This is a genomic window from Parasphingorhabdus cellanae (assembly GCF_017498565.1).
GTDB classification, from domain to species: domain Bacteria; phylum Pseudomonadota; class Alphaproteobacteria; order Sphingomonadales; family Sphingomonadaceae; genus Parasphingorhabdus; species Parasphingorhabdus cellanae.
This window is the reverse complement of record NZ_CP071794.1, coordinates 3,565,334-3,680,676: the sequence shown is the minus strand read 5'-3', so window position 1 is coordinate 3,680,676 and position 115,343 is coordinate 3,565,334. Positions and strand designations below refer to the sequence as shown.

Sequence of the window (115,343 nt, the reverse complement as noted above, 5' to 3'; positions counted from 1 at the left end):
CAGCTCGGTCATGATTGCCAGCCCCATCGCCTCGCCTTTTAGCGCGATGCCTGGGCCGGATGAGGACGTAATGCCAAGCTTACCGGCATAGCTTGCACCAATGGCTGCCGCGATCGCCGCAATCTCGTCTTCTGCCTGAAAGGTCGTCACCCCAAATTCTTTGAGGCGCGACAGGTGATGCAGGATCGCCGAGGCTGGCGTAATTGGATAACCGCCAAAGAACATCGGCAAATCCGCCAGCTGCGCCCCCGCAACCAGACCAAGAGACAGTGACTCGGCGCCGGTCACGGTACGATATTCACCTGGTGCCGAAGGCGCAGCGCCAATCTTGCGTGTCGTTAAATGGCCACTACCCAACCCATCACCGGATAATTCCGCCGTTTCGCCATAGGCATGCCCGGCATTCAGTGCCGCTATATTGGCTTGCGCGACATCCGGCAGCTTAGCAAATTTGCTATTCAGCCAGTTAACAATTGGCTCACGGTCCCGCTCAAACATCCAAAGAGCTAGGCCAAGCGTCCACATATTTTTGCAGCGCAGCGCTTCTTTGTTACCCAGACCAAACGGTTTCACGGCTTCCAGTGTCAGCGCTGAAATATCGAGTTTCAGCAGTTGCCATTTCGCCAGCGATCCATCTTCCAGCGGGTTATTCTCATATTTCGCTTTGTCGAGATTGCGTTTCCCGAACTCGCCTGCATCGGCAATTATCAAGCCGCCATCGCGCAGAGCCTCGACATTGGTCTTCAGCGCGGCGGGATTCATTGCGATCAGAACATCAGGCCGGTCGCCAGCTGTTTCAATCGCGCGGCTGCCAAAATTGATCTGGAAGGCAGATACACCAAATAATGTCCCTTGCGGCGCGCGAATCTCTGCCGGAAAATCCGGGAAAGTGGCAAGGTCACTTCCAGACAAAGCCGTGGACAGAGTGAATTGCCCGCCGGTAAGCTGCATACCATCGCCGCTATCACCAGCGAAGCGAACGACGACATTTTCCGCATTCTCCGGTGAATTGTTGCTGTTGTCGTCTTGCTTAAGCGCCGTAGCCATATATAATTTCCGTACCCATAACTCTTTAGAACATGCGGTAAAGCACTTCTCCCCTCTGCTTCAAACCATAAAAACTACTAGGGATAAAGCATTTGTTTAAAGCCAGAGATTGAGATTACTTCTTGCCTAGTGAACCATGGCTGATCTACTCGCCAGAGGTTCAGTAGCAAATCAATATGCAACAATACGGAGAAGTAAGGATGACAACGGCTTTTGTGCGACCCGATACCCAGGCGATGTTGGCCATGCTCGAACAGGCTATGGAAGTGCCGATGAATGAAATGGAGCCAGCAGCTGCACGCGAAGTCTATGTCGGTATGCGCTTTCTGGTCGATGCAGAACCCACCGAACTGGCGGTTGTAAAGGACCTGACTTGTCCGGGACCGGCGGGCGATATCAAGCTACGCTATTATGATAAGCGGGAAAACCGGGAAAAAGGGCCTGCGATCATCTTTTATCATGGCGGTGGTTTCGTCATTGGTGATCTGGAAAGCCACCATCCCTATTGCACCGAGATGGCGGCGCAGATGGACTTGCCTCTGATCGCAGTGGATTACAGGCTGGCCCCTGAAGCGCCCTTTCCGGCTGCTCCGGATGACTGTGAAGCGGCCACGCGCTGGATTGCCGAAAATGCCAAGAGCGCGCTGGGGATTGAAATAGACGGCTTAATTCCGTGCGGCGATAGTGCTGGCGGTAATTTGGCAATTGTCGTGGCGCAGGATCTAGCCAAGAAAAATGCGGCGACACCGGTAATCGCTCAAGTCCCGATATATCCCGCGGTAGACAGCACGGCAGCCGGTGGTTCTATGGATGAATTTGCCGAAGGGTTTTTGCTGACAAAAGACTCAATGGACTATTTCCATAAACATTACGCCGGTGTCGCTGGCGATGCCCGTTGCGACCCCATACATGGCGATCTCGCCAACAGCCCACCGACTGTTCTTATCACTGGCGGCTTGGATCCTCTGCGCGATCAGGGTCGTAGCTACGCCGCCAAGTTGGTAGAGGCCGGTGTGCCAGTTACCTTTATGGAAGCCAAGGGCAATGTCCATGGCCTGATCTGCCTGCGCAAAGGCATTCCGTCCTCACAGCAGGATGTCGATGGTATTTGCAATGCGCTGAAGGCGACTTTGGCGGCGCTATGACCGACTTTAGCGACCTTCCTTACCGTCCCTGTGCTGGCATCATGCTGGCCGACAAAAACGGAAAGATTTTTGTCGGTCAACGACTGGATGCAAAAGACAGCGCCTATCCCGACGCTTGGCAAATGCCGCAAGGCGGCATCGATGACGGTGAGGAAAGCGAGGCCGCAGCAATCCGGGAGCTGGAAGAAGAAACCGGCATCACGGCGGCACATGTTGAGATAATTGCCCGCAGCGCGGAAGAATATTATTACGATTTGCCAGACGAGCTTTTGGGTAAAATCTGGAAGGGAAAATATCGCGGTCAACGCCAATCCTGGTTCCTGATGCGGTTTACAGGCGAAGACAGGCATGTCAATATTGCGACCGAACATGCAGAATTTTCGGATTGGAAATGGGCCAAACCATCAGATTTGCCGGATATGATCGTACCGTTTAAAAAAGATCTCTACCGCGCAATATTGAAGGAATTTGATCCTCTGATCTGAAAGCCAAACAGATTAGCCACAGGATTACAATATGTTGCGTAAGATAGTTTGTTCAATTCCGATAGCAACCATCGGCCTTACAGCACCGGCGCAAGCCGCGCTGCCTGCGCCAGTAAAGGCGATGATTCAGGCTGCCATTGATTCTGGTAAACATGCCGAGGTCAAGTCGGTTATCAAGTTTGCCAAGGTCGCAAATCCCGATAGCATCGCCGAAATTGACGCCATGATGGCTTCATATACCGTAAAGAAAACACAGCTCGCAGCGGCAAAAAGAAGAGCGAAAATGGAAGCGCCCTTTTTTGAAAACTGGTCGGGCAAAGGCGAGCTTGGCGGCTTTCGCAATACCGGAAATTCCAGCGGTGTCGGTTTAAGCGGCGGCATTAACTTGGTTAAAGATGCGGTCGACTGGCGCCTCAAATTTCAGGCGCGCGCCGATTATCAACGCAGCAATGGCGTCACCAGCCGAGAGCAATATGCGGTTGCGGTAGAGCCGGAATATAAGATTAATGACCGTTTGTTTGTATATGGTCTGGCGCGATATGATCACGACCGGTTTCAGGGTTTTTCCGCGCGCTATACTGCGTCGGGGGGTATTGGCTACACGGTGGTCAAGGAAGACGAAGTCAACCTGGATGTCAAAGCAGGGCCAGCCTGGCGCCTAACGGAATTTACCGACGGCGGGTCGGACAGCAGTCTGGCCGGTTTAATTGGTCTTGATCTCGGCTGGCAGATTGCGGATAATTTGAAACTGACCCAGGACGCCGGCGCAACATTGGCCTCGGACGCGCAAAGCCTCACCAGCGCCAATGTGATATTTTCTTCTGGCACCAACACGCTGACCGCGACAACAGGGCTTGATGCGAAAATAAACGGGAAGCTGACCGCTCGCTTTTCTTATGCTGTCGAGCATGAAACCAATCCACCGGATGGCAGCGAGAAAACCGATACGCTTAGTCGCGCAACTTTGGTCTATGATTTTTAGAACGGAAGGGCCGGGATTTTTAGAACGGAAGGGCCGGGATTTTTAGCCCGGAAGATCTGGTCGACTAGTTAGGCGCCACTTTTTCGTCTTTGTCTTCGCCAATTTTCGGTTTCGGCGTTACCGCTTGCGCTGACAAGACCGGCATTTTTTCAGATGTCTTGATCACCGATGACAAGCGCGCTGTTTGCGGGCAACGGGTCCGACACAATGTTTCGATCCGCGAGAGATTGATTTTCGCTTTTTCAACCGCACCGCGCTGCACCAGCGCCTCACCCTGTCCGGCCAGAGCATCAAGGTTATTGGGGTCGAGGATCAACGCTTCACGATAGAAACGGATCGCTTTACCCGGCAGTTTCTGAACCCGCGCGATCTGGGCAAGCGCTATGAACGCCGAACCGTTACGCGGATCAACCGCCAAGGCTGTTTCATACAGATCAGTGGCAAGATCGAGCTTGCCTTCTTTTTGCGCCGCCGCGCCCTGCTCCATATAGGCAACCGAACGTGCTTTGATTTCTATATCAGCCGATTGGCCGAAACTGGCACTGGAAACAGTCGCCAAAACCAAAGACATTGCCAGGGCAGCAGGTGAAAAACGCATAATTAGCTCCAATAAAGACTCAGGCTTTGTAGCAGGGCCACCTGCACGTTCGGTGAACATGACGGTGTCCGTCACGATTTGCTATCACAATTTTTCAAGGCAGGTGAAATAAAAGCCATCTGTTCCGTCTTGATACGGGGTGAGTAGAGTTCCTTTACGATATGGCCGTCCAATCGGCAAATCAACCTCTATATACCGCCAATCCGGGTGGTTCTTGAGAAAAGTCACGGCTTGGTCGCCGCCTTCGGCATCGAGTAAGGAGCAAACGGCATAAACAAGCCTACCGCCCGGCGCGACCAACGCACTCGCCAGATCAAGCAATCGCGCCTGTAACTGGACGGTTTGATCGAGCCGTTTGGGCGTCATCCGCCAGCGCAGTTCAGGGTTTCGGCGCCATGTGCCCGTTCCTGTGCAGGGCGCGTCGACCAGCACTAGGTCGCATTGTCCTTTTAAAGTTTCCAGCGCCTCGATCTCTTTATTCGGTGATAGCAATATTGTTTCAACATTACGTGTGCTGGAGCGGCGCAAACGCGGTTCGATCCGGCTTAGTCTTCCGCGGTCTGTATCAGCCGCAATGATCCGGGTGTCGTCAGATAATTGCGCCGCCAACCCCAGTGTCTTTCCCCCGGCCCCTGCGCACATATCCAAAACGAATTTGGGTTTCTTGGTGACACACGCGGCGACAATAGCCTGACTTCCCAAATCCTGGATCTCGATCTTGCCGCTGTTATAGGGTTCACTATTCTCCACGCTCGTCCCCGTCGGCAATCGATAGCCATAAGGCATTGGTAACGCTTCGACTTCTGGCCAAGCCGATTCTATCGTATCGGCATCGGCCTTTTTGGGATTGAGCCTTATATCCAGAGGCGCGCGATCAAATAGTGCCGTTTGCTCGTCGCCATCGATTGGCGTGGCGAATTGACTGTGCAGCCAGGCGGGTATGGCTTCGCCGCTGGCTTGCTGTTCCTGGTCTGTCAGTACGGCCGGACCATAAGACGAGCCGTCGAACAAGGCTTTTAGCTCCGGCTGTTCTGCTGCCAACCCGACTATCGCCGCACGGCCACTTTCGGGACGATCACCAAACCGCCGGATCGCCGCATAAACATGCTCTCGTATCGCCCGGCGGTCTTTCGAACCGGCATAGCGACGCGCCCTGAAAAATTTCTTCGCGACATTATCTCCAGACGCACCGTTATCCCGTGCCGCGACAATGATGTCATCAAGCAGTTCAATGGCCGCTTGCAGGCGCGCCGATGGGGTCAATTATCGTCCAGTAGTGGGCGGAATTTCTGAATCGATTCCAAATGTGGAACGCAGAAAAATTTACTCGCTTCCGTCTTGATCTGATCGACCTTGAATCTCTTTAGGCGTTCACGGCGATCATTTTCAACCAATTTCATAGTCTCAGCACCGGCCTTCATGCAGATTTCCTGACTGATATATAGTTCTTGCTTCGTTTGCATGGTCGGCCCAGGGTCGAGGTCATTCCAGCTAAGAAATATCAGCAAATAAGGTGTAAAAACTTCGATCATCTTTGCCCTTTCAAACCCTACCGCGTTGGATAGTTAGGGGCTTCGCGCGTGATCGAGACATCATGCACATGGCTTTCCTGCAAGCCAGCATTTGTGATCCGGACAAACTCGGCTCGCTCGCGTAAGTCTTCCAGAGTTTCGGAGCCAGTATAGCCCATCGCTGCCTTTACGCCGCCGACCAATTGGTGGATGACGTCGCCCGCCGGGCCCTTAAATGGCACCTGTCCTTCGATACCTTCGGGAACAAGTTTGAGCTGATCCGAGATATCCTGCTGAAAATAACGATCAGCCGAACCGCGCGCCATCGCGCCAACCGAACCCATGCCGCGATAGCTTTTATAGGCACGCCCCTGATAGAGAAACGTCTCGCCTGGCGCTTCTTCGGTTCCGGCGAGCAACGATCCAACCATCACCGAGGACGCGCCAGCAGCCAACGCTTTGGCAACATCGCCTGACGTTCGCAAACCACCATCCGCCACAACCGGAATACCGGATTTAGCTGCTTCTTCTGCGCAATCCATAATCGCGGTGAGCTGCGGTACGCCGACACCAGCGACGACACGGGTTGTGCAGATTGAGCCCGGCCCGATACCGACTTTGATCCCGTCAGCGCCAGCATCAATCAGCGCGCGCGTCGCCGCCGCCGTCGCGACGTTACCGGCAATAATTTGAGTCTGATTCGATCGTTTTTTGACCTCTTCAACAGCCTTGGAGACCATTTTGCTATGACCGTGAGCGGTATCGATAACCACCAGATCACATTCCGCATCAATCAGTGCCTGGGTCCGATCCATTCCTGCATCACCAACCGTCGAAGCCGCCGCCACACGCAGACGCCCCGTGCTATCTTTTGTGGCATTAGGGTAAGTAACCGCTTTTTCGATATCCTTCACCGTAATCAAGCCAACACAGTGATAGTTGTCATCGACGACAAGCAATTTTTCGATCCGGCGCTGATGCAACATGCGCCGCGCTTCTTCCTGACTCACGCCGATGGGAACTGTTACCAGATTATCTTTGGTCATTAGCTCTGACACCGGCTGCCTTGGATTTTCGGCAAAGCGCACGTCACGGTTCGTCAAGATGCCTGCCAGTTTTCCCCCGGACTCAACGACCGGAATACCGGAAATCTTGTTCTGTGCCATCGTCGCTTCGGCATCAGCCAGAGTCGCATCCGGTGCGATCGTAATCGGATTGACAACCATACCGGATTCAAACCGCTTAACCTGACGGACGGCAGCAATCTGTTGATCGAGCGTCAGATTACGGTGAAGCACGCCTATACCGCCCAATTGCGCCATCACAATCGCCATATCGGATTCCGTCACGGTATCCATTGCAGACGATAGGACCGGGATGTTGAGCGATATTTCCTTTGTCAACCATGTCCGGGTATTCGCCTGACTGGGCACTATGTCTGATGCAGCGGGCTGCAGCAGGACATCGTCAAATGTCAGTCCAGTCCGGATTTCTCTGCTGCTCATGCTATGCCACTTTCTGCTCTGTCGAATTTGATTCTGTGGCGGCCCATGTAATCAGTAATCATATTATTCGCCAGTATTATTCGGTACGGAACTTGTCGGATAGCTCTCAAGGCTGCCGAAATACCGCCCCAATGCGACATGGAAATTGGAATCATCAGCCGCGCCGCCCAATTGCAACTGGTCATCGACCTCATCGTCGGCATCATGATAGCGCCCGTTGAGATAGGCATTTAATAGTTCTTGATCAGCAAAAGCGCTCGTAATCATTAGCGTAGGGATATTTTTTTCCAGAAATACATAACCGTCCTGCCGCCGGACAAAGGCATTGGCTTTGTCGCTGGTATCAATTTCACGGCCCTCCGCCTTTGCAACCTTCTCGATATCATCATCAATTGCAGTTTTCCCGCGCCCGACAACCGCGATTTTTTTGCCGTTTGGCGTCAACGCTATGGTGTCGACGTTGAATACCGCGACTAACTTATCCAGCGGAAAAGTTGATTCCGCTACAAACGCTTTTGCACCCAGTAACCCGCTCTCTTCAGCTGTCGTCGCAAGAAAATAGATGGTCCGATCAAGCCGATCTGCGTTCAACCGTTTGGCAGTCTCGATCAACAATGCAATCCCGCTGGCGTTATCCACCGCACCATTGCAAATGCGGTCGGCCTCACCTTCCCCGCGACATTCGCCAAGATGGTCCCAATGTCCCAAGAACAGAACCGCTCCATTGGCCGGTTTGCGGCCGGGAAGCTTGCCGATCACATTGTGGGACACAAAGCGCCGGACCTGCGTTACTATGGATAGATTGGCAGAGATGCCTGTGGCTATCGGTCCAAAAGTCTTGGACTTTGCATCTTCACCTAATTGCTTGGGATCTATCTGGGCTTTGCTAAGCAACTTATCCGCAGCAGCAGCGCTGATAATTCCCTCAACATCCGCATGTTGCTCCGGCTGGTCTAAACCAGTACGTTCGGTGCCGAACCGGCGGGCAAAGCGGTTAAAGCGCGATTGACTGCCAATCACCGTAACCACTCCCGCGGCACCGGCTGCAATCACATTGGCTTTGCGCACGCTATAAGCCGGGAAATCAGTTGCGCCTGGCAGCGAAGAACGGTTCACCAGAGCAATTTTGCCAGAAACCGCGGGTTTCATTTCCGATACCGATAAGTTGCCATAACCGACATGGACAACCGGCACGTTGGTCAGATTGGCAAACGGCATCGCACCGCGCAGGATGATTTGATCCTCATCAATCCGAACGGTTTTCGTCTTTTTGCCGTCAGAATATTTCAATTCGACCGTTTGCTTCAGCGGGGTCCGCTCTACCAGGGCAACGGGTGAATACCATGATGGTGACCCCGTTGCGGGAACCAGACCCGCCTTCTGCCATTCTGTCGCGATATAATTGACAGTCTTATTTTCACCCGCCGTTCCGGGTTTGCGCCCGCCAAAATCGTCACTGGCCAATATCTTGATATGGTTCAGTAAATCAGCTTCCGAAATTTCTTCAGCGTGCACTGCGGACGAAAAGAGCAAAGATACAACAGCACAAATGGTAAAACGCATAGAAAATGGTAACCTTGTTTCAGAGCGAAATATTCGCTTTTTTCTTGGCATTATACCGCAAATAATCAATGATATTCGGACATAAAGTTGGAAGGCGTAGCAGATGGAACTCACGGCAGCATTTTTCTTTTTCCTTTTGGTGATCATATATCTTGGCGCGAGCATCAAGATTGTTCGCCAAGGCTATCAATATACGATTGAGTATTTTGGTCGTTTCACCAGCATCGCCAAGCCCGGCTTTAACTTCTTTCCCGCGTTTTTCTATCGCGTCGGCCGTAAGGTCAACATGATGGAGCAGGTGCTGGACATTCCGGGTCAGGAAATCATCACCAAAGATAACGCGATGATCTCTACCGATGGCGTGGTTTTCTTTCAGGTATTGGATGCGCCGAAGGCTGCCTATGAAGTGAATGATCTTTATAATGCTATTCTCAACCTTGTGACCACCAACTTGCGGACCGTGATGGGCTCGATGGACCTGGATGAGACACTATCCAAGCGTGATGAGATTAACGGGCGCCTGCTGACCGTCATAGATGATGCGACCACGCCATGGGGCCTGAAAATTACTCGTGTGGAAATTAAAGATATTCGCCCACCACAGGATATAATCAACGCCATGGCGCGGCAAATGAAAGCAGAGCGCGAGAAACGGGCCAATATTCTGGATGCCGAAGGTGCTCGCGCTTCCGAAATCCTTCGTTCAGAAGGTGAAAAACAAGGGCAAATTTTGCAGGCAGAAGGTCGCCGCGAGGCTGCTTTCCGGGATGCAGAAGCCCGCGAGCGTGAAGCCGAAGCCGAAGCCAAAGCCACCCAAATGGTCTCCAAAGCCATTGCTGACGGCAATGCGCAAGCAGTAAACTATTTCGTCGCGCAGGATTACGTCAAAGCGGTCGAGAAGTTCGCAACTTCTCCCAACGCAAAAACCATATTATTCCCGGTCGAGGCGACACAGCTCATCGGCACATTGGGCGGTATCGGTGAACTGGCCAAAGAGGCGCTGGGTGAAAATGGCGGCGCCATTACGCCTCCACCGCCACGCCGCAAAGGCCCGTTTGAACAACAAGGCGACTAGACATGGATATCATCGAACAGATCATGGGGCTGGAATCGCATTATCATTGGCTGATAATTGCGCTGCTGCTCGGCATTGGGGAAATATTGGTGCCCGGCGTGTTCCTGATCTGGCTCGCTGCTGCGGCGGCCATTACCGGGTTTGTCGCCATGTTCATCGATATCACGGTTGCTGGTCAGTTCACTTTATTCGGCCTGCTATCACTCGCTTCAGTATTTTTGGGTCGCCGTTGGTATCTGACTCATGTGGTGAAAAGCGAAGACCCGCTTTTGAATGATCGTGCCGCACGGTTAATCGGCATGACGGTAACCGTCGTCAAACCGATCAATGCAACATCTGGCCGCGTCAAAGTCGGTGACAGCGAATGGTCAGCCAGAGGTCCTGCACTGGCAAAAGGATCCTCTGCGAGAATTATCGACGTCGCCAATGGTATTTTAATACTCGAAGAAATACCGGAAGAACTGACTTAATTTATCAGCAGCGGCGGGATCTATTTCTTAAAAAAGCCCTTGGCCATATCGGTGATGTCGTTGATCGGATTGCCGTCGCCATCACGGTCCAGGAAGCCACCAACTTTGCTAAGTAGACCGTCTTCACCGCCGAGTTTCTCCATCAGGCCGCCTTCGCCATCCAGGCCGGCTTTTTCGGCCATAGCAGGCATAAGGCCCTTAAGTTTATCGGCGTCAACACCTGCCTCAGCGGCTGCTTCTTTAATGGCAGTCGCTTTGTCCACACTGCCATCCTGCAGTTTCGCAAAAAGGGCTTCACCGCCGGATTTCAGCTCGTCAGCTGACATACCTACCTTTTCGGCCAAGCTGTCTAGGTTCACGTTGTCGGGCAACATGCCCAGTGCGCTATCCAAAAGTCCCATCGATCATCTCTTTCGTTTATTATTTTAACGTGTCAGCTTGCCGGCCATTCCGATAATGTCATCAAGCGGGTTACCATCGCCATCAAGATCAAGCAGCGATGCCAATCCGCCGATACCGCCAGAAGATGCTTTTGAGCCGCCGCCAAGCAATCCGCCGATTAGACCACCGATGCCGCCGCCACTACCGGACTCATCGCCACCCTGTTTCGCCATGTAACCAGCGACCATCATTGCAACTATGGGCAGCATCTTTTTGAGCAAGTCACTGCTGATGCCGGTCTGTTGTTCTGCGCCAGCGGCAACCGTACGGCTGACTTCTTTTGATCCGAATATCTGGCCAAGAATTTCATTGCCTTGGTTCACTGGCGTAGGTTGCGAACCCAACACGCTGTCGAGCAGTCCGCCGCCGCCCAGCTGTCCTAAAAGACCACCCAGTCCGTCCAAACCACTGGGTTGTGCCTGTGTAGTTTTTTTAAATCCGCCCAAAATGGAAGGCAGCAGAGCCGCGGTTCCGGCTTGCGCGACGCTCTCATTCACACCCAATTCGCGTGCCATTGTTTCAATGCCACCCGATTGCTGCAATATCTCCAAAATACTCATCACCCGTCTCCTTTACCCCCGCAGGGCTTGCTATCGATTCTAGTGTTCGGTTCTCCACTCTAACAGATTTTCATGCTCAAAACGGCAGATATGAAAGGTTTACGATTGTTTACACTCATGAGCAGCTCTGAGTAGCAAAAAAAGGCCATCCGGTATTTGACTCCGCTCGACGTAACACCGAAGAAAGGAAGCAAGGGCAGACTCACACGCCCCACAGCTAAAGAGGAGCAAAGCATGAGTATATTTGGAAAAATCAAAAACGCGATTTTCGGTGGTGAAGCGAAGGCAGCCGAACCGGCAGCAGCGCCAGCCGCTGAAGCGGCCCCGGCCCAACGTGCAGCCATCACCGAAGTGGACGTCGCAGCACGCCTCGACAATATCCCAGGCTCAGACAAGCTGAACTGGCGCACGTCTATTGTTGACCTGATGAAACTGGTCCAGATTGATGCGAGCTATGAAAACCGCAAAGCACTGGCCCAAGAATTGGGCAACGCCAGCTATAGCGGGTCAGCAGAAGACAATATCGCTTTGCACAAGCGCGTGATGTCAGAAATAGCGGCCAATGGCGGTATCGTACCAGCAGAATTGAAAGACTGATTGTTAAAGGCCAATTTTCCAGGCCTTTACTGGACGTCATGTCCAAATGTTTTTAGGCGGGGGTTATGAGCGATCATAGCCCCCTTCCTTTTGCCGAGGCCCCGAAAAACTGCCGCCGTTGTCCGCGATTGGTTGGTTTGCGCCAATCGCTCCGCAAAGAGCATCCTGACTGGTGGAACGCCCCGGTTCCGGCCTTCGGCGATCCCGATGCCTGGCTCGCAATTGTCGGCCTTGCCCCCGGAAGGGAAGGTGCAAACCGGACCGGTCGCCCATTCACCGGTGATGCATCCGGCGATCTGCTCTTCGCTACGCTCGACAGGGCAGGACTTTCAAAGGGTAAGTTTCAATCCAGCATTGATGATGGCGTTACATTGAAAGGCACGATTATCCTTAATGCTGTCAAATGCCTACCGCCAGAGAACAAACCCAATGGCGCCGAGATCAACAATTGCCGCCCTTTTATGGTCAAGGCATTGGACGCCCTGCCTAACTTACGGGTTTTACTCGCCCTTGGGAAAATCGCTCATGACAGCGTGATCCGAATGACAGGTGGCAGGTTGGCAGAATATAAATTCGGACATGGCGTGGAACATAGGTTGCCCGATGGGCGCGTCCTAATCGATAGCTATCATTGCAGCCGATATAATGTGAATACTAAAAGATTGACGGCGGAAATGTTCGAGGCTGTGTTTGAAATGGCGTCAGGCTTTAGAGCGATTGATCCACCAAACTGAGACGCTCCACAATTGTGTTTCGCTCAAGAAGCGCTCCGGGAGCGATCACGGCATTGGCACCAATTCGGCAGTCGTCACCAACCAATGCTCCAAATTTAGTCCTGCCGGTATCAATCGTTTTGCCTTCGTGCTTTATCACGATTTTCGGATCGATCATTTCATTACGGAAATTTGCAATCATTGCTCCGGCTTCGATATTGACTGCCCGCCCCATGACGGTATCTCCGACAAAACTAAGATGAGCTAACTTTGCGTGCTCAAAAAGGAATGATGATTTGAGCTCACATCCCGGACCAATAATGTTGTCGGCCTGCATCCAACACCCGTCCCTGATATATGCTCCACTGGCAATAAAGGATCGGGGACCAATGATCGCAGGGCCTTTTATTATAGCACCGTCCTCGACAGTTGCGGACTTTGCGATCGCGATATCACCAACAATCGCAAAATCTCCCGAAAGCCCGTCGATCATCTCAATAACAACTGCTTCGCAATTTGCGGTTAGCGCCCAAGGTTTGTGATCCAAATATGGTGAAAGCGAAGAATCGGCAAAGCCAGCTATCCAACGACCATAGCCCCAGTCATCAGACATCCTCGATCAACCGCCCATAAAGCTCTGGCCTGCGGTCACGGAAAAATCCCATTCCGGCACGGTGCTTTCGGGCCTTTTCGAGGTCGAAAGTAGAGACCAGTACACCGCTCTCTTCCGCGCCATATTCCAGCACCAAATCACCCCATTCATTGGCAATGAAACTGTGCCCGTAAAAAACCTGCCCGTCTTCCTCGCCGATACGATTGCTGGCGATCACCGGCATGCAGTTGCTCACCGCGTGACCTTGCATCGCGCGCCGCCACATCGGGCTGGTGTCGAGGTCTGCGTCATAGGGCTCTGAACCAATGGCGGTCGGATAAAACAAGATTTCTGCGCCCATCAACGCCATCGCCCGCGCGGTTTCGGGATACCATTGGTCCCAGCATATACCGACACCGATGGTCGTTCCAAATACGTCCCAGACTTTGAAGCCGCTATTGCCGGGACGGAAATAGAATTTCTCCTCATAGCCCGGACCATCGGGGATATGACTTTTACGATAGACGCCCATGACGTCACCCTGCGGGCCAATCATCGCGATGCTGTTATAATAATGCTGGCCGTCCCGTTCGAAAAAGCTGGTGGGGATTGCGACCTTTAACTGCTTTGCGAGTTTTTGCATCGCCTGAACCGAGGCGCTTTCGTGCGTGGGATTGGCCAGCGCGAACAGCGCTTCATCTTCGGTCTTGCAGAAATAAGGTCCCGCAAAAAGTTCCGGAGGCAATATGATTTGTGCGCCCTGCTCCGCCGCCTTGGCAACATGATCGCTGACGGCTTGTATGTTTTCCACGTCGCTGCCGGTCAATGAAAGTTGCAGCGCTGCAACGGAGATCTCTTTTGTCATACCGCCGTCATAGCTTGATACCGAAACGCGCCGCAATCGGAATTGTCGCGAGATATAGCAGTATTGTCAACAATATGCCGGCGAACAGCGACACCCAAAAATCTATTCCCTGCCGCAACATCATCGGGATCAGAAGGAACATCGGCAAGCTGGGAATGACATAAAAGAATGTTGCTTCGACATGCCCCGCCAGCAATTGCGTATCGCCAGTATCCCGCCACAGCCAGATCATCGCTAAAATCGAAATAAGCGGTAGCGAGGCCACAAGCGCGCCCATGGCTGGATAGCGCCGAGCGATGATCGCTACGATAGCGACGATCACTCCCGATACGATGGCCCGGACCGCGAATTCACCCATGGCTTAGCAAGTGATCACGGCGTTTTTTGAACAGCAAGGTCATCCGATCAGATTCGCCGATTGCAGTATATTTTGCTTTCTCCACATCACCTTCAGCATAGCGCGGTGGCAACGTCCAAACACCTTTAGGATAGTCCGCTGTATCTTTCGGATTGGCATTTATCTCTGCCTGGTTGACCAATTCAAAGCCATGCGCCTCCATAAATTTGACAACCGTATCTGTACGCAAATAGCCTTTGTTGCCATCGGCATAGCTGAATGGCGTACCGTCTTTTGCGCGGTGTTGGATGATCCCCACCATGCCGCCATCTTTCAGCATATTGCGCATCACTTTGATTTCACTGTCCGCCAAGTTCCAGCGCATCAAATTGTGCATCATGCGCGGAATGACCACGAAATCTGCGGTTCCATTCACTTCCTCCGGAACTTTATCGGTAGTGTATGCTGCAAATTTCGTTGCTGGCATGCCGGTCCATTCGGCCACGTCATTGGGAAATTTCGTCGGGAAATTCCGAATACGCTCTTTGGCTTCATCCCCAAAAGGCAAAGGATCGGGCGCGAAAGTCAGGCCGATAAACTTGCCCTTATCCGCAACATAAGGCGCCAAAATCCGGGAATACCAGCCACCGCCGGGCACATATTCCACCACTGTATGATTGGGTTCTATGCCAAAAAAGCTAATTGTTTCGGCTGGATGGCGATATTTATCACGCACACTATCTTCCGCGCGGCGCTCATTGGTAATGATCATGCGCAAATTGCTTTCGCTATGCGCTCCGTCCTTTGCATGATGTTTCGCGGCAACGGGCGTAGCGGCTGTAACCGCCAATGCGGTCAAACCTCCCATGATAATCAACGTCTTCTTCATTGTCGTTCCTTTCATGCAATAGTTCTTCAATTGCCGGAGAGGGTTACACTCACCCAACCTGCAAATACTAAGGTCGTTTTTTGAACAGCAAAGTCATCCGGTCAGATTCGCCTATGGCTTGATATTTCGCCCTGTTCTCATCCTTGTTCGTCAGAACGGGCGGCAAGGTCCAAACACCCTTCTCATAATCTTTGGTATCCTTGGGATTGGCATTTATTTCCGATGAATCAACCAATTCAAAACCATTTAACTCAAAAAGCGCCACAACCGAATCTTGTTTCAAATAGCCTTTGGTTCCCTTTGACATCGCATAAGACGCATCTGCATTGGCACGATGCTGGACGATACCAATCATGCCGTCATCAGCCAGAATTTCGCGGAGCGACTGTAATTCAGAATCAGAACGCGCACCGTTGAGCATCCCGTGCATCGAACGAAATATCAAAACCCGGTCAATTTTTCCTTTGAGCTCCTCCGGCACTTCATCGCTTTCATAAGCAGCAATTTTGTCGGGAGAAACACCTGTCCACTCCGATGCGACATCCGGGAAGCGTTCGGGCCAGCTTTTTGAGCGCCCTTCACGCGCGCGACTGGAAAAATCTATGCTATCGCTGTTGCCATTAACCGCTACATATTTTCCGTTAGCACTAATATAGGGCAACAAAATCCGCGTGTACCATCCGCCGCCAGGGCCATATTCTGCGACAGTATGCGTAGGCTTTACCTGAAAAAATGCCAGAGTCTCTGCGGGATTGCGATAGACATCGCGCACCTTGTCATCCTTGCGCCGCTCATGATTGATCACAGCTGTTAGCGCAGCATCCCTGTGCATAGCGCCATCTTTTTCATTTTGTTCCGCCAGTGCAGGAACCGCCGCCGTTGCTAATAGTGCAGTCGCGAAACCAGCGAATATAAGCTTCTTCGTCATCTATACAGGCCTTTCAATTGGGGAACCTCTCTCCGAAAATGAACATAAATGACCTGCACGGTCATGCAAAGCAGTTTATCCAGAGATGTCTTCTATTATCTTGAAATGCTTCAAAACCTCTGGCCGGGGGTAGATTTCATCTAGCGGTATCGACTTACCGCTATCCTGTACGATGCGGACATGCTTGCGGCCCAATTGGCGGGGTTCATCAACACCGCAGCTATGAGCGATCACTTCCACTTCATGAACCAGGTTTTTGCAATAGTTTGCGACTTTCACTTTCTTGTCCGATGGATCCAGACCCCGTTGAAGCCTCGGATTATGTGTTGTGATCCCTGTCGGGCAGGTATTCTTGTTACATTTCAGCGATTGAATACACCCGAGAGAAAACATGAAACCACGGGCGCTGTTGATAAAGTCAGCCCCGGCACAGATTGCCCAAGCGACATCGACGGGGGTAATCCGTTTGCCCGAAGCGATGATCCGTACCCGCTCACGCAGACCATATTGGTGCAATATGTCAGACAACATCGGTAAGCTTTCATCGAGCTGTAATCCGACATTGTCCATCAATGGCATTGGTGCGGCGCCAGTCCCGCCGTCTCCGCCATCCAGCGTGAAGAAATCAGGCGCGCTTTCGATACCCCGGCGATGAATTTCTTCGCAAAGCTCGATCAGCCAGCCATAAGAGCCGACCACCGCTTTAATGCCGGTAGGCTTTCCGGTGACTGCACGTACATGTGCGATAAAATCAAGCATGTCACCAACACTGTTGATTTCAGGGTGGCGATTGGGTGAGATCGATGCCTGACCTTTCTCTATGCCGCGCACCTGTGCAATTATGTCCGTCACTTTTTCCGCAGGCAAGATACCGCCCTTACCCGGCTTTGCGCCTTGAGACATTTTAATCTCAAACATGCGGACTTGCTCGTGATCAGCAATGGCGCGCAGCTTGTCATCATTCAGGCTACCATCATCGTTCCGCACGCCATATTTGGCTGTGCCAATTTGAAAGACAATGTCGCAGCCCCCTTCCAGATGATAAGCCGACAGACCGCCTTCCCCGGTATTCATCCAGCATCCCGCCATTTTCGCTCCATGAGACAAAGCTCGCACGGCAGGGACAGACAGCGCGCCGAAACTCATCGCGGAAATATTGAATAGTGATTTGGCTTCAAACGGATTTTCGCAAAAAGGCCCCAATGTGCATGTTGCGGTATCGGCAGCATCTTTTTCCAGAGTTGGAAACGGACAATTGACGAAAATCGGTGTTCCAGCCGGATCAAGGTTTTTCGTAGAACCAAAAGCAATTGTGTTGCCGGTACCTTTTGCTGCTCGGTTAACCCATTCCCGTTCAGCACGATTAAACGGCATTTCTTCGCGATCCATGGCGAAAAAATACTGCCTGAAAAATTCCCCGAGACTGCTGAACAAATGGCGGAAACGACCGATGACAGGATAGTTCCGACGCACTGCGTCCTGCTTTTGCGTCACGTCTACGATGAACAAAATCGCCACAACTGCAATGCCGAGGCCGAGCAGGAAAACCAAGATATAAGTGAGAGTACTCAACACGCTCAAAATTCCGTCAGCCATTATCTATCCCCAAAAATCTCGAAACAGGGATTAGCATTTTGTTCCCCTCAAACATAGTTCGCTTGAAACCGGCAGATGTTGGAAAAAATCAAAGTTGCGGAATTTGCTGAGAGATACAGTGGAAGCTCCCACCGCCACGAAGCAACGCCCTGCTGGACAGGCCCACTGCCTTTCGGTCCGAAAATAACTCGGCGATTGCGACAACTGCAGCATCATCTGCTGGTACTCCAAATTGCGGCACAACGACCACTATATTGCCGACATAGAAATTCATATAGCTTGCTGGTGCTATGCTTCCTTCTACCTCATATTTTCCAACAGATGGAATGCGAACGACTTCAAGACCGGCAGCCGCTGCGCGGTGCGCCGCATCTTCAAATATCGCGCTATTGGGATCATCCTCGCTATCAGCTTTCGGAATTGCGACTTTACCCTCCGCCACAAACCGCGCAAGATTGTCGATATGACCATCGGTATGATCAGCGATCAAACCATCACCCATCCAACATATATTCTCGATATTCAGGGCATCCTTTAGATTTTTGCTTACCTGATCCTTCGACATATCTTTGTTGCGATTGGGATTGAGCACGCATTGTTCAGTTGTGACGAGATAGCCAGCACCATCCCCATCAATAGCGCCGCCTTCCAAAACCCAATCGTGCGAGATGGTAGGTATATCGATCAGCGCAGCAAGGCGTTGACCGATGTCCTGATCGCCCGCCATGTCAAATTTGCGCCCCCAACCATTGAAGCGGAAATCACGTGCCTTCCGATGATCATTAACCGTTATGATTGGCCCTGTATCGCGCAGCCAGATATCCCCAAAGGGCTCTATGAAAATTTCGACGTGATTATCGACAAGCTCAGATGCCCGGTCGCCGTCTCCGTGATCCCTGCAAACAATTATGGTCCGCTCGCCATTGCCATGATCGCAGATGGCGTTAGCAAAAGCCGCAACTTCCTGCTGCGCGTCCGCCAATTTCTCAGGCCATTCCTTTGGGTTACCAGGAAAACCAATCCAGACCGCTTCATGCGGCTCCCATTCGGCTGGCCACCTCATCGTCAATCCGAAGCGCTATCGATTAGCTTTCAGCGCGGCTTTTGTCGCGAATATCACGAAATTCATCGCCATCATTCCAGTTCGGCCAATCTTCCGTCATCGCCAGCATCCGTGCGACCGTATAATAGACTTTCAGATCGCTCATGACGCCGTCCCAGTTCCAGTCCGGATTAAATTCGTCCTTTGGCCCGTGGTAACGGTTCTCAGTATAGTCCTGACTGATCGCCTCTCCGGCTGCACGGCCACCATCAACAAGGTCTTCACCGCCTTCGAAATAGATCATCGGCACGCCAAGTTTAGCGAAGCTGAAGTGATCGGAGCGATAGTAAAAGCCTTTTTCCGGTGTCGGTTCGGCTTCGGCAACGCGGCCATCAGCTTGCAGCGCCCCTTCCAGATAGCGATCCAGCTGGGATTTGCCTTTACCAACCACCACAACATTCTTTGCTGCGCCAGCCATGCCAAATGCATCCATATTTACGCCGCCCACCGTTTTGTTGAGTGGATAAACTGGATTTTCTGCATAATATTTGGAACCAAGCAGACCGGATTCTTCTGCTGTTACGGCTAGGAAAATAATGCTGCGATCTGGCGCGCCGGCCTTCATATGCGCTTCGGCGAGAGCAACCAAGGCCGCGGTTCCGGTCGCATTATCGACGGCACCGTTGCAAATATCATCACCATCGGGTGCCGGCTTACAACGGCCGAGATGATCCCAATGCGCGGTATAGAGTACATATTCATCAGGCCGGGTTTTGCCCTTGATCATGCCGATGACATTTTTGCTGTTCATCTTACTAATGTCATTTTCAAAGGACATTGACGCGGTCACGCCTAATGGAACCGCCTTAAAGGCTTTATCTTTAGCAGCTGTCATCATCGCGTCCAGATCCTGACCGGCGCTAGCGAAAATCTTCGCTGCCACATCCTTCTGAACCCAGCCATTGGCTTTTGTTTGATTAGAACCGCCATTTGCTGACTGCGCATAAAATTGCGGCCCGCTCCAACTAGATTCGACAACATTCCAGCCATAAGCAGCAGGAGCAGTGTCATGAATAATCAGTGCGGCGGCCGCACCCTGACGCGCTGCTTCTTCATATTTGTAAGTCCAGCGGCCATAATAGGTCATCGCCCGGCCACCAAATTCGCCTTCGAGGCTTTCTGTTCCGAAATCTGGATCATTTACAAGAATGACGACAGTTTTGCCTTTGACATCAACGCCTTCATAATCGTTCCATTCCCGCTCGGGCGCGTTGATACCGTAGCCTACAAAGACCATTTCGCTGTCTGTGACATCGATCTTCGCCTGTTCCTGATAGGATGTGATCACCATTTCGGGACCATATTGAAAACTCATGTCTCCTGTCCCACCCTTGATGGATAAGTCAGACACATTTTTGGCAGCAATCTCGACAAGCGGCACATCCTGAAACCAACTGTCGCCATTGCCCGGTTCTATGCCTGCTTCGGCAAATTCTTTGGTGAGCAACGCGAGGGTTTTTTCCTCGCCAACGGTTCCAGGAGCACGGCCCTCATAAGAGTCGAGAGACAGCTCTTTCGTAATGTCCCGCATCGTATCCAGCGACAATTCCGGCGCAGCAACTTCTGGTAACGCCGCAAGATTTTCTGCATTATTTGCGTCATCTACTTTTACGCAACTAGCAAGTGCCAACGCCGGTATCAGCGCAAGTGAGAGCCATTTCTTTTGCATTCCAGATCCTCATCCAAATTTAATCATCAAACTGATTTCTATTTTCGTTACTGGCAGTGTCCTTAATCTGGCGCAAGCCTTTGCCAATGCCACAAATAAAAAAGGCGGTCTCGAAAGACCGCCTTTTTGAAATGTTCTGTTAAGTCAATTAGCGTGAGTAAAACTCGACGACTAGGTTGGGTTCCATTGTCACCGGATAAGGCACTTCGTCCAGCGTCGGTACGCGAACATAGGTGACTTTATCGGTGCCATCTGGCGTGACATATTCTGGAATGTCGCGCTCTGGAAGGCTCTGTGCTTCGATAACCAGCAGCATTTCTTTGGCCTTGTCGCTCAGCGATACGATATCGCCAGGCTGCACTTTGCGCGAAGCAACGTTACATTTTACGCCGTTCACACGAATATGACCGTGGCTGACGAGCTGACGGGCCGCAAAAATCGTCGGTGTGAATTTGGCGCGGTAAACGACCATATCCAGACGCTGCTCCAGCAAACCGATCAGGTTCTGGCTGGTATCGCCTTTCATGCTCGATGCTTCTTTATAAGCGCGCTTAAATTGCTTTTCGGTCACGTCGCCATAATAGCCTTTCAGCTTCTGCTTGGCGCGCAGTTGAATGCCGTAGTCGGAAAGCTTGCCTTTGCGGCGTTGACCGTGCTGGCCGGGACCATAGTCGCGGCGATTGACAGGTGATTTGGGGCGGCCCCAAATATTTTCGCCCATACGGCGGTCAAGTTTATATTTCGAGCTGGTACGCTTCGTCATTGGATGACTCCTAATTTGCTGTTTCAATTCGTCCCGGAATGCACCGAAAATCCGCTTGGATTAACGCGGCTACCGCTTCACCGGGGTGCGGAGCCAATTGCAAGTCGCGGCCTATGACGAGATTATGCATCTCTGTCAAGCACACTCCAAGGCCACAAATCAGATAAAATGACCACGACAATATTTCCAGTCAGAATGGTCTCAATTACTATTCTGTGTGCCGCGACTATAATTGGATTGGTTCTGCAGCTGCTGACCGTTTGATCGCCTTATATCCGCCCACTCTCTTTTTGTCCGGCAGATACGCTCCGGAATACGCGATCCGACCCTCTGAACCGAACGACAAACAACCTTATCTTCATCAACTGATTGTTTTTCAGTAGAAATATTAGACACTTCTCCAGCAAAGGCGATCGATATGATTAATGAAAGCACAGTAATTCCTCAGTAATAAGAACCCACTTTACTTTAACAGGTATAAAAAAAAATTCTAGATGAAAACTTATCCTGCACTCGACAATTGGTCCGCGCTCAACTAACGCCGCGATTATGCCTTACTCCAAAGATTCTATCGCCAAAATTCGAGAAATGTCCGAACTTCGTGACACGATCGATCGACTCGATTCCGATCTCATCGCATTGCTCAAACTCCGGTTTCAATGCATGAATGCAGCTGCAAGGATAAAATCTGAAAAGTCCGCAGTACGCGATGAAAAGCGGAAAGCCGAAGTTCTCGAGAATGTGAAACAGCTTGCTAGCGCCGCCGGTATTCCGGTTCCGACCATGGCTGCGATTTGGGAAATGCTGATAGAAACATCGATCAGCTATGAGTTGGAAAAATGGGATCAAATAAGAGGCAGCTAGGCGCCGCGACATTCATTTTTTGACAAACGGCTTCTCCAGAGAGCTGATCACCCCTCGCCATGTCTGAACTTCTTCATTCGTCCATGCGGGCTTTGTAATCATATTGCGCAGCGTTACCTTGGTTGCTGGTGCACGGTCCGGTGGAAAGAAATAGCCGGTCCCCTCTAACGCGCGCTCCAAATGCTCGTAAAAGCGATCGAGTTCGATTTGCGGGGCCGGTTCCTTCTTTTTCTTGTCGACCGTCGGCTGTACGGTCCCGATAGTATCCATCTTGGACAGTTCGTAAGCCACTAATATAACGGCCTGGGCAAGATTCAGGGACCCGAATTTCGGATTGATTGGTACCGTAATGATCTTGCGTGACAGCTCAACATCGACCACTTCAAGACCGGATCGTTCAGGACCAAATAATATCGCGCATTTTCCACTAGCTGACCCCATATCATCGGCGGCTTCGGCGGGTGTCAACACCTCTTTGGTCATCCCGCGCTTGCGTACGGTTGTCGCATAAACATGCGAACAATCCGCGACCGCCTCTGCTGTGGTTGCAAAGACCTGCGCTTCTTCCAACACGCTATCGGCACCTGCCGCCGTCGGACCAGCGGAAGGATTGGGCCAACCGTCACGAGGATCAACGATCCGCATCTCGGTCAAACCGAAATTTAACATTGCCCGCGCCGCCTTGCCGATATTCTCGCCAAGTTGTGGTTTGACCAAAACAATTATCGGTTTTCCAGTGCTCATTTCTCACTGGTGTCGGTAATCGCAACATCCTTTACGCTACCGGCGAATTCTTCGAAATCCTTCGCCTCGGTAAAGTCTTTATAGACTGATGCGAACCGAATATAGGCTACGCTATCGAGCCCCTTCAGGCCGTCCATAACCATCTCGCCAATACGTTTCGAGGGAATTTCATTCTCCCCGCTGGTTTCCAACTGACGTTGGATACCCGACACGAGTTGATCCATTTGCTCCTGAGCGATGCCTCTTTTCCGGCAAGCCAGCGAAACTGACAGATCAATTTTGGATCGATCAAATGTCTCCCGCCGATCCTCGCTTTTCACTACTGTAATTTCGCGAAGCTGAATCCGCTCAAAAGTTGTGAACCGGGCACCACAACCTTCACATTGCCGTCGCCGCCGGATGGTGGTCCCATCCTCGGTTGGCCGACTGTCTTTTACTTGGCTGTCATCAAAGGCGCAAAAGGGGCAACGCATAAGGGGTTCGTTCGCTTATTCTGGATAAATCGGGAAACGGCCGCAAAGCGCTTCAACCCGCTCACGGACATTGGCTTCAACCGCGGGATCACCGCCCTCCCCTTTTTCGCGCAGGCCATCCAGAACGTCCGCGATCATATCACCGATCATCTGGAATTCGGCCGGGCCAAATCCCCGTGTCGTGCCCGCTGGTGAACCGACACGAATGCCGCTCGTTTTCATAGGTGGTTGCGGATCATTGGGGATACTATTTTTGTTGCAGGTAATGCCCGCGCGTTCGAGGGCTTCATCCGCGTCGCGCCCGGTAATACCAAGCGGCGAAAGGTCGATAAGCGCCAAATGGGTATCTGTTCCGCCAGCCACGAGATTTGCTCCGCGTTCTTTGAGGCGAGCGGCCAATATTTTTGCATTTTCGATAACAGCAGCAGAATAGCTCGCAAATTCAGGTCGCAGCGCTTCGCCAAAAGCCACGGCTTTTGCTGCGATAACGTGCATCAACGGACCGCCTTGAAGGCCCGGAAAAACAGCGGAGTTAATCTTCTTCGCTATAGCCTCATCATTGGTCAGCACCATACCGCCACGTGGACCGCGCAAGGTTTTGTGCGTCGTAGTCGTCACCACATCAGCATGATCGAGCGGGCTCGGATGATAACCAGCAGCGACCAAGCCAGCGAAATGCGCCATATCGACCATGAAAATCGCGCCGACTGAATCAGCAATTTCACGGAACTTGGCAAAATCTATCTGGCGTGGATAGGCAGAGCCACCGGCGATGATTAGTTTGGGCTGATGTTCTTTGGCCAGCGCCGCGACCTCTTCATAATTGATCAAATGATCGTCATCGTTCACGCCATATTGAACCGCGTTAAACCATTTGCCCGATTGTGCCGGCTTCGCACCGTGGGTCAAATGCCCACCAGCGTCGAGAGACATACCGAGGATCGTGTCGCCCGGTTTGGTCAGCGCCAGCATTACCGCGCCATTGGCCTGAGCGCCTGAATGGGGTTGGACGTTGGCAAATCCGCAATTAAATAACTTTTTTGCGCGTTCAATCGCCAGAGTTTCAACGTCATCGGAAGGCGCGCACCCTTGGTAATAACGGCGACCGGGATAGCCTTCGGCATATTTGTTGGTGAAAACCGAACCTTGCGCCTGCAGCACTGCCCTGGACACAATATTTTCAGACGCGATCAGCTCAATCTGGTTTTGCTGACGCGACATCTCCGCATTGATGGCATCAGCAATCGCTGGATCACTCTCATCAACCGAGAAATCGAAAAATCCGGTAGGGCGGATATCCTGTATATCTGCGACATTACTCATGATGGTGCTCCTTCGGTGTGCTATTCAGTTTTTGGGGGCAGAGAGTTTATCAACACGGCGTTGATGCCGGTCTCCGCCAAATTCAGTGTTCAAGAAATTATCGAGGCAGTCTTTGGCAATCTCGATCCCAACCAATCGCGCGCCCATCGCGATGACATTCGCGTCATTATGCTCGCGGGACAGTTTCGCCGAAAGGCCTTCCGATACCAGAGCGCACCGACAAGCCGGGTTCCGATTGACCGCCATGGATATGCCGATACCGGAGCCGCAAAGTGCTACGCCGCGCTCGGCATCGCCAGATGCAACAGCATAGGCGAGCTTATAACCATAGTCAGGATAATCCACACTATCAGTCGTCATGGGACCCAGGTCATTTACCTCATGCCCAGCCTCAATGAGCCACTCCACTAAAGCGGCTTTCATTTCTATTGCTGCGTGATCAGAAGCAATGGCTATACGCATGGGCTTTGTCCTCAATATCCAGACAAGAATCGAATGCCCGCTATCTAGTGCACGATATGATTGTGCGCCACCAAATATTGCGCTTTCTTAAGATAAATTTACGATGGACAAATGCAGGGCTTCACAAGAAACTGTTACCCATGAAAAACAAAATTGTCAGCGGTACGGAAGGCTATGCGAGCCAAGCCTCATTTCTTTTGGAGCAATATGAGAATTTCTCGTTTGAAGAAAGTTATCCGGAAGCAATCGATTATTTCCCTGAAAAGCCCTGCAAAATATTGGATATTGGTTCGGGTACAGGAAGAGATGCCGCGTGGTTCGATAAGAAGGGGCATGAGGTCCTCGCCGCCGAACCGACGAAAGAGTTGCGTGAGGGCGCTATTCATTTGCACCCCTCGCCAACTATTAGATGGGTAGATGATAGCTTACCTGATCTAGAAAAAGTGAGACATTTGCACGAGCGGTTCGATTTCATATTGATGAATGCTGTTTGGATGCATCTGGACAAAGGTCAGAGGGAGGAAGCGATGAGTGCCGTCGCTCCTTTGCTCAGCCAAGCTGCCCGTCTCTTTATCTCACTAAGGCATGGCCCTGTCCCCCGAGGCAGAAGGATGTTTGCCGTTTCGGCTGAAGAGACCATAGAATTGGCATCGCGACATAAGCTTGTTGCACTTTATAACGGTCGATCTCAATCCATTCTACCCAACAATAAAGCCGCAGGTATTTGGTGGACAAAACTGATATTTGAACGTGAGGCCTAGCGTCAGATTTCCATCTGGCTACCAAGCTCAACCACACGGTTGCTCGGAAGCTTGAAAAACTCCATTGCGGTGGCGGCGTTGCGCAGCATCCATGCAAAGATTTTTTCTCGCCAAATCATCATTTTCGGCTTTTCTGATGGCAGCAATGTTTGTCGCGACAAGAAGAAGCTCGTCGTCATCATGTCAAAGTCCATGCCGCATTCCTTGACCTTTTTAAGGGCCGCCGGAACATCCGTTTCCTGCATGAAGCCATAGTTTAGGATCAGACGATAGAAGCCATCGCCGAGATCCTTGACCTCAATCCGGTCTTCCATTTCGACATAAGGTACGTCTTCGATATTCACGGTGAGCACGACGACGCGTTCGTGAATAATCTTGTTATGCTTAATATTGTGCAGTAACGCCGACGGCACGCCGACGGAGTTAGACGCCATGAAAATCGCGGTTCCCGGCACACGGGTTGCGCTGTTCTTGGCAGACTTGGTGAAAATTTCGATGGGCATGGCCGCCTCCGCCATATTTTCACGCATGATCTTGCGACCCTTGGCCCAAGTGGTCAGCAGCAGGAAGGCGAAGCCGCCAACCATAAGCGGGAACCAGCCGCCTTGCGGAACCTTGGTGAGGTTTGCCGCAAAATAAGCCCCATCAACGATGAAAAACAATGCCAGCAGCGGAACCGCATACCACCATTTCCATTTCCACATGGTGAAAACTAAGACGGCAAGCAAACAAGTATCGATCAGCATCGCGCCGGTAACCGCAATACCATAAGCCGATGCGAGACTACTCGAACTTTGGAAGGTCAGAACGAGGATCAGCACAGCAATCATGATCGTCCAGTTGATCACTGGAATATAGATCTGCCCTGCTTCCGATGCACTGGTATGCTTGACCGTCAACCGCGGAATGAAGCCCAGCTGGATAGCCTGATGGGTGACCGAAAACGCGCCAGATATCACCGCTTGGCTGGCAATGAATGTTGCCATCGTGGCAAGGATCACCAGCGGCAAGCGCAACATTTCAGGAGCGAGCAAGAAAAACGGGTTCTGGATCGCAGCGGCTGCGCTGGCGTCATCCATGCCGATGATCATCGCACCTTGGCCGAAATAATTGCAAAGCAAGGCTGGCATAACGAATCCAAACCAGGCGATGCGCATTGGCTTGCGGCCAAAATGGCCCATATCCGCAAACAACGCCGCTGAACCTGTTACCGCTAACACAACGGAACCCAAGGCGAGAAAAGCCTTAAAGCCGTCGATCAGGAAGAATTGCAAAGCATACCAAGGGTTAAGCGCCAGCAAGATTTCCGGTGTCTGAAATATCTGGGTCAGTCCCAATATCGCTATGACCACAAAATAAACAAACATGATGGGCGCAAATAATGCTCCGATTTTGGCGGTTCCACGAGATTGAATCATGAACAGAAAGACCAGTAATCCGACGGCTATGGGAATAACCATAGGCTGCAGGCCGCTGTTTACGACCGTCAGACCTTCGACGGCTGATAAAACCGATATGGCCGGCGTAATCATGCTGTCGCCATAGAATAGCGAGGTCGCAAAAACGCCCAATAATATAGCCACCCAGCCAAATTTTGATCGTCTTAACGCTCCAGATAGCAAAGCAACAACGGCCAGACTGCCGCCCTGCCCCTTGTTATCCGCGCGCATCAATATGGTCACATATTGGATCGCTACTACCAACGTCATCGACCAGAAAATCAGGCTCACTACGCCTAGGACATGGAGCTTATCCAGCTCTAGCGGATGGGCGCCAACGAATGTTTCGCGAAAGGCGTAGAGCGGGCTTGTTCCGATGTCCCCAAACACAATACCGATCGCTCCAGCGGCCAATTTTGCGATGGCGCTTCCCTCTTGGCGTGAGCCATGAGGTTGGATGACGCGATTGCGTTTCCGTTTCGGTTGTGACGTCGATTCAGACATTGGTTGCCGTGTTGGCGGTCCCCTGATTGGGTCGAAATGGGTGCGCAAGCCCCGCGCCTCCATCCTGACAAGCGCGCGCGACTAGCATGGGCCTCTATAGCACGCAACAAGACCAACAGATATGCCCATCAACTAGCTGATAATGCTATATTTTAGTTGTCGGCAGCTGGACTATCCGAGGTTGGAAGCGATGGTTGCATTTGTTCCATGGTGGCCAAACGCGACTCGAGATCCTTGCGCCAAGGTGCATCTTCGGAGCTGCGCTCCAGTAATTCGGTCCAAACTGCGCGTGCCTGATCGATCTTGCCGGATTGCGCATAAGCCATGCCGAGAAAAAACGGCGGACCGGGATGTTCGGGCGAAATATCAGCAGCCTTCTGAAACGCAAATTGCGCGGCCGGAGTGATCACTCCGTCGGCATGGACAACCAGGGCATTGCCTAACCCAACCCATAGATCGGGATTGTTCGGGTATTCTTTGACGCCGTTTCGCAAATAATTGGCTGCGGCGCCATGCTTACCCCTGCGGTTCAGGGCGTCGGAAAATACCAACCATTGTCGCGCCGTACCGAATCGTTCGCCCATTTCTTGACGGGATTCGATATTCCGCTCATCAAAGCTATTCGCTTTTTCGGTCGGCTCGACAGATACACCAGCCATTCCGGGATTGGCCTGCCAAGCATAACCTGCAACCCCGAACAGAAGCGCCGCGCCGGTCAGTTCGTAGGCAGTCCGCGGCAGCTTACCCAAAAAGACAAGCACGCCAAAAAGCAGGAGCACCATGACCAGCAATATGATCCAACCCATCAGCTTGCGTCCTTTTTGTCGGTTTTTCGCCGACGGAAGAGCCCGCGCGCCAGCAATGTAGCAACAATCAACAGCACAATAGGCGCAATCCACAGCGGTCCTGTCACGGCATTGACCGGTGGGTTATAAGTCACCCAGTCGCCATAGCGCTCAATCAACCAGCTGCGAACCTCTTCGGGGTTGCGCCAGCGGCAATGCGCTCCCGCACCTGACTGCGCATATCGCCTGCCATCGGGGCATCACTATCGGCAATCGACTGGCTCTGACATTTCAGGCAGCGCAGTTCCTCCATTAAGGAACGCGCTTTTTCCTCTTGAACGGGATCATCCAGCTGCTGATGCGCATAAGGAGAAGCCGGCAGCGCATTTTGGGCCGCAACAGGAGCTGACACTAAAAATGCCAGCAGAACGAAAAATCTGATCATCCGGCGTTCTCCAGTATCTCCAGCAGTTCCGGAACGTCTTCCTTGCGGATATCACCAACATGCTGGTGTACAATTATACCGTTGCCGTCGATTACAAATGTTTCCGGGACACCGGATGAGCCAAGCTCTAATTGCACGACGCTGCGCACATCCGTTCCGATACGGACATAAGGATTACCCCAACGGTTGAGAAAGTTCGCAATGTCCTGCGGCGTGTCGCGGCTGGCAATACCGTTAATCTGTACACCTGCCCGTTCAAGCTCCAGCAATTGCGGGGCTTCGGCAATACAAGGCACACACCAGCTTGCAAAAATATTGAGCAATTGTGGCTTCCCGGTCGCAAGATCGGCCACTGACAATGCGGGCCGCTGTTCAACCGCAGCTGGTAGGGAAAATTCCGGGATCGGTTTTCCGATCATTTTCGATTCGATTATGTTATCCTTCGGGCGGATTAAGCCCGCTGCCACTACCGCGAAGAATATACCGAATACAACAAGAGGAACCCAGAGCAGCCAACGGTTCATATCATCGCCTCAGCATAGGCACGTTGTTTTTTCTGGCGCCCTGCACGACGCAGTCGGCCGATCATCGCCAGCAGACCACCCAAAGCAATAAGCACACCACCATACCAGATGAGCGTCACAAAAGGCTTCCACCAAATGCGCAACTGCCAGCGACCTTGATCGTCGCTATCACCGAGCACCACATAGAGTTGCCCGTTCCAGCGGGTCAGCAAGGCGGCTTCACTCGTCTGCATTTGAGCGGATGCAAACATCCGGTTTTGTGGGGCAATCTCGTGGATTGCTTCATTCTCATATTGCGCCGTTACGCGTGCTTCCAGCGCTGTCCAGTTAGGACCAGCCACCGGCTCAATCGCCTCGAATTTGATCTTCCATTTGTTGACCATGATTTCATCGCCCGGCGTTGCGGCGACCAATTTTTCTTCGGTAAAGCTGGTTTCTGATGCCATCCCGACCAACGCAACGGCAATGCCGAAATGGGCGATAATCATGCCATAAGTATGCATAGGTGTGCGCCGCAAATTGCGTTTCCATAACGGTGCAAAACTTGCCACCGCGATCCCAGCCGCGAGCGCGAGGCCGAGCAAGGACAAGACCGACATTGACGTGGTAAACAAGACCAATGCGAACAAGGCCGCAGCGGTCAAAAAGACCGGGATAGAAATACGGTTCATCAAGGCTTTCGCGCTATCACGCCGCCAGCGCAGCAAGGGGCCTGCCGCCATGATGGCCACTAAGATCAATGCGATTGGGCCTGTGGCGAGATTGAAATAAGGCGGACCGACCGAAATCATTTCGTCGCTCATGCCTTCGACAAACAATGGGTATAGTGTGCCGATAAAAACGATACCCAATATCGCAGATAGTAGCAGATTGTTGGCTACCAGCGCCCCTTCCCGGCTAACCGGTTCAAACTGGGAGCCTTCTTTGACCGAGCCAACGCGGAGTGCAAACAAAGCCATGGCGCCGCCGATATAGAGGGCAAGTAAGGCGAGAATGAAACTGCCGCGCTCGGGATCGACCGCGAACGCATGAACACTGGTGAGAACGCCGGATCGAACCAGGAAAGTACCGATCATCGACATCGAAAAAGCAACAACCGCAAGCATAAGGGTCCAGGCCCGCAAACCATCGCGGGTAGCCAAAACCGTGACTGAATGAAGTAAAGCGGTAGCGGCAAGCCACGGCATCAGCGAAGCATTTTCGACAGGGTCCCAGAACCACCAGCCGCCCCAGCCAAGCTCGTAATAGGCCCAATAACTGCCAGCCGTAATACCCAGCGTCAGGAACACCCATGCGCCAAGTACCCAAGGTCGCATGGCTTTGGCAAATTCCGGCCCGACATCGCGGGTGATCATCGCGCCCACCGCAAAAGAAAAGGCGATAGATAATCCAACATAGCCGACGTAAAGCGTCGGTGGATGCAGAGCGAGGCCAATATCCTGCAGCAGCGGGTTAAGCCCCTGCCCATCCGCCGGAACCGGGAAAATTCGCTCGAACGGATTGGATGCGATCAACAAATAAGCATAGAAACCTATGCTAATAAACGCTTGAGCACCCAAGGTTGCCACTAGCGTCTTCGTTTTCAGATTACGTTCAAAAATACCGATACAGGCGCCCGCAACGCCCATGATTGCAATCCATAGCAGCATGGACCCTTCATGATTGCCCCATGCACCTGAAATCTTGTAGATCAGCGGCTTGATCGCCACGCTATTGGCGACCACGAGCTTCACTGACATGTCAGAACGCACGAATAGCCAAACCAGCAGAAGAAAGGATAAAGCGACCAGCACGCCCTGGGCAATGGCCACGGGACGGATCGCCGTGAAAAATTCTTCTTGGCCTTTTACCAGACCGATGGCACAAATTGCAAATTGCAAAAATGCCATGCTGGCGGCGAGCCAGAGTGCAATAAGACCTGCTTCTGCAATCATTCGACTAGCGTATCCGTTTTCGTCATATTGCCAGTCATATCAATGCCTTCCAGCTCTCGCGGAACGTAATTCTCGTCATGTTTGGCAAGCAGGCTATCGGCGACGAACAGACCGGCACTGTTCAATTTACCATCAGCAACAACACCCGAGCCTTCAACGAAAAGATCAGGCGTGATACCCTTATAGGTCACGGCTTGACGTGCAGTGCCGTCTTGAACGATAAAGTTGACTGTCACCCCGTCCGCCTCTTGTTTTATCGAACCTTGTTCGACCATTCCGCCCAAGCGGATCGCTTGCCCAACCTCGGGTTTTTTCGCAACAATGTCTGCTGGTGTATAGAAATAGTTAGCCCGATCTTGTAGCGCGAAAGCAGCGAGCAAGCCTGCCCCAACCAGCGCGACCAGCGCTAATACCGCCAGTGTCAGTCTTTGATGTTTCGCCTTCATTTGCGTTTACTCAATTGTTTTGCCTTTGCTTCAGACTTGCGCATAGCAGCATAGCTTCCCGCGATAACAATAGCGGTACCGAGCAGCACTATCGCATATGAAGCGATCACAAAAGGCCAATGGTTCATTCTGCCGCCATCCGTCGCAGCCGCGCCTCGACTTTGGTTTCTGCCAAAATCGCGCGCATACGCATCAGAACGATTGCCCCGAACAACAGGCTGAATCCAATGACATTTACCATCAGCGGCCATAGAAAGGCGCTATCAATAGATGATCCACCTACCGTAATACTGGCCGGTTGATGCAGGCTGTTCCACCACACGACCGAGCGATTGATAATCGGAATATTAATCGCACCCACAATACCGAAAATCGCAGTTACCCGCGATACTCCGCCTTTTTCGCTGCTGGCATTTGCGAGTGCGATATAGGCAAGGTAAAGGAAAAACAGCACCAGCACTGATGTAACGCGGCCGTCCCAGACCCACCAAGTGCCCCAAGTAGGGCGCGCCCAGATTGATCCAGTAACCAGGCCCAGGGCGGTAAACAAAGCGCCAGGGATGGCGACCGCGCGCGCAGCCACTGCTGCCAAAGGGTGCCGCCACGCAATTTGTACAATGCTGGCAATCGCAATCGATGTCCAACCGCCCATAGCCAGCCAAACAGTCGGAACATGAATATAAAGAATCCGAACACTATCGCCCATTAACCGGTCGGCAGGCGCATATAATAGCCCGTACCCAGAACCAACGGCGATTAATATCAGGCCGACGATCAAAAACCACAGCGTTAACGGCCTGGCAAGCGACAGAAAGCGGGTAGGATTTGCGTAAGCATGCATTTAAAAAACGGTGGTTGCCTCTAGCTACTGTGCGACCAGCAAAATCTGGTTTTTTGATGGCAGAACTGGCGCAAAGCGACAAGTGTTTTTCTGGACAGGTTGTAATCCAGCTGTGGAACTAGAGCAGCCGCCTGCCGACACAAAGTTAAATAACTGCCGTTAGCGCTATCGTAACCATGCTGCGATAGACCTTAAAGCTCAAGATCAGAATTAATTCTTCAGTGGGGCTGAGGTTAAAGAATATTTATGGCGGTAAAAGGTTTATTGAAGGCGTTTTCCAATAGTTCATCGGACGAATCTGTAGCCGCTATTTCGTCCAACAACCAAGCAACGCGCTTGGAAGTTCTGGATGATTTTGAGCAAGCCGGGATAAATTGGCTGTGGGCTACCGATGCCGAGGGCCGGTTCGTATATCTTTCTGAGAAAGCGGCAGAAAACCTAAAAATTCCGGTTAGTGAAATACTTACTCAACCCTTTACATCGCTATTTGAAAATGATCCCGACAATCCGGACGAAAAGTCGGATCGTCCGCTGCATTACCAGCTCAGTAAACGCAGCAAGCTTCGTGATCTGGTGGTTCGCCGCATACCCATAACATTAAACCGGGAAGATCGCCCGACATGGTGGATGATTTCAGCGCATCCGAAATTTGACGATTCCGGTAATTTCCAGGGCTATCGGGGTAATGCCAAAGATGTGACCGTCGAGTATCAACGCAAACTGGAAGACTCCCGTCTCGCTGAATTCGATTCGCTCACCGGACTGGCCAATCGCCACCGTATGGATAATCAGCTGAACGGAATTCTTGGCGCCTTCAAAGCAGCGGGACGTAGTTGTGCCGTTATGATGCTTGACCTTGACCGTTTCAAACAGGTCAATGATACAATGGGCCATCCGGCCGGTGACGAGTTGCTGAAGCAGGTTGCAACGCGAATTCGCAAAATAATCGGTGACCGCGGCGAAATCGGGCGGCTTGGTGGTGATGAGTTTCAGGTCATTCTACCGGATCTGGACGATCGCGGGAAACTGGGCGAAATTGCCGAGAAAATCGTCAAGATTGTTTCTCAACCCTATCCCATTGACGAAAAAAGTGCCGTCATTGGCACGTCTATCGGGGTCGCTGTTGCCCCCTATGATGGTGTAGAAAAGGATGAGTTGGTTCGCAGTTCAGATCTCGCCCTGTATTCGGCTAAAAATTCGGGACGGGGACAATTCCGCTTTTATTCTGCGGATTTGAAGGACGAAGAGGAAGAACGCCGCTTGCTCGTCGAGGACCTGCGCGATGCGCTGGACAATGATCAGCTAGAACTTCACTATCAACCTGTCGTCCGCACGAACGATCATATGGTGGTCGGATTTGAAGGGCTAATGCGTTGGGTCCATCCTGAACGGGGTGCTGTGAGTCCTGGTGTATTCATCCCGATTGCGGAAGAGCTCAATCTGATCAATCAACTTGGGGAATGGGCACTACGCAAGGCCTGTACCGATGCTTTGCAATGGCCACACTCGGTCCGCATTGCAGTCAATGTGTCGGCTGTGCAATTTGCGAATAGCGGTTTTCCCGAAATTGTTATGAACGCCCTTGCCGCCAGCGGCCTGAATCCTGAACGACTGGAGCTTGAGCTGACCGAGAGCGTGTTCATGGGCGACAGCGAAACCATCGATAACACCTTCAAGATTTTGAAAGAGCTCGGCGTCCGATTGGCTCTGGACGATTTTGGTACCGGCTATTCGTCTTTGAGCTATCTACGGTCCGCTCCGTTTGACAAGATCAAAGTCGATAAGAGCTTTGTTGATTCTTGTACGCAACAGGACAAAAATAGCGCCAAGATCATTGCCGCGATTGTCAGTTTGTCGGAAGCACTAGGCATGGAAACAACGGTGGAAGGCGTCGAAGCCTTTGATCAGTTTAAGCTCGTTTGCTCCAAGGGGGCTCGTTACATTCAAGGCTGGATCTATTCGAAGGCCCTGAGGCTCGACGAAATCGAGGAAAAACTCGGGACGGGTGAATTCCGTATTGAGCCCGATGGGCCTGATCTATATCGACCAGATCGCCGCACCGTATTTCGCCGTATCGGCGCTATTCATGAAGATCATCGCTATGATGTTGTTATGCGCGATCTCTCCAAAACAGGTGCCCGTTTCGAGGGCATGCTTGGGGTTCCCGTGGGAACGCAGCTAGTTCTTGACCTTGGCGGAGGGCAACTCGTAATCAGCACTGTCATAAGAGCGAAAGAAGCAATCGTCGCAACCGAGTTTGAAACGCCTTTGGTTAGTGACGGAGCCGGTGGATTATGCACCCGTCACCGTGTTTCACCCTATGACCTTGCCGCCGCTGGAATGCCGCTGGCGGCTCTACCGCCGGGTAACTACCCACTGGCGCAAAGTGCTGCTGATCAGGCCAGCAAACCAAAATTCATGCAAGTGGCGATCTAGATGTTTTGGCGTGAAGCACCAAACAGAGGATATGCTTAGTTTGGAAGAATATTAATGGCTCAACGGCCGATAAGCGCCTGCGCCATATTATCAGCAACTTCGGCTGACGGCAGTTTGCTCGACGCGCTTTCTTGCCAGATTTCTGTGAGCCGCGCAGGAATATTCTCTACCCGCCGATTGACTTCATTGACGTCACTATCACCCAGATATTCGAGTCCGACACTGATAATGCCGCCCGAGTTAATCACATAGTCTGGAGCAAACAGAATGTTGCGGTCAAAAATCCGCTGACCGTCTTCCGGCGTAGCGAGTTGATTATTTGCGCCGCCGGCAACGATCGGCACATTGAGATGGGCAATAGAGACTTTGTCCAGAACTGCGCCTAAAGCATTGGGGCTAAACACATCTGCTTCCAAACGCATCACGTCGTTAAGACCAACAACGGTCGCCCCCAATTCTGATGCCAAATTGGTCGCATGGTCCTTGTTGATGTCCGCGATGCTGAGGCGAGCGCCATCTTTAGCGAGCAACCGCGCCAATCCGCCGCCGACACTGCCCACACCCTGAATAGCGACATGGACATCTTCCATGCTGTCGCGCCCCAATTTATGTTTCACGGCGGCTTTGACACCAAGATAGACGCCCATTGCAGTAAACGGTCCGGGGTCGCCGCCAGCATCACTTTGATCACTGACCGGAAGGCCGGAAACAAATTTGGTCTGTTTGGAAACAGCGACCATATCGGCCGTGCTGATGCCAACGTCTTCTGCCGTCACGTAACGCCCGGCAAGCGAATCAATCATACGCCCAAAAGCGGTCAGCATTTCAGGAGATTTCGTCCGGTTGCGGTCCGCCAATATAACAGCCTTGCCGCCACCCAATGGTAGCCCGGCCATGGCATTCTTGAAACTCATGCCGCGGGACAAACGCAGCGCGTCAGTCACAGCCGTCGTGCGGTTCTCATAGTGCCAGAATCTTGTACCGCCTGCACCGGGACCCAAATGAGTAGAATGCAGGGCGATTATTGCGCTGAGACCGGTTTCGACATCGTGAAAAAAATGTACCGCTTCATGGCCATCAAAATCTGGCAGATCCCACATTACCGACATTTGGAAAAACCCTTCGCGCATTGAGTAACATAATTTGGTAAGCGCGTAATAATATTACAGAACACTTTTGTCACCCCAAGATATTTCAGAGGCTGCTAACCATTTGATTATACTGGATAGGTGGTTTTAAAATGGGGCGACCGAGGGGTCTCGAACCCCCGACCTCCGGTACCACAAACCGGCGCTCTAACCAACTGAGCTACGATCGCCATAATTGCATGGGCATCAAATATGCCTGCTGCGCCGCGCTGCATAGGGATGCATGGGGGCAGCCGTCAAGTATTTAGCACAGCAAAAACACATGAAATATTCTTCCCTCCGAAATCTCGTTTGCACGGAAATCTTATTCAAAGAGCATCCCCGCGCTGACGGTGCACCAACCTTGCCGGTTGGCGCGCTGCATCAACCAAAGCGCGCTCCTCCACCAAAGCGCTTTGCATTTCGACTGCCATATCGAGCCGGAACCAACGGGTCTTCAATTTCACCTGGCTTTGTACTTGGGACGGCGCCAAAAAATTTGCGGGAAAGGGTTCTGCCCAAAAATCATTCAAGCTGCCATAGCCCGTTTCCGTTCGACGGCCGAGAAATTGACGAGACTGGACGATATCTGGATTGTTGGAGAGCATCGCCAATAGGACCGCTTGCTCGGGGCGCAGCGTATTGATGTTGATCGGCGATAAATCCGTGGTCGGTAATGCGCACAACCATGGAGCAATCCGGGCATAGATGGCACTGGTCACGCCTTTGACGGTGCGCAGCTCGCTAATATCAACCATGATCGCATTGGCAGTACGATAAGGCTTTTCCAACTGAGCGTAATATTCGTCTTCAGCGCCGCGCGGCGATGGGATGGTATCGCTATCGATCCAGTCGGTCACTGATTCCGCGATATCCGTGGCCTCTCCCTGCGAGATATCCAACAACGTCATCAATCGGACAAATTGGGTTTGGCCATCTGGACGGGCTGACAAAAGCGCGTCATTCTGGCTCACAAGACTGTTGATATTAAAACAATTGCCGCCATCGGTCAGCGCAGCCGTGATGATACCGCCCGGAACTGGGAAACGCCGTTCCTGGCCATTCCAGCCGCCGATATTTGTGGTGCGCCCCGGCGACAAGCTGACAATTTGCTCTGCCGATTGCATCCCGATCGTCTCTGCTGCAATCAGATAGGCCTTGGCCTGGCTGAGTTCGCGGGCATTGGACGCCAATTTTGTGGCTCCCGCCAGCCGGTCTATTCCATGCGCCGCCAGCACCGCGATCACGGCTACCAACAATAATACAGTCAGAAGCGCTGCACCGCGTTCGCCTTTTTTCGCCAGTTGAAGTGGCTTCATAAATAGCCCGTCCCGACCAGAAAAACATGGCGATACTTTCTACCATTCTGTTCAAATCGCAACTCTACCGCACGCGGCAAGTCGCTAAGCCGTTCGGTCTGCCAATTACTGACCCACTGCCCTCTTTTGTCACGAAAGCGCAGTTCAAGATCGCTGATGCCATCGAGCAGTTCTGCCGGTTCGCTTATAGAGCCGCCGTCGGTAGTCTCATATTGCCGCCGCTCAAGCCTTCCTTCATTTAACTGATAAGAGATACGCTGCATATTGGAGCGCGGCTTGTTGTTAATATTGCTTTGTCCGCCACGACTGAAAAACAGAAAACCGCGACCACCGCTACCCGTCTCGCTTATGAAAGCAGCCACCCGGCCTCCCTCCTCATCACGATGAGGTCGTGGGATTGCCTGACTTAAATCCGCTTCCATAAGCGACACAAGACGCTGCATCTGCGCCATATCGCTGAGTTTGGCATCGGTAACCTCGTTGCTGTCCACCGCACCGCGCAGCAGGGCTACACCAGCAACCGACAGCAGTGAAAAAATGAACAGAGCCACCATCATCTCTACCAGCGTGAACCCGCCTTGTATATTGATGCTATCGCCGCGATCGTATTTTGCGCCTGCCATGATTGCGTGATCTATATCCATATTGTGCCCGACAGCAAAGAGCGGTTGCGGCAGACAATTTTTCATCTAATCTGATATTCCGGCATTAAGAGTGATTTCGGAACATTTGATGACAGATAACAACAGCACTACCGCAGACTATCTGGTCGCTTTGGGCCAGGTGCAACGTTATCCGAAAAAGGACGTGGAACTCTGCATATTAAAAAACTTTCTGAACAAGGAAGAATGTGAAAAGCTTATCCAGCGCATTGACGAAAAGCGCCGACCCTCAACAATCGCGGATGCCAATGGCGATGACTATTTTCGCACCAGTGAAACATGCGATCTGGATCATGACGATAGTTTTGTTGCAGAAATCGATGCCAAAATCTGCAATTTTGCGAATATCAACCGAAAATTCGGTGAGCCGCTTCAGGGACAGCGATATGCCGAAGGGCAGGAATTCAAGGCTCACACCGATTTTTTCGACCCCAATGGCGAAGATTTTAAAAAATTCTGCACCATATCCGGTCAGCGCACGTGGACCTTCATGATCTATTTGAATGAACCGGGTGCGGGCGGTGCCACACGCTTTGTGAAACTGAACAAGAAATTCGTTCCTAAAACCGGCCATATATTATGCTGGAACAATATGAAGCCCGACGGCGACGTCAACGATTTGACGCTGCACCATGGAATGAAGGTTCGAAGCGGCACAAAATATGTGATTACAAAATGGTTCAGGGAACGCGCTTGGCCATGGCCGGACGAAGTGGAACCACAACGGGGATGACCATATTGCAGCGTTTCCATTGAAAATAACCAGCTATCGGCCCGGTCCGGGTATGATGGTCTCGGCAGCCTTCATTGGCCCGGGCACCGTTACCGCCTGCACTCTGGCCGGAGCCAATTTCGGATTTGCACTTATTTGGGCGCTGGCCTTTGCGACAGTAACGACGATCATCTTACAATCTATCGCCGTTCGAGTCGCGCTAGTTTCCCGTATGGGCCTTGCAGAAGCTATGATGCAGACGGTTGCATCTCCGCCGTTACGCTGGCTTGCTGCAACATTGCTCATCGCAGCTTTGGCTCTTGGTAATGCCGCTTATGAGGCTGGCAATATTTCTGGCGCTCTATTGGGCCTGGAAGCACTCAACAGCGACTTTTCAGATAATCGGGACCTGGCTATAGGCTTGATCGCTTTACTGGCCGGAGCCCTAATCTTGTTTTCCAAACCGCGCTGGGTAGAACGGATTTTGATCGCCATGGTGCTGTTCATGTGTGCATCATTCCTGCTTACATTCTTGATCACACGCCCAGATATTGGAGCGATTTTGAGCGGTTTTATTCCATCCATCCCCGAAGGCGGATTGTTGACCGCCATCGCGCTCATTGGAACTACGATCGTCCCGTACAATCTGTTCCTCCACGCCGCTAGTGTAAGAGAGCGCTGGAAGGAAGAAAGCGATCTGTCAGAAGCACAGACAGATAGCGCTTTTTCCATTGGGCTCGGCGGACTAGTTTCCATCACCATATTGGCAACTGCCGCCGCCAGCCTTTTCGGAAGCGGTCAAGAGATTTCCAGCGCGGCCGATATGGCAGAACAACTGAACCCTTTATTTGGCAGTTTTGCCAGTGCAACGCTCGGCGCCGGGCTATTTGCTGCAGGACTGACCTCGGCGATCACGGCGCCGCTCGCAACCGGATATATTGTTCAAGAGATTTTCGGCAAAACGGTTGGCAAAGCGTCGCGGACCCCTTTCAGGATCGGCGCGTTGCTTGTTATATTATCCGGCACATTCGGTGCCTTGCTGAATTACAAACCGGTAGAGATTATCTTCGTTGCCCAGATCGCTAACGGATTGTTGCTGCCGATCATCGCGTTTTTCCTTGTCAAACTGGCTAATGACAAGGCGGTACTGGGCCAGCATGTGAATGGATGGAGGGGCAATATTGCTGGCGCTATCATACTGACCGTCACATTCATGCTCGGTATCCGTCTCATCGCACGAGCCTTGGGATGGTGGCCGTGACCACCAGTATCGATCTCAATGCCGATCTGGGCGAGGACGAAAGCGCCGAAGGAATAGCGCGCGATATTGCAATCATGGATATTGTGTCCAGTTGCAACATCGCCTGTGGCGGCCATGCAGGTTCGGCGGAGACCATGCGCGCTATGTTGGTGGCAGCCAAAGCAAAGGGCGTTTGGGCCGGTGCCCATCCCTCTTATCCCGACCGCGCCAATTTCGGACGGATAAGCATTGAGATAGATCCTATCCGCCTACAGACCAGTTTGCTGGAGCAGTTGGACTTGATTAAAGCGGTCGCAGCAGATGTCGAAGCCGACATCACCCACCTGAAACCGCATGGTGCGCTCTATAACGATGCACAGGATAGTGAGACTCTGGCAGATATTTTGGTCGCAATTGCGCGCGCCGAAAATCTAGCGTTGGTGGGCATGGCAGACTCCATCATGCAGCGAAAAGCCCGAGAAAGCGGCGTCCGCTTTATCGCAGAAGCCTTTATTGATCGGCAATATACGGATCGCTCCCGCCTCGTGCCTCGCATGAAAGAGGGAGCCGTCATCGACGATGATGCACAGCGCGTGCAACAGGGACTAGTCCTGGCGCACGGAGAACCTGTTACGACAGCCCGAAATAAATCAAAAGTCATACAAGCCGAGACGCTGTGCCTGCATTCCGATAGTGAGGGTGCGCTTGCCACGGCAAAAGCCATGCGGCAAGCACTGGAGCTTGACGGGATATCCATTGCGGTCCCCGGTGAATAGTTTTGATATTCATTCCTGTGACGACTGGCTTTCCTGCCAATTGAACAATCTCGATACGGTTCATGCCGTCAGCGCCGCAATAAGGGAACAAAAGATATGGCAAGAGGTCGTTTCAGGGTTGGATAGTATCGCCGTACAATTTGACCCAGTCCGGATCACGCCAAATGAAGCGACCGACTTGTTCCGGGAACAACTATCAAGGCTACAAACTGATGCGGTGATGCAGACAGCACCGGTGACAATTCCGGTTTGCTATGATGAAATATTCGCTCCCGACCGGCATTGGATAGCTAAAAAAATGGGGTTAACGGTAGAAGCGTTAGTGGAATGGCACAGCGGCCTGGAATTCACGGTGGCGATGCTCGGATTCATGCCCGGCTTTGCTTATTTGCGCTGCTGTGAGAACATTACTGATATCGGCAGATTAACCAAACCGCGACAGAAAGTAGAAGCGGGATCGATCGGCATTATCGGTAATCAAAGCTGCATCTATTCCTTTAGCAGTCCCGGCGGCTGGCCGGTAATTGGCCGCACTCCCGTTAAGTTGTTTGATCCAGCAAAGGATCAACCTGCACTCTTGGCTGCCGATCAAATCGTATCGTTTACGCGGATAAGCAAAGCGGAATTTGATGCGACCGCGAGAGAAGAACTGAAATGACGCTCACGGTTGTCAAACCTGGCTTGCAGACGACCTTGCAGGGCGCGCCGTTTTCAGGTCATCGGCACCTGGGCATGCCAGCGGCTGGCGCGGCAGATTGCTTATCTCTCGCTTTGGCCAATCATTTAGTCGGCAATCCTCCAGAAGCGATAGCAATAGAACTAACGCTGGATGATGCCAAATTCACTGCCGAGCATCCCATTGTCCTAGCCCTTACAGGCGCAGCAGGGTTTTTGCGCATAAACGGTGAAAATCGGGCGTTGCATGAACCGATATATGCGAAACCCGGTGACGAAATTCATGTCGGTCCAGCCGCTCAGGGCTGCCGATCCTATCTGGCCGTTTCGGGAGAAATAGATGCGCAATACCTATTAAGTGGGCAGTCTACCTACCTTGGTGCCGGATTGGGTGGTTTCCAAGGTCGCGCATTAAAAGCCAATGATACGATCAAATGGACAAAAGGCCATCGGTCGACAAATACCAGCAAAAGAACACCTGGTGGCCTGCGACCCGTGATATCAAATAAATCTATCATACGAGCTACTATTGGACCGGAGATTTCCACTTTAAGTTCATATTCTCAAAAGATATTTTTTGAAGAAACTTATCAAATTGGACCGCAAACCAATCGGATGGGCCTCAGCTTACAAGGCGCGGTGTTGGAACAAGACAGTGGGTCAAAAATGAAAAGCGCGCCTGTTTTCCCTGGCACGATTCAATGCCCACCAGACGGCGAACCGTTCCTGCTTGGGCCCGATGCACAAACAACCGGCGGTTATCCAAGGGTTGCGCAAGTAATACGGTCTGATCGCCACTTGATCGGCCAATTGCGTCCCGGCTCCCAAATCCAACTTGTGCAAGTTTCAAACGAACGGGCGATAGAAATTTATCGCAAGAAGCTCGCTCTTCTCACAACGTGGCTGGGAACCATAAGCTTGTGGTGAGCAGAGGCGCGAACCTCTGCCAGCACGGCTTAGTTTTTCTTAAGTGACAAACCGCCAAAGCGCTTGTTGAAGCGTGCGACTTGGCCGCCAGCGTCGAGAAGGCGTTGGTTGCCGCCAGTCCATGCTGGGTGCGATGTTGGATCAATATCAAGTTGCAGCGTATCGCCCTCTTTGCCCCAGGTAGAGCGGGTTTCAAACACGGTGCCATCGGTCATCTGGACCTTGATCATGTGATAATCGGGATGCGTATCTTTTTTCATTTTTTGCTCCAAAACGGGCTGGTTTCCGACCAGGTCCCTAAGCGTGTAATTGTCTGTGAAGCGGCGCATTAACTGCCGCTGCTCCAAAGTGCAAGATTCTTTTATCGGCTATGCGGTCAATTATGAACTCGGCGGATCAGCAATCATTGCCGTAAAATTGGCTTCAGCCGCCAATTTTTCGCCAATCATCGCCTTTCCGGAGAACTTGCAGACCCGTGGACGTTTCTGGACAAATTCTACGTTGAGCGAAAGCAAACAACCTGGCTCGACGGGATTACGGAATTTTGCGCCATCAATTGCCATGAAATAGACCAGCTTGCCTGAACCGACCAGCCCGAAGCTTTCCATCGCTAAAACGCCAGCAGCCTGCGCCAAAGCCTCGATAATCATAACGCCTGGCATGATCGGACGGCCAGGGAAATGGCCCTGGAAAAACCCTTCATTCATCGTGACGGCTTTCACTGCACGAATGGATTCATCCTTGACCAGTTCTTCCACCCGGTCGACCAGCAACATAGGGTAACGGTGGGGCAAAACCGCCATTACCTTGGTGACGTCATAATCCATCGACTCAGACATTATGCTTATTTACCGGCCTGAAGGTTGCTGGGTTGCCGCCGGCTGCTGCGCATTTTGTTGAGCCTGGCCGGGCTTCCAGCCTGCAGGCGGCGTGATTGTAGCCGAAGGAACCAGCTTGTTAAGCTCTGCAACGATAGATTCAGTAATATCGACATAAGGTTCCCGCGCGACAATAGCTTGCGGCTGTAGCACGAGATCAACATTTTTGGCTTTCATCGCCGCCTTGATCGCATCGTTCAATTTCAGGCCGACTTGCTCTTCGACATAGGCAGTCGCCAAGGTGACACGCTGTTGCAAACGAGCCAGTTCCTGCTGACCAGATTGTCGCTTTGCCTGAAGCGCCTGCGCTTGTGGCTGAACCGTCTGTGCGTTCGCATTGGGCTGTTGAACGGCGGCATTATACGCGTCAACAAGTGGTTTCAGTTCCGTCTGCAAAGCAGTCGCACGAGCATTGGTCGCATCGATATCTGCTTTATAGGTAGTTTTCATCTGCTCTACTGCAGTCCGGTAAGCCTGTGAACGGACAACAGCTGCTTCATAATTGGCAACCGCAATACTGGTCCGTGACTGGGCCGCAGCAGGTGTTGTTACCATTGCCGGAACCGACAAGGTTGCAAGGCCTAAGGCGGCCGATTTCAAAAGTGTCTTGGTTGAAAAAGTCATTAGAATTGTGTTCCTACATTGAAAGTGAATAGCTTGGTGTCATCACCTGGCTCTTTTAACAGAGCGCGTGCTACATCGATCCTAAACGGACCGAATGGAGAATTCCAGTTGACGCCAATGCCAACGGAAACGCGTGGTTTGGCGCTATCGCCAAAAAATTGTTCGGTGAAGCTAAATTGGGGGACCAAATCTGGTTCATTTGCTACGCCATTGGCATCAACAGCGTCAGCCGTTTGTGTTATATTGCCGTCGGCACCAACGGTCAAAAATTGCGGAACGCCATTAAGGGTGGCCTGTACCCGGTTATCAATCAACAGCGGTTGCGTAACGTTAAACACAGCGCCAGCATCGACGAATATTGATGGTCGCAACCCTAGCTCACGTGCGCCACTGCCCAGTGGTATTTCCAATTCAGCCCGTCCCAGATAATAGGCCCGTCCACCAATGGCGTCATCAGTAACATTGTTTCGATCTTCGCGAAAATCAATAATCGAATTGACCGCACGGCCATCAACAATTTCTTCTCTAAAACGAGATCTTATCACCCGTGGGCCAACACCGCGGATATCAAAGCCGCGAATTTGTGGTTCACCGAGGAAAAAGCGGTCTGTCAGCCGAACATCGTCAATACCATCAGCCGCGCTACCGCGATTTTCCAGCGGGTGGATATACCCGCCTTCGGCACTAACCGAGAAAATAAAGTTGCCCAATACCCGCCAGTACTTAGCGGCATTGAGACGGCCTCTAAGATATTTCACACTGCCGCCCAAGCCTGCAAAATCAAGGCTACCTACAACGGTCTGGCCACGCGTGGGCCGAACACGATTATCGCGGTCGTCATAGATAAGCGATGCGCCAATTGATGACGTTGTTCTCTTACCAATGGCATCGCATAGAAAGCGGCCGGCCTGTACAGGATCGCAAGTTAATACACCATCGGGACCTGGAGAAAAGAAACGATCTCTATCTAGCGTCACATCATCATAACTCAAACCATAGCGCAGAGAAGCCGATAAATATTCCGTAATCGGAACACCCGCGCGAACCTGGAAACCAGTTGTCAGTTGCTCAAATGTCGTTCGTCGATCTCCTGCCTGATCAAAACCGAAACTGTTCAAATCGCGACGAAAAACATCAACACCAACCGCAATGTTTCGGTCAAACAAATAAGGCTCTGTAAAGCCCAATTCAATCGCCTGCGAAAAGCTCGAATAGCTCACGCTGGCGCGAAGCTCCTGTCCTTTACCGCGGAAGTTACGCTGGCGGACAGAGGCCTGCAGAATGAAATTCTCAACACTGGAGAAACCTGCCGAAAGCTGCAATTCACCCGTCGCGCGTTCTTCGACATTGGCTTCGAGAATGATTCGGTCTGGCGCACTCCCCTGCTTCTGCTCGATTTCCAGCTCATCCTGGAAAAAGCCGAGCGATTTAATCCGGTTGGCAGAGCGTTTCACCTGGAAACTGTTAAAGGCATCACCTTCGTTCAAACGGAATTCGCGCCGAACCACTTTATCGACTGTTAGCGTATTGCCGTTAATATCAATACGTTCCACATAGACACGGTCGCTTTCTGCGACTTGGAAGTTGATTCCCATGGTCAGGGTTTCTTTATCGCGATCAAATTCCGGTCGCACATCAGCAAACGCATAGCCAAATAGACCAGCAGTTTCTGACAGGCTTTCCACCGTATCTTCAACCTGCTTCGCGTTATAAAAATCGCCTTCTTTCATAGGCAATAGCGGCGTTAGCGTTTCAGCAGTGAAGTCGCGGATCTCGCTTTCAACTGTCACATCACCAAATTTATAGCGATCGCCTTCTTCCACGACATAGGTGATGATGAAGTCTTTTTTATCTGGTGTCAGCTCTGCTACTGCTGAGATAACCCGAAAATCAGCATAGCCCTCGGTCAAATAAAACTGGCGTAGCTTCTGTTGGTCAAAAGCAAGCCGGTCAGGATCATAAGTATCGCTGGAGCTGAAAAAACGATAGAAACGCGACTGTTTCGTCGCCATTTCACCGCGTAACTTACCATCGGAGAACACCTCGTTGCCGATGATGTTAATCTGCTGAACTTTTGATTTCGGACCTTCATTGACTTCGAAAACAATATCAACGCGGTTCTGATCGAGTTGAACCATTTTGGGCTCTACACTGGCTGCAAAACGCCCCTTACGCTTATAGAGCTCAACGATACGAGCGACATCAGCGCGCACTTTTGACCGGGTGAATATCTGGCGAGGAGCAAGACGGATTTCCGGGCGAATCTTATCCTCTTTGATCCGCTTGTTACCTTCCAGCAATATCCGGTTGATAACGGGGTTTTCGACAACATCGATAACCACAGCACCAGCATTATTGCGGATACTGACATCCTTGAACAATTCTGTTTCAAAAAGGTCCTTAAGTGCCTGATCCGCCGATTCCTGCGTATAGGTCTGCCCGACGCGCAGTTTCATATAAGACAGAACCGTATCTGACTCTAGCCGCTGAGCACCATTTACGACGATAGACCTGATCGTATCATTGGCCGTTACGCTAGGCTGAACTGCCGGGGGTTGAGCCGCCGGCGGTTGAACCACGGGCGTGTCCTGCGCATGGGTCGGCACGGACGTGCCTGCCAGAATTGTACCACTCATCAATATGGGCAGGAGCCGTTTTTTATGCTTCACAGACAAACTCGCTTTCACGCCTTAAACTCAAAAAATACTAACCAGTGCAAAAATGCATTAGCTTTTGCGAAACCCCCTGCCTCAACCAGACCCATCAATCAATGGGCAATCAGCCCGAGAAGACCCTGAATAGTCCGAAAGAGGCCAAATCATTAAATGTCACCACCAACATGAACATCACCACAAGCGCGAAGCCCGATTGAAACGCCCATTGTTGCACCATAGGACTGGCTGGCTTTCGCCGGACCGCTTCTATGGCGTAAAACATCAAATGCCCCCCATCGAGCATGGGGATTGGCAGGAGGTTGATGAACCCTAAGTTAATTGAGATTAACGCTACAAAGAATATGAACTGGTTCAGCCCGGCGACAAATTGTTCGCCCGAAACCTGAGCGATTTTAAGCGGCCCACCCAATTCTGTAACGGATCGTCTGCCACTTATCACCTGCCCCAATGTCGTTACGATCAGGTCGACAATCTCCACAGTTTGGCGCGTTGCTACAACGGGTGATTCCAACAACGACACGTCACGACGCTCAATGCTGCCTGGCGAAATTCCAAGCAGGCCTATCCGATATTGGTTGCCAAACCGATCTTCCTCAAGACGAACACCAATTTTCGCTTCTTTAGAGATGATTGCACCATCACGCTCGAACTTGATCTCAACCTCTTCGTCAGGAATAATTGAAATTTCTCGCGACAGATCGGAAAAACGGTCGATGCTGTCGCCATCTATCTCCAGAATTTTATCGCCATTTTTCAAACCGATTGTTTCAGCGGTAGAATTTTCCGCCACAGTGCCAACGACAGGAGACGTGACACTTTCTCCATATGCCAAAGCGAAACCAGCCAATATCAATATGGCAAACAAGAAATTAATTGCTGGGCCGGCAAAAACTATGGCAGCTCGTTTCAGCAGTGATTTGGATTGAAAAGTACGATTACGCTCTTCCGGTGGAAGCTTGAGCCATTCCTGACTTTGTGAACTGGACGGATCCATATCGCCGGCAAACTGCACATAGCCACCAAGTGGTAGTGCACAGATTTTCCAGCGGGTCCCGCGCTTGTCATTCCAGCCAACAATTTCCTTGCCGAAACCGATTGCAAAAACGTCTGCTTTGACGCCGCACCAACGTCCCACCAAATAATGTCCCATTTCGTGAATGAAAACGAGCAATCCGATAGTGATTAGAAAAGCGAATAAAGTGATCAATATGCCGGGATTCTCAGTCAAACTTTAACATCCTCAATCATAGCTTTGGCGCGCTTCCGCGTTTCTGTATCAATAGCAAAAATGTCCGCAAGATCATCCGGATCAGGCGGGCTATAGCTGTCAACCATGCGGGATACAATCTCAGTGATTTCCAGAAACTGAATATTGCCTTTCAGGAAAGCGGCTACCGCAATTTCATTGGTTGCATTCAATATTGCCGGAACAGCGCCACCAGCCTCAATAGCCCCACGCGCCAATTTTATGGCTGGAAAGCGATCATCATCGGGAGCTTCAAAATCCAGCTTACCAATTTTAGACAAATCCAGGGGCAGGCAATCCGTTTTCATCCGCTCCGGCCAAGCCAAGGCACTGGCAATCGGTATACGCATATCCGGCGATCCCAGCTGCGCCAATGTCGATCGGTCGTGATATTCCACCATCGAATGGATCACGGATTGGGGGTGCACCAAAATGTCGATGTTTTTCAGACCAACGGGGAAGAGGTGATGGGCCTCGATCAACTCCAAGCCCTTGTTCATCATGGTCGCGCTATCGACAGAAATCTTGGCGCCCATATCCCAATTGGGATGCGCCACTGCTTGCTCAGGTGTGACCGAAGCCATTTGCTCTTTGGACCAGGACCGGAACGGACCGCCACTGGCCGTCAAGGTGATTTTGCGAACCTGATCAATTCGACCACCCTGCAAACATTGGAAAATCGCATTATGCTCTGAATCAACCGGGAGCAACGTAGCTCCAGCCTCTCTAGCTTGTGCCATCATCAGTGCGCCAGCCGAAACCAGAGCCTCTTTATTGGCAAGCGCAACTGTTTTCCCGCATTTCAGAGCCGCGAGCGTCGGTGGCAAACCTGCACAGCCCACAATTGCTGCCATCGTCCAATCCGGGTCCAATGCAGCGGCGGAGATTAGTTGATCCGGCCCAGCAGCCGCTTCGGTTTGAGATCCAGCAAGCAATTGCTTCAGCGCTTCATATTGTTCTGGATCAGCGACAACCGCTATTTCCGCTTCAAATTCCTTAGCCAGCTTTGCCAATTCGGCGGCATTGCTGTGGGCGGTGAGCGCCACGACGCGATATTTCCCTCGGTCCAGCCGGATTAGATCCAGTGTGGATGTGCCGACCGAACCAGTCGCACCAAATATCGAAATAGTTCTGGTGGTTAAGTCGTTCATTGGCTGCCAGCCAAAACAATAACTGCGACAACAGGAGCAACGGGAATCAGACCGTCCAGTCGGTCCATAACACCGCCATGACCAGGAAATACCGTTCCGCTATCTTTAACCCCTGCCCGGCGTTTCATCTGGCTTTCAAATAAATCCCCCATTTGGGCTAATACGGCCAGCGGCAAGCTGAGGAGGACGAGTTGAAAAGGCAATTGAAAATAGATATGTAAAATAAAGCTGAATAGGCCTGTCACAATCACGCCGCCAATCAGCCCTGCCCAGGTTTTATTGGGGCTAAATCTTGGCGCGAGCTTGGGTCCGCCGATCGCTCGTCCCGAAAAATAGGCGCCGATATCTGTTGCCCAAACCAGAGCCAGAGTCCAAAACACGATCAGCAAGCCATTTTCCGTCCCGCGAAGGTAGAGGATGGATAAAGCGGGTAATCCAGCATATAATATGCCTATCGCGAGCTTATAAGATCGGTCGAAAGCTGCGATAAACATCGCTGCGCCCAATATCATTCCCAACGCGAGAAAAGATGGTCCCGCGGCCAGATAAGACATAATCGCCAGCGGGACAGACAGAGCATATTGCGCCAGCCGCCTATTCTCCACACGGCCCGTAAGACCTGCCCATTCCCACAATATGCCCAAAGACATAAGCACCACAAGCAACCATAAAGCATGCCGCCCAATGTCATGATCACCCACGATAAGAGTCGTTATAGTAGTGGCAACCAAAGCAACGCCAACAATGACTCGGGTCAACAACTCATTGGAATGTTTTTGCGCAGGACTTTTAGGGTCACTCATAGCTTAACGGCCACCGAAACGGCGATCCCGGTCCCCAAAAGATTTTAGAGCACGCTGTAATTCCCGTTTATCAAAATCGGGCCATAATGCGTCAGTAAAATAGAGCTCTGAATAAGCGGCTTGCCACAGCAGAAAATTAGATAACCTGAGCTCACCTGATGTACGGATTAACAAATCAAGCGGCGGTAATTCGGCTGTATCCAGGGCAGCGGAGACATGGCTCAATTCAATCTCTTGCGGATCGATCTCTCCATTTCTGACGGCTGATGCAATGCCTTTAACGGCGCGCAGCATTTCATCTTGCGCGCCATAGTTGAGCGCAATAGCGAGCGTCATCCGGTCGTTATTTGCGGTTCTCTCCAGGGCATTTTCGATCAGCTGGACAATATCGCTATCAAGCGCTTTGTAATTGCCGATCACCTTCAATCGGATGCCATTTTCGTCAAATTCATCAATATCCGATTGGATATATTGGCGCAGCAGCCCCATCAAGTCTGTGATTTCGTCTGCTGGTCTGTTCCAGTTTTCTGACGAAAAAGCGTAGAGCGTCAGCGCTTCGATGCCCATTTCACCCGCGATGCGAACGATATCGCGTACGGTTTCTACACCCTTTTTGTGCCCGAGCGCGCGCGGCAGATGTCTCTTTTTTGCCCAGCGGCCATTGCCGTCCATGATGATCGCCACATGGCGCGCACCGTATGTGGGGTCAGCAATCTGACCCATATCTGAATCTGGATCGACAGACCCTTTTTTGGCGGGCATCAGCCTCACTGTGTCAGGATTTCCTGTTCCTTGGCGGATGAAAGCTTATCCGCTTCCTCGATCATAGTATCCGTCAATTTCTGGACTTCTGTCTCCAAACGCTTTTTGTCATCTTCACCGATTTCTTTCTTGTTTTCATCGGCTTTGATATCATCCATGCCATCGCGTCGGACGTTGCGAATGGCAATACGCGCTTTTTCCGCAAACTGGCCCGTCATTTTCGCAAGCTCTTTGCGCCGCTCTTCAGTCAAATCCGGAATTGGCAGCCGGATATTAGGGCCATCGATCATAGGATTGAGACCCAAGCCGGCGGACCGCACCGCTTTTTCTACTGGCTGTATATTACCTTTATCCCACACTTGGATGGACAACATGCGCGGTTCGGGCACTGACACAGTCGCAACCTGATTAAGTGGCATTTTTGCGCCGTAAACTTCAACAGTGATGCTATCGAGCAGAGCCGTATTGGCCCGGCCAGTCCGCAAACCACTCAGGTCATGTTTCAACGCTTCGATCGACGCCTTCATACGCTTTTCAAGCGCGTTCTTATCATATTGTGCCATGCCTATATTCTCCTAAAATCTATTCTGCGGCCCCGACGATCGTCGCGGTACCGCCACCGCCAAGCACGGTCGCAAGATTGCCTTTTTCACGAATCGTAAACACGACAATCGGTATATTGTTCTCCCGGCACAGCGCGACGGCGCTAGCATCCATAACTTTCAGATTGTCGGTCAACACTTGATCGAAGCTCAGTGCTTCATAACGAACCGCATCCGGATTTGTCTTTGGATCAGCGTCGTAAACACCATCAACACTGGTTCCTTTGAACAGCGCTTCACACCCCATTTCCGCGGCGCGCAAGGCAGCCGCTGTATCGGTTGTAAAATAGGGGTTTCCCGTTCCGGCTGCAAAAATAACAATCCGGCCCTTGTCGAGATGCCGGACGGCCTTGCGGCGGATGTAAGGCTCGCAAACGCTGGCCATCGGTATCGCGGATAATACGCGTGTATCACAACCCATTTGCTCCAGCGCGTTTTGCACTGCCAAGGCATTCATCACCGTTGCCAGCATGCCCATATAGTCAGCACTGGTCCGGTCAAATCCTTTCGCTGCAGCTGCCAGTCCGCGAAAAATATTCCCGCCGCCGACGACCAGACAAAGCTCATAACCGGCCTCTTTGGCGGACTTTATTTCGGCCGCGATGCGATTCACGGTTTCCGGATCGATTCCGAATTCACCCGAACCCATCAAAGCCTCGCCCGAAAGCTTCAATAAAATGCGCTTAAACGCTGGTCTTTTCATGCAAAATCCATCCCACTAACTGTAACGCGATAGCGCTTGATTAGGCCCCGATACAACAATGGCGCAGACCATAGATAGTCCGCGCCATTGCGCCAAGTGTTAATGCGCCAAACAATAGAATGGCTGCAAATCCAGTCAGTTAGTTACCGAGAGTAGCGGCCACTTCTGCAGCAAAATCTTCCTCTTTTTTCTCAATGCCTTCACCGAGTTGAAAACGGACATATTCAGTCAGTTTGATCTCAGCGCCCGCATCTTTGCCGGCTTGCTCGACAACTTGCGCAATCGGCGTCTTGTTATCCATGACGAAAATCTGGCTAAGAAGAGCGTTTTCTTTGGCAAATTTTGCCATCGCACCATCAACCATTTTCTCGACGATGTTCGCTGGCTTGCCCGATTCAGCCGCTTTCTCAGCAGCAATCGCGCGTTCACGCTCCATTGTGTCCTGATCCAGGCCATCAGCGTTCAAGGCCAATGGGAAGGCTGCTGCAATATGCATCGCGATCTGCTTACCCAGTGGTTCAAGAACATCTGCGCCAGCAGTGCTTTCCAGCGCCACCAATACGCCAATCTTACCCATTGTGGGTGTGACGGCATTGTGGACATAGGGGACAACGGTTCCGCTGCTAACCGCCACGGTTTTCATCCGGCGAATAGCCTGATTCTCTCCGATGGTAGCGATATTGTTGGTCAGGGTCTCCTGAACCGTACCGCCTGTCGGATAGTCAGCCGCAGCCAAAGCTTCGACATCATCGCTACCCAAACCAAGCGCTACATCGGTCACGCCGCTAACAAATGCCTGAAACTGCTCGTTCTTCGCAACAAAGTCGGTTTCACTGTTTACTTCGACCGCAACGCCTTTGGTGCCAGATACGGCCACGCCGACCAGGCCTTCAGCCGCCGTCCGGCTCGATTTTTTCTGAGCGGCAGCAAGGCCCTTGGTGCGCAGCAAGTCAACCGCTGCTTCCACGTCGCCACCCGTTTCGCTCAATGCTTTTTTGCAATCCATCATGCCAGCGCCGGTGCGCTCACGCAGTTCTTTTACTGCTGCTGCGGTAATAGCCATGTTCTTAGTTCCTCAATTTTCGTGTGCGGGAATATTGTTATCTTAATAAAATGAAGGGGCAGCACCAATGCCGCCCCGCCATTTTCCTATGCGGTCAATATATGACCGAACAAAGACGCTTCAAGCTTAGGCCTTTTCGTCGGCTTTCTTATCGTCAGCTTTCTTGTCGTCGTCCTTTTTGGCGGCGGCTTTCTTAGCAGGAGCCTTTTTCGCAGCCGCTTTCTTAGCCGGCGCTTTTTTGGCAGCGGGCTTTTTGGCCGGAGCCTTTGCTTCTTCAGCAGGTTTTTCTTCCGCTGGTTTTTCTTCAGCGGCAGGCGCTTCCTTAGCAGGGGCCGCGTCAACAATCTCTGCAACCGCAGCCGCTTCACCAGCAGCCATGGCGCTGGCATTGGCTTCGCTGGAAACAATCGCTTCAACTGGTGGAGCAACTTCTGCGCCCAGATCTTTACCGGATGCTACAGCCGCTTCCTGGCCGCCTTTGGTCGCAGCCGCAGCCACCGATTCGCAATAAAGACGAATAGCGCGTGCCGCATCGTCATTGCCGGGAACCGGGAATGCGATGTTGCTGGGGTCAACGTTGGAGTCGAGGATCGCAACAACCGGAATACCCAAAACATTGGCTTCCTTAATGGCGAGCTCTTCCTTGTTCGCGTCGATCACGAACATCACGTCGGGAATACCGCCCATGTCGCGGATACCGCCCAAAGACAGTTCCAGCTTGTCCCGCTCGCGCGTCATCTGCAGGGCTTCTTTCTTAGTGAAGCCAGCCATGTCACCGGAAAGCTGCTCTTCAAGCGTCTTCATCCGGCGAATCGAGTTGGAGATGGTTTTCCAGTTGGTCAGCATGCCGCCGAGCCAGCGATGGTTCACAAAATGCTGTCCGCTCATCCGCGCTGCTTCTGCGATCGGCTCTTGCGCCTGACGCTTGGTACCAACGAACAGAACCTTGCCGCCGGACGACACTGCATTGGCAATGAAATCAAGCGCGCGAGCGAACAAAGGAACACTCTGCGAAAGGTCAAGAATGTGGACACCGTTACGGGCACCGAAGATATATGGTTTCATCTTCGGGTTCCAGCGGTGGGTCTGGTGGCCGAAATGGGATCCGGCTTCAATCAATTGCTGTAGGGTGACGACAGGGGCCGCCATAGTACTTCTCCTTATCCGGTTATGCCTCTGGAAAGCTGAGAACCTGAACCGACCTAAAAGGTCGGCATCGGCACCGGTATGAGTGCTTTCCATGTGGAATGAGCGTGCCGTTAGAGCGCTGCGCGGCGAAATGCAAGCTCAAATTGACCGCTATTATAAGAGCCGCACGCTATATTCGTTGAATCAGAACCCGAAAATAAGGGTCGCACGAGAAAAAGTGTCGGTTTTCTCAAGGCCCGCTGGCGGATTGGTTTCATGATCAACCTGATAAGACAGCCGCGCAGTCAGCTTGTCGCCCAGCTTTGCATTCAATGCCGAGAGCGAATTATAACTGCTATTGCCCGATTGAACATAAGCCGACAGGTCTTGATTGAAGGTAATGGCTGGCGAGACTTTCCAGGCATAGTTTACAGCCGCCAGGCCTGCGATGCGCGAGTTTGAACCGCCACCGACAAGGTCCGTCTTGCGCCATGCAGGGCCCGCCTTGGCTTCCAATTGCATCGCGTCGGTGTTGATGAGCTTATACCCCAAGCCGCCTGATAGCGTGTAGCGTGACGAGAACCCTTGAAACCTGTCCCGTTCATATTGCACCAGGCCAAAGGCATAGAGGCGGTCATTAAATTTATAATTGGGCTCCAATGTGACGACGCCCTGCTCTCTTGTGGTGGAACCATTGGTGCGTTGATAATCAGCAAGGGCATTGAACTTGAAGCGCCAACGCTCACTTTCTTTGGTCAATTTTACACCGGCGGTCACACCAACAGACGTCGTATTACCGCCGGATTGAAACGCACCCAGTTCGCCTGTGCCTTCCCAGTTCGAGAAAAAACCAGCTTCGTTTCTCTCGGCAATTTCCGCAGCTTCTTTAGCTGCCAGATCGGCTTTATAAGCTTCAACTTTGGCGGTAACCGCTTCACTATTGGCATATTTTGCAATCGCATCAACCGCTTCCGTATCGCCATTGGCAATGGCCGCATCGATCATCGATTCTGCAGATTGTTGTTCCTGTGCGAAACCCGTCGATGGCGTCATGATCGTAGTGAGCGACAGCAAAGTGAGAATATATTTTTTCATTGTGATCCCTGGAATGAACGAGGTGGCAGGCATAACGGCTTTGCTTCATTTTCAAAGCCCCTATCGCCCAGATACTCGCATCAGATCGTAAATTTGCACAAATTTACAGGCGTTTACGATTATATCAACCGTTTGGGATCAGTGAAAATCATATCGTCGCTCAACCATGATATAGCGCTCCACATCCGCCCTTTCCTACACATAACCAGATAGGTTATCTTCTCTGTTCCCCCTATAGAACAAGGACGATATAGATGACCGAACTCCCTTCACACGACAGCTTCACCGATATCCCTGCCCCTGATGATCTGGCGCAGCCCAGGGAGCGCCATGATGGCTGGTCGCCGGACCGGCAGGTGGTGTTTCTCGAAGCTTTGGCAAGAACCGGTAATGTGAAGGCCGCGGCCGCCTATACCGGATTGTCGCGCGAGAGCGCGTATAAACTGCGGCGCAGGCCGGACGCGCGGGCCTTTGCCCGGGCGTGGGATGCGGCGCTTATTCATGCGCGCGATATCTATCAGGATGCGCTTCTCGACAAGGGGCTGAATGGCTGGAACGAGGCGGTATGGCATCAGGGCGAGGAAGTGGGCATGCGCACCCGCTGGAGCGCGCCCTTGTTTCTGGCTGCCATGGCGCGGCTCGACAAGATGGCGGATGGGCTGGATGTGGCGGGCAAGCCGGCACGGGTGGCAGCGGAGCATTTTGATGATTTGCTCGACGGCATTGGCAAAGGCGAGGATTGTGCAGAGCTGGTGGACAAGATAGAGGCGTCTGGCCGGACGGCAAGCGCCCCGGGCGATGCGCGGTCCAACAGCGATTTGCTGGCGGCTATCACTCTCCATAGCGAACGCGAGACGATCCAGGCGATGGCGCCGGAGGATATTGATGTGTCGGACCTGGATGTCGCGGATTGTGAGGACTGGGATGATCTCCAATGGGAACGGGCCGAGCGCAGCGGGTATTTGGAGCGCAGCGGCTTTTATGAGCAGGAGGAAGGCGAGGATGCCGAGAAGCAAGAGGCTGTGTGAATTGTGTGAACTTTGGGAGGTGTTTTTTGTTTAACCTCAAGCGCCGGGCGCGGGGGAGTCTTTATTTATTCCCTCAAACGCCGGGCGGGCCCATCCAGGCCCTTGGCTTTCCTCGCATAAGCTCGGGCGATATTCTTTAGGGTGAGAACAGGGGGCTAGCTCTCAATCTGTGCTCCGGGCGCAGACCCGGAGCCCAGGGTAGACGGGCGTGGCAGCCATCCTGGGCTCCGCATCAGGTGCGGAGCACGGTTGGGCGAAAGGCCGGGAGAAACCCATGTGATCTGTGTGAACTTTGAGGGCGCGTCTTTTGCCATCGTCATTCCAGCGCAAGCTGGAATCTCCATGCAGCAGAGCGGCAGGTTTCGAGGAGATCCCAGCTTGCGCTGGGATGACGGGGGGAGATGGGGGTGTGAATGGTGTGAACTTTGGAAGGGAGTCTTTATTTATTAACCTCAGGCGCCGGGCGCGGGCATCCGCCCGCTTGGCTTTCCTCGCATAAGCTCGGGCGCGCGGTCGCGCTTGCCGACGCGATGCGTCGGTTCAGCGCGACACTAAACGCTTCGTTTGAGACCATATAACCGAGCGCAGCGAAGGCAAAGCCGACTGGCCGCCGCGCCTTATTGGCGCGATAGCCAAGGGCCCGGATGGGCCCGCCCGGCGCCTGAGGTCTAAAAAAGAACCCTCATCCCTCCCTTTCAAAATATTATTTGACAGGAGAACATATTTAGAACATTAAAGGTTCATAGAAAGAACATACGGGGTTTTGACATGTTAACTATCGCAATTGCTTCCTTTTTTGCCCTTGCGCTTGCGGGCTCACTTTTGACCATCGGAATGATGTTTCATGCCTATCAGGACAAGATAAGAGCAGTGATAGCGGCTGAGCTTGGCCATACGGACATGGCAAATACCGCCATATCGCGGCGCAATCACAATGTCGTAATCACACCTTATCGGACGAGCGCAAAGCGTCGTTCTTTTCAGCAAATTCCATTGCGCGCTGCCGCTTGACCTTGGCGTAGCTTCGAATGCTGAATGGGATCAGGACAATATAAGCGATACTGATCGCGCTAAGCGTAATCCAGGGATTGTTGATTAGTGCAACGCCAAGCAGGGCAAAACCTGCCAATGCCTCAAGGCGGATATTTTTGCGCAGGCGAAGAGATGACCAGCTGAACGTCGCTGTATTCGATATCATCAAGAAAGCAATCAAGACGATCCATGGCCCAACAACAAAATAATTCCGGAACAACTCCTGCTCTGTAATCACCCAAAGATATAGCGGAAGCATGACCAGTCCGGCGGCCACAGGTGCTGGAATACCGGTTAGAAATCCAGCTGATTTATGGGGCTGATCCTCATCATCAATCTGAGCGTTGAACCGTGCTAGTCTAAGCGCGCAGCCAACCGCCATGGTAAGCGATATCACCCAACCAAATTGCGGCATATGCTGCAGTGACCAGAAGAACATAACGAGAGCGGGAGTCACGCCAAAAGCGATGACATCAGAAAGCGAGTCCAGCTCTGCCCCAAAACGACTTTGGGCGTTGAGCAAGCGCGCGATCCGGCCATCCAGCCCATCCAATATTCCGGCCAAAACAACCGCACCGGCGGCGAGCACCCAATTTTCCATGAAGGCAAAACGCACACCGCTTAATCCGACACATAGCGCCAAAGCGGTGACTGCATTGGGCACAAAAGCCCTCAAAGAAATGCCGCGTTCTGGCCGTTGAATACGTTTATTATCTGCCATCAGTTGAAATATGCATCCTTAACTACAGGTACCGAGATCATTGACCGATGCCTTCAATTTCTTTCATTTGGCCGATTTCGGCGATGACGGTTTCACCGGCAATGGTCCGCTGACCCAAAACGACGTTTGGTGTTGTACCCTTGGGCAGATAAACATCCACCCGGCTGCCGAAACGGATGAGCCCGATGCGCTGTCCGACGGCAACGAAATCGCCTTCTTTGACGAAGGACATGATCCGCCGCGCCACCAAGCCCGCAATCTGAGTAAAACCGACCTTTAGGCCATCATTGCGTTCAACCATGAAGTGCTGACGTTCATTCTCGTCGCTGGCCTTGTCCAGGTCGGCGTTCAAAAATTTTCCGGATATATAGGCCTGCCGTTTAACCGTTCCTTCAATTGGCGTCCGATTGATATGCACATCAAAGACGCTCATAAAAATGGACACTCGGATGAGCTCTTCATCACCGAGACCACCATCGCCTTGCAATTCAACTGGCGGTACGACCGGCATGATCAAATTTACCAGTCCGTCAGCTGGTGCCACGATATACTTATCGTCCAGCGGGGTAACCCGTTTTGGGTCACGAAAAAAGGCCAGTACCCAAATCGTGATGCCCGCCATGGGCCAAGCCAAAGTCTCCCATGCAAAAAAAGCAAAGGCTGCGGTAATCGCCGCCGAGATGACAGCAAATTTGCGGCCTTCAGGGTGGACGGGTGGAAAGGACCATTTGGCTTCGCCAAGGCCTTTGTTTGAATATTTTTCTATCGCCATAAGTGATCCTTAGGAGCAGTGTCCTGTTCTGACAATACTGCTACTTCAGTTTTGCAGGATTGCTCGCGGGAGTTTTGAACAGATGGTTGAACATATTGCGATCTTTGCTAAGAGATCGTCATCTTAGATTCCTCCCGCTGAGTGCTTCGATCAACATTGCTTCCAGGAAAGAAAAATTTCTATGTCTAAAATTAAGGTCAAAAACCCGGTCGTCGAACTTGATGGCGATGAAATGACTCGCATCATCTGGCAATGGATTCGCGAAAGACTGATCGAGCCTTATCTTGATGTAGACCTTCATTATTATGACCTCGCGATCGAAGTGCGCGATGATACCAATGACAAGATTACAGTTGATGCAGCCAATGCAATCAACAAACATGGTGTTGGCGTCAAATGCGCCACCATCACTCCGGACGAAGCCCGGGTCGAAGAATTTGGCCTGAAACGCATGTGGAAGTCACCCAATGGTACAATCCGCAATATTTTGGGCGGTGTGGTGTTCCGCGAACCAATCGTAATCGACAATGTCCCCCGTCTGGTTCCAGGCTGGACCGATCCCATCGTGGTCGGCCGCCATGCTTTTGGTGACCAATATCGCGCGACCGATTTCAAGGTTCCCGGTCCAGGCAAACTCCGGTTGGTCTTTGACGGGGATGATGGCACCAAAATTGACGAAGAAGTATTCCAATTCCCGTCCCCTGGCGTTGCGATGGCAATGTATAATCTCGACGATTCAATCCGCGATTTCGCGCGCGCATCGATGAACTACGGTCTCAATCGCGAGTGGCCTGTCTATCTCTCTACCAAGAACACGATCATGAAGGCCTACGACGGACGCTTCAAAGATCTGTTCGAAGAGGTGTTCGAGGCAGAATTCAAGGACAAGTTCGAAAAAGCCAACATATTATACGAACATCGCCTGATCGATGATATGGTCGCATCCGCCATGAAATGGAGCGGTAAATTCGTCTGGGCCTGTAAAAATTACGACGGCGACGTCCAATCCGACACCGTAGCCCAAGGCTTTGGCTCACTTGGCCTGATGACGTCAGTATTGATGACACCAACCGGCAACACCGTCGAAGCCGAAGCGGCACATGGTACGGTTACGCGGCACTATCGCCAACATCAGGAAGGCAAAGCGACTTCGACTAACCCGATTGCTTCGATTTTCGCATGGACCAGAGGCTTAATCTATCGCGGCAAATTCGACGATACACCGGAAGTCACGCGCTTTGCCGAAACGCTGGAAAGAGTTTGCATTCAGACAGTCGAAAATGGCGATATGACCAAGGATCTGGCTATCCTAATCGGTCCCGATCAAAGCTGGATGACAACCGAACAGTTTTTTGAAGCCGTGCGTTCGAATCTCGAAAAAGAAATGGAAAACTGGAAATAATTCCGATGACGCTTTGACTTGCTGACAAACCGGATGTTTCAGTTATAGGTGTCGTATGAATACACCTCTCGACAGTCCGGCATTTGTTGACGCGATCGTGATATTAGGCGCCGCGGGAATCGTCATTCCCGCGTTCGCCCGTTTTCGGATCACACCGATAATTGGTTTCATCCTCGTGGGTGTATTGCTTGGTCCGTCAGGCTTGGGCTCGCTATCCGGACAATATGACTGGCTCAAATTTGTCACGATAAACGATCGAGAGGCCATAGAACCCTTTGCCGAGTTCGGCATTATATTGCTGTTATTTTCGATCGGCCTAGAGTTATCGTTCAAACGTCTCTGGTCGATGCGACAATTGGTTTTTGGCGTCGGCGCGGCAGAATTGCTAATATCCGGCGCGCTTATCGGCGGCGCACTTTATCTTTACGGTTTTCCTCAGCAAAGCTGGGAAGGAGCCGTTGGACTGGGACTGGCATTGGCGCTCTCCTCGACCGCCCTGGTGTTGCCGATGTCCGGTACAAAAAGCCCTGTTGGCCGCGCTGCGCTTGCTATGTTGCTGTTCGAGGATGTCGCTATCGTACCGATCATCTTTCTACTCGGCGCTATATCACCTGCCATGAGCAATAACTCCAGCTGGGACCAGTTGGGGCAGACGTTATTGATTGGCGGAGCCGTAGTTGCCGGAATGTTGGTGCTCGGCCGCCTTTTGCTTCCCCGTATTTTTGCTCAGGCAGCGCGAACAAAAAGCCCTGAACTATTCCTCTCTGTCAGCCTGCTAGTTATCATTCTTGCCAGTCTAGCAACTGCGGCCACCGGGCTTTCGCCGATTGTTGGCGCTCTCCTTGCAGGACTATTGATTGCTGAGACCGAATATCACGGCGAAGTCGAGATCATAACTGCGCCATTTAAAGGCCTCGCCCTTGGTGTTTTTCTAATCACTGTCGGCATGCAAATCGACATCAGAGTCATTCTCGACAACTGGGCTAGCCTTATCACTGCCGTGGTCGGCGTGGTAGTTGTCAAAGCAATTGTTACCGGCGGCCTGCTGCGCTTTGCAGGCGCCCGGCCCGGTACAGCAACAGAAGCCGGCGTGTTGATGTCCAGCCCATCAGAAACCACGTTGATCGTGTTGGCTGCCGCCGCGCAAGCACAGCTTATCCAACCGCAAACAGCGGCGTTCTGGCAGATCGTAACCGCAATCGGCCTCACAATCACACCGCTACTGGCTAGATTTGGTCATGACATGGCCCGGCGGATTGAGCTAAGGGGCGAGAATATTCAAGCAACAGATGACCAGGTCATTGATGCTGAAAAAACAATCATCATCGGATTTGGGCGAGTCGGTCGTTTGGTCGCGGATATGATGAAAGCGCATGAACAAAACTACCTCGCCGTCGAATCCAATATTGATGTAGTTGCAGGTGCAAGGCGAGAAGGATATCCCATTTTGTTTGGTAATGTCGCCCGGAACGAGATGCTTGATCGGCTTAGGCTCGGCCATGCCAAAGCGTTGGTTCTCACCATGGACGAGCCCGTTCTTTCGGTTCAGGTGGTAAAACGCGTTCGAGCTTGGGTCCCTGATCTCCCAATAATAGTTCGCGCCCGTGATACGGATCATGCGGCAGAGCTCTATCAAGCCGGTGCAACCAATGCAGTTCCCGAAGCATTGGAGGGCTCGTTACAATTGTCCGAAGCTATATTGGTTGAAAACGGTGTGGCTATGGGGCCTGTTATCGCTTCGATACATGAAAAACGCGATCAGATACGCCACCAAATTCAGAAAGATGGTAATCTCACCATCGAACCGAAGCTTAAGTCATCGGAATTGGATACCGGCATGGCGACAGACGAAAAACTCAGCCCGCAAGAATAGCCTTGATTGCGGCAATCGCGTCATCCGCTTTTGCTCCATCAGGACCGCCGCCTTGCGCCATGTCGGGCCTGCCCCCACCGCCTTTGCCGCCAACCGCGGTAACAGCAGATTGCACCAATTCAACTGCACTATGAGTAGCGGTGAGATCATCAGTAACGCCCACCGCTACTGTTGCGCGTCCGTCATTAACGGCGATAAGAGCGCTGACACCACTACCGATTTTTTTCTTCGCCTCGTCGATCAAACCGCGAAGTTCTTTTGGGTTCAGGCCGTTAATCACCTGACCACTGAAAGATATGTCACCTATCGTCTGAACTTCACTGGTAGAAGCGCCACCGCCATCACCCGCCAAGGCAAGCGCCTTTCTCGCTTCCGTAAGCTCACGATCGAGCTTTTTGCGTTCTTCCACCAATGCAGACACCCTTTCGGCTGCTTCGTCGGGAGAGGTTTTCAACACGGATGCTATTGATTTCAATTTGTTATCACGGTCAGCAAGCCATAACCGGGCCGCTTCTCCGGTTAGCGCTTCAATCCGCCGAACACCGCTCGATACAGCAGATTCAGAGATGATCACTATCAATCCTATGTCACCGAGCGCGTTGACATGAGTCCCGCCACAAAGCTCAACCGAATAGTCGGTATCATCTTCAACACCCATGGAAAGGACGCGGACTTCATCGCCATATTTCTCACCAAATAGGGCCAGCGCTCCGGCAGCAACCGCATCATCAGGACTCATTAAGCGCGTCACAACAGCCCCATTACCGCGAACCTGCGCATTCACATCGACTTCCACGGCTTTAATCTCAGCGTCGCTCAATGCGGATGGATGAGAAAAATCAAATCGGAGACGGTCTGGCGCAACCAAACTGCCCTTCTGGGTCACATGATCACCGAGATGATGACGCAGTGCCTTATGCAGCAGATGGGTAGCACTGTGATTAGCGCGGAGCTCGGTTCTGCGGGTTGCGTCAACCACCAGGTGAACAGTATCACCAACCGAAACCGCACCCTTGTCTATGGTCATATGATGCGCGTGGAGCCTACCCAATGGCTTGCTAGTATCTGCAACGCTGGCGGCGAAGCCTTTTTGTCCGGTTACTAAGCCGCTATCGCCCATTTGCCCACCGCTTTCGCCATAGAAGGGGGTCTGATTGGTAAGCAATATAACAGTATCACCAGCTTTAGCAGACTGAATTTCTTGACCGTCTTTGATCAGCGCAATGACCATTCCGTCACCTGCCTCTGCACTATAACCGGTAAATTCTGTACTGCCTTCACGTTCGGCTATATCGAACCAAATGGCTTCGGACGCTTGATCCCCGGACCCTTTCCAGGCTGCCCGAGCGGCAGCCTTTTGTTCCGCCATCGCCGCATCAAACCCTTCGCGGTCTACGCCAAGTGATTTCGCTCGCAATGCATCTTCGGTGAGATCGTAGGGGAATCCGAATGTGTCGTAGAGTTTGAATGCCGTCGCGCCCGGCAAGGTATCGCCCTCACTCATGTCGGCAATTTCGGCATCGAGTAGCTTTAGGCCCTTGTCGAGAGTCCGGCGGAAATTTGTTTCTTCCCGTAATAAAGTCTCCTCAATCAGTGGTTTCGCGCGGATCAATTCCGGGAACGCATTGCCCATTTCTCCGGTCAGCGCCCCAACCATACGGTGCATGAGCGGGTCTTGCGCGCCCAGCAAATGCGCATGGCGCATGGCGCGGCGCATGATCCGCCGCAGAACATAACCGCGGCCCTCATTGGCCGGCAGTACGCCATCGGCAACCAGGAATGATGATGCGCGCAGATGATCAGCGATAACGCGATGACTAGCTTGATTATCACCCGTTGTGTCTGTTCCGGTTAATGTGCCCGACTGCGCAATCAGCGCCTTGAACAGATCAATGTCATAATTATCATGCGTGCCTTGCATCACCGCTGCAACGCGTTCCAATCCCATCCCGGTATCGATGGAAGGCTTTGGTAAATCGACGCGATTACCATCAGCATGTTGTTCATATTGCATGAACACCAAGTTCCAAATTTCTACGAACCGGTCACCATCTTCATCCGGGCTACCCGGAGGGCCGCCGAAAATATGACCGCCATGATCGTAAAAAATCTCGCTACAAGGTCCACATGGTCCCGTGTCACCCATGGACCAGAAATTATCATTGGTCGCAATGCGGATTATGCGCTCTTCAGGAAGACCTGAAATTTTGCGCCACAGATCAAAGGCTTCATCGTCAGTGTGATAGACGGTCACTGTCAGCCGATCAGCAGATATGCCCCACGTCTTGGTAATCAATTCCCAGGCGTTTTGAATCGCTTGTTCCTTGAAATAATCGCCGAAAGAGAAATTGCCGAGCATCTCGAAAAACGTGTGATGACGGGCTGTATAACCGACATTGTCGAGGTCGTTATGCTTGCCGCCAGCACGCACACATTTCTGGCTCGACGTGGCAGTGGGATATTTACTCTTCTCCGCGCCCGTGAAGATGTTCTTGAAGGGCACCATACCCGCGTTGATGAACATCAACGTCGGGTCATTATGCGGAATAAGCGGAGATGAAGGCACAATTTCATGTCCTTGATCAGCGAAATATTCCAGAAAAGAGCGTCTTATATCGTTCGTTGTAATCATGGACTGGACTTAGGCGAGGCCCGGGCGGTTTACAATCCCGTCAGTGGAAGCATTAGCTAAATTTGCCGCGCGATCAGGCATAGGCATAGGGCCCACCTTTTTCCAAAGCTGTTTGATATTGTGGCCGATCATGAATCCGCTTGAGCCAGGCTTGTAAATTGGGAAAACGGTCATCCAGTCCTGCTCGTGATTGACTGGCTTCCAAAGGAAAACTCATCAACACATCGGCCGCAGTGAGCTCGCTACCAGCGAAATAGGGCCGGGACGAGAGTTCGGTTTCAAGCCAAGTGAGTAAATCCTCTACCATGCCCAATATCGGCTTCTTTGCTGGCCAGCCCAGAAAGCCAAGGCGGTTGATAACGAGCGCACCGAATAGCGGCGGCATCATCGATCCTTCGGCAAAGTGCAAATATTGGGTATAAAGCTTAGCGCCAGTTTTGTCTTCTGGTGCGCCCAATGTCCCACCAGCCTTGGTAACCAGATATTCGACAATCGCTGCTGTTTCGATGATCACCTGACCATCATCTTCTATCATCGGTGATTTACCGAGCGGATGAATAGCCTTCAAACTGTCGGGCGCGCGCTGCGTCTTGGGATGACGCTCGTAGCGTTTGATTTCATAGGGTAGCGCCAGTTCTTCTAGCAGCCAGAGAATACGCTGCGACCGGCTATTTTCCAGATGATGAACGATGATGGTCATAATGCCCCTTTTCAAAAGATCGCTTACTTCACCGGTTCAGTGCTTAGTACGTCCGAAGTTCACGAAAATTCCGCGCGAAAGCCGTTGTAAGATGAAAAACCGGTGAGGCTTTTCCAACTTTTGACAGGAAATTGCGGGATGGCAAATGAAAAGGGGCCGTCCTAACTATCGGGGGACAGAAGGACGGCCCGGATGCCGAGGTTCGCCTCGGGGGAAACGAACCGGCAAACTTGAAATTTAGAAGAAGGAAGCTGCAGAAGGGCAAATCCGCTTCTGTAGCTTTCTATTTGGTTTCTTCACTAACGTCGGTATCGCCGTCAGCGCCAACTGGGCCGGTCATCATTTCCTCGGCAATTTCTTCTTCATTGCCGCGAATCTGATTTTCCAGCTTCGCCATCATTTCAGGGTTTTCGAGCAGGAAGCGTTTCGAATTTTCGCGCCCCTGACCAATGCGCACCGAGTCATAAGAGAACCACGCGCCAGATTTCTCGACCACGCCAGCTTTGACGCCAAGGTCGATAATCTCTCCGACTTTGGAAATGCCCTGCCCATACATGATGTCAAATTCGACCTGCTTAAATGGCGGTGCGACTTTGTTCTTCACCACTTTCACACGAGTGGAGTTACCCACAATATCGTCGCGTTCCTTAATCTGACCGGTGCGGCGAATGTCAAGACGAACCGATGCATAGAATTTCAGTGCGTTGCCGCCCGATGTGGTTTCAGGATTGCCGTACATCACGCCAATTTTCATCCGCACCTGGTTGATGAAAATCACCATACATTTTGAACGACTGATCGAACCGGTCAGCTTGCGCAGTGCCTGGCTCATCAAACGCGCCTGCAGGCCCACATGGGTATCGCCCATTTCGCCCTCGATTTCAGCCCGCGGAACAAGGGCGGCGACTGAATCGACCACCAGAACATCGATCGCGTTAGAGCGCACCAATGTATCGGTAATTTCAAGCGCCTGCTCTCCGGTATCAGGCTGAGATATGATCAACTCGTCAATATCCACGCCCAATGCATTGGCATACACAGGATCAAGGGCATGTTCAGCATCAACAAAAGCTGCCGTACCGCCTGCTTTCTGCGCTTCGGCGATGACATGCAGCGCCAAGGTGGTTTTACCTGAACTTTCAGGACCGTAAATTTCAATCACGCGACCTTTTGGCAATCCCCCGATGCCAAGCGCGATATCCAGTCCCAAGGAACCGGTAGAGACCGATTCGACCTCCATCGCTTTGCGAGAGCCCAGCTTCATCGCTGAGCCTTTACCAAAGGCGCGATCAATCTGTGCCAATGCGGCGTCGAGCGCCTTTTGTCTGTCTGATGAGTTCAATTGATTATCCGATTCTACGACTTTTAAATTGCCGGCCATTTGCCTGTCCCCTTCGCTAAATGCTTGTACGTTATCAATCAATGATGGATATGATGTACCGCATTTGTTCTACCAGAACAAGAGTGGAACAGAATTTTTCTGAAAATCTATAATGTCTTTATATTACAGTATTTTGCAGGTTATTCTATAGGCTATTTGGCATGTTCGGCCAAAATTTCTCCGACGGCTTCTGCAATTTGTGCGACAGAAAATGGCTTAGGCAGGAACGCAACATTATCGAGATCGATCGATTTGCGCAATTGTTCTTCCGCATAGCCGGACATGAACAGAATCGGCATATCGGGATATTTTTGACGGACCTCTTTGGCCATCGCAGGACCATCCATATTCGGCATGACGACATCTGACAGGATCATATCGAAAATCTCTTCGCCCTCACCTAACGCATCAATATGTTGTAGCCCCTCTTCACCATCGCTGGCGGTGACAACCGTATAGCCTTGGCGCGTCAATGCGCGTTCGGCGACAGCGCGCACCATGTCCTCATCCTCGACGAGCAAAATATGGCCACTACCCCATAGCTCTTTCTTGGCGACCGCTTTAAGCGGCTCCATAGTCTGGGCCGTTTCCTGCTCCGACATCTGGTGGATCGGGAAATAGATAGAGAAGGTCGCGCCTTCGCCCGGTTTAGAATCGGCAAAAATATATCCGCCCGACTGTTTGACAATGCCATATACTGTAGACAGCCCCAGACCCGTTCCCTTGCCGACCTCCTTGGTAGTGAAAAACGGTTCGAAAATCTTGCCGATCAACTCTGGCGGAATGCCTTTACCAGTATCAGTGACAAACAAAGCGGTATAATCACCCACTGGCAAGATATCTCGCTTTAGCGCCCGCACATCGGAGGCGGCGACCATTTGCGTGGTAATGGATATTTTGCCGCCATTGGCGCCGCTGGCTTGGATCGCATCGCGCGCGTTCACGCCGAGATTAATGATAACCTGCTCCAACTGTCCTGGATCAGCGCGTACCAACCCCAGATTGCGACCATGCTTCACCTCCAGTTCGATGCTGTCATCGAGCAGTCGTTTAAGGAGATTGGAGACATCCGCTACCACATCGGGCAGCTGCAAAATCTGCGGTCGCAGAGTTTGTTGGCGTGAGAAAGCCAGCAATTGTCGCGTCAAACCAGCCGCCCGATTGCTGTTATTCTTGACCTGTTGAATATCATCATAGTCGCTGTCGCCTGGGGCATGTCGTAACAGCATCAGGTCACAATGGCCGATAATAGCGGTCAATATGTTATTGAAATCATGCGCAACACCGCCGGCTAATTGCCCGACCGCTTGCATCTTGGTCGCCTGTGCGACCTGGCTCTTCAACTTGGTCTCTTCGCTGTTATCCTTGATCGACAGCAACACCGCCGCATCGCCCAGCCCTCGGATCCCTGCTATACCCAAGGCAACAGGGTCTTCCCCGCCTGAACGCAGCCGCACCGCGAGATCGCCGGACATCGAAGGTCCGCTGGCATAGCGCCGCACGGCATCCGCCACCGCCGACTTATCGTCGCGGATCATCAGATCGCCGGGATAAAGCGGTTTCTCCCCTTCCCGCAACCCGGCAACTTTGCCAAAAGCATTGTTGAAGAATAGGAAACGGCCATCACGATCCGTCAATGCGAGACCAAGCGGCAACAGCGACAGCATCGATTCAATCTGTTCGAGCGCCTTGCCGCGCTCAACCATGCCGCCATCATCGTCGATCAACAGGATCAGCGCAGGGCCCTTTTCCTGATTGCGGTCTAATGGAATATGAAACAGACGTACCGGTGTGCCGTGTCGGCCATCCCGTTCAAAAAAGATTGTACCCTTGTCATCGGAACGCATGAAGTTGATGAAGTTGCGGCCTGATATATTGGCTTCTTCCCGGCCAGTCGCTCGCAGCGCGAAACCTTGATTGGATCCCCTGATCCGTCCCTCACCGCCAATGACAGCCGTCAATACGCCAGCTTCGGACAGCGCCCGGCCGGTGGCTCCACCAACCATGCGGATCGTATCTTCCAATATGTCACTGCGTCGTTGTGGTTTGAATTGCCACAGCAAATATTCATCACCCTGCCCTGCGCGCATAACTTTTGCATTATATTCCGCTACGCCGCGCTTCAAACCCTCGGCATAACCGCGGCCATCGCGCCATGCGTTGCGCCCTGCCGTGGCGAGGAGATCATTGCCACCATCCTGAAGTGGCAATTCCGGCGGTACGGCTGGGCCATTGAACCATTTGGTGAACAGCTCGTTCGCACAAACCAGCCGCCCGGCTCGATCGGTAATCGCCAATCCCAGTTCAGACTGATCGGCCACTAATCTGGTCACTGCCCAATCGGCTAAAGCAGAAGACTCTTCATTGGCGGCGCTATCTTGGGGCCGCAGAAAATAGACGACCGCAGCGGTCGTGACCGCCAGCGCCAGGAAAGCAAAGAGCAGCGCGGTATTTTGCACCTGCCAATAGAGCAATCCCAACGACCCGGCGATTGCAACCACCAGCAACAAAACCCGCAAGCGAGTGTCATTGGTCGTTTGTTGCGTGCTTTGGTTTAACAAGCCAATATTGTCTCTTGCTTCACTTGCCATCAGTTTCGCTATCTAAATCCAATTTCCTAATCCGCTTTTGCCATTTTCTGGCGGTCCACCAACGCCAACCAAAAGAACTGATGAGATAGCCCAATGATGAAAAAACGATACCCAATAACAGAAAACCAAAAGCGGTTACGCCGGCCTCACGGACAAACCAGCTCAGCCAGATACCAAATTCGCCGCGGATCTGGTTGTTGATCGGCTGCCCATAGGTCATCGCGTCGATGCGCAGCGCAAATTTCCCGATCTGATTGGCTATCGCAATCCAGAATGGATAGGTGAAGGGATTGGTGATGAATGTGGTCAGGGCTGCGATCGGAACGTTCGCGCGAATCGGAAGCGCCAAAAACACGGCACCGAATATCTGCCCTACCGGGATCAGGAATGCTGCCATCATGCCAAGCGCTACGCCGCGCGGCACCGACCGGCGTGTAAAGCGCCACAGGTCCGAACGCAAAAAACGGTGCGCTATTGGTTTGAGATAGCGGTTTTCAGCCATCCCCTTCCGGGTCGGCATTTTATCTTCGAGCCAACGGAAGATGCGCATAATCGTCCGCGCACCCCAGTCCTTACCCTGTGAATTGGGGCCCGAGGAATTTGGATCAGCCATGTTCGCGCATCAACCGCCCTTGCTGGCGTTTCCAGTCACGATCTTTTTCGGTCGCGCGCTTGTCGGGAGCTTTCTTACCCTTGGCCAAAGCAAGTTCGATCTTGGCCCTACCCTTGCTATTAAAATAGATTGATAGCGGTACGATGGTCATACCCTTGCGCATCACCGCGCCATAGAATTTGTTAATTTGACGCCGGTTGAGCAGCAATTTACGCGGCCGCTTGGGTTCGTGGTTATGGCGATTGCCATGGCTCCACTCGGGGATATTGGCATTGATCAGCCAGACTTCATCATCTTTGACTTCGGCATAGCTCTCAGCAATCGTCCCGGATCCGAACCGTAGCGATTTCACTTCAGTTCCGGTCAGCATGATCCCCGCTTCAAACTTCTCATCCAGATGATAGTCATAGCGTGCGCGCCGGTTTTCCGCGACGACCTTTTGTTTGTCATATTCAAGAGGACGGGGTTTGGCCATTAGATCAAGCCAGCTCCTTCTAGCGCTACATCGACGGCCTTGCGCGCTTCATCCGAAGGCGGCGTCATCGGCAGGCGTAAGTCGGTCGGAAAACCTTCAACGACCCGCGACAGTGCATATTTTACCGGTCCCGGAGACGCATCGGAAAACATCGCCTTGTGGAGCGGATAGAGCTTATCGTTCAACTCCCGGGCCTTTTCATAGTCGCCAGCTGCACAGGCCGCTTGAAATTCAGCGCATAGTTTCGGCGCGACATTGGCGGTCACGGAGATACATCCCGCGCCACCAGAGGCATTAAAAGCAAGCGAGAGTTCATCCACACCAGACAACAGACAGAAATTATCATCGCAAGCAAGCCGGTGATCGGTGACCCGGTCAATTTCGCCGCTGGCGTCCTTGATCGCGATGACGCTTGCCAGTTTAGATAGAGCCGCAACCGTTTCTGGCAATATGTCAGTCACTGTTCGTGCTGGCACATTATAGAGTACGAGGGGCAAATCATTCTTCTTGGTCAGCGTCTCAAAATGGGCAAAAATGCCCTCTTGATTGGGACGGTTATAATAAGGAGCCACAACCAGCCCAGCCGTTGCGCCGCATTTTTTAGAAAAATTCAAATGAAGCAGGGCGTTGGTTGTATCATTGGAGCCACAGCCCGCAATAATAGGCACGCGCCCAGCCGCCTGTTCGACACAGACTTCGATCACGCGGTGATGCTCGGCATTGGACAAGGTGGAGGATTCGCCAGTTGTCCCGCAAGGCACCAAACCGCTGCTGCCTTGTTCAATTTGCCAGTCTACCAGGGCCCGAAATTCACTTTCTGCGAACGATCCGTCGCGAAAGGGAGTCACCAGGGCCGGAATTGAGCCGGAAAACATGCAAATACTCCTTTATATTTGGCAAGGAACTTGCCAAAGCTTGCCTAAGATTAACAATGATATAGTTCGCCGTTCAGCGCCTGATAAGGAGCCTACCCCCAAAATGTCCAGTATGGTATCAAGAATTATTCTCGCAAGCCTGCTTTTAACCCCGGTGACCTGTATGGCCGCCGAACAAAGTGGTGGGGCGACACTCTCCGATCCGACCCGCGGAAATGCGGTGCTCGGCTTGCAACGCTGGCGCGTCCTAACCCAATCTGACAATTATTCATTCGACGACTATGCCGGGTTTCTCGTCACTTATCCTGGCTGGCCTGAAGACACGCGGATGCGCCGCAATGCGGAACAAGCGATTAACATCAACAGCTTTTCCGCCAATCGTGTCATTGCCTTTTTTGACAAGTTTCCACCCCTCACGAACGCTGGCTCAGCAAAATATGCGGTGGCTTTGCAATCCAGAGGCGAGACCCTGAATGCAAATGCCATGGCCAAGCAAGCGTGGCGTGGCGGTACATTGACGAGCGAGGATGAAGCCGCCTTGCTTAGCAAGTTTAGCTCCGCATTGACGGTTGACGATCACGATGCGCGAATGGATGCGCTGCTGTGGGCCCGGGCAACCCGTGATGCTGCGAGACAGCTTGGCTTTACCTCGTCTGGGCGTCGGGCCGTATTTGAAGCGCGACTCGCTCAGTTGACTGAAGCACCGGATGCCAACGCAAAAGCCAGTGCAGTAAATAGTCTGGCGCAATATGATGCTGGCTATATCGCCGACCGCGCCCGCTATCTGCGCAACAAAGGACAGAGCTATAACGCCCGTCAGTTAATGGCGAACCGACCAGTGTTGCGCCAGCGGCCAACCAGCGATTCTCAAATCGCCACTTGGTATGAAGCCAATCTAATCAATGCCAAGGCCGCCTTTAACGACCGCCAATGGACTGTCGCATATAATATCGCATCAAAAGTCGATGATGCCTATGCCGGACCGACCGACATTGCCGGCGAAAGTAGCCGTATTCGGGATAAATATTCCGATCTGACATGGCTCGCTGGTAATGCAGCGCTGTGGGGTCAACGCAATCCAGCCAAAGCGGTAGCAATGTTTGATCGCTATGCACGTTCTTATAACAGCCCTAATATTCGCTCGAAAGGCTATTATTGGGCAGGCCGTGCTGCTGCCGAAGCGGGGCAAAATGCCGAAGCAACCTCCTATTTTGAGAAAGCAGCGGCCTTCCCCGCTTATTTCTATGGACAGTTGGCGCATGAGCGGCTTGGCCGCGCTCTGCCTGCCTTTAACCGCAGACCGGCAGTGGAAATCACCGATCAGGATCGGCGAGCCTATGATCAAGATCCTATGGTTATAGCGGTCAAAGCCTCCGCACGGACAGGCCCATGGAGAGAACAAATCCGTTTCTATCGGGCCCTATCCTATAATGCCCAAACCGACAAAGACTATGCCCTGATCAGCGATTTATCCGCTCGTATTGGTCAGCGCGACCTTGGCGTAATATCCGGCATTAGCGCACAAGGACAAAAGCAGACAGCCACTGACTCGACATTATTTCCGACGTTGAAAGTACCAAATGGTTATGAAAATAACTGGACGAGCATCCATGCAATAACGCGACAGGAAAGCCAGTTCGCTGAGGGCGCGATCAGCCATGCGGGGGCGCGCGGCTTGATGCAGCTTATGCCCGGCACAGCGCGCGAGCAATCGGGCAAGGCCGGATTGCGCTACAACCTGTCATCCCTGACCGGCGATCCACAATATAATATCCGCCTCGGCAGCGGATATTTTCAACGCATGTTGCGCTATTATGGCGGCTCGCGACCGCTGGCAGTGGCAGCCTATAATGCTGGCCCTGGCAATGTGAACAAATGGCTACGGCGCAATGGTGATCCGCGGCAAGGCGGCATTGACTGGCTCAAATGGATCGAGGACATCCCGATTTCCGAAACGCGTAACTATGTCAAACGCGTGCTCGAAAATGCGGTAGTATATGACACACTGAACCCGCGTGGGCCGGAACTAAAAAGCGACACGCCGCTCACGCGCTACATCGGGAAAAATTACAAAGGGTGATTTAAGTGCTGCCAAAAACGCTAAAATTTATATTTGGCTGACATCTGGACTTTCTGCAAATTGCCCGAGGTGCCATCTTCTATCTGGCGTTTGGCGAACATATATTCGATGCCGATATCGAGTGGTGCAACCGGTGAGTAGACCAGATTACCAAATATGTTCCAGCTTTGATCGGTGACCAGACCAGTGGTCAGTAAAACCGGATTATCCGCTTTGAAATAAGAGCCGGAGATGGTGGAGCGCCATTTCTCACTCCAGAAGTGGCGATAGGCGGCAAAGCCGGAATAGGTTGCAATCGGCGTTAGCGAGCCGTCTGCGCGCACCGCGGCGTCATTGACTATGTTAAGCCCGATATAGCGCCCGAGCCCCTCGCCTGCTGTCGCCATGAATTTGAAATCATCACGCTCACCGACATTCAGTTTGCCCGACAGGCTGATGCCATATCCGAAACTGCTGTCATCAATGAGGCCGAAATCATCCTCATTAACCCGAAGTATGCGGCCAATCGCGGCCGCAGTCAGATGGCCAAAATCGCCCTGGTGATTGTAGCGCACGACAATATCCGGCAGGCTGTCATCACCCGCAACAATCCGGGCACCTGCCGGCGTTGTGATCGTGGTTTCCGGTTGTTCGAGAGCGATCTGGAAGCCCCCTTTGGTATAGCGGATCATCGGTTGCCGGTCGAAAACAGTGCCGGGTGTAGGTCCAATGAAGTCCATCGCTTCGGGCAAGGCGGCAACGTCCTGAAAAGTTGACCAGGTCTGCCCGAACAGCCAATTGTCAAAGGTTATATAGGCCTGCCGGACACGTGGCGCGAAGCTGTTGGATATCCGTTCATCTCCGCCACTGGTCACCATGAAATCTAGCTCAATATGCGATCCGATCTTGTGATCATCTCCGACATCAGTCTCTGTCTTCAGGAAAAACCGGGTCTGCCGTGCGCTAAAATCAGTATCAAAGCCTGAGGCTTCACCGCCTACCGGAATCGCCCCGGGGATCAGGAAATCTCTTGCTATGCTGCCTGATGGCACCTGACCGCCACTGGTCCGTTCGGTAATCACGTCCAGCTTCACATAGCCGCCATAGGTCACCCGAGTCTTGCCGACATTGAAGCCGTCGGCGGCGTCGGTTTGCTCAGTGATTTTCTGGGTGACGGCCGCTTGTTCGGCAACTTTCTGTTCCACCCTGGCGGTGCGTTCGGCTAGCCTGCGGCTTGCCTGAAGCGTCCGCTGGGCCTCGCGCGCGACTTCGGCATCGCCGGATGCGGTTGCTCCCTGATTGGCTTCTTTGGCATCCAACCGTTCGATCAAGCCGTTTACTAACGCCTCCAGTCGATCCAGCCGCGCATCGACATCGCTATTTTGCGCCCATGCAGGAGAAGCTCCGAGTATCGTAGCAGACAGTAATATCCCTTTGAGCAAATTGTTTCTAGCATAGGCCATGAACCATCCTCTCTGTTATTTTTGCAGAGAATGTCAGGCGGCGGCTCATAAGAAAATTAGCCAATGGTCTATACGACCAATGTCGCATTCAACAGGCATGGCTAGTTCGAATATAACAGCACGGATAATCGAATAGGTGCGAGGACAATGATGTCGGACAGTTTAGAAAAAACAACAGATGAGCCAGAAGTCCCGGAGACCATTGCCTCGCCACAGCAAGGGGCAGATACCCACGCTTCTTCATCAGATTATGCCGCTCTTTACGCTGTCAGCCTTTCTGATCCGGACGGTTTTTGGTCTCGGCAGGCGGAGCGTTTGGATTGGACGCAGGTGCCGGGTACCATCGCCAACTGGTCTTATGATCCTGTGGCGATTAAGTGGTTTGAGGACGGTGTGCTTAATATTTGTCACAATGCGGTTGATAGGCATGTGGCGGCGGGCCGGGGGGATGTGACGGCTTTGATCTTTGAGCCGGATGATCCGGGCGCGGCGGGCCGTACGCTCACCTATGGCGAGCTACAGGCCGAAGTGATCCGTATGGCGGGCGCGCTGAAGAAGCTGGGCGCGGGCAAGGGCGACCGGGTCACCATCTATATGCCGATGATTGTGGAAGGCGCAGTGGCGATGCTGGCGTGCGCGCGCATTGGCGCGATCCACTCGGTGGTGTTTGGCGGCTTTTCTCCAGAAGCGCTGGCCGGACGGATTGAAGATTGCGAGAGCAAGTTTGTGGTGTGCGCGGATGGCGGTCTGCGCGGCGGCAAGGGCGTGCCGTTGAAGGCCAATGTCGATGCCGCGCTCGCAAAAGACGGGGCGGATGTCGATGCGGTGCTGGTCGTGAACCACACAGACAGTGATATCGCGATGACCGAGGGCCGCGATCACTGGTATCACGAGGTGGCCGCCGATGTACCATCAGACTGCCCGTGCGAGCCCATGGGCGCAGAAGACCCTCTGTTCATCCTCTACACGTCAGGCTCGACCGGCAAGCCCAAGGGCGTGCTCCATACCACTGGCGGCTATGCGGTATGGGTGGCCACCACTTTCCACTATGTCTTTGACTATAAGCCGGGCGAGGTCTTCTGGTGCAGCGCCGATATCGGCTGGGTCACCGGGCATAGCTATATTGTTTACGGTCCTCTTATTAACGGCGCGACCGAAGTCATGTTCGAAGGCGTACCTAACTATCCCGACCACGGCCGGTTCTGGCAAGTGGTTGCCAAGCACAAGGTCAACATCTTCTATACCGCTCCCACCGCGATCCGCGCGCTGATGCGGGAGGGCGATGAACCGGTCAAAGCGCATGACCGCTCTTCCCTTCGCTTGCTCGGCACGGTCGGCGAGCCGATTAACCCGGAGGCCTGGCGCTGGTATTATGATGTGGTGGGTGATGCCCAGTCCCCGATCATCGATACCTGGTGGCAGACAGAGACCGGCGGTATCATGATCACCACCTTGCCCGGTGCCCACGGGATGAAGCCGGGCAGCGCCGGCAAACCGTTTTTTGGTATCCAGCCGCAGCTGGTCGACAATGACGGTGCTGTGCTGGATGGCGCAACCGACGGCAACCTGTGCATTACCGCAAGCTGGCCGGGTCAGGCGCGCAGCGTCTACGGCGATCATGAGCGCTTCATCCAGACCTATTTCTCCACCTACAAGGGCAAATATTTTACCGGCGATGGCTGCCGAAGAGACAGTGACGGCTATTACTGGATTACCGGCCGGGTCGATGATGTGATCAATGTCTCTGGCCACCGCATGGGCACCGCCGAGGTGGAAAGCGCGCTGGTCTCCCACCCCAAGGTCGCAGAGGCCGCGGTGGTGGGTTATCCGCATGACATCAAGGGTCAGGGCATCTACTGCTATGTCACGCTCAATGCCGGTGAAGAGGCAGATGATGCGTTCACCGCAGAACTCAAAAACCATGTCCGCACAGAGATCGGCCCCATCGCCACCCCCGACCATCTCCACTTCACCCCGGCACTGCCCAAAACCAGATCCGGCAAAATCATGCGCCGCATCCTGCGCAAAATAGCCGAAAATGACTTCGCAACACTCGGCGATACCTCTACCCTTGCAGATCCAAACGTCGTCGATACACTGGTACAAGGAAGAATGAATAGGTAGATTATGGCCCGCATCATCATCGCTGACGACCATCCCTTGTTTCGCGGCGCGCTCTGTCAGGCGGTGCTGAAACTGTGGCCGAAGGCTGAACTGGTGGAAGCGGAAACCGTGGCCGCGGCCCGTGAGGCGGCAAGCACCAAACCAGCGGACCTGCTCTTGCTCGATCTGCATATGGAAGATAGCGATGGCTTGACCCCGCTATTGGATTTCCGACACGATTTTCCTGCGCTCCCGGTGGTCGTGGTGTCGGCCAGTGAAGAAAGCCGCGTTGTCCGTGCATGCCAGAGCCTAGGGGCGTCCGGCTTTATTCCCAAATCTGTCGATCTGGATGTGATGCGTGAAGCCCTCGCCCATATCCGCGATGGCGATGTCTGGTTTGATGCGGACGTTATCCAGAATGAAGACGATACGATATTGTTCGAGAAGCTGGCTAGCCTCACACCGGCGCAAAGGCGGATTTTGAATCTGGTCAGCGAAGGCATGCTGAACAAGCAAATCGCCTATCAGATGGAGATAAGCGAGGCGACGGTGAAAGCGCATATCACCGCCATTTTCCGCAAGCTGGATGTGGTCAACCGGACACAGGCTGTGCTCGTCGCCAAACAGCTGGACGTGGAATTGCCAGAAGTAAAATCAGTTTGAGTTCAGGCTTTTCGCAGCAACTGGCTGACAAGCGCTCTCAGCGCCGCCGGTGAGGCTGGTTTAATCAAACGCTCCACCGCCAATATCTCCGCCGCCTCCCTGGTGCGGTCGGTATCTTCTGCTGTCACCAATATGCCGGCAGGGCGCTGTTGCCACTTATCAATCAGCATTTCGAACAACCGGTCACCGGTCCAGCCATCGTCCAGTTGATAGTCAAAAATCACGAGATCAGGCGGGGCGGCAAAAGCCTCACAAGCATCCTCTGGCCCCAAGGCGGTTTTGATCTCACAGCCCCAGCGTTCGAGCAACGCCGCCAGCGCATCGAGCGCGGCCTGATCATTATCAACATAGAGCACGGTCTTGCCAGTCAGCTCGGAGACGTTCGATTTACGGCTATTGGCAGACTTACCGGGACTGGTTTGAGCTGCCACTTTATTGATATATAGAGAAAATATACTGCCTTTGCCCGGTACGGATTCTACCGCGATAGCGGTATTGAGCAAAGCGGCGATTCGCTGAGAGATGGAAAGCCCAAGGCCTGCACCTTCTCTCTTGATATGGGACCCGACTTGCTGAAATTCTTCAAAAATCTTTTCATGCTGCGCCTTTGCAATGCCCACACCTGTGTCTGTCACACGGATATCAACCCTATCGGAATTTCCTATGACCCCAAGACAAACAGAGCCGCTTTCAGTATAGCGCACAGCATTGGACACAAGATTCTGGAGAATACTGAGCAGCAGATTGCGATCCGTTTCCACCCAAAGATCGGTGGCTTCCACATGCAGTTTCAGGCCCTTTTCCTTTGCCGCCCGGTTAAATTCCGACCGCAGATCATCGAACAGCGGCCCAAGCGGAAATCTTGATATTTTCGGCTGCAGACCACCGCCATCCAGCCTGGATATATCAAGCAAAGCGCGCAACAACCGGTCCGCCATCTCGATAGAACGATCAATATCATGCGCCAGTTTCTTGGCTCTGGGTTGCTGTGTGCCGATCTCTTCATCCAGCGCTGATGTGAATAATCTGGCCGCGTTTAAAGGCTGCACAAGGTCATGGCTGGCCGCGGCCAGAAAGCGCGTTTTGGATCGGGTTGCTTTTTCGAGCGCGCTATTGGCATCAGTCAGCTGTTTGGTGCGCTCCTCGACCTTGGCCTCCAGCGCCTGTTCTGATCGCCTGTCTGCGGTGATATCGGTGTAGCTTGTGACATAACCGCCTGTTGATGTTGGATTGCCCAGGATCCGCAATATCCGGCCGTCGGCCTGTTCGCGCTCCTGACCATGTTTGCGGCCCGCACGCATGTGATCGAGACGCTTGGCGACTTCCACCGTCACCTGGTCTTCATCAACACCGTTGCGGCGCACATTATAGCCGATCAGGTCAGCAATCGGCCTGCCAATGGTCACCAGATCGTCCGGCAATGCAAACATGTCGACATAGCGGCTGTTCCAGGCAACTAGCCGCATGTCATTGTCCACCACCGCAACACCCTGATCAATATTCTCTATCGCTGTCTGCAGCAATTCGCCGCTGAACTGCAAGCGCTGAGAGGTTTCATCAAACATCGCAACCACCTGTTCCAGCGGTATCGGATCACCTTCCATGGTCGACCCGATAATCGCTCTCGCGGAAGAAGCGCCAAGCACGCCGGACAGCTGTCGCTCGACCATTTCAATCAGGCCATTATCGGCTGGATCCAGATCGGAATAGGTGCGGCCCGTCTGCTGCCCCAGATGCTGCATGGCGGTGCGGCTGCGTTCATCGCCGACAAACTGACGGAGCAGCAATCTATAATCCGCCACGCGCATTTTTTCGGGCGGGCGGCTGCCATCTGCGGCCCGATATTCCATCGTGACGAAAGCCGCTGACTGGGCTTTGTCTATGATATTTGTCTGGCTGTTGAGTGAAAACAGGATGTAAGCGGCGATGTTGAGGGCCAGACTGATAATGACCGCTGACACCAGCTGGTCTTCGGCAATCTGGATGACCGGACTGGCATCGAGATAAGTCGGGATAATCAGCAACGCAAGCCACGCGGCAAAACCCAGTATCAGCCCGGCAATCATCCCGATCCGGTTGCCCTGTTTCCAAAACAGCCCGCCAATCAATCCGGGCGCGAACTGCGAAACGGCGGCGAAAGAAACAGTACCCAGTCCGGCCAGTGTCGAAGCGCTGCTAATCGTGCGATAATAGAGATAGGCGAAAAACAGCAGCCCGATAATGGTCAGTCGGCGGATCCACAGCAAAGACTGGCCAAGCGCCGCATGATTGGTCTTGCGGCGATAGAAAAGCGGAACAATCAGGTCATTGGTAATCATGCCTGATAGCGCGACGGTTGTCACAATCACCATGCCGGTCGCAGCTGAAAAGCCGCCAATAAACACAAATATCGCGAGCCAGTCTGCCCCGGTGCTGAGTGGCAGTGCCAGCATCAACATATCGGGGCTTGTCTGATCGCCGGACAGTAGCGACGTCCCCGCCAGGGTGATCGGGAACACCACCAGGGCAATCAGGACAAGATAGGCGGGAAAAACATAGCGCATCAACCGATCCGGCTTGTCTTTCTGGGCCTCGACGATGGTCATGTGAAACTGGCGCGGCAAACACAGGGCTGCACAAGCAGAAATCAGCGTCAGCACAAGGAAGCGGCTATCAAACTGGTCCGTGTGAAAAATATCATTGAAACCGCTTGTCACATTGCTCTGTATGGCACCATTCCCGGTGAAGAGAAGAAGCGCGAAGATAGCGACCGCAAGCAAGGCCAGCATCTTTACAATCGCTTCGGCTGCGATGGTCAAAACCATCCCGCGATTATGCTGCGTGAGATCGATCTGCCGCGCGCCGAATAATATGGAGAATGAAGCCATGATAGCGGCGACGCCCAGAACGACGTCGTCCGGTTTCACCGCTGCACCGATATCCGGCGACAACGCGAACAGAGTCTGGCCGACAGATTTTAATTGCAGCGCCACATAGGGCAAAAGGCCTACCGTGGCGATGATCGTCACCAGCGCGGCCACTGCGCCGCTTTTTCCGTAGCGCGTGGAGAGAAAGTCCGCGATTGATGTGCTGTGCTGAGATTTACCGAGCAGCAACGTCCGAGCGACAATGCCATAGCCGAGCGTGAACAACAAAATCGGGCCAAGATAGATGGGCAGAAAATACCAGCCGCTGGATATCGCGGTCCCTACAGCTCCATAAAATGTCCAGCTGGTGCAATAGACCGCCAGGGACAGTCCGTAGATCCAGGATTGCGCACGCGGCCCCGGCGAAATACGTCCGCTATCGCCCCTTAACGCCAGCCAGAACAGGCCGACGGAATAGAGCACCGTAACGGCCAGCGCGATCCACAAGATCATATTTCTCTCCTGCGCCGCTTAAAGCAAATAAAAAGGGCGACGCCAAGCGCCGCCCTTTTCGTCTCGCCAAGGGAGAAGATCACTGGGGATCATTAATGCGTCGCCGCATCTCCGGCCCCGCGTGGTACCCGGATCGAGTCGATCAGCTTGCGGACTTCCACGGGCGGTGAATCGGTCATCTTCGACACGGCAATTGCTATGGCGAAGTTGATGATCATGCCAACAACGCCAATGCCCTCCGGCGAGATGCCGAATAGCCAGTTGGCCGCGACATTGGCGTCCGGTGCGACCAGCTTAAAGTAAGCGATATAGCTGAAGGTAAATACCAATCCGCTCACCATGCCGGCAATCGCGCCCTCCTTGTTCATCGACTTAGAGAAGATGCCCATGAAGATGGCGGGGAACAAAGATGCCGCTGCCAGACCGAAGGCAAAGGCGACCACCTGCGCAACCCATCCCGGAGGATAAATACCGAGATAGCCCGCCACGACAATCGCCGCAGTCGCCGCGATACGCGCCGCCAACAATTCACCTTTCTCGGTAATTTGCGGACGGAAGGTACTCTTCAGCAAGTCATGGCTGATCGATGACGAGATCACCAGCAGCAGACCCGCCGCCGTGGACAGCGCCGCTGCCAGACCGCCAGCCGCAACCAGCGCAATCACCCAGCCGGGCAGATTGGCAATTTCCGGATTGGCGAGCACCATTATGTCGCGGTCAACATAGACCTCGTTAGTGCTTTCCTCATTGGGAGGATTAGTCACCATCCGCTGTCCAGCGGTACCGGTGGTGTCGGCATAGGAAGGACTACCCTTGAAGGCATCCCCGCTGCTCAATTGCATAACGCCATCGTCATTCTTGTCATAAAAAGCGATCAGGTCATTATTTTCCCAGTTTTTGAACCAGGCCGGCGCCTTGGCATATTCTGTCTGGTCAACCGTTTCGATAAAGTTGATCCGGGCAAATGCACCAACCGCAGGAGCCGTGGTGTAAAGCAAGGCGATGAAGATCAACGCCCAGCCTGCCGACTTGCGGGCATCCGAAGCCTTGGGCACGGTGAAGAAGCGCACGATCACATGCGGCAATCCTGCCGTACCGACCATCAGCGCTGCGGTAATACAGAACACATCGATCATCGATTTAGACCCGTCCGTATAGGCGCCAAAGCCCATATCCTGCAGCACCAGATCCAGTTTCTGCAGCACATATAAGCCCGACCCATCATTGACCGTGGACCCTAGACCCAGTTGCGGGATCGGGTTGCCGGTAACCAGAAAGCTGATGAAGAAGGCGGGTACCATATAAGCGAAGATCAGCACGCAATATTGTGCGACCTGCGTATAGGTAATGCCTTTCATCCCGCCGAGCACGGCATAGAAGAAAACAATTGCCATACCGATAATCACACCCATGGTGATCGGAACGTCGAGGAAGCGAGAAAAGACAATGCCCACTCCGCGCATCTGCCCGGCAATATAGGTGAAGCTGATAAAAATCAGACAAATCACCGCCACCACACGTGCGGCTTTGGAATAGTAACGCGTGCCGATAAAGTCCGGCACCGTAAACTGCCCGAATTTGCGCAAATAGGGCGCCAGCAATAGCGCTAGCAGCACATAGCCGCCGGTCCAGCCCATCAGATAGACCGAGCCATCATAGCCGGAAAAGGCGATGATACCCGCCATCGAGATAAAGCTTGCCGCCGACATCCAGTCGGCCGCCGTTGCCATGCCGTTGACGACCGGATTGACCCCGCCGCCCGCGACATAAAATTCCTTGGTCGATCCGGCCCGTGACCATATCGCGATGCCGATATAGAGCGAGAAGGAAATACCGACGAAAATATAGATGAGTGTTTGCGTATCCATGTCAGCCTCCCTCAGTCATCAAGATCATATTTGCGTTCGATCTTCTTCATCTTCCACGTGTAATAGAAAATGAGCAGAACGAAGACGTAGATGGAGCCCTGTTGGGCGAACCAGAAGCCGAGCGGGTAGCCGCCCAGCGAAAACTGATCGAGGAAATCGCGGAACAATATGCCTGCGCCAAAGGATACCACAAACCAGACCGCCATCAACGTCCACAGCAGCCGGATGTTCTCCGACCAATAGGCCTTTTCATTTGCATTGGTTTCCGTGCCCGTGTCCGTTTGGCCGTCATTCGGCTCCGGCACTGATGGATCATTGTCAGTCATGGCATCCTCCCCTTTCTTGTTTCACATCATGACCGGTTTCCGGCCATTCTCAAGAAAGCTAGTGGAGATGGAGAATTTTGATAGAGAGACTTTGGTCTAATATGTCCGGCCAAGCCATTCAGCCCCGCATAAGCACGTCTTCGATTTGCAGACTTTCCCTTTGACGACGCGCGCACTGGGCAAGAAACAGTTCCGCGCAGGCTATCGCATCGGTCAAGCCATCATGGGCGCGGTAGGATGGCAGGCCATATTGCGCGCGCAATTTGCCCAGGCGCAGACCATCTGCCGTCCGTTCCTTTGGAAACCAGCGTTCTTCCAGTTGCATGGTGCAGATGAAGCGGCCAACAAAAGGAACGCCGAAGCTGCGCAGGCAAGCGGCATTTAGGAAGGATTGTTCAATGATCGCAGCATGGGCGATAATCGCCGTACCTTTCAGTTCAGCCAGCAGCGCCAGCAATACATCCTGTTCTGACTGACCCTGCGCGGCGGCGTCATCTGTGATACGGTGAATGACCACTGCTGATCCCTGAAGCTTGCCCTCTGCTCTAATACGCAGTCGCCGGGCCCTGCTTAATTTCACGGCACCATCGTCAACCGTAACCCATCCTGCTTCGAGCAGTCGCGCGTTTTCCTCCAACCCGTCGCTTTCAAAATCGAGGGCAATCAGTGGGATGTCCTCCAGCAACTGGTCGGTTAGCAACAAGGCGCTGTAGTAATCCGCCATCGGTGTCGATTGCGCTGCCTCTTTCGCGCGCTCCCATCGCAAGGCGAAGCGCTTTTCCTTGAACCAATGTTGCCAGCCGAGTTTCAATGGATATTGCCAGCATATTTGCGACTGATAATGTCCATATGATCGCGGATAACCCGAAACGCGTCCTTGAGATGTTCTCGCTCAAACCGGGACAATAGCTCCGGCGAGAGATTGTTGGTCGGCGCCTCGCCGCGCCTTATCTGTCCGGATTGATGGCGAATCCGCACAGTGCGGATAAACTCAAAGCAATCGACAATATCGGAAACCGCATCTTCGCTCAGGTTACCTCGTTCAGCGGCTTTTTTAAGGCGTTCCTCGCTATTCACTTCGTTTAATCCCAGCGCCAGCGCATAGACCCGGGCAATATCAACAACCGGTGCTATCGCCTGATGCTTTAGGTGCAGCACGTCGCCTTCTTTTTCATCATGCTGCAACAGGAAATTACGGAAAAAGCCAAGCGGAATTTTCGTGTAGGCTGCGGCCCTCGCGATGAAAGACAGGAATATCGTGCTGGCGCTGCTCCACTCAAAAATCTGCTCACGCAAGCCATCAACCAACCTCTCTTCCCCTGCCACACATCGCATGTCGAAGAAAATAGTGGTGTTGAGAATATTATCCGGATCAGGCTTATCAATCCACGCACGGTAACGCTCTTTCCAGACCTTTAAAGGCTGCCGCCATTTGTCATTGGTCGCCATGATATCGCCTGGGCAATAGATATAGCCAGCGCTGTTCAGACCATCGCACAGGAAAGTCGCGAGCTTCTCAAAATAATCGCCATGCGCCTGTTCATCATAGCTATCATCCAGAATGAAACCGTTGTCCTGATCCGATCCGCCAGCCTGTTCCTGTCTGGCAAGCGAGCCAAAAACAACGAGCGCATAAGAAATTGGCGGCGGCCCCAACTGCTCCTCCGCGAGCTTGAGCAACTGGCGGTGGGTTGCCTCGCCAATATTGGAGATGAAGCGCGCCACATGATCGGCATCAACACCCGATTCTGTCAGATGCGCCAGTACCTCATCCACCCGCCGGGCTGCTCTGGCGACCGCGGCTGCGTCTTCAGCAACCTTGACCTCTGCGACCACGCGCAACGCGTTCATACCAAAGCGGTTAAGCAAATCGTTGGAGCTAACGACACCGACAATCTCATCGGCGGCATTTAGGATCGGCAGATGGTGAATATTATGCTGCGACATTACCAGCATCGCAGACAGCAAGTCATCATCCAGTGTCATCGTGATCGGGGTCGGCGTCATCACGCGCGACACAGGTTCTGTCAGCGACATATCCTGACCCAGAACTCGGCGGCGCAAGTCCTTATCTGTTAATATCCCCACCAGCTTGCCCTGATCGGTGAGTGGCAGCGTCGACACATCGGCGCGGGCCATCAGTTTTGCCGCATTGCTAATATTGTCACCCGGGTTGGCTGTAATCACGTTCTGTCGGCGCAGCAGGGTTTCTAGTTTGACGGAAATCATCGTCGCTTCGCCATGCCCGTCTTCGGATCGGCGCAGACCATCGACAGCAAGGCGCAATCGTTCGGCTTCGTCTTTTGCAAAAAAGCTCTTAAGCGCTTCATGGCTGTCCAGCAGCCCTAGAAAATCGATTTTGGGCAGCTGATAGATCAGACTGTCTTCGTGCGCGATAACCTGATTACGCGTGCGTTCGTGATGGAGCAGAGATGGATAGCCAAAGACGCTCCCTTCGCCCAGCCGGTGGTTGAGCTCGGTCCCGCCCAACCGCAATTCGACTGCGCCCGATCGCACAATACTGAGCGCGTGATTTTCTTTGCCCGCATCAATAATCATCATCTCTCTTGGGAAATAACGGATCTCGATTTTCCGCGCGAGCGAACCAATAATATCCGCCGACAGAGCATCAAACGGCGCATGCCGACCTAAGAATGAAATGACTTCATCAATTTCCACAGGCATCTCCTCTGTCTATTTTGTCATAACACAGAAAGGACAAGCTATTAGCCAAAGGTATGATTGGCGGCCGGTAGTTTGTGCTCCTTTACCAGGAGCGCTGCATCAGCATCGGGCGTTCAAGCATCGGTTGTTATAAATCGGCCATAACCTCTTCAATTGCATCGAATAATATGTCAAAAGCCGCCGTATCAATGGGATTTAGTTGCGCAATATCTTCAGTGGCGACACGCAATTTGTCAATGTCAGCGCGGGTTCCTTCGGCAAAATTCTGAAGTAACGAATTGACCTTGAAGATGGTACGAGTCACTCGGTCAGATTGCGCATAATTACTGCCAACGCGGGCAAGCAGATTGTGTAAGCTATCCCGCATGCTGAGTAATGGACCGACTAATTCAACCATTGGCCTTGCCTTTTCAAAACACTCTAACAATCGCTGCAAGATGGCTCAGAGCGCTCCGCATTCTCGCTCGCGTAATAGCCGCTGCTTTTCGCTTTTCATCAAGTGTCAATAACCGCTCGTCACCAAATAAAAGTTTGTGATAATCGCCGTGAGTCTTACTCAACATTCCGACAGTCTTTGACAGTGCGATTTTCAAATCGGGCAGCGCCTCTTGCCGTTCGATCAATGTCATTTGCTGCGCCGCGTAACGGTGTCTTTGGTCAAAATGCTCTGCAGCAATACGAGGAAGCCGGCTTTCGATAAGCGTCAGCCGATTGTCGATTTGCACATTCATGATTAGCAACCATCTGTCGTTGATGCGGTTAAGTCGATCAAGGTCGTTAGCAAAAGCCGTCTGATCCAGCTGAATTTCAACTTCGCGCAGGTCATCAACACGCGCTACCTCGTCGATAATCTCGTTGAGTAATGAGAGCATATCTCCGACCGCTGCTTTCTGGTCATCTGTTAGAACAAGCAACGTTGTATCTTTTTCATCCGATAAGGTTCCCAAATTGGCTGCGATGGCATCCAAAGTTGACTGTGCATCGAGCAGCTTATCCTCAAAATTGGTGGGTTCACGAGTGATAATCGCATCGACTGCATCAAAATAGGCCACCAAACCATCAATGACTGCCAGTGATGGGTCAAAATCTCGGCGAGTCAGTCGCGCCAGTCTAAAGTCATTGTCTTGCTTGTTGCCTTCCCGGCAGATTGTTTCGTTGTCCGTTGTGGCGCCCTGAGCAATTAGTGGCGTGGGAAGGCGGCAATTAGGATCTGAGGCAACCAAATCGATAAGCGCTTCCCGGTTTTCAGACTGAACGTCTGCCATCAAAATCCGCGTTGCATTTGTAGCTGCACGGGCCGCATCCGTCATGGTTGCAGCGCGCTCCACCCGAATATCATTGGTGGCACAGCCAGAGAGAATGATCGTCAATGCGAAGCAAATTATAAGCCCAACCGGTCTGTAACGCTTTGGCACAAGAATGGTCCTATTCCCGTTTTGAGAGCATCATCATAGCATATCCGGGTTTAAACATCCTGATAAAAGCGGATCTTGGATAACTCGATTCCAAGGACGGACTGTCTCGCTCAATCTTGGCAATCACTTCCGCCATGATATTCAATAGCGCCCGGCAAAATTTGTCCGATGAGCGGCAAGTTCTTGCCGATCCTTTGGCCTCAAAGACGAAATGAGATTGAAAAAAGCCCCAAAAGTCCAGCATACTTGGCCTCCGGTCAATCAATGTGAAAACTGGCATAAGCTTTGCTGTGTTTTCCTCGTACTCGCCGGTTTTGCGGACGCCTTTGGATTTATTCGATCAAAGGGTGAGATCGTAACGGTCAGTTGGGTCAACGAAAAGGAACAGGAAGACATGAAAGAAAACGTTACGGCCGGAGAAATCGATACGCTTCTCGACGACGCGGATGACAATATAGAAATATTGTCGCTGGACTGTTTCGATACTTTGATCTGGCGCAACGTAAACCGCCCCATAGATATTTTTCATGATCTGGACATAACGGACTGCACCATGGAACTGCGTGTTTTGGCTGAGAAGCGGGCGCGTAAAGCCCTGGTCCTCGACAAGGCCAAAAACGAAGTCACCATTCACGAAATTTATGAAAAAATGTTTCGCGAGGCCGATCAGGCCCGCGTCGCAAACTGTGTCGAGAAAGAACTTTTGGCAGAGACCCGGCACTGCTTTGCTTTCGCACCGGTCAGCATGCTCATAGACCGTGCGAAAAGCCGCGGTTTGAAGGTCATCATTGTTTCCGACACCTATTTGCCCGAGACGCTTTTGCGCCGATTGATCACAGACGCCGCTGGACCGGAAATTGCTGATAAAATCGACCGGATATTCTGTTCTTGTGACTATGGCATGAGCAAGGCTGGCGGGCTGTTCAAGCCGGTGCTTGCTGATTTGGGTGTCTCTCCAGGCAAAATCCTACATCTGGGCGATAACAAGAAAGCCGATTTTGACGCGCCGATGAAGCTAGGCATTAACGGCGTGCACTTCGAACAATTTGACGATGAGGCATCAGAGCGCTTGAGATTGGAGGCTGTGGCGGCGACAATATTGGACAAGGATACCCGCAAGATTGCACCGTCTTTGCAGCCCCACCGCGCGCAAATATCCTTGCGCTCAAAAGATGAAGCGACGTTTCAATTTGGCCATGATGTTCTCGGCCCGATTTTGCACGGTTTTTCGCGCTGGATAGCTGAAGAGTTTGAGAAAATCGAAATTGGGATTGGAAAGAAACCCAAATTACTTTTCCTGCTGCGGGACGGATATCTGCCAGCCAAGGCGTTTCTGGAGGTTTATCCCGAATATGCCGATCACGTAGCGATGGTTGAACTCAGCCGTTTCACCTCTAGCGCTGCAAGTTTTGTCGACCGCAAAGCCATCGAAACCTTTTTGATGGCGGAAGCAACAGGTAATAAAAAGGATGCTTACTCCCAACAACGGCAGGCCGCCTATTGTCGCCAGCTGCTATTTTCCAAAGACGAGATACCCCGGATTGCCGGAATGAAAACTCCAACGGCCTTCATTCGCGAAGTTCTTAAAACCAAGAATGTCAAAAAAATTGTCACGCGTTCGAAAAAATTCAGAGCCGGCCTAATTGCACATCTCAAAAGCAATGGTGTCGAACAAGGTGAAACCGTCGTCTTTGTCGATCTCGGTTATAACGGATCAGTTCAGAATGTTATCGAGCCAGTGCTGCGTGCAGAAATGGATCTCGACATATCTGGTCGGTACCTGTTGCTCCGTGAGTTGATGATAACCGATCTGGACAAGAAAGGCCTCATTGACGTCCGCCATTATGATAATAGCGCGCTCAATGCGCTATGTGAATCCATTGCGGTTCTGGAACAGCTTTGTACACAGTCCAACGGGTCCGTACTGGGTTATAGCGTAGCAGGTGAGCCAGAACGAGATACCGCCGATATAAAAGGCAAACAGAGCGATGAGCGCGACAATGCGCAAGTAGCGTGTTTAACCTATATAAAACAGTTGAGTCGCGGCTGGGCGACCACCCCAAAATCATGGGATGGCGATTGTGCGCGCCATATGGCCGCAGCCTCGCTATCACGCCTCCTGTTTCTGCCAGTTGAACGAGAAATCGGCATTTTCGAAAATTTCCATCATGACGTGAACCTCGGTACGAAAGACATGCTGAAGTTCATCGATGCCGATACCGCCCAACAAGGCATGCGGCGACGCGGGGTATTTTATACCAAAAATATCTCCCGCATCTATTTGCCCGGAGAACTGAAACAGCAAGGCATGCAGGCGCTGTTGCCGTTATTTGCAGGCAACCGCTTCGCGCTTGATCTACGCCAAAATGACTTTCAGAGCGGCGGCATCAAAATCCCGGTCATGCTTGCCGATGATAAGGAACATCTGCAGATCGAAGTTGATGCCCACCCGACCAGTGATGGCTATTATCAAGCGCTGATCCCGGCCGGTACAGGGCAATTTAACATCGCCATCATGCTCGGACAGATTTGCGATTGGTTGCAGATCGAAGAAGTTAATTTTCACGATATTGATAATTTCATGGCCAAGAAAATCGACGATGACGCTATTACGGCGCACCCGGTTTATGAAGCAATGACTGAAAATGCTCCCGGCCTGCATCGCTGCACTCGGCAAGATGCATTCATGTTCGTTCCCCCTCCTGCCATTGCCACCAGTGAGACATTGATGCTGAACTTTGTTTTCCGGCCGACAGTGCTGAGCAAAGCTGCAAAAACTGCCACCAGAAAGGTTGCCTAGTTATGACGCTATTGATCCACTCCATGTCCGAATTTTCCGACATTATAGTAAAAGCGATGGATATCGCCAATGTCTCTCGAATTGCCGAAATCGGAGCAGAATATGGCGGTATGACAAGCGTTCTGGCCAATCATGCGGCGGCGAATGAAGGCCATCTTTTCAGCGTGGATCCCACGCCCAAACAGGAATTCCTGGATTGGGTCAACGCGCAAAAACAAGTGACCCATATCGCCAAGCCCAGCCTCGAAGCCATTCCAGAGCTGAAACATATCGATGCGTGGCTGATCGATGGTGATCATAACTGGTATACTGTCTATCACGAGCTGAAAGCGATTAAGGCCACCTGCGAGCGAGACGATAAACCTTTGTTGGCAATATTGCATGATGTCTGCTGGCCCTCCGCAAACCGCGATATGTATTATGCGCCCGATAGAATTCCAGAGGAATATCGTCATGATTATTGCATGGATGGCGGGGCAAAACCCGGGCGGTCGGGATTGCTACGCGAACAAGGTTTTCGAGGCATGGGCCAATTTGGATGGGCTTTGCACGAAGGTGGTGAACGCAATGGCGTAAAATGCGCGGTGGTTGATTTTATCGATGAGGCGGAAGCCAGCGGGCGGCCATTGGCTTATGCAGAAATTCCAGCTGTTTTCGGACTGGGTATTATGTTCGACGCGAACGCCCCTTGGGCCAGCCCGCTCAGCGATCTGCTGATCCCGTATCATGACAACCCGCTCATCGCGAAACTGGAGCAGAACCGGCTAGCAAATTATCTGACCGTGTTGGACTGGCAAGATGGTGCGATTGTTTAGGTTGTAACCTGCGCTATCCGCGTTTGGTGGGCACCAGGCTTCCGAATTTCCGGGATCAGCTACAAGTCAGAATCTATCACCTCAACGATATCGGTTGGAATATCGTCATCTGATGTCGGTAGGATATAGCCAGCGACAGCCTTATCAGAAATAAAAACTTCTGCGGCCAACGCGTTGACATCCTCCACCGTCATCGTCGTCAAAACCTCTTCGCGTAGCCGGTGCCGGGCGATCCCGTGCCCCTCGGTTTGTGCGTCGCCCAGCACCGACATCCAGTAGCTGTTATTTTCCTGCGTGCTGTCAATATCGTCGATAATCGGCTTTATCGCACGGCCGAATATATCCTGATCAATCGTTCCTTCGGCAAGATTCTCACCAACCTTTAGAACAGCTTGATGAACTTCTTCGACTTTTTCGGGCGCGGCTGTGACGCTGGCAAATATATAGCCATAGTCTTCAAACAGATCGTTAGCGAATAAACCAGCACCGGGAGAATAGGTTGCTCCCATTTCCTCGCGCAGCACATTGCTCAGCCGGTTACGGAAGATGCTGCGCAGCACCTGCATCCGGAAAACATTGACGGCGTCCGACGCATCCGGAGCGGGCCAGTAAACACGCACTACGGCCTGATCGGTATTGCCCTGATGATAATAAGTGAAAGGGGCTTCCGGCGGGGTGGGGAAATCGAGCTGGCGCATGTCGGAAAATGCATCCTTGCTGTCCGCCCGCTTGGGCAGCGCCCCAAATGTCCGGGCAACCTCAGCAATCGCGGCGGCGCGTTCGACGTCGCCGACAATCGTGATCTCGATCAGCCCGTCTTTCAGCTGCGGTCCCATCCAGTCGCGTACATCCTGAATTTCCGGGGCCAGAAAGCTGTCGAGGTCGTCATAGCCATAGCGCGCATCGCCGGATCGGATCATGCGCGGCAATTCTTTTTCAGCCACCGTCATCGGGGTCGCGTCATGCGTCGGGTACCAAGCCTTCATCTTGTCATGGTAGCGTGTCACGGTCTGCGCGCGATAGGCTGGCGCAGTCACATGCGCAGTCATCAGATTGAGCTGGTCGGCCAGATTTTCCCGGTTGGTCCCGCCGATAATCTCCAGCGCGTCATTGTCGGGGCGCAACCGCACCCGCGTGCCGACCCGTTTCCCCGCAAATAGCGTCCGCAACTCGTCCGAACTGTGTCCTTGCACCCCGCTGCCGTTGAGCAGATTTTCCGCAAGCCGCCTCAAGCTCTCGTTTTTTTGCGGCATGGAGAGAAAACCACTGCCGACCCGGACCCGGATGCCGATTGTATCTGCATCAAAATCGGTTTGTTTGAAATTCAGCCGCACATTATTGGCAAAGGTCACCGTATAGGCATTAGCATCGGGCAGATAGGTTTCCCGAGCAACCAGGCCGGGCTTGCCGAAATCGGTATAGGCGAATTTCTGCGCCGGTTCCTTTTCCAGAGGCGAGACTGCGATTTCGCGCGCGGCATCTAGCGCAGCGCGGATTTCAGCCTCAGGATTGCTCAGTTTTTTATTGGTCGCGAGATAAACAAACGGATTCTCGATGCCGGTCCAGCGTTCGCGAAAGACCCGTTCGACATCCTCCAATGTGACCTCGGCCACGAATTTTTCAAACCGCTCGAGATCTGCTTCCGGCGATGTGAATACCCGCTCTTTGGCGAAGCGGTCGACCAGTTCCGTGGCATAATTATATTCCACGGTCCCATAAGTTTTGCGCGTGTCTTTGCGATTGACCGCGACCTGCAATCCCTTGCGCCACCGGGCGAGCACTTCGTCCATTTCGTCCTGCGAAAAGCCGTAGGTGAACGCACGGCGGACTTCCTGGTCCCCGCCAGCCAGCGCTTCCCGCCAATTATCGGGATTGCTGCGCATCCGGATGATCCACGCATCGACGGTGTCCTCCGGTGCATAGCGGCTGATGGAGGCATTGAGATAGGCGGCATCGCCTGCGTCAATTTTCCGGTCCAGCCGGCGATTGACAATCTGCGCGCCCAGCCCGCGCAGAAAACCCTCTTTGCGCCGCGCCATATTGTCCGGCCTATTGATATACGGATGCTTCACGCCCAGCGAGACAAAGGTCAATATCTCGTCATTATGATGATAGCCGATCTGGCCCGGCGCAACATTGGCCGGGGGGATAACTGCCGCCGGTACCGGTGCAGCGGAAGAGCGCCAATTGCCGAAATAGGTCTCGATCTTTTTGATCGCCACATCTTCATCCAGATCGCCGACAAAAACGATAAAGGTATTTTCCGGTCGATAAAAAGCGCGGTAATATTTTACAAATTCCGAGCGCGGCATGCTGGCAATGGTTTCATCCGTGCCGATCGGCAAACGATCGACCAGTCCGCTGCCTTCGGTCAGGAAACCCATATTGGCGACCAGTGCGCGGAAATTGACGGAATCCCGGCTGCGCTTTTCTGCAGCAATAACCCCGCGTTCACGCGCAATCGCCTTGCGGTCAAGCGTCAGGTTTTGGGCCGTTTCGCGCATCAGGAAAAAGGCTTCGTTGAGTATATCCTCCCCAACGGTTGGTAGATTGAGTTTGTAGGTCGTCTGGCTGAAACCAGTGCTGGCATTGGTATCCGCGCCAAAGGCTAAACCATAGCGCTCTAGCCGTTTGACCATCTCCCCTTCAGCCACATTTTTGGATCCGTTAAACGCCATATGTTCCAGGAAATGAGCAATTCCCAGTTGTTTTTCGGTCTCGTTCAAAGACCCCGTCGCAATTCGCATCCGCAACGCAGCCACACCACTTGGCGTGCTGTTCTTCATTACCGCGTAACGCAGTCCATTATCGAGTGTGCCATAAACGACCCGAGGATCGGGCTTTAGGTCACTTCCCTCATGCGCGAAGCCGCGTTGTTGTTGGGCAACCGCGACGTCAGACAGGCCCGCAAACAGCATCCCTATAACAACGAGCGCAAGCGAGAATCGCAACCGGAAAATCTGTCGCATTACAAGGTCTCCAGAAAGTTGGGGGCAGCCATCGAATCCTGTCGGCTACCAATAATATATAAGACGCGCCAGAACACCAATACCTCAACAAATAGTTGCGCATTCAGATCCTATATCTGTGCGACACATGATACGCAGTATGATCGCATGGACCACAATCCATACGCTCCCTCGAAGTCTCTGCTTCCTGAGGCCGATGCGGGGTTTTCGGGGTGGGATCAACCCCAGGAAACAGAAGGGAGAAAGGCGGCGCTTAAAATTTGGCGCGAATGCCGAAAGTCACCGTGCGGCCGCCGTTGAATTGGAAACTTTGTGGATAGAAGAACGACGCATCGCCATCGCCGAATTGTGAGCTTACCGCTGAACGGATATCAGCCTCTTTTGACCCAGTAAGCAGGTCATCGCCCTCCAAAAATATTGTCCACAACCCGCCAAATTTTTCAAAATTATATGAAAAACGGGCATCAAGCGTCGCGAACGCTGGTGTCACCGTGTTCAAGTTAAACTCGTCATAAATGACACCGGAGGATGATTGACGGGTGTATATTAGCCTGCCCTGAAAGCCATCACGCTCATAATCCAGTGATATATTATAGACCCATTTTGCTTGATCCTGAAGCTGTCGATTCAAGCTGATTTGAGTGAATTCCCGGTCCGCACCGACCCCTTCCACTATCGGAACCAGCGTAGGGAATTCTGCATTGGTGTAAGTGACGTTTCCAAGAACACCAAAATCGCTCAAGAAACCGGGTAAAAAATCAAGGCGACGAATAATCTCAAATTCAGCGCCCCAGATGTTACCGCCCTCTCCATTTTCGGGCCGACTAAAGAAATAGGTTGTATCGTCAGGAATGGCCGTGATTTGAGGATATTGTCCCACCAGCGGATCAAAGAATTCCAAATAGCGATCTCTAACGATCTCATCACTTGCAATATTCCCAAAAGAATTGAGAATGTTAGTGAAATTATTGGAGATTTTTTTGTAAAATAGACTGAACTTTATCAAGCCGGGCGTATCGTCAAAATAATAAGCGATATCCAAGTCGAAATTATCGGTGACAGTTGGCTTGATATCTGGATTGGCTTCTCGAATCGTAATGCGGGGGTTCGCTGCCCGCAAATCACCCTGAATCGTTGTTGATCTGTTGAGCAACTGGATCGATGGATAAACAGTAGAACGGAAATAACCAAGACGCGCAGTGATGTTGTCAATTGGCCGATATGTGAGGAGGAAACTGGGTGTCCATGTTTCCACGGTTGCGCCTTGTGTATTAAAGTCGACCAAACCAGCCACAATCAAATCTGTCTGCGGCACCGTTATATTATCAAACCTAAGTGAAGGAGTTGTGATCGTAAATGCGTCCCGCTTCTCGCGCTCATAACGAACCCCAGCGATGAGATTGAAATCGCCCAATTCGAATTTTGTCTGAAGATATCCGGCAAGCTTTTCCTCGGTAACCTCGGTTGGAAACAAGGCGCCACCGCCATCCAAAATCGGGTCAAGCTGAGTAAAGTCATCAAAGACGAATCGCTCTTCGTTAAAATCTGGAGTAGATGGGTCGTCCGCCGTGAAATTAGCCAAGTCGGCAAATATCAGGTCTGAAGATGCTCTTGTAAGAGAAGGAATGTCAGTACCAGATGCACCTATTATACCGAGATCCTGGCTAAAGAAGTTCCCGCCATCCAACAACGACGCTTCGGTATCACGTCTAAAAATTCTAAAATATCGGCTACTGGCCGAAAAGGCAGGATTGGTAGGATTATCTAGCGTTTGTCTGGTACGCGAATCATACTTGACCCCCAACTCCACATAATTCAAAAAATCCAAAGGGGTATTGTATCGGGCGCTGAATTCCCCAACATATGAATCCGTCGGGCTATCGATCAGCGTTCGCTGCGCCCGCAAGACATTATAATTGCTCGGGTCGAAAAGATAATCAATACCCGCTGCGCTAAGCGATGCTGCAGGCAAACCATTGCTTACCGATACAACCACACCATCAACAACCCGGGGTGGCTGACCGGCGTCATCGTCTGGATTGATGATGACCGTGTCACCGTTGACGAGATCGATTACATTACTGGCTGGCTTACCTATCAGGGCAATAGACGAATTATTGCCTTTGGAAACAGAGCGAGAGTAGCCTGCTTTATACTTGAAATTCCAACGATCTATATCGGTATCACCTCGGAAACTGATAGTGCTTGTTGTCAGCTTATTGTCAGTCGTATTCAAATTAATCGCTGGACGGAACTGGTTGATGGTCCGGCGCCGTCGCACTTCGTTGTTCAGCTCCGGAATGGGCATATCAATGCCTGCCAGGACAAAACCCACTGATGTGTTTGATACAAGAGTTTGTGTATCGCGCACATTACGCTGTAGGTCCAGGCGCAACCGCGTATGATCGGCAACGTCCCACGCCAAATTTATAGAGCCCAAGATCGCTTCTTCCGATCTGTCGCGCCGATTATAATTAGCTCCGAAAATGATTTGTTGTTGAACGCCGGGGTCGAAGGGAAATTCGAAATCCGCCACCGGGACAAGTCCAAATGAAGTGAATCCCGCTGGTAATATCGCCGGGATAATATCGTTTACATTGGCATCAAAATTCAACCGATTAGTTTTGCGATATTGCAACGTCGCTGCAATACCAAAATTGGGTGCCAGTTTTTTCGAAATAGTACCATTGGCTTCAAATTCTTCGCCGAATTTCCGATCAAATCCGCTTTCCCCCTCAATGCCGAAATTGAGCGAGAAATCGCCATAATCCAATGCGGACTTGGTTTCGATTTCTACAAGACCACCTGATCCTGTTGCTTCATGACTGGGAAGCAACGATTTATGGATGGTAATTTCAGAGATGTTGTCAGTCAGAAAACCACTCAAATCCACAGTCCGTTCGAAGCTAGTGCCTTGCAAATCAATCCCGTTCAATTGGACGTTGATAGCCTCAGAACTAAAGCCACGCACAGTGACGCGAGATCCTTCGCCGGTTGCATCGTCTCGCCCAAAGGCCACGCCAGGCACCCGCCGCAGCGCTTCCGATACTGTTTCCGCCGGAAAACCACCCAATAAATCCGACGACACGATCGTCGCACTGTTATCCACATTTTTCTGTTTGTTCAGCGCTTGCTGAATGCTGCTGCGATAGCCGAAGACGACAATGTCCTGATTGGCCTGACCGATTTGCACATTAGCTTGCTGTCGAGACCCAGGGGAGACAGATATAATCACTGTCTCTACCTGCTCACCCAAATATTCCACCCGGACCATCTGCTGCCCACGCGGAACCGCAGGAAAATAATATTGGCCGCGATCATCTGTAACGCTTTCCAGATTTGTTCCGTCGATGCGCACCAACGCCCCCTTCAGCGCGACGCCTGTGCTGGTATTCACCACCGTTCCTGACACCACGCCGGTCGCCCCGTCCTTCGATGAAGGACTGTCTTGTATATCGGCCAATGTTGAGGCTCTTTGAACAACGGCCGGTGTCGAAGCAGTCGCTGCCGCGGTTGCAGCGGTTCTATTTTGCTGGAACTGTGACTTATTGTTAAGACTAAGCGCTACTACGTTAGGCCGGATCTCGCGGAATGAAATTAACGTACCTCTCAGCAATAGTCGCAACGCCTGTGTTGGGGTAAGCTGGCCCGAGACAGCCTTAGCTCGCTTGTCGGCCACCATTTTAGGCGGGTAAACGAGATTTTTTCCCGTCTTCAGAGCATAGTCCTTCAATGCTGCAGACAGGGACTGATCTGGCATATCAAACGACATGATCTGTTCTTGGGCATGCGCCGATCCAACAATTGCGATGTTGGCGGTACTAGCCAGGATTGCTGCCTGCAGCATTTTGAACGAACGAGATTGCATAGTGATCCCCTGTCTTTTCATTCCCTGTCGGCCGTCAGTCATCCGCTGACTGGCCTAACAAGAAGTAAGACGCGCGACCTTTTTCTTTCCTCAAAATCTTTTTCAGATTGAGAAGATATGCTCGCTATGTTCGAGGTATTATTGGCGTGATAAAGCCTATTTTTTCATAGACTAAGAGGCTATTCTTTCCAGCTCAGAACAATATCATCTTTATCAGACTGCGCGTTGTGTGCGACAGGAAAAGAAGCCTCTAAAGCAGCGGCAAAACTGTCGACGGAACCAACCTGGAAAATACCGCTAACCCGCATATCGGACAATGTCGGATCGCCGACGACCAGCTTGCGCGTGGAATAACGGTTCACTTCTTGTATGATAGTTCCCAGCGGTTCATTATCGAAGATCAGCCTACCATCTTTCCAACTTGTTGCGGCATCCGTGTTAATCGCATTCACCTTAAACGGTTGATCACCCAATGCGACCAACTGTTCGCCTGGCCGCAGTTGTTTTTTGTTAACAGCGTCAGGGTTGCCGCCCTCACTATCCTCCTTATCAACTGTAACAATTCCTTCTATCAGGGTCACACGTATCTCATCATCGGCTCGCCGAACGGAGAAGGTTGTACCAATAGCAGTGATCAACTTGCCGTCCGCCTCTACAACAAAGGGCCGACTTTCATCTTTTGCTACATCGAACAGCGCTTCACCGCGCAGCAAAATGAGATCGCGCTTATCATCACTGAAATTGATCTGGATCAGGCTGTCTGTATTTAATTCGACCACGGAACCATCCGGTAGGTTCACCGTCGATCTTTGACCAACGGCAGTTTTGTAAATCGGTGATGATTGCGGTTCGGATTGCGCCAGTTGTTCTGCCGGATCAGAAAAGTCAGATCCATCCAAATATCCGAATGGGTTCAGCACTATTAAAGAAACCGCGGCCACCAAGAGCGAAGCAGCAATAGCCCCATATTTGAGCCAGCGGTTATCATTTGAGGTTGCAGACATGCCCAAAGCATTTTGACGCATCGCCAAGATATCATCATCAACCGCGCTGTCTTGCATCGCCGCCCAGACCTCTTCTTGCAAAGCATATGCCTCGGCATGGCGCGGAGACTCTTCAAGCCAGGATTTAAACCGCCGCTGATCTCCTTTACTCGCATTGTCGGCGCGTAAGCGCGCAAACCAATAAGCCGCCTGTTCCTCAACATTATTATTTGCGTGCAACGCGTTTATGGAGTGGGGGTCTTTCATTCTGACGACCCCAAACGATGCGTAAGATGCTTTATGGCATCCATCATATGCTTTTCAACTGAACTCATCGATATACCCAATTGCTGCGCTATCTCGCGATATTTAAACTCTTCAAACCTGTGCAGCAGGAAAACGGTCCGGGTGCGTTCAGGCAATTCGTTCAATGCGTTTTTCAGCGCCACTACTTTCTCTTTACCCAATAGGACGCGCTCGGGAGAAAGTTCCTCAAAAGCATTTTCATTTTGGTCAGATAATTGTTTGGTAAATGCCCGCTTGGTAGCTTCACGCCGCGCCTTGTCGCGCAATAAATTCGCTGCGATCTGAAAAATAAACGCTTCCGGGCGTTCCAAATCCGCATTATCGGTGCGGGATGTCAGCCGGTAGAAAACATCCTGAACCAGGTCCTCCACTTCATTTTGATTATAAACCCTTTTCCGGAAGTATTTTTCCAGAGGGAATTGAAATTGAGCAAAAAGCTCTGTCAGATCATTATGCGATGACGAGCCATTGGTTTCATCATTGCCCAAATTGGAACTACCCTTATCCCGGGAATCAGTATGTTTCCTTGAAGTCAATTTAGCCCCGATCGAATCCTAAAATTGATTAGATTAAGAAAGCGCTTGCCCATTTTGTCAATGCCAGCGCAATCTATGGCCTAGGATGTCAAGTACTGGAGCGGCCGCCTGAGCCTAACAGATACGATAATAGGCTGATGGAGAAATATTATTATACCGATGACCATGAAATATCCTTTACTGCTCGCGCCACTAGACCTTGGCTTTACCACCATCAAAAACCGCTCGATTATGGGCTCCATGCACACGGGACTGGAAGAAACAGAAGGCGGGTTTGAACGCATGGCGACATATTTTGCCGAACGCGCAGCCAATAATATTGGCATGATCATCACTGGTGGGATCGCACCCAATGAAGAATCGTCAAGCGGCGGTGCCATGATGTCCAGCGACGAGGAAGCAACGAAACATCGTATGGTGACTGATGCGGTTCACGAAGCAGATCCTGACGTTAAAATTTGCATGCAGATTTTGCATCCCGGACCATTGGCTTATACCCCCAATGCCGTTGCGCCGTCAGCTGTCAAATCCCGGATCGGACGATTTGTCCCAATTGAACTCGACAAGGCTGGTATCCAAAAACAGATAGATGATCACGTCCGCTGTGCGGTAATGGCCAAAAAAGCTGGTTATGACGGGGTCGAAATTATTGGCTCAGCCGGTTATCTAATTTCTACTTTTCTGGTCAAAAAGACCAACTTGCGCGAAGATGAATATGGTGGGTCTTATGAAAACCGGATGCGCTTTGCTCTTGAAATTGTCGAACAAACTCGGGCTGCCGTCGGTGACGACTTTATCCTGATATTCCGCATCGCCGCTATGGACATGTTGGAGGATGGGATGAGTTGGGAAGAAATCATCACACTCGGGAAAGCGCTGGAAAAAGCCGGTGTCACCATCATCTCTACTCACTTTACCTGGCATGAAAGCGCGGTACCCACCATTGCCACAATGGTACCGCGGGCAGCGTTTACATCAGTCACCGGCCGGCTACGCAAAGAAGTCAATGTGCCGGTTATTACGTCTAACCGAATCAATATGCCAGACGTTGCCGAGCAAGTTCTGGAACGGGGTGACGCCGATCTGGTGTCCATGGCGCGCCCACTGCTGGCGGACAGCGCCTTTATGCGCAAAGCCGTTGAAGGGCGCGAAGATGAAATTAACACATGTATCGCCTGTAATCAGGCCTGTCTTGATCATACATTCTTGGGTAAGTTAACGTCTTGCTTGGTCAATCCGCGGGCTTGTCACGAGACAATGCTGAATTACCTCCCCACCGCGGAAGCCAAGAAAATTGCTGTGGTCGGAGGCGGCCCGGCTGGTCTTGCCTATGCCACTGTGGCCGCAGAACGAGGCCATGCTGTCACTTTGTTTGAGGCATCTTCAGAAATTGGCGGCCAGTTTAATCTCGCCAAAACCATCCCGGGCAAAGAAGAATTTCACGAAACAGTCCGCTACTATAACCGCATGATCGAGGTGCATGGCATAGACTTGCGGCTCAATACGCCAGCCGGCGCAGCAACATTAAAAACTGAGGGTTTTGACGAGATAATCATCGCCACCGGCATTAAACCGCGGAAGCCGGATATACCGGGTATCGATCATCCCAAGGTGGTGAGCTATGTTGATGTCATTAAGGGCAAAAAATCAGTCGGGAAAAAAGTTGCTATTATTGGCGCCGGCGGCATTGGCTTTGATGTTTGTGAGTTGATAAGCCATTCCGGTCCATCGGGTGCTGTAGACCGTGATGTCTTTGCTGCAGAATGGGGTGTCGATTTCGAAAATCACCCTCGGGGTGGCGTGACCGGCGTTGAGCCAAAAGTTGCCAAATCCGATCGGGAGATCACGCTATTGCAGCGCAAAGAAAGTCGCGTCGGAGCGGGTCTTGGAAAGACAACCGGATGGACCCATCGGATAACGCTCGCGCGGCGCGGCGTAAATATGATGAATGGCGTTGAATATGTTAAAGTTGACGATGCTGGGCTGCATATCCTGCAAGGTGGGCAACCAGCAATTCTGGAAGCAGACACAATCATCATCTGCGCCGGACAAGACCCACTACGGGAAACTTACGATGACTTGGTGGCAGATGGGTTGTCACCGGCGTTGGTTGGCGGCGCTTACGAGGCAAAAGAATTGGACGCCAAAGCCGCTATAAATCAGGCAAGTCATATGGCGGCTGCGGTCTGAGCTAAATATATTGTCGCGAACGGCTGGTCCCTCAGGATTTGACCAATCATCTCAAAAACATGGTACAAGCGATGTTTATCGATAATTAGAAAATCTTGCCAGCCATTGCGCAGCAAGTTCGTTATATAGTTGGACCTTGATGATGCAGTCCCCGCTGCAAGCATCTCAAAGTGACAATTGATGAAAGCATAATTCCAATGCCCCTCACCCATCTCCAGCGCCTCGAATCGGAAGCGATACACATCATGCGTGAGGTTGCGGCGGAGACCGCAAAACCTGTAATGCTTTATTCGGTAGGTAAGGACAGTGCGGTGATGCTGCACCTGGCGAAAAAGGCATTTTTCCCTTCCCCTCCCCCATTCCCGCTCCTCCACGTGGATACTACGTGGAAATTTCAGGAAATGTACAAGCTTCGTGAAAAATCCGCTCGGGATGCTGGCATGGAATTGCTGGTTCATCAAAATCCCGAGGCCAAGGAACGAGGCATAAACCCCTTCGACCATGGCGCTTTACACACTGATATGTGGAAGACCGAGGGCCTGAAGCAGGCATTGGACCAGCATGGTTTTGATGCTGCCTTTGGCGGCGCGCGGCGGGATGAGGAAAAAAGCAGAGCCAAGGAACGGATATTTTCTTTCCGTTCTGCCAACCATCGCTGGGACCCCAAAAATCAGCGGCCGGAGCTTTGGAAAGTCTATAATACCCGCAAGGCCAAGGGCGAAACCATAAGAGTTTTTCCTCTGTCCAACTGGACCGAACTCGACATCTGGCAATATATCCACCTGGAAAATATCGAGATTGTACCGCTCTATTTCTCAGCGCCTCGTCCGACGATAGAGCGCGATGGAATGCTGTTGATGGTTGACGATGATCGTTTCCGGTTTGAAGAGGGAGAAAAGCCGGTCGAGCGCTCGATACGCTTTCGGACGCTTGGCTGCTATCCGTTAACCGGAGCGGTCGAAAGTGAAGCTACCACCCTACCCCAGATCATTCAAGAAATGCTGCTGACCACAACGTCGGAACGTCAGGGTCGAGCCATTGATCATGATCAAGCGGCCTCGATGGAAAAGAAAAAGCAGGAAGGATATTTCTGATGGTTCATTCTGAAAATATCGATGCTGACACGATCTATGAGACCGATGCCCTCATTGCCGAAGATATTGATACCTATCTGGAAGCCCATCAACATAAGACAATGCTGCGCTTCATTACCTGCGGCTCGGTTGATGACGGCAAATCAACTTTAATTGGCCGTTTGCTTTATGATTCAAAGATGATCTTTGAAGACCAACTCGCGACATTGGAAGCAGACAGCAAAAAGGTTGGTACACAAGGTCAAGAGATTGATTTCGCTCTTCTCGTCGACGGACTGGCCGCCGAACGCGAACAGGGCATAACCATTGACGTTGCTTATCGCTTCTTCGCGACAGAAAAGCGCAAGTTCATTGTCGCGGACACGCCGGGTCACGAGCAATATACACGTAATATGGTAACTGGCGCCTCCACTGCTGATCTTGCAGTGATATTGATCGACGCCCGGCAAGGCATTTTAACCCAGACGCGTCGGCATAGCTATTTGGCGCATTTGATCGGCATCAAACATCTCGTTGTCGCCGTGAACAAAATGGATCTGGTCGGATATGACCAAGCCGTTTATGACGACATCATCGCCGACTACACCGCTTTTGCTAAGGAAATCGGCATAGAAGCCTTCACACCCATGCCGATTTCCGGTTTGGCTGGAGACAATATCACCAGTAAATCGGATAATACGCCATGGTATAAAGGTCCAGCTTTGGTGGAGCATCTCGAAAATGTCGAAGTGATGGTAACGGCCAATCAAGCGCGCCCGCTTCGCATGGCCGTACAATGGGTTAACCGGCCCAATCTCGATTTTCGTGGCTTTAGCGGACAAATATCCGGTGGAACCGTCAAACCCGGCGATCCGGTTCGCATCTTGCCGTCGGGTAAGACAAGTACTGTAAAACGTATCGTGACGTTCGACGGCGATCTTGACGAGGCCGTCGCAGGACAATCGGTCACGCTAACGCTGGCGGATGAGATTGATTGCTCTCGCGGGGATGTCGTCGCAGCTGTTGATGCGCCGCCGCAAGTTGCGGATCAGTTTGAGACGACCATTGTCTGGATGGATGAATCTGAACTTTTGCCAGGTCGAAGCTATTGGATGAAGATCGGCACGCAATTTGTCAGCGCCACGGTTCAACCGCCAAAATATCAGGTCAATGTCAATAATATGGAGCAACTCGCCGCCAAAACGCTCGACCTCAATGGCATTGGTGTAGCGGAGATTGCCACGGACCGGCCGATTATATTTGAACCCTATGCGGACAATCGTGATCTGGGCGGTTTCATCCTGATCGACAAGATCAGCAACGCAACGGTTGCCGCAGGAATGCTGCACTTCTGCTTACGGCGATCACAAAATGTCCATTGGCAGGATGTTGATATTGACCGCGCCGCTCATGCCTTGCAAAAACGCCAAGAACCACGGGTGGTCTGGTTCACTGGCTTATCCGGTTCCGGTAAATCAACTATTGCCAATATGGTTGAAAAACGCCTGTACGCCCTCGGAAAGCACAGTTTTCTTCTGGATGGCGATAATGTGCGACATGGATTGAACAAGGATTTGGGGTTTACAGATGTTGATCGGGTGGAAAATATCCGCCGTATCGGAGAAGTCGCGAAGTTGATGGCGGATGCAGGACTGATTGTCCTCACGGCCTTTATCTCTCCGTTCCGAGCGGAACGACAGCTGGTGCGATCCATGTTGCCGAACGACGAGTTTATCGAGATTTTCGTTGATACACCGCTTTCTGTAGCGGAAGAACGTGATGTCAAAGGTCTTTACAAGAAAGCGCGTGCTGGCGAGCTAAAAAATTTCACCGGTATCGATAGCGACTATGAAATCCCGGAAAATGCAGAAATGCGGATTGATACCACCAAGATGAGCCCTGAAGAGGCTGCCGAAATTATCGTGGACAAAATAGTCGGTAGTTGGTCCTATACGATATGACAGATGCTGAATTGGCTGCAAAGCTGGCGGAGGATGCTGGCGCATTGCTATTGAAGCTGCGCGACAGCTCGGTTTTGACGGGACGAGAGCTTGGTAACGCTGGAGACAAAGCGGCAAATGATATGCTTATCGCAGCTTTGCGAGACCAGCGTCCTGACGATGGCTTGTTATCCGAGGAAAGCAAAGATACCCGTGGTCGGCTGGAAAAAGATCGGGTCTGGATCATTGATCCTGTCGATGGAACCCGGGAATATGGTGAAGGCCGCAGTGATTGGGCGGTCCATATCGCGCTTGCCATAGAGGGGAGCGCTACAATCGGTGCGGTCGCTCTACCGAGTCTTGATTTAACTTTGCGTAGCGACCTGCCGATCGCTTCACCCGCTCGTAACAGCAAACTGCGTATGGTGGTTAGCCGGTCCCGGCCAGCCAAAGAAGCCGTTGCAGTTTCAGAAATATTGGATGCTGACCTTATTCCGATGGGCTCTGCGGGGGCAAAAGCGATGGCTATTGTTCGAGGGGAAGCGGATATTTATCTTCATTCCGGCGGGCAATATGAATGGGATAATTGCGCACCAGTTGCGGTAGCCGAGGCGCATGGTTTGCATTGTTCCCGCATTGATGGCGGCCCGTTACGTTACAACCAAGAAGAAACATATTTGCCCGATTTGTTGATCTGCCATCGTCAAGATTCAAATCGAGTTTTAGACTTAGTGAAGGCACTTTAACTCGTGCTATCAATAGCGAAATAATCAGGAGGCTATTTCCACCTCTTCATTATCGCGTTTGTGATCAAATTCCGGGACCATTTTTTTCAGAAGCGCGATTGCCTCACCTGATTCACGGCATTTTCTAAAACCATCGACCAATTGATCCAGATCAGCCTGGTCTAGGTGATTCTCGCGCGCCATCATAATGCGATTATGGACCGTAGACTTAGGATTATTACCGATGATTAGCTCTTCATATAGCTTTTCGCCCGGACGCATCCCGATTTCCTGAATTTCAATATCTCCATCCGGGTTAGCTTCGCTTCGAACCGTTAAGCCGGAAAGTTGAACCATTGTATTCGCCAAATCGATAATCCGTACTGCTTTGCCCATATCCAGCACGAATACCTCACCGCCCTTGGCCATACCGCCAGCCTGGATGACGAGTTGCGCAGCTTCCGGTATGGTCATGAAATAGCGTGTAACGTTGCGATGCGTCAGTGTTATCGGCCCTCCCATTTCGATCTGCTGGCGGAATAGAGGAACGACAGAGCCGCTTGAACCCAGAACATTGCCGAAGCGAACCATCGAAAACCTAGTTTCACTTTTTTCCGCAAAAGCTTGTATAATTTGCTCAGCGCTTCGCTTTGTTGCGCCCATGACATTCGTCGGACGAACCGCTTTATCTGTGCTGATCAGAATGAAATCGCTCACGTTCGCTGCATGCGCGGCATTGGCGAGTTCGAAGGTACCCAAGACGTTGTTTCTGATACCTTCTACTGGGTTCGCTTCAACCAACGGTACATGCTTATAAGCCGCGGCATGAAAAATTGTGTCGGGCTTCCAATAAGACAGAGTCTCTTGAAGGCGTCTGGCGTCCGTGACAGAGCCCAACACGGGTATGATATCTATATTTTCAAGGTCACTGCTTTTTATGTATCGCTTCAGCTCAGATTCGATGGCGTAAAGCGAAAATTCTGACAGTTCAAAAAGTAGTAACCTATGGACTCCCGACTGAGTAATTTGTCTACAAAGCTCGCTGCCGATTGAACCGCCGGCGCCGGTCACCATTACTGTTTTGCCAACAATTGTCCGGCCTAGCAGCAGATCATTGGGCGCAACGGGTTCCCGGCCCAGCAGGTCTTCAATGTCTAGTTCGCGAATGTCGTTAAATGACACCTGTCCGTCCATGATATCCTTCATGTTCGGAAGGGTCTGAACGTGAACTTTAAACTTTTGAACTTGATCAACGATGGCGCGGCGCTTTTTGCGAGATATCTTCGGCAACGCCAGCAATATATCGGTCACTGCATATTTGCTGATTACGTCAGGTAAGTCACCACTCCAAAAAACTCTGTCGCCGTCCAGTTTTTGCCCGTCTAACCTGCGATCATCATCCACATAGCCTCGCAAACGCATGGCCGGCTCTGAACGCATAGAGGATGCAAGCTGTTGCCCCGCACTCCCAGCACCATAGATCAAAACGGTTTTGACTTGCCCCCAAAAAGGTTGCGACCCAGTATATCAACCATCAAATAGCGGGCCATAACGCGCGAAAAACCGACAGCGATAAAAAAGATTATCGGCTGGATTACGCCAATTGTCCGCGGCACGCCTGCCAACCCAAATACAGAAAAAATCAAAACCATCGGCACAGAATAAATGACAAAAGCCCTGACAAGGGTTTTCATCATTCCTGAGCCCGCATAGCGAAAAATCGCATTGTAGACACCGCTATAGTAGAAAACCGGTGCCAATATCAGCAACGAGCCGACAACGACTTTCTGTATAGCCAAGTCCCAATAGACCCAAACGCCGATACGCAGAGAGTAAGCGACGATTATTGATAGAATACAAAGAATTATATCCAGGGATACAACAGTGAGTTGCTTTTTCCATCGCGCCATATTCGCAATTTTAGCCAAAAAAGCCGTGATCAAGGCGGTGATGGTCTCGATTGTCATAATCCCCGTAATACCCGAATACTAAAATACTAAATGCTGCTCGAGTTTCTGTTTATTAGCCGCTTCTATCGCATTTTCCAACTATTTCAGCTACCGTTTATTACGTCGCAAATCTTTCTCGAACTTCGACTAGGTTAGGTCTGCATCTCTTGCGCACATTAAATCTTTACCAGCCTTTGCTAAGAAGGGACAGAACGCACTTTAGAGAAGCCGGATTAATTTACCGCGCTTGACCATAAATGTTGATCAGGCCAGAAGCGCGATATTACGTATAAAAACGATTTAAGTAATAGAATTTCAAAGGAGCACTATGAAAATTGCAATGATCGGATCTGGTTATGTTGGCTTGGTTTCTGGCGCATGTTTTGCTGACTTTGGCCATCAAGTCATCTGCGTCGACAAAGACCCCGGCAAGATTGAGAAACTGAATCAAAATATCATGCCAATTTTTGAACCAGGCCTTGCCAGCCTCGTCGAACGCAACGTCAGCGGCGACCGCTTATCTTTTTCAGGCGATCTGAAAGAATCAGTCAAAGATTGTGATGCCGTATTTATTGCGGTCGGAACACCTTCACGTCGCGGAGATGGTCATGCTGACCTGAGCTATGTTTATGCCGCTAGCGAAGAAATTGCCGAAGCAATCACTAAGCCTACGGTCGTTGTGACGAAGTCGACAGTACCTGTGGGCACGGGTGACGAAGTCGAGTTAATTTTGTCTAAAAAACTTAACTCCGATCAATTTGCAGTGGTATCTAATCCTGAATTTCTTCGCGAAGGCGCCGCCATTGACGATTTCAAACGCCCCGACCGTATCGTCATTGGTGCTGAAATCGAATGGGCCAAGGACGTCATGAGCGAGATATATCGCCCATTGTTCCTGAACGAATCCCCCATTCTCTTTACCGGTCGCCGCACAGCTGAGCTTACAAAATACGCAGCTAACGCTTTCCTTGCTACCAAAATAACATTCATCAATGAAATTGCCGACTTGTGCGAAAAAGTTGGCGCGGACGTTCAGGAAGTCTCTCGCGGTATTGGTTTAGATAATCGTATAGGCTCGAAATTCTTGCATGCTGGCCCTGGCTATGGCGGTAGCTGTTTTCCCAAGGATACCTTGGCTCTATTAAAAACTGCGCAGGACAATGAGAGCCCTGTGCGGATCGTGGAAGCAGTCGTGCAAGTCAATGATCAACGAAAGCGAGCTATGGGCCGTAAAGTCATCCAAGCCTTGGGCGGTCAGGCAAGAGGAAAGAAAATTGCGTTACTCGGCCTGACTTTCAAGCCCAATACAGATGATATGCGTGATGCGCCTGCCATTGCAATCGCACAAACACTATTGGATGCGGGCGCAGAGGTTAGCGCTTTTGATCCGGAAGGAATGGACGCTGCAGCCGAAATAATGCCGGGTGTAGCGATGACGAACAGCAGCTACGAGGCCGCTACAGGCGCTGATGCTGTTGTGATAGTCACGGAATGGGATGCCTTCCGCGCGCTCGACCTCGCAAAACTATCATCAGCAATGTCTGGCAATACATTGGTTGACTTGCGCAATATATATCATCCGACAGATGTCGCCAAAAGCGGGCTGGAATATACCAGCATCGGGCGTAACTGAACTTTAAGCAGGCACTGATGAAACTCAAACAGAAATCCGTTCCAAAACCTTGGGGCAATCGAGTTTGCCGAAGGTATTTGGCGGCAAACAAAAAAACAAGATCGGCGAAATCTGGTTTCAACCGCCCAAGGGTGTTACACCGAAATTGTTGACCAAATATCTGTTCACCAGCGAAAAACTGTCCATACAAGTTCATCCCAATGATCGCCAGGCACGTCGGAAGGGCCTTCCTAGCGGCAAGGAAGAATGCTGGTACATATTGAGAGCCGAACCAAATGCCTTACTGGGGATCGGCCTCACCAAGGAAGTGAGTGCAACAAAGTTACATGCTGCCGTTGCGTGTAGTCAGATCGAACAGCTTATCGACTGGAAACCGGTTAAATCCGGCGATCTATACTATATTCCAGCGGGCACCATCCACGCGATTGGTCCGGGAATACAGCTTATCGAGGTGCAACAAAACGCTGACATAACCTATAGATTGTACGACTATGGCCGTCCGCGTGAACTGCATTTGGAAGATGCTCTTTCCGTTGCCACACTAACGCCTTACGACATGAAACATTATCAGGAACCGGCGGCTGACCAATCCGCAAAGCTGATTGATGGACCGCATTTCAAACTATTCCAAGTCATCGGCAACGATCAAGCCGTGCTGAAAGGTACCGCGTCAGGAGAATGGCAGATTTTGCCGTTGGAAGGAAAGGTCATGGCCAGGGGCAAGGCCATTCACGCTGGTGAGTGTGGACTTTGCACCAAAGCTTCGGAAATAGATCTGTCGAAAAATATTAAATCTTTGATCGCTTGCAGCGTGAATTGAGTTGAATGAAATGAGCGAAGACAATCTGATTACACCCGTTATCTTATCCGGTGGCTCTGGAACACGTCTATGGCCGGTTTCCACGGATGAACGGCCCAAACAATTTCTTAATCTCACCGGCTCTCTGAGTATGTTTCAGCTAACGCTGGAACGCTGCCAGGACACCAGTCTTTTTGACCTGCCAATCATAGTCGGTGGCGCGAAACATGCAGACCTTGCAGAACAGCAGATGGGAGAAATTGGTGCAGAGGTACAAGCTCATATATTAGAACCTTGCGCCAGAAATACCGCTCCAGCCATTGCATTGGCTGCCCTCGCCTGCAGACGTCCGCAAAACCTTTTGCTCGTGATGCCCAGTGACCATGTCATCAAAGATGTGCCGGCATTTCAAGAAGCAATCCGGCAGTCGGTTTCATTGGCAAAAGCCCGCTGGTTGGTTACTTTCGGAATAGAACCCCGCAGTGCCGAAACAGGCTATGGTTATATTCAACAAGGCGAGCCTGTTATCGGCAGTTCCAATAGCTTTGCTGCGCAGCGCTTTGTAGAGAAGCCAAACCACAGCAATGCAGAAAAAATGTTAGCCGAGGGCGGATATTACTGGAACGCTGGTATTTTCCTGTTTCGGGCAGATACCTATTTGGAAGCCATGGCCCAGCACGCGCCAGAAATGTTGCAAGCTGCAAAAAATGCAATGGAAAAAGCGGCTAGAGACCAAACTCGGATAGAACCGAATGAGTCCAGTTTCGCGAATGCACCATCAGACTCGATTGATTATGCGATTATGGAAAAAGCCGAGAAAGTAGCAGTAACTCCGATCAACCCCGGCTGGTCAGATGTAGGAAGTTGGGATTCCTTATTTGAAATCAGTCAATCTGATGATCAATCCAACGTAACATTTGGAGACGTTGTCGCAGTAGAATCGAAAGATAACCTCATTCATTCTGATGGGCTTGAAATCACAACATTTGGTTTAGAAAATCTGATCATCGTTGCCAGCGGCAAAAAAGTCATGATTTTGCCAAAGGGCCAATCACAAAATGTCAGAAAAATCGTAACGGCGCGAAGAAATACAGACTAGATAGTTTCTTTTTCGCGAATTTTAGCCTGTATGGATCGATCCATATCTTTTGATTTTCCGGCAATCCAAGACGGCCAGAACCGAGCGACCAGTAAAAGAAAGGTTGGAATCAACATTGTATTCCACATGTCTTTATAACCTTCGGCTTGGAAGAGCGCTATGGATGCGGGGCTATCACCCACTCTTTGATAATCCAAATATTCATTAGCGGCCGCAGCTATAAGGACCGCAAGCCACGGCCAAGGACTTGCCAGCGATCTACGAAAAAACAGAGCAAGCCCGAATTGAATTGCGATTGCACCGTAAATATGCAGCACATCCCGGTCCAACCCCGTAGTGCTCTCAAGCCAAATCTTTATTTCTAACCATTGCATATGCGCCGCTTGGCTGAGTGATCCCTAACCGTCAATGAACAAATCGAGAGATAATGTAGTTATTAAGATTTAGACGACGGTCATTATTTGATTCACTATGAATAACATGATGACAAAACCAAAAATTGTGACGATTTTCGGAACTAGACTGGAGGCCATAAAACTTTTTCCTGTCATAAATGCGCTATCGAAGAGCGGCGAATTAGATGTTACTAGCTGCGTTACGGCGCAACACCTAGAAATGCTCGATCAAGTATTGCGATAGCAGACATCAAGCCGGACTATGATTTGGACTTAATGCGGGCTGATCAGAGCCTCGATGAGCTGACAGGCCGCCTGCTGATGGGCATTGGTACACATTGAAACTATTCAGCCTCAATGTGTAATTGAGTAAGGTGATACAGCTACAGCCATCAGCGGAGCGCTCGCAGCATATTATCGCAAAATTCCGGTGAGCCATGTCGAAGCCAGCTTACGCAGTTACAATATCTGTCATCCTTGGCCGGAAGATGTAAATCGCAAAAACATTGGCAATATTGCCGACCAACATTTTGCGCCTACGAAGATGTCTGTAGAAGCAATGATCAAAGAAAATATACCAGATCAGCAAATCACTATCACCGGCAACACGGTCATTGATGCGCTACTATCTACCGTTGAAAAACGTCAAAAATCCTCTATTAAGCGAAGACCTAGGAAATATTCTGATAAAAAATCATCGGAGTAGCCAGCCATCGGCGAGAGAATTTTGGTGATGGTTTGGTAAACATAGCGTCTGCGCTTCGCGAAATTGCCGGCCGGGACGATGTACCCGTATTTCCCGAGTTGACCTCAATCCTAATGTACGCGCCATTATGAACAATGCTCTTGGCGATCTGAATAACGTAATGATGATTGAGCCGCTAGACTATCCTAATTTTATTGCGTTGATCAATAACTGCGCCTTCATGCTGACAGGTAGCAGCGGCGTGTAGGAAGAAGCGCCCGCGTTTGAAGGCACGGGCGCTGAACTGATCGACATCGATGAAGCGCTTGAAAGCTGCCCCGTCATAATCACATTAACTGACCACGACATGTTCAAATCCATTCCGCTGGACGAACGCGCCGCGAAAGTAGTCTATGATACTCGCGGTATTTGGCCGGATCAGCCGGATAATATGAAGGCAGTCAATAAGCTGCAGCTAGCGTGTTAAAGCGAAGTTTTTAGTTCCGGCAGACTGGCCAGGAAATCTCAGTATAAACCGATTAAATGTACTCGCTCACTTACTAATATTTGTAAAGCAGGCCGACTAAGAAGCAGGCGATCTATGCTCATTTCTTTGTCCATCAATGACGGGCCAAAGCAGAAAAACGATAAAAATTGCGATGGTATATGGGTAGAAAAATATACCATCGACTAATGAGAACCCAAACATCGTCGATACAAGCATGGCGGAAATCAGTTTAATGTGAGGCGCGCAATCGCTTGAAACAAAAGACTTGAACGCGATGAGGCTCAACAAAAAGACGAAAAGTCCACCTCCAATCAATCCCCAGTCAAAGAAGAACTGCAATATACTTTGATGGGGATGTTTAAACATCCCATTGGCATGCTCGCTCACAAACTGAAAATTATGCGCGCCATATCCAAAAAACGGCTTATGAGATATCAATCCGACCGTTTCGATCCAAAAATCCAGGCGACCAGACGTTATAGACGCCTCTCCGGTGCTCGAGTCCCATAAGCGCCTCAATGCGCCAAAAAGAGAATCTTTAGGAATGGGCAGCATCAAAGACAAAAAAGCGGCGGCAGTCATCGCGATCGAGCCTCTGATCCAAAATTGTGCGTTGCGCATCTGGTGAAAGCACAGCGTACAAACGCCCAACCCAAATAATAGCCCGAAAACTGGTCCTCGAGAACCAAGCCAAAGCATGATACCTGTGTTGAAAATTATCAGGCCTATGTGAATTAGGGGAGACTGTGTTGGCCGGGCTGCCAGATGCCCAAGACTAAGTGCTATCGCAGGCGCAAATATATAGCCAGTATGGCGCAAGTTTGCATAGCCGGGCAAATGCTCAGCCCAGTTAAAATTGCTGTCCAATCCAGTCCAAAAAACAAATAGCATTATTAACAGGCCGACCATGGCAGATGTCGCCGGCAAAATGACCAAGAAATTTTCCGCATTGAAGGAAACTCCCTTACTCTTAGCCATTAAATGGGCAACAGCAGCAAAAAATAAAACATGGGTGATCCAAAACATCGCGGCGCGGATTGCTAAATCGGGTATGGCGTCGCTGAGAACAGTGGCACCACAGAGAATCACTAACCAACTACCAAGCGCTAGCTTGGCCGCAAAGGGCAACTTCCCGAACGATCTGGTAAGGTTTAGACCATTTAGAACAGCGAGGATGAATATCCCCATCTCCAAAAATAAAGATGGAAGGAAAAACAGCCGCGCTGAAACCTGCCATTGTGAAAAACTCCCATCAAATGACGTCAACATCAATACTCGAACCAAGGGAATACTGACCAGTGCAATCAGCCAATACTTACTTAGCCAATTAAGTAAATTTGTGTTGTTATCAATCCTTTTCTGGCTATTGGTTTGATGCGTCATAGGATCGAGCCTTTTCAAAACCAACATGCCAGTCGGCGAATATCGATCCCAAACCAATACTCGATTTATAGTTAATAATTGGTAAGTCTGCGTTATTATTCTGAGCTTCTACCATGTAGAAATTCATCTTTGTACTGCGACTTGTTGCGCACCAAAAAGATGGTATCGTAGTGCCATGATCAGCCCATCCTTCCGCCCGCGCCGCTCATGCCTGTATATGCCCGCGTCCAACGCGCGGGCGTTGGAGAAAGCTAAAACTCTGGCTGCTGACACGATCATCCTTGATCTCGAAGACGCCGTTGCGCCCGATGCGAAGACCAGCGCGCGCGATGCGGCCTGCCAAGCGCTGGCTGAAGGCGGTTATGGGAATCGGGAAATGATAGTGCGCGTAAACGCCATGGATACGCCCTGGTTCACCGATGACATAAAGAGTATCTGCGCTAGCAATGCGAACGGACTTCTAGTCCCCAAAATTCACAGCGCCGCCGACATTGTTAAAATATCCGGGTTTATCGACCGCGAGGGCGCGCATGGCGACTTGCAACTATGGGCCATGATTGAAATGCCAATTGCGGTGCTCAATATTGCCCAAATTGCAGAGACTGCTTCTGCAACCCGACTTACCACCTTCGTCATGGGATTTAACGATCTTGCCAAGGAAATGCGCGCAGAGCATGATCGCACCCTGTTTACGCCAGCAATCTCGCAAACGATCATGGCCGGACGCGCCTTTGACCTAAACATCCTGGACAGTGTCTATAATGATTTTAAAGACCCCGAAGGTTTTGAACAGGAATGCCGACGGGCCAAGGCCTTTGGCTTTGACGGAAAAACGCTCATTCATCCAGCACAAATTGAGATCGCAAACCGGGAATTCGCGCCGGATGATAGTAAAGTTGCTAAGGCTCGGGCAATAATTGCAGCATTCAAAGATCCTGCCAATGCTGGCAAAGGTGTCATTACTGTTGATGGGAAGATGACTGAGATCCTGCATTTACGACAGGCCGAACAGACGATTGCTTTAGCAGAGGCAATTTCCGCTGCATCTCGATAAGGCGTTCAGCCTCGA

100 protein-coding genes, 1 tRNA gene and 3 pseudogenes (1 of these 104 cut by a window edge) are annotated in these 115,343 nt (G+C 51.8%); 34 read left to right on the top strand and 70 right to left on the bottom strand.

The window, feature by feature from the left end; all coding sequences use genetic code 11:
- Nucleotides 1-1,047 carry the 5' portion of a 2-oxoacid:acceptor oxidoreductase subunit alpha gene (locus J4G78_RS17640; protein WP_207987798.1) on the bottom strand. 843 nt of this gene lie to the left of the window's left edge, so 1,047 of the gene's 1,890 nt are visible here — the first part of the coding sequence; the start codon lies at nucleotides 1,045-1,047; the stop codon falls past the left edge of the window.
- Between the two features lie 200 nt (nucleotides 1,048-1,247).
- On the opposite strand from J4G78_RS17640, the gene J4G78_RS17635 reads away from it, so the two are divergent.
- The 3 genes from J4G78_RS17635 to J4G78_RS17625 are packed head-to-tail and all read left to right on the top strand — an operon-like array spanning nucleotide 1,248 to nucleotide 3,659.
- Nucleotides 1,248-2,192 carry an alpha/beta hydrolase gene (locus J4G78_RS17635; protein ID WP_243457149.1) on the top strand — a complete coding sequence of 315 codons (945 nt, stop codon included), beginning with the start codon at nucleotides 1,248-1,250 and terminating at the stop codon, nucleotides 2,190-2,192.
- Nucleotides 2,189-2,677 carry an RNA pyrophosphohydrolase gene (locus tag J4G78_RS17630; protein WP_207987796.1) on the top strand — a complete coding sequence of 163 codons (489 nt, stop codon included), beginning with the start codon at nucleotides 2,189-2,191 and terminating at the stop codon, nucleotides 2,675-2,677. The genes J4G78_RS17635 and J4G78_RS17630 overlap by 4 nt, the downstream gene beginning before the upstream one ends.
- A gap of 31 nt (nucleotides 2,678-2,708) precedes the next feature.
- Complete coding sequence (locus J4G78_RS17625; RefSeq protein ID WP_207987795.1) at nucleotides 2,709-3,659, top strand: DUF481 domain-containing protein; 951 nt, start codon at nucleotides 2,709-2,711, stop codon at nucleotides 3,657-3,659.
- Between the two features lie 64 nt (nucleotides 3,660-3,723).
- Here the strand turns inward: J4G78_RS17625 and J4G78_RS17620 are convergent, their stop codons facing one another.
- The 5 genes from J4G78_RS17620 to J4G78_RS17600 form a co-directional block, all read right to left on the bottom strand.
- Entirely contained in the window at nucleotides 3,724-4,257 is a 534-nt protein-coding gene (locus J4G78_RS17620; RefSeq protein WP_207987794.1) for a tetratricopeptide repeat protein, read from the bottom strand.
- Nucleotides 4,258-4,341: 84 nt separating this feature from the next.
- Entirely contained in the window at nucleotides 4,342-5,520 is a 1,179-nt protein-coding gene (locus J4G78_RS17615; protein ID WP_207987793.1) for an RsmB/NOP family class I SAM-dependent RNA methyltransferase, read from the bottom strand.
- On the bottom strand, nucleotides 5,517-5,789 hold the full coding sequence (locus J4G78_RS17610) for a hypothetical protein (RefSeq protein WP_207987792.1): 273 nt from the start codon (nucleotides 5,787-5,789) through the stop codon (nucleotides 5,517-5,519). Before J4G78_RS17610 ends, J4G78_RS17615 begins: the two co-directional genes overlap by 4 nt.
- 17 nt (nucleotides 5,790-5,806) lie before the next feature.
- A complete protein-coding gene (guaB, locus tag J4G78_RS17605; RefSeq protein ID WP_207987791.1) occupies nucleotides 5,807-7,273 on the bottom strand; it encodes an IMP dehydrogenase in 1,467 nt (488 codons plus the stop codon).
- Between the two features lie 63 nt (nucleotides 7,274-7,336).
- Nucleotides 7,337-8,836, bottom strand: a complete 1,500-nt coding sequence (locus J4G78_RS17600) for a M20/M25/M40 family metallo-hydrolase (protein WP_207987790.1) — start codon at nucleotides 8,834-8,836, stop codon at nucleotides 7,337-7,339.
- A gap of 103 nt (nucleotides 8,837-8,939) precedes the next feature.
- On the opposite strand from J4G78_RS17600, the gene J4G78_RS17595 reads away from it, so the two are divergent.
- Both J4G78_RS17595 and J4G78_RS17590 read left to right on the top strand, forming a co-directional pair.
- Nucleotides 8,940-9,911 (top strand): SPFH domain-containing protein, encoded by a 972-nt coding sequence (locus J4G78_RS17595; RefSeq protein ID WP_207987789.1) that lies wholly within the window; start codon nucleotides 8,940-8,942, stop codon nucleotides 9,909-9,911.
- Nucleotides 9,912-9,913: 2 nt separating this feature from the next.
- Nucleotides 9,914-10,381 (top strand): NfeD family protein, encoded by a 468-nt coding sequence (locus tag J4G78_RS17590; protein WP_243457148.1) that lies wholly within the window; start codon nucleotides 9,914-9,916, stop codon nucleotides 10,379-10,381.
- 20 nt (nucleotides 10,382-10,401) lie between these two features.
- Here J4G78_RS17590 and J4G78_RS17585 read toward each other — a convergent pair whose 3' ends face one another.
- Both J4G78_RS17585 and J4G78_RS17580 read right to left on the bottom strand, forming a co-directional pair.
- A complete protein-coding gene (locus tag J4G78_RS17585; protein ID WP_207987788.1) occupies nucleotides 10,402-10,782 on the bottom strand; it encodes a hypothetical protein in 381 nt (126 codons plus the stop codon).
- A 24-nt stretch (nucleotides 10,783-10,806) separates the two neighbouring features.
- On the bottom strand, nucleotides 10,807-11,382 hold the full coding sequence (locus J4G78_RS17580) for a DUF937 domain-containing protein (protein WP_207987787.1): 576 nt from the start codon (nucleotides 11,380-11,382) through the stop codon (nucleotides 10,807-10,809).
- A gap of 234 nt (nucleotides 11,383-11,616) precedes the next feature.
- Between J4G78_RS17580 and J4G78_RS17575 the strand changes: the two genes are divergently transcribed.
- Together J4G78_RS17575 and J4G78_RS17570 are read left to right on the top strand one after the other, a co-directional pair.
- Nucleotides 11,617-11,979: a DUF3597 domain-containing protein gene (locus J4G78_RS17575; protein WP_207987786.1), complete on the top strand. Its 363-nt coding sequence runs from the start codon at nucleotides 11,617-11,619 to the stop codon at nucleotides 11,977-11,979.
- Nucleotides 11,980-12,044: 65 nt separating this feature from the next.
- Nucleotides 12,045-12,713 carry a uracil-DNA glycosylase gene (locus tag J4G78_RS17570; RefSeq protein WP_207987785.1) on the top strand — a complete coding sequence of 223 codons (669 nt, stop codon included), beginning with the start codon at nucleotides 12,045-12,047 and terminating at the stop codon, nucleotides 12,711-12,713.
- On the opposite strand, the gene J4G78_RS18245 is transcribed toward J4G78_RS17570, so the two are convergent.
- The 9 genes from J4G78_RS18245 to rpsD form a co-directional block, all read right to left on the bottom strand.
- Entirely contained in the window at nucleotides 12,688-13,029 is a 342-nt protein-coding gene (locus tag J4G78_RS18245) for an LbetaH domain-containing protein (RefSeq protein ID WP_243457344.1), read from the bottom strand. The genes J4G78_RS17570 and J4G78_RS18245 overlap by 26 nt on opposite strands.
- Nucleotides 13,030-13,297: 268 nt before the next feature.
- Nucleotides 13,298-14,149, bottom strand: a complete 852-nt coding sequence (gene aguB, locus J4G78_RS17560) for an N-carbamoylputrescine amidase (protein WP_207987783.1) — start codon at nucleotides 14,147-14,149, stop codon at nucleotides 13,298-13,300.
- A gap of 7 nt (nucleotides 14,150-14,156) precedes the next feature.
- Nucleotides 14,157-14,507 (bottom strand): DUF3147 family protein, encoded by a 351-nt coding sequence (locus tag J4G78_RS17555; RefSeq protein ID WP_207987782.1) that lies wholly within the window; start codon nucleotides 14,505-14,507, stop codon nucleotides 14,157-14,159.
- Nucleotides 14,500-15,375, bottom strand: coding sequence for a class I SAM-dependent methyltransferase (locus J4G78_RS17550; protein ID WP_207987781.1), 876 nt, complete (start codon nucleotides 15,373-15,375; stop codon nucleotides 14,500-14,502). The genes J4G78_RS17555 and J4G78_RS17550 overlap by 8 nt, the downstream gene beginning before the upstream one ends.
- 67 nt (nucleotides 15,376-15,442) lie before the next feature.
- A complete protein-coding gene (locus J4G78_RS17545; RefSeq protein ID WP_207987780.1) occupies nucleotides 15,443-16,303 on the bottom strand; it encodes a class I SAM-dependent methyltransferase in 861 nt (286 codons plus the stop codon).
- Nucleotides 16,304-16,378: 75 nt separating this feature from the next.
- Entirely contained in the window at nucleotides 16,379-17,899 is a 1,521-nt protein-coding gene (locus J4G78_RS17540; protein ID WP_207987779.1) for an FMN-binding glutamate synthase family protein, read from the bottom strand.
- Nucleotides 17,900-17,987: 88 nt separating this feature from the next.
- Nucleotides 17,988-18,968: an agmatine deiminase family protein gene (locus J4G78_RS17535; protein WP_207987778.1), complete on the bottom strand. Its 981-nt coding sequence runs from the start codon at nucleotides 18,966-18,968 to the stop codon at nucleotides 17,988-17,990.
- Nucleotides 18,969-18,984: 16 nt separating this feature from the next.
- Nucleotides 18,985-20,670, bottom strand: a complete 1,686-nt coding sequence (locus tag J4G78_RS17530) for a M28 family metallopeptidase (protein WP_207987777.1) — start codon at nucleotides 20,668-20,670, stop codon at nucleotides 18,985-18,987.
- Between the two features lie 148 nt (nucleotides 20,671-20,818).
- Nucleotides 20,819-21,433 carry a 30S ribosomal protein S4 gene (gene rpsD, locus J4G78_RS17525; RefSeq protein WP_207987776.1) on the bottom strand — a complete coding sequence of 205 codons (615 nt, stop codon included), beginning with the start codon at nucleotides 21,431-21,433 and terminating at the stop codon, nucleotides 20,819-20,821.
- 549 nt (nucleotides 21,434-21,982) lie between these two features.
- Here rpsD and J4G78_RS17520 point away from each other — a divergent pair.
- Nucleotides 21,983-22,297, top strand: a complete 315-nt coding sequence (locus tag J4G78_RS17520) for a chorismate mutase (RefSeq protein WP_207987775.1) — start codon at nucleotides 21,983-21,985, stop codon at nucleotides 22,295-22,297.
- A 12-nt stretch (nucleotides 22,298-22,309) separates the two neighbouring features.
- Here the strand turns inward: J4G78_RS17520 and J4G78_RS17515 are convergent, their stop codons facing one another.
- The 4 genes from J4G78_RS17515 to rpiB are packed head-to-tail and all read right to left on the bottom strand — an operon-like array spanning nucleotide 22,310 to nucleotide 25,299.
- On the bottom strand, nucleotides 22,310-23,041 hold the full coding sequence (locus J4G78_RS17515) for an RNA methyltransferase (protein ID WP_207987774.1): 732 nt from the start codon (nucleotides 23,039-23,041) through the stop codon (nucleotides 22,310-22,312).
- Nucleotides 23,038-23,514 carry a transcriptional regulator NrdR gene (nrdR, locus tag J4G78_RS17510; RefSeq protein WP_207987773.1) on the bottom strand — a complete coding sequence of 159 codons (477 nt, stop codon included), beginning with the start codon at nucleotides 23,512-23,514 and terminating at the stop codon, nucleotides 23,038-23,040. Before nrdR ends, J4G78_RS17515 begins: the two co-directional genes overlap by 4 nt.
- A 15-nt stretch (nucleotides 23,515-23,529) precedes the next feature.
- Entirely contained in the window at nucleotides 23,530-24,837 is a 1,308-nt protein-coding gene (glyA, locus tag J4G78_RS17505) for a serine hydroxymethyltransferase (protein ID WP_207987772.1), read from the bottom strand.
- Between the two features lie 24 nt (nucleotides 24,838-24,861).
- Entirely contained in the window at nucleotides 24,862-25,299 is a 438-nt protein-coding gene (rpiB, locus tag J4G78_RS17500; RefSeq protein WP_207987771.1) for a ribose 5-phosphate isomerase B, read from the bottom strand.
- A gap of 140 nt (nucleotides 25,300-25,439) precedes the next feature.
- Between rpiB and J4G78_RS17495 the strand changes: the two genes are divergently transcribed.
- Complete coding sequence (locus J4G78_RS17495; protein ID WP_207987770.1) at nucleotides 25,440-26,060, top strand: class I SAM-dependent methyltransferase; 621 nt, start codon at nucleotides 25,440-25,442, stop codon at nucleotides 26,058-26,060.
- Nucleotides 26,061-26,062: 2 nt separating this feature from the next.
- Here the strand turns inward: J4G78_RS17495 and J4G78_RS17490 are convergent, their stop codons facing one another.
- The 7 genes and pseudogenes from J4G78_RS17490 to ccmC form a co-directional block, all read right to left on the bottom strand.
- Entirely contained in the window at nucleotides 26,063-28,003 is a 1,941-nt protein-coding gene (locus J4G78_RS17490; RefSeq protein ID WP_207987769.1) for a potassium transporter Kup, read from the bottom strand.
- Nucleotides 28,004-28,155: 152 nt separating this feature from the next.
- Nucleotides 28,156-28,809, bottom strand: a complete 654-nt coding sequence (locus J4G78_RS17485; protein ID WP_207987768.1) for a tetratricopeptide repeat protein — start codon at nucleotides 28,807-28,809, stop codon at nucleotides 28,156-28,158.
- A pseudogene (locus J4G78_RS17480) lies at nucleotides 28,809-29,233 on the bottom strand (cytochrome c-type biogenesis protein). The gene J4G78_RS17485 and the pseudogene J4G78_RS17480 overlap by 1 nt, the downstream one beginning before the upstream one ends.
- The gene (locus J4G78_RS17475) at nucleotides 29,230-29,757 is read right to left on the bottom strand and encodes a DsbE family thiol:disulfide interchange protein (protein ID WP_207987767.1); all 528 of its coding nucleotides are present in this window, start codon (nucleotides 29,755-29,757) and stop codon (nucleotides 29,230-29,232) included. The pseudogene J4G78_RS17480 and the gene J4G78_RS17475 overlap by 4 nt, the downstream one beginning before the upstream one ends.
- A complete protein-coding gene (locus J4G78_RS17470; protein WP_207987766.1) occupies nucleotides 29,754-31,691 on the bottom strand; it encodes a heme lyase CcmF/NrfE family subunit in 1,938 nt (645 codons plus the stop codon). Before J4G78_RS17470 ends, J4G78_RS17475 begins: the two co-directional genes overlap by 4 nt.
- Entirely contained in the window at nucleotides 31,688-32,137 is a 450-nt protein-coding gene (gene ccmE / locus J4G78_RS17465; protein WP_207987765.1) for a cytochrome c maturation protein CcmE, read from the bottom strand. Before ccmE ends, J4G78_RS17470 begins: the two co-directional genes overlap by 4 nt.
- 124 nt (nucleotides 32,138-32,261) lie before the next feature.
- On the bottom strand, nucleotides 32,262-32,978 hold the full coding sequence (gene ccmC / locus J4G78_RS17460; protein ID WP_207987764.1) for a heme ABC transporter permease CcmC: 717 nt from the start codon (nucleotides 32,976-32,978) through the stop codon (nucleotides 32,262-32,264).
- 246 nt (nucleotides 32,979-33,224) lie between these two features.
- Here ccmC and J4G78_RS17455 point away from each other — a divergent pair, with 246 nt between their 5' ends.
- Nucleotides 33,225-35,414, top strand: a complete 2,190-nt coding sequence (locus J4G78_RS17455; protein ID WP_207987763.1) for a putative bifunctional diguanylate cyclase/phosphodiesterase — start codon at nucleotides 33,225-33,227, stop codon at nucleotides 35,412-35,414.
- A gap of 59 nt (nucleotides 35,415-35,473) precedes the next feature.
- Here J4G78_RS17455 and J4G78_RS17450 read toward each other — a convergent pair whose 3' ends face one another.
- The 4 genes from J4G78_RS17450 to gspJ all read right to left on the bottom strand — a co-directional run bounded on the left by J4G78_RS17450 (nucleotide 35,474) and on the right by gspJ (nucleotide 38,504).
- Complete coding sequence (locus J4G78_RS17450; protein ID WP_207987762.1) at nucleotides 35,474-36,523, bottom strand: Leu/Phe/Val dehydrogenase; 1,050 nt, start codon at nucleotides 36,521-36,523, stop codon at nucleotides 35,474-35,476.
- 132 nt (nucleotides 36,524-36,655) lie between these two features.
- Nucleotides 36,656-36,732, bottom strand: a tRNA-His gene (locus J4G78_RS17445).
- Nucleotides 36,733-36,870: 138 nt separating this feature from the next.
- Nucleotides 36,871-37,860 carry a type II secretion system minor pseudopilin GspK gene (gene gspK / locus J4G78_RS17440; protein ID WP_207987761.1) on the bottom strand — a complete coding sequence of 330 codons (990 nt, stop codon included), beginning with the start codon at nucleotides 37,858-37,860 and terminating at the stop codon, nucleotides 36,871-36,873.
- On the bottom strand, nucleotides 37,857-38,504 hold the full coding sequence (gspJ, locus tag J4G78_RS17435) for a type II secretion system minor pseudopilin GspJ (RefSeq protein WP_207987760.1): 648 nt from the start codon (nucleotides 38,502-38,504) through the stop codon (nucleotides 37,857-37,859). The genes gspK and gspJ overlap by 4 nt, the downstream gene beginning before the upstream one ends.
- An 88-nt stretch (nucleotides 38,505-38,592) precedes the next feature.
- Here gspJ and J4G78_RS17430 point away from each other — a divergent pair, with 88 nt between their 5' ends.
- The 5 genes from J4G78_RS17430 to J4G78_RS17410 are packed head-to-tail and all read left to right on the top strand — an operon-like array spanning nucleotide 38,593 to nucleotide 42,852.
- Nucleotides 38,593-39,255, top strand: coding sequence for a prolyl hydroxylase family protein (locus J4G78_RS17430; protein WP_207987759.1), 663 nt, complete (start codon nucleotides 38,593-38,595; stop codon nucleotides 39,253-39,255).
- A 19-nt stretch (nucleotides 39,256-39,274) separates the two neighbouring features.
- The gene (locus J4G78_RS17425; protein WP_243457147.1) at nucleotides 39,275-40,495 is read left to right on the top strand and encodes an Nramp family divalent metal transporter; all 1,221 of its coding nucleotides are present in this window, start codon (nucleotides 39,275-39,277) and stop codon (nucleotides 40,493-40,495) included.
- A complete protein-coding gene (gene pxpA, locus J4G78_RS17420) occupies nucleotides 40,492-41,250 on the top strand; it encodes a 5-oxoprolinase subunit PxpA (RefSeq protein WP_207987758.1) in 759 nt (252 codons plus the stop codon). The genes J4G78_RS17425 and pxpA overlap by 4 nt, the downstream gene beginning before the upstream one ends.
- Nucleotides 41,216-41,908, top strand: coding sequence for a 5-oxoprolinase subunit B family protein (locus J4G78_RS17415; protein WP_207987757.1), 693 nt, complete (start codon nucleotides 41,216-41,218; stop codon nucleotides 41,906-41,908). Before pxpA ends, J4G78_RS17415 begins: the two co-directional genes overlap by 35 nt.
- Nucleotides 41,905-42,852, top strand: coding sequence for a 5-oxoprolinase subunit C family protein (locus tag J4G78_RS17410; RefSeq protein WP_207987756.1), 948 nt, complete (start codon nucleotides 41,905-41,907; stop codon nucleotides 42,850-42,852). The genes J4G78_RS17415 and J4G78_RS17410 overlap by 4 nt, the downstream gene beginning before the upstream one ends.
- 29 nt (nucleotides 42,853-42,881) lie before the next feature.
- Here J4G78_RS17410 and rpmE read toward each other — a convergent pair whose 3' ends face one another.
- The 13 genes and pseudogenes from rpmE to J4G78_RS17345 form a co-directional block, all read right to left on the bottom strand.
- Nucleotides 42,882-43,112, bottom strand: coding sequence for a 50S ribosomal protein L31 (gene rpmE, locus J4G78_RS17405; RefSeq protein ID WP_207987755.1), 231 nt, complete (start codon nucleotides 43,110-43,112; stop codon nucleotides 42,882-42,884).
- A gap of 120 nt (nucleotides 43,113-43,232) precedes the next feature.
- Complete coding sequence (fabZ, locus tag J4G78_RS17400) at nucleotides 43,233-43,691, bottom strand: 3-hydroxyacyl-ACP dehydratase FabZ (protein ID WP_207987754.1); 459 nt, start codon at nucleotides 43,689-43,691, stop codon at nucleotides 43,233-43,235.
- Between the two features lie 9 nt (nucleotides 43,692-43,700).
- The gene (locus J4G78_RS17395) at nucleotides 43,701-44,354 is read right to left on the bottom strand and encodes an OmpH family outer membrane protein (protein ID WP_207987753.1); all 654 of its coding nucleotides are present in this window, start codon (nucleotides 44,352-44,354) and stop codon (nucleotides 43,701-43,703) included.
- A complete protein-coding gene (bamA, locus tag J4G78_RS17390; protein ID WP_207990841.1) occupies nucleotides 44,354-46,990 on the bottom strand; it encodes an outer membrane protein assembly factor BamA in 2,637 nt (878 codons plus the stop codon). Before bamA ends, J4G78_RS17395 begins: the two co-directional genes overlap by 1 nt.
- 142 nt (nucleotides 46,991-47,132) lie before the next feature.
- Nucleotides 47,133-48,257, bottom strand: a complete 1,125-nt coding sequence (gene rseP / locus J4G78_RS17385) for an RIP metalloprotease RseP (protein WP_207987752.1) — start codon at nucleotides 48,255-48,257, stop codon at nucleotides 47,133-47,135.
- The gene (locus J4G78_RS17380) at nucleotides 48,254-49,426 is read right to left on the bottom strand and encodes a 1-deoxy-D-xylulose-5-phosphate reductoisomerase (protein WP_207987751.1); all 1,173 of its coding nucleotides are present in this window, start codon (nucleotides 49,424-49,426) and stop codon (nucleotides 48,254-48,256) included. Before J4G78_RS17380 ends, rseP begins: the two co-directional genes overlap by 4 nt.
- Nucleotides 49,423-50,229, bottom strand: a complete 807-nt coding sequence (locus tag J4G78_RS17375; protein WP_207987750.1) for a phosphatidate cytidylyltransferase — start codon at nucleotides 50,227-50,229, stop codon at nucleotides 49,423-49,425. Before J4G78_RS17375 ends, J4G78_RS17380 begins: the two co-directional genes overlap by 4 nt.
- Before the next feature lie 3 nt (nucleotides 50,230-50,232).
- Nucleotides 50,233-50,991, bottom strand: a complete 759-nt coding sequence (locus tag J4G78_RS17370; protein WP_243457146.1) for an isoprenyl transferase — start codon at nucleotides 50,989-50,991, stop codon at nucleotides 50,233-50,235.
- Nucleotides 50,992-50,996: 5 nt separating this feature from the next.
- On the bottom strand, nucleotides 50,997-51,554 hold the full coding sequence (frr, locus tag J4G78_RS17365; protein ID WP_207987749.1) for a ribosome recycling factor: 558 nt from the start codon (nucleotides 51,552-51,554) through the stop codon (nucleotides 50,997-50,999).
- A 19-nt stretch (nucleotides 51,555-51,573) separates the two neighbouring features.
- A complete protein-coding gene (gene pyrH / locus J4G78_RS17360; RefSeq protein ID WP_207987748.1) occupies nucleotides 51,574-52,296 on the bottom strand; it encodes a UMP kinase in 723 nt (240 codons plus the stop codon).
- Between the two features lie 139 nt (nucleotides 52,297-52,435).
- The gene (gene tsf / locus J4G78_RS17355) at nucleotides 52,436-53,359 is read right to left on the bottom strand and encodes a translation elongation factor Ts (RefSeq protein ID WP_207987747.1); all 924 of its coding nucleotides are present in this window, start codon (nucleotides 53,357-53,359) and stop codon (nucleotides 52,436-52,438) included.
- Between the two features lie 402 nt (nucleotides 53,360-53,761).
- Nucleotides 53,762-54,508, bottom strand: a pseudogene (gene rpsB / locus J4G78_RS17350) (30S ribosomal protein S2); the annotation flags it as partial.
- Nucleotides 54,509-54,691: 183 nt separating this feature from the next.
- Nucleotides 54,692-55,582 (bottom strand): DUF481 domain-containing protein, encoded by an 891-nt coding sequence (locus tag J4G78_RS17345; RefSeq protein ID WP_207987745.1) that lies wholly within the window; start codon nucleotides 55,580-55,582, stop codon nucleotides 54,692-54,694.
- 254 nt (nucleotides 55,583-55,836) lie between these two features.
- Between J4G78_RS17345 and J4G78_RS17340 the strand changes: the two genes are divergently transcribed.
- On the top strand, nucleotides 55,837-56,610 hold the full coding sequence (locus J4G78_RS17340) for a hypothetical protein (RefSeq protein ID WP_207987744.1): 774 nt from the start codon (nucleotides 55,837-55,839) through the stop codon (nucleotides 56,608-56,610).
- Between the two features lie 943 nt (nucleotides 56,611-57,553).
- On the opposite strand, the gene J4G78_RS17335 is transcribed toward J4G78_RS17340, so the two are convergent.
- Complete coding sequence (locus J4G78_RS17335) at nucleotides 57,554-58,363, bottom strand: CDP-alcohol phosphatidyltransferase family protein (RefSeq protein WP_207987743.1); 810 nt, start codon at nucleotides 58,361-58,363, stop codon at nucleotides 57,554-57,556.
- A gap of 37 nt (nucleotides 58,364-58,400) precedes the next feature.
- Nucleotides 58,401-59,135, bottom strand: coding sequence for a phosphatidylserine decarboxylase (locus tag J4G78_RS17330; RefSeq protein WP_207987742.1), 735 nt, complete (start codon nucleotides 59,133-59,135; stop codon nucleotides 58,401-58,403).
- A gap of 181 nt (nucleotides 59,136-59,316) precedes the next feature.
- Between J4G78_RS17330 and J4G78_RS17325 the strand changes: the two genes are divergently transcribed.
- Together J4G78_RS17325 and J4G78_RS17320 are read left to right on the top strand one after the other, a co-directional pair.
- Nucleotides 59,317-60,537 (top strand): NADP-dependent isocitrate dehydrogenase, encoded by a 1,221-nt coding sequence (locus J4G78_RS17325; protein ID WP_207987741.1) that lies wholly within the window; start codon nucleotides 59,317-59,319, stop codon nucleotides 60,535-60,537.
- Between the two features lie 55 nt (nucleotides 60,538-60,592).
- Nucleotides 60,593-62,410, top strand: a complete 1,818-nt coding sequence (locus J4G78_RS17320; protein ID WP_207987740.1) for a cation:proton antiporter domain-containing protein — start codon at nucleotides 60,593-60,595, stop codon at nucleotides 62,408-62,410.
- On the opposite strand, the gene alaS is transcribed toward J4G78_RS17320, so the two are convergent.
- The 7 genes from alaS to dapA all read right to left on the bottom strand — a co-directional run bounded on the left by alaS (nucleotide 62,394) and on the right by dapA (nucleotide 71,677).
- Complete coding sequence (gene alaS, locus J4G78_RS17315) at nucleotides 62,394-65,042, bottom strand: alanine--tRNA ligase (protein ID WP_207987739.1); 2,649 nt, start codon at nucleotides 65,040-65,042, stop codon at nucleotides 62,394-62,396. The two genes, J4G78_RS17320 and alaS, sit on opposite strands and share 17 nt — an antisense overlap.
- Nucleotides 65,043-65,115: 73 nt before the next feature.
- Nucleotides 65,116-65,742, bottom strand: a complete 627-nt coding sequence (locus tag J4G78_RS17310) for a glutathione S-transferase family protein (RefSeq protein ID WP_207987738.1) — start codon at nucleotides 65,740-65,742, stop codon at nucleotides 65,116-65,118.
- Nucleotides 65,743-66,025: 283 nt separating this feature from the next.
- Nucleotides 66,026-67,123 carry a recombinase RecA gene (recA, locus tag J4G78_RS17305; RefSeq protein WP_207987737.1) on the bottom strand — a complete coding sequence of 366 codons (1,098 nt, stop codon included), beginning with the start codon at nucleotides 67,121-67,123 and terminating at the stop codon, nucleotides 66,026-66,028.
- Between the two features lie 152 nt (nucleotides 67,124-67,275).
- Nucleotides 67,276-69,714, bottom strand: a complete 2,439-nt coding sequence (locus J4G78_RS17300) for a response regulator (RefSeq protein WP_207987736.1) — start codon at nucleotides 69,712-69,714, stop codon at nucleotides 67,276-67,278.
- Entirely contained in the window at nucleotides 69,704-70,327 is a 624-nt protein-coding gene (locus J4G78_RS17295) for a DUF2062 domain-containing protein (protein WP_310737230.1), read from the bottom strand. Before J4G78_RS17295 ends, J4G78_RS17300 begins: the two co-directional genes overlap by 11 nt.
- Nucleotides 70,320-70,802 (bottom strand): SsrA-binding protein SmpB, encoded by a 483-nt coding sequence (gene smpB / locus J4G78_RS17290; protein WP_207987735.1) that lies wholly within the window; start codon nucleotides 70,800-70,802, stop codon nucleotides 70,320-70,322. Before smpB ends, J4G78_RS17295 begins: the two co-directional genes overlap by 8 nt.
- Nucleotides 70,802-71,677 (bottom strand): 4-hydroxy-tetrahydrodipicolinate synthase, encoded by an 876-nt coding sequence (dapA, locus tag J4G78_RS17285; protein WP_207987734.1) that lies wholly within the window; start codon nucleotides 71,675-71,677, stop codon nucleotides 70,802-70,804. The genes smpB and dapA overlap by 1 nt, the downstream gene beginning before the upstream one ends.
- A gap of 103 nt (nucleotides 71,678-71,780) precedes the next feature.
- Between dapA and J4G78_RS17280 the strand changes: the two genes are divergently transcribed.
- Nucleotides 71,781-73,757: a lytic transglycosylase domain-containing protein gene (locus J4G78_RS17280; protein WP_207987733.1), complete on the top strand. Its 1,977-nt coding sequence runs from the start codon at nucleotides 71,781-71,783 to the stop codon at nucleotides 73,755-73,757.
- Nucleotides 73,758-73,777: 20 nt separating this feature from the next.
- Here J4G78_RS17280 and J4G78_RS17275 read toward each other — a convergent pair whose 3' ends face one another.
- The gene (locus tag J4G78_RS17275; RefSeq protein WP_207987732.1) at nucleotides 73,778-75,199 is read right to left on the bottom strand and encodes a DcaP family trimeric outer membrane transporter; all 1,422 of its coding nucleotides are present in this window, start codon (nucleotides 75,197-75,199) and stop codon (nucleotides 73,778-73,780) included.
- Between the two features lie 150 nt (nucleotides 75,200-75,349).
- Here J4G78_RS17275 and acs point away from each other — a divergent pair, with 150 nt between their 5' ends.
- Together acs and J4G78_RS17265 are read left to right on the top strand one after the other, a co-directional pair.
- Nucleotides 75,350-77,323, top strand: a complete 1,974-nt coding sequence (gene acs / locus J4G78_RS17270; protein WP_207987731.1) for an acetate--CoA ligase — start codon at nucleotides 75,350-75,352, stop codon at nucleotides 77,321-77,323.
- Nucleotides 77,324-77,326: 3 nt separating this feature from the next.
- Nucleotides 77,327-77,965, top strand: a complete 639-nt coding sequence (locus tag J4G78_RS17265) for a response regulator transcription factor (protein WP_243457145.1) — start codon at nucleotides 77,327-77,329, stop codon at nucleotides 77,963-77,965.
- 2 nt (nucleotides 77,966-77,967) lie between these two features.
- On the opposite strand, the gene J4G78_RS17260 is transcribed toward J4G78_RS17265, so the two are convergent.
- The 7 genes from J4G78_RS17260 to J4G78_RS17230 form a co-directional block, all read right to left on the bottom strand.
- Nucleotides 77,968-81,324 carry a hybrid sensor histidine kinase/response regulator gene (locus J4G78_RS17260; protein WP_207987730.1) on the bottom strand — a complete coding sequence of 1,119 codons (3,357 nt, stop codon included), beginning with the start codon at nucleotides 81,322-81,324 and terminating at the stop codon, nucleotides 77,968-77,970.
- Nucleotides 81,325-81,416: 92 nt separating this feature from the next.
- On the bottom strand, nucleotides 81,417-83,192 hold the full coding sequence (locus J4G78_RS17255) for a sodium:solute symporter family protein (RefSeq protein ID WP_207987729.1): 1,776 nt from the start codon (nucleotides 83,190-83,192) through the stop codon (nucleotides 81,417-81,419).
- Between the two features lie 11 nt (nucleotides 83,193-83,203).
- The gene (locus J4G78_RS17250) at nucleotides 83,204-83,518 is read right to left on the bottom strand and encodes a DUF4212 domain-containing protein (RefSeq protein ID WP_207987728.1); all 315 of its coding nucleotides are present in this window, start codon (nucleotides 83,516-83,518) and stop codon (nucleotides 83,204-83,206) included.
- 118 nt (nucleotides 83,519-83,636) lie between these two features.
- The gene (locus J4G78_RS17245; RefSeq protein ID WP_207987727.1) at nucleotides 83,637-84,329 is read right to left on the bottom strand and encodes an exonuclease domain-containing protein; all 693 of its coding nucleotides are present in this window, start codon (nucleotides 84,327-84,329) and stop codon (nucleotides 83,637-83,639) included.
- Nucleotides 84,326-86,197 (bottom strand): DUF294 nucleotidyltransferase-like domain-containing protein, encoded by a 1,872-nt coding sequence (locus J4G78_RS17240; RefSeq protein WP_207987726.1) that lies wholly within the window; start codon nucleotides 86,195-86,197, stop codon nucleotides 84,326-84,328. Before J4G78_RS17240 ends, J4G78_RS17245 begins: the two co-directional genes overlap by 4 nt.
- 133 nt (nucleotides 86,198-86,330) lie before the next feature.
- Nucleotides 86,331-86,600 (bottom strand): hypothetical protein, encoded by a 270-nt coding sequence (locus J4G78_RS17235; RefSeq protein ID WP_207987725.1) that lies wholly within the window; start codon nucleotides 86,598-86,600, stop codon nucleotides 86,331-86,333.
- Between the two features lie 13 nt (nucleotides 86,601-86,613).
- Nucleotides 86,614-87,618, bottom strand: coding sequence for a hypothetical protein (locus J4G78_RS17230; RefSeq protein ID WP_207987724.1), 1,005 nt, complete (start codon nucleotides 87,616-87,618; stop codon nucleotides 86,614-86,616).
- Nucleotides 87,619-87,835: 217 nt separating this feature from the next.
- Here J4G78_RS17230 and J4G78_RS17225 point away from each other — a divergent pair, with 217 nt between their 5' ends.
- Nucleotides 87,836-90,418, top strand: a complete 2,583-nt coding sequence (locus tag J4G78_RS17225; RefSeq protein WP_207987723.1) for a hydrolase — start codon at nucleotides 87,836-87,838, stop codon at nucleotides 90,416-90,418.
- Between the two features lie 23 nt (nucleotides 90,419-90,441).
- On the top strand, nucleotides 90,442-91,233 hold the full coding sequence (locus J4G78_RS17220; protein WP_243457144.1) for a class I SAM-dependent methyltransferase: 792 nt from the start codon (nucleotides 90,442-90,444) through the stop codon (nucleotides 91,231-91,233).
- A 59-nt stretch (nucleotides 91,234-91,292) separates the two neighbouring features.
- Here the strand turns inward: J4G78_RS17220 and J4G78_RS17215 are convergent, their stop codons facing one another.
- The 4 genes from J4G78_RS17215 to J4G78_RS17200 all read right to left on the bottom strand — a co-directional run bounded on the left by J4G78_RS17215 (nucleotide 91,293) and on the right by J4G78_RS17200 (nucleotide 99,847).
- Entirely contained in the window at nucleotides 91,293-94,202 is a 2,910-nt protein-coding gene (locus J4G78_RS17215) for a M16 family metallopeptidase (RefSeq protein ID WP_207987721.1), read from the bottom strand.
- Between the two features lie 253 nt (nucleotides 94,203-94,455).
- Nucleotides 94,456-98,070: a TonB-dependent receptor gene (locus tag J4G78_RS17210; RefSeq protein WP_207987720.1), complete on the bottom strand. Its 3,615-nt coding sequence runs from the start codon at nucleotides 98,068-98,070 to the stop codon at nucleotides 94,456-94,458.
- A gap of 179 nt (nucleotides 98,071-98,249) precedes the next feature.
- Complete coding sequence (locus J4G78_RS17205) at nucleotides 98,250-99,320, bottom strand: FecR family protein (RefSeq protein WP_207987719.1); 1,071 nt, start codon at nucleotides 99,318-99,320, stop codon at nucleotides 98,250-98,252.
- Nucleotides 99,317-99,847: an RNA polymerase sigma factor gene (locus J4G78_RS17200; protein ID WP_207987718.1), complete on the bottom strand. Its 531-nt coding sequence runs from the start codon at nucleotides 99,845-99,847 to the stop codon at nucleotides 99,317-99,319. The genes J4G78_RS17205 and J4G78_RS17200 overlap by 4 nt, the downstream gene beginning before the upstream one ends.
- Nucleotides 99,848-100,054: 207 nt before the next feature.
- Here J4G78_RS17200 and J4G78_RS17195 point away from each other — a divergent pair, with 207 nt between their 5' ends.
- From J4G78_RS17195 to J4G78_RS17180, 4 genes are all read left to right on the top strand, one after another.
- Nucleotides 100,055-102,085, top strand: a complete 2,031-nt coding sequence (locus tag J4G78_RS17195; protein WP_310737229.1) for an oxidoreductase — start codon at nucleotides 100,055-100,057, stop codon at nucleotides 102,083-102,085.
- A 197-nt stretch (nucleotides 102,086-102,282) separates the two neighbouring features.
- Nucleotides 102,283-103,179 carry a sulfate adenylyltransferase subunit CysD gene (gene cysD, locus J4G78_RS17190; RefSeq protein ID WP_207987717.1) on the top strand — a complete coding sequence of 299 codons (897 nt, stop codon included), beginning with the start codon at nucleotides 102,283-102,285 and terminating at the stop codon, nucleotides 103,177-103,179.
- A complete protein-coding gene (gene cysN, locus J4G78_RS17185; protein ID WP_207987716.1) occupies nucleotides 103,179-105,119 on the top strand; it encodes a sulfate adenylyltransferase subunit CysN in 1,941 nt (646 codons plus the stop codon). Before cysD ends, cysN begins: the two co-directional genes overlap by 1 nt.
- Nucleotides 105,116-105,844, top strand: a complete 729-nt coding sequence (locus J4G78_RS17180) for a 3'(2'),5'-bisphosphate nucleotidase CysQ (protein ID WP_207987715.1) — start codon at nucleotides 105,116-105,118, stop codon at nucleotides 105,842-105,844. The genes cysN and J4G78_RS17180 overlap by 4 nt, the downstream gene beginning before the upstream one ends.
- A 24-nt stretch (nucleotides 105,845-105,868) precedes the next feature.
- Here J4G78_RS17180 and J4G78_RS17175 read toward each other — a convergent pair whose 3' ends face one another.
- A complete protein-coding gene (locus J4G78_RS17175) occupies nucleotides 105,869-107,245 on the bottom strand; it encodes a polysaccharide biosynthesis protein (protein WP_207987714.1) in 1,377 nt (458 codons plus the stop codon).
- A 59-nt stretch (nucleotides 107,246-107,304) separates the two neighbouring features.
- Nucleotides 107,305-107,790: a hypothetical protein gene (locus J4G78_RS17170; protein WP_207987713.1), complete on the bottom strand. Its 486-nt coding sequence runs from the start codon at nucleotides 107,788-107,790 to the stop codon at nucleotides 107,305-107,307.
- Between the two features lie 310 nt (nucleotides 107,791-108,100).
- On the opposite strand from J4G78_RS17170, the gene J4G78_RS17165 reads away from it, so the two are divergent.
- From J4G78_RS17165 to J4G78_RS17155, 3 genes are all read left to right on the top strand, one after another.
- Nucleotides 108,101-109,405: a UDP-glucose dehydrogenase family protein gene (locus J4G78_RS17165; protein ID WP_207987712.1), complete on the top strand. Its 1,305-nt coding sequence runs from the start codon at nucleotides 108,101-108,103 to the stop codon at nucleotides 109,403-109,405.
- A 64-nt stretch (nucleotides 109,406-109,469) separates the two neighbouring features.
- Entirely contained in the window at nucleotides 109,470-110,225 is a 756-nt protein-coding gene (locus J4G78_RS17160) for a class I mannose-6-phosphate isomerase (RefSeq protein ID WP_207987711.1), read from the top strand.
- A gap of 10 nt (nucleotides 110,226-110,235) precedes the next feature.
- Entirely contained in the window at nucleotides 110,236-111,303 is a 1,068-nt protein-coding gene (locus J4G78_RS17155) for a mannose-1-phosphate guanylyltransferase/mannose-6-phosphate isomerase (RefSeq protein WP_207987710.1), read from the top strand.
- Here J4G78_RS17155 and J4G78_RS17150 read toward each other — a convergent pair.
- Nucleotides 111,300-111,677, bottom strand: coding sequence for a hypothetical protein (locus J4G78_RS17150; protein ID WP_207987709.1), 378 nt, complete (start codon nucleotides 111,675-111,677; stop codon nucleotides 111,300-111,302). The genes J4G78_RS17155 and J4G78_RS17150 overlap by 4 nt on opposite strands.
- A 451-nt stretch (nucleotides 111,678-112,128) precedes the next feature.
- Between J4G78_RS17150 and J4G78_RS18315 the strand changes: the two genes are divergently transcribed.
- The 3 genes and pseudogenes from J4G78_RS18315 to J4G78_RS18230 form a co-directional block, all read left to right on the top strand.
- Nucleotides 112,129-112,404 carry a UDP-N-acetylglucosamine 2-epimerase gene (locus J4G78_RS18315; RefSeq protein ID WP_375140343.1) on the top strand — a complete coding sequence of 92 codons (276 nt, stop codon included), beginning with the start codon at nucleotides 112,129-112,131 and terminating at the stop codon, nucleotides 112,402-112,404.
- 127 nt (nucleotides 112,405-112,531) lie between these two features.
- The gene (locus J4G78_RS18310) at nucleotides 112,532-112,651 is read left to right on the top strand and encodes a hypothetical protein (RefSeq protein WP_207987708.1); all 120 of its coding nucleotides are present in this window, start codon (nucleotides 112,532-112,534) and stop codon (nucleotides 112,649-112,651) included.
- Nucleotides 112,652-112,666: 15 nt separating this feature from the next.
- Nucleotides 112,667-112,870 (top strand): annotated as a pseudogene (locus tag J4G78_RS18230) (Rossmann-fold NAD(P)-binding domain-containing protein); the annotation flags it as partial.
- Between the two features lie 96 nt (nucleotides 112,871-112,966).
- Here J4G78_RS18230 and J4G78_RS17135 read toward each other — a convergent pair.
- Entirely contained in the window at nucleotides 112,967-114,274 is a 1,308-nt protein-coding gene (locus J4G78_RS17135; RefSeq protein ID WP_207987707.1) for an O-antigen ligase family protein, read from the bottom strand.
- Nucleotides 114,275-114,449: 175 nt separating this feature from the next.
- Between J4G78_RS17135 and J4G78_RS17130 the strand changes: the two genes are divergently transcribed.
- Nucleotides 114,450-115,328, top strand: coding sequence for an HpcH/HpaI aldolase/citrate lyase family protein (locus J4G78_RS17130; protein ID WP_207987706.1), 879 nt, complete (start codon nucleotides 114,450-114,452; stop codon nucleotides 115,326-115,328).
- The last annotated feature ends 15 nt before the right edge of the window (nucleotides 115,329-115,343 follow it).

Excerpts from the sequence above, each read along its gene's own strand:
- J4G78_RS17635 (WP_243457149.1), top strand. The coding sequence starts at position 1,248 with ATGACAACGGCTTTTGTGCGACCCGATACCCAGGCGATGTTGGCCATG.
- J4G78_RS17630 (WP_207987796.1), top strand. The coding sequence starts at position 2,189 with ATGACCGACTTTAGCGACCTTCCTTACCGTCCCTGTGCTGGCATCATG.
- J4G78_RS17625 (WP_207987795.1), top strand. The coding sequence starts at position 2,709 with ATGTTGCGTAAGATAGTTTGTTCAATTCCGATAGCAACCATCGGCCTT.
- J4G78_RS17620 (WP_207987794.1), bottom strand. The coding sequence starts at position 4,257 with ATGCGTTTTTCACCTGCTGCCCTGGCAATGTCTTTGGTTTTGGCGACT.
- J4G78_RS17610 (WP_207987792.1), bottom strand. The coding sequence starts at position 5,789 with ATGATCGAAGTTTTTACACCTTATTTGCTGATATTTCTTAGCTGGAAT.
- guaB (WP_207987791.1), bottom strand. The coding sequence starts at position 7,273 with ATGAGCAGCAGAGAAATCCGGACTGGACTGACATTTGACGATGTCCTG.
- J4G78_RS17600 (WP_207987790.1), bottom strand. The coding sequence starts at position 8,836 with ATGCGTTTTACCATTTGTGCTGTTGTATCTTTGCTCTTTTCGTCCGCA.
- J4G78_RS17595 (WP_207987789.1), top strand. The coding sequence starts at position 8,940 with ATGGAACTCACGGCAGCATTTTTCTTTTTCCTTTTGGTGATCATATAT.
- J4G78_RS17590 (WP_243457148.1), top strand. The coding sequence starts at position 9,914 with ATGGATATCATCGAACAGATCATGGGGCTGGAATCGCATTATCATTGG.
- J4G78_RS17585 (WP_207987788.1), bottom strand. The coding sequence starts at position 10,782 with ATGGGACTTTTGGATAGCGCACTGGGCATGTTGCCCGACAACGTGAAC.
- J4G78_RS17580 (WP_207987787.1), bottom strand. The coding sequence starts at position 11,382 with ATGAGTATTTTGGAGATATTGCAGCAATCGGGTGGCATTGAAACAATG.
- J4G78_RS17575 (WP_207987786.1), top strand. The coding sequence starts at position 11,617 with ATGAGTATATTTGGAAAAATCAAAAACGCGATTTTCGGTGGTGAAGCG.
- J4G78_RS17570 (WP_207987785.1), top strand. The coding sequence starts at position 12,045 with ATGAGCGATCATAGCCCCCTTCCTTTTGCCGAGGCCCCGAAAAACTGC.
- J4G78_RS18245 (WP_243457344.1), bottom strand. The coding sequence starts at position 13,029 with ATGCAGGCCGACAACATTATTGGTCCGGGATGTGAGCTCAAATCATCA.
- aguB (WP_207987783.1), bottom strand. The coding sequence starts at position 14,149 with ATGACAAAAGAGATCTCCGTTGCAGCGCTGCAACTTTCATTGACCGGC.
- J4G78_RS17555 (WP_207987782.1), bottom strand. The coding sequence starts at position 14,507 with ATGGGTGAATTCGCGGTCCGGGCCATCGTATCGGGAGTGATCGTCGCT.
- J4G78_RS17550 (WP_207987781.1), bottom strand. The coding sequence starts at position 15,375 with ATGAAGAAGACGTTGATTATCATGGGAGGTTTGACCGCATTGGCGGTT.
- J4G78_RS17545 (WP_207987780.1), bottom strand. The coding sequence starts at position 16,303 with ATGACGAAGAAGCTTATATTCGCTGGTTTCGCGACTGCACTATTAGCA.
- J4G78_RS17540 (WP_207987779.1), bottom strand. The coding sequence starts at position 17,899 with ATGGCTGACGGAATTTTGAGCGTGTTGAGTACTCTCACTTATATCTTG.
- J4G78_RS17530 (WP_207987777.1), bottom strand. The coding sequence starts at position 20,670 with ATGCAAAAGAAATGGCTCTCACTTGCGCTGATACCGGCGTTGGCACTT.
- rpsD (WP_207987776.1), bottom strand. The coding sequence starts at position 21,433 with ATGACGAAGCGTACCAGCTCGAAATATAAACTTGACCGCCGTATGGGC.
- J4G78_RS17520 (WP_207987775.1), top strand. The coding sequence starts at position 21,983 with ATGCCTTACTCCAAAGATTCTATCGCCAAAATTCGAGAAATGTCCGAA.
- J4G78_RS17515 (WP_207987774.1), bottom strand. The coding sequence starts at position 23,041 with ATGAGCACTGGAAAACCGATAATTGTTTTGGTCAAACCACAACTTGGC.
- nrdR (WP_207987773.1), bottom strand. The coding sequence starts at position 23,514 with ATGCGTTGCCCCTTTTGCGCCTTTGATGACAGCCAAGTAAAAGACAGT.
- glyA (WP_207987772.1), bottom strand. The coding sequence starts at position 24,837 with ATGAGTAATGTCGCAGATATACAGGATATCCGCCCTACCGGATTTTTC.
- rpiB (WP_207987771.1), bottom strand. The coding sequence starts at position 25,299 with ATGCGTATAGCCATTGCTTCTGATCACGCAGCAATAGAAATGAAAGCC.
- J4G78_RS17495 (WP_207987770.1), top strand. The coding sequence starts at position 25,440 with ATGAAAAACAAAATTGTCAGCGGTACGGAAGGCTATGCGAGCCAAGCC.
- J4G78_RS17490 (WP_207987769.1), bottom strand. The coding sequence starts at position 28,003 with ATGTCTGAATCGACGTCACAACCGAAACGGAAACGCAATCGCGTCATC.
- J4G78_RS17485 (WP_207987768.1), bottom strand. The coding sequence starts at position 28,809 with ATGGGTTGGATCATATTGCTGGTCATGGTGCTCCTGCTTTTTGGCGTG.
- J4G78_RS17475 (WP_207987767.1), bottom strand. The coding sequence starts at position 29,757 with ATGAACCGTTGGCTGCTCTGGGTTCCTCTTGTTGTATTCGGTATATTC.
- J4G78_RS17470 (WP_207987766.1), bottom strand. The coding sequence starts at position 31,691 with ATGATTGCAGAAGCAGGTCTTATTGCACTCTGGCTCGCCGCCAGCATG.
- ccmE (WP_207987765.1), bottom strand. The coding sequence starts at position 32,137 with ATGAAGGCGAAACATCAAAGACTGACACTGGCGGTATTAGCGCTGGTC.
- ccmC (WP_207987764.1), bottom strand. The coding sequence starts at position 32,978 with ATGCATGCTTACGCAAATCCTACCCGCTTTCTGTCGCTTGCCAGGCCG.
- J4G78_RS17455 (WP_207987763.1), top strand. The coding sequence starts at position 33,225 with ATGGCGGTAAAAGGTTTATTGAAGGCGTTTTCCAATAGTTCATCGGAC.
- J4G78_RS17450 (WP_207987762.1), bottom strand. The coding sequence starts at position 36,523 with ATGTCGGTAATGTGGGATCTGCCAGATTTTGATGGCCATGAAGCGGTA.
- gspK (WP_207987761.1), bottom strand. The coding sequence starts at position 37,860 with ATGAAGCCACTTCAACTGGCGAAAAAAGGCGAACGCGGTGCAGCGCTT.
- gspJ (WP_207987760.1), bottom strand. The coding sequence starts at position 38,504 with ATGGATATAGATCACGCAATCATGGCAGGCGCAAAATACGATCGCGGC.
- J4G78_RS17430 (WP_207987759.1), top strand. The coding sequence starts at position 38,593 with ATGACAGATAACAACAGCACTACCGCAGACTATCTGGTCGCTTTGGGC.
- J4G78_RS17410 (WP_207987756.1), top strand. The coding sequence starts at position 41,905 with ATGACGCTCACGGTTGTCAAACCTGGCTTGCAGACGACCTTGCAGGGC.
- rpmE (WP_207987755.1), bottom strand. The coding sequence starts at position 43,112 with ATGAAAAAAGATACGCATCCCGATTATCACATGATCAAGGTCCAGATG.
- fabZ (WP_207987754.1), bottom strand. The coding sequence starts at position 43,691 with ATGTCTGAGTCGATGGATTATGACGTCACCAAGGTAATGGCGGTTTTG.
- J4G78_RS17395 (WP_207987753.1), bottom strand. The coding sequence starts at position 44,354 with ATGACTTTTTCAACCAAGACACTTTTGAAATCGGCCGCCTTAGGCCTT.
- bamA (WP_207990841.1), bottom strand. The coding sequence starts at position 46,990 with ATGAGTGGTACAATTCTGGCAGGCACGTCCGTGCCGACCCATGCGCAG.
- J4G78_RS17380 (WP_207987751.1), bottom strand. The coding sequence starts at position 49,426 with ATGAACGACTTAACCACCAGAACTATTTCGATATTTGGTGCGACTGGT.
- J4G78_RS17375 (WP_207987750.1), bottom strand. The coding sequence starts at position 50,229 with ATGAGTGACCCTAAAAGTCCTGCGCAAAAACATTCCAATGAGTTGTTG.
- J4G78_RS17370 (WP_243457146.1), bottom strand. The coding sequence starts at position 50,991 with ATGCCCGCCAAAAAAGGGTCTGTCGATCCAGATTCAGATATGGGTCAG.
- frr (WP_207987749.1), bottom strand. The coding sequence starts at position 51,554 with ATGGCACAATATGATAAGAACGCGCTTGAAAAGCGTATGAAGGCGTCG.
- pyrH (WP_207987748.1), bottom strand. The coding sequence starts at position 52,296 with ATGAAAAGACCAGCGTTTAAGCGCATTTTATTGAAGCTTTCGGGCGAG.
- tsf (WP_207987747.1), bottom strand. The coding sequence starts at position 53,359 with ATGGCTATTACCGCAGCAGCAGTAAAAGAACTGCGTGAGCGCACCGGC.
- J4G78_RS17345 (WP_207987745.1), bottom strand. The coding sequence starts at position 55,582 with ATGAAAAAATATATTCTCACTTTGCTGTCGCTCACTACGATCATGACG.
- J4G78_RS17340 (WP_207987744.1), top strand. The coding sequence starts at position 55,837 with ATGACCGAACTCCCTTCACACGACAGCTTCACCGATATCCCTGCCCCT.
- J4G78_RS17335 (WP_207987743.1), bottom strand. The coding sequence starts at position 58,363 with ATGGCAGATAATAAACGTATTCAACGGCCAGAACGCGGCATTTCTTTG.
- J4G78_RS17330 (WP_207987742.1), bottom strand. The coding sequence starts at position 59,135 with ATGGCGATAGAAAAATATTCAAACAAAGGCCTTGGCGAAGCCAAATGG.
- J4G78_RS17325 (WP_207987741.1), top strand. The coding sequence starts at position 59,317 with ATGTCTAAAATTAAGGTCAAAAACCCGGTCGTCGAACTTGATGGCGAT.
- J4G78_RS17320 (WP_207987740.1), top strand. The coding sequence starts at position 60,593 with ATGAATACACCTCTCGACAGTCCGGCATTTGTTGACGCGATCGTGATA.
- alaS (WP_207987739.1), bottom strand. The coding sequence starts at position 65,042 with ATGATTACAACGAACGATATAAGACGCTCTTTTCTGGAATATTTCGCT.
- J4G78_RS17310 (WP_207987738.1), bottom strand. The coding sequence starts at position 65,742 with ATGACCATCATCGTTCATCATCTGGAAAATAGCCGGTCGCAGCGTATT.
- recA (WP_207987737.1), bottom strand. The coding sequence starts at position 67,123 with ATGGCCGGCAATTTAAAAGTCGTAGAATCGGATAATCAATTGAACTCA.
- J4G78_RS17300 (WP_207987736.1), bottom strand. The coding sequence starts at position 69,714 with ATGGCAAGTGAAGCAAGAGACAATATTGGCTTGTTAAACCAAAGCACG.
- J4G78_RS17295 (WP_310737230.1), bottom strand. The coding sequence starts at position 70,327 with ATGGCTGATCCAAATTCCTCGGGCCCCAATTCACAGGGTAAGGACTGG.
- smpB (WP_207987735.1), bottom strand. The coding sequence starts at position 70,802 with ATGGCCAAACCCCGTCCTCTTGAATATGACAAACAAAAGGTCGTCGCG.
- dapA (WP_207987734.1), bottom strand. The coding sequence starts at position 71,677 with ATGTTTTCCGGCTCAATTCCGGCCCTGGTGACTCCCTTTCGCGACGGA.
- J4G78_RS17280 (WP_207987733.1), top strand. The coding sequence starts at position 71,781 with ATGTCCAGTATGGTATCAAGAATTATTCTCGCAAGCCTGCTTTTAACC.
- J4G78_RS17275 (WP_207987732.1), bottom strand. The coding sequence starts at position 75,199 with ATGGCCTATGCTAGAAACAATTTGCTCAAAGGGATATTACTGTCTGCT.
- acs (WP_207987731.1), top strand. The coding sequence starts at position 75,350 with ATGTCGGACAGTTTAGAAAAAACAACAGATGAGCCAGAAGTCCCGGAG.
- J4G78_RS17265 (WP_243457145.1), top strand. The coding sequence starts at position 77,327 with ATGGCCCGCATCATCATCGCTGACGACCATCCCTTGTTTCGCGGCGCG.
- J4G78_RS17260 (WP_207987730.1), bottom strand. The coding sequence starts at position 81,324 with ATGATCTTGTGGATCGCGCTGGCCGTTACGGTGCTCTATTCCGTCGGC.
- J4G78_RS17255 (WP_207987729.1), bottom strand. The coding sequence starts at position 83,192 with ATGGATACGCAAACACTCATCTATATTTTCGTCGGTATTTCCTTCTCG.
- J4G78_RS17250 (WP_207987728.1), bottom strand. The coding sequence starts at position 83,518 with ATGACTGACAATGATCCATCAGTGCCGGAGCCGAATGACGGCCAAACG.
- J4G78_RS17235 (WP_207987725.1), bottom strand. The coding sequence starts at position 86,600 with ATGGTTGAATTAGTCGGTCCATTACTCAGCATGCGGGATAGCTTACAC.
- J4G78_RS17220 (WP_243457144.1), top strand. The coding sequence starts at position 90,442 with ATGTCCGAATTTTCCGACATTATAGTAAAAGCGATGGATATCGCCAAT.
- J4G78_RS17215 (WP_207987721.1), bottom strand. The coding sequence starts at position 94,202 with ATGCGACAGATTTTCCGGTTGCGATTCTCGCTTGCGCTCGTTGTTATA.
- J4G78_RS17210 (WP_207987720.1), bottom strand. The coding sequence starts at position 98,070 with ATGCAATCTCGTTCGTTCAAAATGCTGCAGGCAGCAATCCTGGCTAGT.
- J4G78_RS17205 (WP_207987719.1), bottom strand. The coding sequence starts at position 99,320 with ATGAAAGACCCCCACTCCATAAACGCGTTGCACGCAAATAATAATGTT.
- J4G78_RS17195 (WP_310737229.1), top strand. The coding sequence starts at position 100,055 with ATGACCATGAAATATCCTTTACTGCTCGCGCCACTAGACCTTGGCTTT.
- cysD (WP_207987717.1), top strand. The coding sequence starts at position 102,283 with ATGCCCCTCACCCATCTCCAGCGCCTCGAATCGGAAGCGATACACATC.
- cysN (WP_207987716.1), top strand. The coding sequence starts at position 103,179 with ATGGTTCATTCTGAAAATATCGATGCTGACACGATCTATGAGACCGAT.
- J4G78_RS17180 (WP_207987715.1), top strand. The coding sequence starts at position 105,116 with ATGACAGATGCTGAATTGGCTGCAAAGCTGGCGGAGGATGCTGGCGCA.
- J4G78_RS17175 (WP_207987714.1), bottom strand. The coding sequence starts at position 107,245 with ATGCGTTTGCGAGGCTATGTGGATGATGATCGCAGGTTAGACGGGCAA.
- J4G78_RS17170 (WP_207987713.1), bottom strand. The coding sequence starts at position 107,790 with ATGACAATCGAGACCATCACCGCCTTGATCACGGCTTTTTTGGCTAAA.
- J4G78_RS17165 (WP_207987712.1), top strand. The coding sequence starts at position 108,101 with ATGAAAATTGCAATGATCGGATCTGGTTATGTTGGCTTGGTTTCTGGC.
- J4G78_RS17155 (WP_207987710.1), top strand. The coding sequence starts at position 110,236 with ATGAGCGAAGACAATCTGATTACACCCGTTATCTTATCCGGTGGCTCT.
- J4G78_RS17150 (WP_207987709.1), bottom strand. The coding sequence starts at position 111,677 with ATGCAATGGTTAGAAATAAAGATTTGGCTTGAGAGCACTACGGGGTTG.
- J4G78_RS18310 (WP_207987708.1), top strand. The coding sequence starts at position 112,532 with ATGAACAATGCTCTTGGCGATCTGAATAACGTAATGATGATTGAGCCG.
- J4G78_RS17135 (WP_207987707.1), bottom strand. The coding sequence starts at position 114,274 with ATGACGCATCAAACCAATAGCCAGAAAAGGATTGATAACAACACAAAT.
- J4G78_RS17130 (WP_207987706.1), top strand. The coding sequence starts at position 114,450 with ATGATCAGCCCATCCTTCCGCCCGCGCCGCTCATGCCTGTATATGCCC.